Origin of the sequence: Paenibacillus sp. FSL R5-0887 (assembly GCF_038002305.1) — a bacterium.
Lineage (GTDB): Bacteria > Bacillota > Bacilli > Paenibacillales > Paenibacillaceae > Paenibacillus_AQ > Paenibacillus_AQ odorifer.
Genome location: NZ_JBBOCE010000001.1, coordinates 1210653 through 1325995, shown reverse-complemented (window position 1 = coordinate 1325995; position 115343 = coordinate 1210653). Strand labels below are relative to the sequence as shown.

The window sequence follows — 115343 nt, the reverse complement described above, 5'->3', positions numbered from 1 at the left end:
TATGGGGGCAGGTCCACAGAACGGCGCTCCGAAAACAGACAAGGAATCCGCAGCAGCCCCAGGCGCCGATACAGGAACGGAATTGAATAAACCCGCTGCGGGTAAAGACGAAAACGCAGGAACACCTTCATCTGAATCTCCCAGTGCTATCGCAGTTGCCCTGTCCAAAGGTTATGTGGTCGCATCTCCAGGCGCTCGCGGTAGAACTACAAAGGACGAAAAAGGTGTTTACACTGGTAAGGCACCCGCAGCTATCGTAGATCTGAAGGCGGCTGTCCGCTACCTTCGCTTTAACGACGACATTATGCCTGGTGACGCCGAGAAGATCATCTCTAACGGCACAAGTGCTGGCGGCGCGCTCTCCGCATTACTGGGTGCTACCGGCAACAATGCGGAATATGAGCCTTATTTGGAAGCGATCGGAGCAGCTGATGAGCGTGACGACGTTTTTGCCGTTTCGGCCTACACGCCGATTACGAATCTAGATAACGCAGATGCAGCTTATGAGTGGCAATTCAACGGAATTAACACTTATGAAAAACTTGATTTCTCCGGAAATACGGATTTTAACATGGAAAGAAAGTTGGTAGAAGGAACATTGACGGAGGATCAGATTCAGGTATCTAACGAACTGGAAGCTATGTTCCCTGAATACGTCAATAGTCTAGGACTTACGAATACTGACGGAACAGCTTTGAAGATGGATGCGGACGGCAATGGCACCTTTAAAGATTACATCAAAGCTTTTGTGATCGCTTCAGCGCAAAAAGCGTTAAAATCGGGTACAGATCTGTCCGACAAAACCTGGATCACCATTGAAAATGGCACTGTTACGGATATCGACTATGATCAATATCTTGCATACTTGGGCAGAATGAAACTGCCTGGAGCCTTTGACGGTTTAGACCTGAGCAATGGTGAAAACGATCTATTCGGCACAGCGAATGTCGCTGCACAGCATTTTACTCAGTTCGGTTTGGAGCATGATACAGCGGGGGGAACACTTGCTGACCAGAATCTAGTGAAAATGATGAATCCAATGAACTATATCAGCACTGAGGGAACAACCACTACAAATAATTGGCGGATTCGGATGGGAACCAAGGATAGTGATACCTCCCTCGCTGTTTCTACTATATTGGCAACAGAACTTGAGAACAAAGGTTCAAACGTTGACTTTGCAATGGCTTGGGATATTCCACACAGCGGAGATTACGATCTGGATGAGCTTTTTGCTTGGGCGGACAAGGTTAGTGCTACTTCGCCAAAAGCATCCGCAACTGCCATTCCTTCCAAATCATCATTGTTGGTGAATGGTAACAAGATATCTGTTAACGCGTACAATATCGACGGCAGCAACTATTTTAAATTACGGGACATTGCTATGGTTGTAAACAACACTACACAACAGTTTGAAGTGACATCGGATGAAAATACGAATACTTTAAACATTACATCTGACAAAACGTACACTCCGACGGGCATTGAACTTTCAGCATCTGTAGATACTAGTTCAAAGACCGGTGTTATGACAGCCACTAAGATAACTTTGAACGGACAAGAGATTTCAGTAACGGGCTATAATATCGGCGGTAGTGAGTATTTTAAGCTGAGGGATATTGCAAAATCACTTGATTTTAATTTGGAATGGGATGCTGGAACGCACACCATAAGTATAGATACTTCTAACATCTATAAGGACAGCAATAAATAATAGAACAGTAACTTATTCTGGTTACAAGAGGCCGATCCTTCAATCGGTCTCTTTCCATTCCATGTAGAATGCGATTATTTCCCTCACCAACATGCAGTCTTCCTTGCTCCTTTTAGACAATTTACATACAATAAGGACCAAGATATCGGAATAAAGGTGGTAGCTATGCAGGGTAAAGTGAACATACTAATTTGTGATGACAATATAGCTGTACATGAGAGCATATCTGCTTATTTACAGGCGGAAAATATGGAATATGAATCCGTATACAATGGTGAGGAAGTTCTTTACAAATTGGAAGATCAGCATTTTGATCTCATAATTCTAGATATTATGCTGCCTGGACTTTTTGGGACAGAGGTCTGTCGTAAGATTCGCTTGACTAGTAACGTCCCGATTATAATGCTGAGCGCAAAAGGTGAGGAAACTGACCGCATATTAGGCTTGGAAATTGGTGCAGATGACTATATTACAAAACCGTTCTCCCCCCGGGAGGTCGTCACAAGAGTAAAAACCATTTTAAAACGCACTCATTACACCTTTCCAAGTGAAGACGCCATCCTGACGCTGGGAGAAATGAAGATTGACCGAAATGCTTTTAATATCAAAATTAATGGATCACGAATGGAATTTACACCTAAAGAGATCGAATTGCTTATCTATTTTACAATTAATAAAAACAAGGTGCTTTCAAGAGAACAAATCTTAAATAAGGTCTGGGGTTATGATTATTTCGGTGATACTAGAGCCGTTGATAATCTCATAAAAAGAATGAGAAAAAAACTGCCTGAAAAGAATTTGGGATTTGAAATCAAGTCTGTTTATGGGATGGGCTACAAAATGGAGACTTCCACATGAAAAAAGTAACTTCCAACAAAAAAGTGATTTATCTGGCCATCCTCTTTTGTTTCATTTTAGGACAACTTGGAGGAACCTTGATTATTAAACAGCTTTTTTTGAATTATAAATTAAAAGATATGCTGCCTCAGGCCTCTGCTATAGCTGCTGAAATGGCACAAAATGAGATGAGCATTCGAGGTTTTAAACCGTATCTTATGAAGGTGTATGATTTAGAGGGGAATGACCTTTCACCTGGTGATGAAAATAAGCATCTTTTTTTCAATGTTACATCGGATGAATTCAAGGATGCCCTTATAGATTATATTCCCGAAGTAATTAAGTACAATAAATTCGCTGCGATTAAAAATATTAATGGGTTTCCGAGTAAATCCATTGTCGTAGGTGCACCTATTATTCAGGATAAACAAGCGGTCGGAGTCGTCTTTTTATTAGAACCTGGTAGTGAATTTCAGGCGGTATTGAATGGCTTCTATTACGTTTTTACAGGTACCCTTCTGTTAGGCACACTAATAATCAGCTTCTTTATATCCTCCTATCTAAAGGAGATGAAGCAGCTTGAAAAGACTCGTCGGGATTATATAGCGAATATTAGCCATGAGCTGAAATCTCCCATTGCCTCTATCAGAGCTTTAACGGAGACGCTGGCAGATGGAATGATTCAAGATGAAGAAAAAACAAATAAATACTATGGAATTATTTTATCCGAATGTGCGCGCTTGCAACGATTGATTTATGATGTACTGGAATTATCAAGAATGCAAAATAAAAAAGAAACTTGGAATAAAGAAAAAATAGATACTCAGGAATTAGTCATGCTTATTGAGTCTAAATACTCTTTCTTGTCCGATGAAATGGGCATTGTATTTGAGATTACAGATAACGCCAGAAACCTTCCAGATGTTTTTTCTAATAAAGATAAAGTGTTGCAATTAGTCAATATTTTGATGGATAACGCCATGAAATACGTTCAGGAGGATGGGAAAATAACTTTTGATGCTATTGTGCATTCGAGGGTTGTAACTGTGCAGATATCAGACAATGGACCCGGCATTGCAAAAGAGCACCTCCCTTATATCTTTGAAAGATTTTACAAAAGCGAACAGTCCCATAATGAAAAAGGAAGTGGTCTTGGGCTTGCTATCGCCGAGGAAATTGTAAATGGTCTGGGAGAAAAAATATCGGTTACAAGCAAACCGGGAAAAGGAACGGCTTTTCAATTTACCATTAGACGGTTCAAATAATAACTCTCTCATTTAACAACAAGAAGGTCAGGTAAGGGTATTTCCCTCTACTGACCTTCTTATATTTTATTAATTGTGTAAAAGAAACTATCTTCCATCTTATGGGTATAATTAACATAAAGCTCTATAGGAGGGAAAATCATTGAGAAAAATAAGGAAGCTGATTCTTTTAGGATTTTGCATCATGATTTTACCGGGAACCGTGATTTATGCTGCAGCTGGCTCATCTGAAGTTTCATTATATTTGAATAATGTGCTTCAAAAACAGCCCGCAATATTGTCCGAAGGTTCGATTTCCTTGACGACTGAACAGTTGTCTAAAGATTTATTTGCACTATTCGCCTTGGATGAATCAGGTAAAACCGTTCGAATCTACAAGCCTAATATAAACATGGTTATGCTCGATAATAACGGAGAGATTTTTGGTAAAGTAAAAAGCCCGTCACGTTTTGCATTTTCGACTCTATTACAGGTGGATCATTTAAAAACAGAAATTTCAGATATTAAGGTTGTGATCACCGATCCTGCGGATAAAACAGAAACCATTGATGCTCAACAAATTAAGAACAGCGAAGAAAACTTTTGGTTCAAAACCAATGAGTATACATATTCCTTTACTACAAAGGGCACCTACACTATTCAAGTATTTTTTAAAGATGTGGCTTCGAAAAAGTGGTTTCCTGTCTCCGAAATCGATATATTTGGCATTTGAATTCCAGTTATAATGGACTCCGCTCATTCTATTCTTATCGCGATATTACCAAATTGTTCTCCCTGCTGCATTCGGTGAAAGGCTTGAACTGTGTCTTGTAAAGGATACACTCGATCAATGATAGGTCGAATCGAATGGTGTTCCATAAACTGAAGCATATCCGCAAACTCTTCACTACTTCCCATTGAACTACCTATGATACTAATTTGCGGGAAAAATATGGCTCGCGTCGGGATTTCGATTCGATCTCCTGAGCTTGCACCAAACGTAACAATACGTCCATTGGGTTTAATAATATCAAAGTAATGTGGGAACGTCGCAGGCCCAATGCTGTCGAGGATGAGATGAACGGTGTCTCCTTTCATGCTTTCCTTCCAGTTGCTATGACTGTCAAACGCATGATCAGCTCCATGAGCGAGTGCAGCTTGTCTTTTCGTTTCACTGCGTGAAGTGACACTGATACGTGCACCCACCGCTGAAGCCATCATCATGGCATAAGTCGCAACCCCACCACCAATACCAGGTATAAGAACATGTTCACCTTTCTTTAAGCGGCCTCTAGTGAATAGCGCCCGATAGGCTGTTAAGGCAGATAAGGGCAGCACGCCGGCTTCTTCCCATGACAGGTAAGCTGGCTTGCTGATGGCATTTTGCGCAGGAATGATGATTGACTCAGCGAATGTGCCTTCTGAAGGTCCCCCAACAATGGCTGGAACGTTTGGAACATTATCGGTATGTTCCCATCCGATGCACGGATTAATGATGACATCTTCACCTACTTTATGATCAAGCACACCTTCACCTATTGCTTCAATTCTCCCCGCACCATCAGAACCGATAATCAAAGGAACATCCTGTTTTGTTCTGGCATCCATGATAAACAAGTCCCTGTGGTTTAGCCCTGCAGCCTTTAACCTAACCTTCACTTCTCCAATCCCCGGTCTTTTATCCATAATCTCTTTATAGTTCAAGCCCTTCAGGCCACCTTCTCCAGCATGTATAATGGCTTTCATCATCTAAGCCCCTTCCTCAAGTTGTTATTAATGAATCTATAATAAATTTTACATAGTGGGTGTAATCCAGTAAAATGATCAAAACTGAAGGTGACTATCATAAATCATCATACCAAGAAGGTGCAAAGGAAATGGAAAGTGGAGATTTGAGAATATTTCAAGCGGTTGCTCGCGAGGGTAGCATAACGAAGGCTGCTCAAGTCTTGAATTATGTCCAATCAAATGTGACGAACCGGATTCAGTATCTAGAAGCTCAGCTGAAAATCCCCCTATTTCGTCGATCCAATCGAGGGATGACGTTAACGCCGGCAGGTGAGAACTTACTGGTATATACAGACAAAATATTATTACTAATGGACGAGGCTGTGATAACCACACAATACTCTGAGCACCCTGCTGGTCCGCTCCGTCTAGGTTCCATCGAAACAACAGCGGCTACTCATCTAACGCCTCTGCTAACCGAATATCACTTACGATATCCCGAGGTTAATCTATCGCTTATAACGGGAGAAACGCATAACCTCTTACAAAAGGTGCTTGATTACCAACTAGATGGAGCCTTTGTTTATGGGCCCATTGACCAGCCTGATATAGAACATGTTGTTGCTTTCGAAGAGGAGCTGGTGCTTATCTCACAACCAGGTAAGAGCGATATGCGCGAATTGCTTACAAAGCCAATGTTGTTTTTCGACGTCGGATGTACACATCGCGCCAAAGCTGAGAGTTTCCTAAATGAAAGCGGGATGAGCTCTCATAAGATTATGGAATACGGAACGTTAGATGTAATTCTAAGTGGGGTTACCGCAGGACTCGGCGTGTCTATGCTGCCCCAATCTTCGATTTCCAAGGCTGAAGAGGCGGGAGTAATTACTTCCCACCGTCTGCCTGAAGGATATCGAGATTTGCAGGTATGGTTTGTGTATCGCCGGAACGCGGTTTTTTCTAGTGCGTTGTCAAAATTAATCCAAATGATCGAAGAAATATAGCAAACATACATATTGGGGTTTGATTATATTCGAGCGCAAAGCTTGTTTATTAATCAAACCCTTTTCAGCTTTTTCCGATTATACTTGGTATGTCTTGTTCCCCTCTACTCACCACGAATTACTCGAAAACCTTGATCAGGACCCATACCATTCGCTTCGAACTTTCCCCGAAAAGAAATCTCGTTGTTGCTGATACCGCCGATCCACCCGCCACCCTTTACAACCCGGAAAGAACCGCTGTTACTATCTATATCTCCGTACCAGTTCCAACACCATTCCCTTACATTCCCTGACATATCGTAAAGACCTAGCTCATTAGGTTTTTTGCCACCGATAGATTTTGTTTTGTTGTGGTTGTTTTCTATGATCGGCCAGTTCCAATCTCCTGATAAGTATTTGTCTCCAGCATTTTGCCAATACCATGCTACTTCATCTGCTTTATTGCTTCCACTGTAGGTGTAACTTTTGCTCAACTGTCCTCCACTTGCAGCATATTCCCACTCTGCTTCAGTAGGCAATCGGTAACCATTAGCTCCTGCATTGAGCGTTGCTGTCCATTTTAAATTATCGTTATCACTCTTATTATTCGGATCTTTTTTATTTTTATCTATATTGTAATAGGGTTTGAACCCCTCTTTTATACTTCTTTTATTACAGTAATCTATTACGTCATACCAATTAACCATTTCTACTGGCAAGTTGTCGCCTTTGAATGCTGAAGGGTTGCTTCCCATTATTTCAACCCACTCTTTCTGAGTCACTTCATATTGGCCGATATAGAAATTTGATATAGTTGTACTTTTGTAGTTGGAATTTGTGTTAATGAAAGTCCCGCCTTTGACTAATACATAAGTATCCTTCTGTTCAGGCTTTTCTTGCGAACAAGCGCTGATAACAACTACTATTAAAAGAGAAATTAATAGTTTTCTCATGGATATATCTCCTTTCCAACCACTGGTATGTAGTTAAGTATCATTTGTTGAATGATCTAAGGCTGCCGGCTGTGGACCGACAACCTTAGCAATGATAGTGATTAATAGTTATTTTAATAATCTGGAGATGCCTGAGCTGGTCCGATGCTCAAGTTACCATACTGTTACGTTTGAGCTCCCGCTACTTTGATATCCTTCTGTCGCTAACACCTGATAAGACCAACTGCTGCCCAGATTCATTCCGTAACTTTTCCAAGCATTAACGTGGTTGGCAAAAGTGATCGCAACATTGCTTCCCGTTGCTCGCTTGGATTGTCTTACACTCCAAAACTGTGTGAAGGTTGCCGTACCATCAATAGAAGGGGCGTTCGTTCTCGTAGTCGTATATATATCATATGTGCCTCCATCACTGGTCACGGTACCTTTATAAGTTCCAGTAGGTCTATAAGTGCCCCAGCTATCAACGACGTAATATTCTATGAGGGAGTTTCTCGTCCACCCATACAGAGTTAAATACCCATTGCCGGATGGTGCCCAGACGCCTGCATTGTAGTTTATTGTTCTAGATGGGGATCCAGTATTCCAACCTTTACCAACAACAAAGTTACCAGTATTTGACCATGTAACGCTGTAATTCCCACCAGATCCATTAGTAGCATTTACTGTTCCGCCACCATCGGTCCAATTTTGCCAATAGTCTGTCGCTGCACTTGAGGTTGCTGCAAACAAGCTGAAACTCATTGTAGCTGCCATAATTACAGTCACGATTTTCTTGTTAAATTTAAACATAATCTACCTCCTGAAATTTTTTGTCACTACATACCTACATACTGCTTGTCTGTATTTCTAGTAGTCGAAGCAATTCCTTGTGGGGCAGATTCGCAACACCACTTCCTTCCATATATATTAATGTAAGCGATTACATATGGAATCTTATCATAGATCGTTTACTATTTAATCTCTTCAAATTAAAGATTTTACCCTAAAAAGTATTGTTCTTTTGGGATACCTTATTCACTGGATTTTTGTATCTGCCACAATTACAATCCAGTATTTTTTAGTAACACGTTCATAAACCAAGGCTTAATCAGTGGTAAGACTACTGCTGGTTGCATAGCTTTTGTATGGTCCATCTGGGCTCCCGTAAGGATTTCAACATCCCAACCTAAATCAGCCAGCGTCTCCTTATTTCTTTTTAACAACCCGACGATGTCAACGGTAACGTTCCCGAAATTTTCACCGTAAACGATCGTATCATTTCCACCTGCAAAAGCTAGTTTAGGGAGACTAAGCAAATGTTGAATACTGCGATCATCAAAGGCTGTGAGGCTCTGATATAGAGTGACAAATTGTGCTGTAACACGGGTATCTATGGTAACCTTTATATTGTCCCAATCCATTTCGTTTGGACTCTCCGGTCCTGCTGGGCTTTCCACAGGTTCATTTTGGTTACTCAAAGCTTGTGTATGTGTTTTATGGGTTACAACCCTCATTTCTTGATAGGGGCCATTATAGGGTGGAAAACCTCCCATTACCAAACTCTCCAAGCGATCTGTTCTTATAGCCATTTGCAATCCAATCAACGCAAGCCAGGAATAACCGTAGTAACTAAAGCTTGTAACATTCATTTCATCCGCAATGTGGAGAAGATCCTTCACAATATGATCTGCTGTTAGATTTTCCTCTGGATATTGAAATAGATGACCTTCATAATCGAAATAAAGCACTTGAAACGTATCCGCAAGTCCTTCAACAAAATGTTTGCCTAATTCGGGATCTACTCCCCACAGCTTTAAGTTTTCTGCTTCCTGATTGTACACAGATTTTTTAGCGATGGGTAACATGAGGGTTGGGCAATCTGGAAGTCCTGCCATACCTACTTCTATTTCTGATTGATTTGCTAATTGTATTATCTTTTTCAATGAACTCACTCCTTTATGTTCTATAAAAGTATCATATAACATTCATGCAATCTTTCGGTTTATCCCTCTACCTCCCTTGATATATCTACCTAAATTCGATTTAATATTGTTGTAGTACTTGAATGTTCAACTTTAATGTTTTGGGGTGATGATGTTTATGGAAGAGATATATACACCTACACTGATAGCTAAGCAATTAAATGTGAGTACCACTACTTTAAGGAGATACGAAGATCAAGGTTTAATTCCAGATGTACCAAGGACCGCCAGCAACCGCAGATGTTACACTTCCATCCATGTGCAAGCTTTTATTACCATTCGGTCATTATTGCAGGGATATGAAATTCCGGTTGTGTACGATGTGATGAGGAAGATTAAAGGCCAGCAGATGGAGTCTGCTCTTTGGGCAATCAATCAAGAGCAACATAATACCCAAGTGGAAAAAGAAAGGTTAGAGGAAGTCTTACGCATGTTTCGGGATGTTGATTTATCTAAATACAAAGATTTAACTGTATCAGATTCAATGACGATTGGTGAAGTTGCACAAATGGCAGGAGTTAATCCATCAGCTATTCGGCATTGGGAACAAGAAGGGCTAATCTCTTCGAATAGGAACAAAGATAATGGCTACAGAGTCTTCACTTTAACGGAATTAAGAAAAATTATTCTTATCAGCAGTTTAAGGAAAACTGTTTATTATATCGAGAATATGAAACAGCTTTTGAATGAAATAGAAACACATAACTACAAAAAAGTGGAGATATCCTTTCAGCTTGCCTTACAAAAATTGAATTCTCAATTAATGAAGCAATTTTTCGCGATAGCTGAACTTACAAACTATGTGAAATTGTATAAAAGTAATGCCGAGTAACATATTGATCATAGAAAAAGGACTACCTTGCGGTAGCCCTTTTGTGCCTATTTGAACTTGATGTCAACAATCTTCCCGCTTTCCACAAAACCAATATTTCGATAAACCTTATTCGAGTCAGGATTCTTTAAATCAGCATAAAGCATGGGCACTAAATCCTCCGATAAAAGAACGGAACATAACTCTGCTACTAGTGCACTTGCATAACCCTTTTTCCGGCAAGACGGTGGTGTGTATACCGCATTTAATCTGGAATATCTTGCCGACCTATGTGCAATGTACGCCATCGATACAGGTTTATCGTCTACAAACCATATATACAAGTCCCCTGTCTCAATCATCCTCTTGGCATCTAGAATTTTAGCTTCTGGGTTCACCCTAACCCCATAAGCCCCCTCTGAGAAACCCGCCAAAAACTCTGCTACAATGGCCAGGTTTTTTCTCGTTGCTTGTTGCATTGTACCTTTTACGTTCAAAGGTTTCTTTGGATCTGTACAGAAATAAGATTCTATAGTCATCGTGGACTCATATTGAAGATGATTTGCCTGAGAATACAGCTGTGCAAAACGTTCTGTTGTTTTTTGTTCTCCAGATACTCCCGGTAATGTAGTCTCTTTAAGAAATTCTATAAGTTCTTCGTAGAGAAAGGCCTTCTTATCCTCGACAATATCCTTAGAACTCCAAAGCCATGCGTTATGTCCCGTTGACTGGGCATAAATCATTGTTTCATCAGAATCTTTTAAGCAAGTAGAACTCTTCGACTCGCAAATAAGGTGAATCAGGTTGTATTGAACCTCATCAGCAATAAACATATCCTGGCTAAGTATTCGATCGGAGACATTGATTTTTTGAAACATTGTTACTCCTCCTTATTTATTTATAAGAACGCAAAAAACTCCGTCCCATTAGGGACGGAGTAGATTCCGCGTTACCACCCTGATTGGTGTATTTATGAATACACCCTCTCTGCTGCCATCGTCCAACAACGATGCTTCTTTGTAACGGCAGAATCCCGGGCCCGCCTACTATGATTTCGGGAGCCAGCTCTGAGGCGATTGTTCGATTCGGGTGTCCTCTGCCTCGCACCAACCGGCAGTTCTCTGATCGACATATCCGGATTTACATGTCCTCTTCGTCGCATTTGATTGCAATATAATTAGATACAATATAAAGTAATAGGGATTTTATGTCAATAAAAAATATGTGAGTTGGCGATTATGAGTGCTCGTCTCCGTTAAACAATTATTATTCACTGCGAAAAAAGACTAAACACCAAATTGTCTTAAATGATGGTCTAGATGTTTATAAATCCCTTTACCCCATTGCTCCGGAGTGAATTTTCCGAAAAAAGGATGTGGATGGGATGAACAATTCTCCGGACCGTTACTTTGAAAAGTTATAATTTTTTGTTTCAGTATTTCTTTTTCTTTTCCAAAATCTCTATCATCTAAAATAAGTATGGTCGGAATTGTTGACATATTATGTGGTACTGGCTTGTCATTGTAAAAAATAGATTTCACAAACCCTCCTATTAATATTCCTAGCCAACTTCTAGGAGGAAAGGAGTTTCCATTTGCGATGTCTTGAAATGCTGAACAGTGAGCCAACATTTGAGAAACATTCATTTTTCCCCACTGTGGGTTTGAATTAGGACTTAAATTCTCGATACGGCACAGTATCTCCGCTGTATGTAAATTGTTATATATACTTTCCATAAACACACTTCCCATTGCGTTTTTTGGGTTTTCGATTTTTTCATTATTAGGTCTGATGATCCATATATCACGATAAGCTATTGTATTCATGATTGCATCATAATAATTTTACAGTATACTGCCGATCAAATATTCGCCATTTCCATTATTCTATCCTTTATTCACTATCATGTTCTTTAATGTAATAAAGCTATCCATCATGGAGGTAGCTCCTCGTCTTAAACTGTTATTGAACTATTGTTTCCCTTTAGCTTAATATACTACGGAGAAATTTAATCCACTTCGGCTCGTATGCTTCACTAATTGGAATCCCTGTATAATAACTATGATAAGGGTCCATTTCCCATATCTTTAAAAGCCCCTCGGAAACTTCATACTTAAATATGGGAGAGCTTTTGTCCGCCCTAATATAATACTTATTGCATACAACACAGTACAAAATCTGCGATTCATCGGAGAAATATGAATAAATATTAAGCTCAGTGTTACAGGCTTCACATCGACGTATTCGATCGCGGTTTAGCCATTCAATAATTAGTTTCAGATTATCATCTCCTCCGTAAAACAAGGAATATCCTTCGCAAACTAACGTGTCCGTCAGTTCAACAACCTACGGATTTCTGCAATACAGAAATACTTTCCTTTAGGAACGCCCTATTCTTTTCAATCCCTCTATTTTTACACCAGACAACAGCACCAAAAGCATCGTAAAAATCATAAAAGGGTAGTATTGTTTCCAAATCCATTAGAGGACGAATTGTTGAATATCCCTCTTTATACGAAATTCTACTTTGAGGATTCACTTCCCAAACATATCGGTTAATTTTTGTGAAATCAATTTCAGAGGATCCACTCCGTGCACTCTCAAAATCAATAATTCCAACAACCATATTATTATTTGTTAGTATATTACCTTGTCGAAAATCCATATGAACAACACATGGGCCATCAGGAGGAGGTAAAACTGAGAAAGCACCCTCAAAGTAATTAATACATTTTTCGAAAAGTCCTCTCTCAAGGACTTGCTTGCAAGGTTCTATAAATTTTTCAAAGCTATTTCTTATATAAAGTCTCCAATTGTTCTGATTAAAAAATTGAAAACCGTCTAATCCTTCCACACCATATCCCGGCATTTTAACTTCATGCAGCTTTGCGTGAAGTACCCCAATTTGAAATGCTAATTCATCGTCAATAGCACCTGTACATGGTATACCTTTAATCTCAGATAAAAGTAATGCACCAGAAATTAAGTCATCCCCACTCCAGAAGTCTAACACCTTTGGAACCGGTAATACCTCCCTCAACAGTTCAAGCATACGATATTCGCGATATACTTTATCCCTGTTATAAGGGATCTTCGCATACACCGTTTCTCCATTAGTAAGATTCAGCTTGTATACTTGTGAACTAAAGGACTCAGGAACATTATCTATACTTAATACATTAAGGTTAAATCTTTTTATGATTGTTTCTACTAAGTTCAACTCGCACCTCACATGTTATGAATGAATAGTAATTAGTTCAGCTATCTTATTCTTAATTTTATTGAACTATCCTAACCATTGTGTAATAAAATTACACTTAGCCCTTTTTCCTTCTTGCTCTCAGGTAAATGACCGAAATCACTACTAGTCCTATTGCAATTACAATATACAAATCAATATCCTGCTCAAACATTAACCACATCTTATATTCTAGGTGTACTTGCTGTTTGGGTCGAAGTCCTTCACCGAATAGTTCTGTTGCTTGGTTAAGGTTATTCATTTCAATTGTTGAACTGCATGGACTACTGCTTGATTCGCCATCCACTTCGCTAATGTATATTAAGTATTTATTACCTTCCTTGAAATCAAAACCCCAAGTGTAGTCTATTCTCACAATAATTTGAGAGTCAACTTCAGTTTTCCAACTTCGTTCAACATCCACTAATATATATCTGATTTTCTCTTTTGGCCCCGTAAATCCTTCTTGTTTCAAATCGACCTTTATTTGTTTTACTTCACCGTAAATTGCTCCACCGTAGACCTCTAGGGCTTCTTGGGGACTTCCTAACTCGACACAGGATAAAGCTTTAGCATCTTGTCCATTTGCAATAAAGAATGCGAATGTGAATAAACATATTAACGTGATTAAACGAAGTTTCAATTTACCACCTACTCTTATGATTTTATTACATAACTTCTTTATTGACATAAGTTATAGGTGAAATGTTGCACTAATTTTCCAATTCCTTCAATGAAATAGGGAGTACACCTCGACGGTATGCTCCCTATTTGGGTTGACAATAGTATTTCGTTGACCGTGGATGCAGCGCAAGCGCCGCACCTCAGAATATAGAAGTTAAAGTTCTTCCTGGGAGCTGAAAGCTTTGAAGAAATATTCCCCACGGATTTGACAACTTTATTCCCTAATACATTTACAATTAGATATTGAACTGAGCTTTTATAAAAAAACGCACCTGTTAGCTCAATAGCAATAATCTGCAACTCCTTACTTCTCCCAAAGCTCGATCAGTCGACCTTCTGGATCTTCAATCCAAATAAACTTTCCAAATTCACTAATCTCTATTTTCTTTGCAAGAGGTACACCAATCTGTTCAAAATGCTTAATCGTTTCGTTTAGATCATGAACTTGGAAATTCAACATCACTTGTTGTTCTATTGGAAAATAACTGTCATCCTCGGTAAAGAAAGAAAAGATGGTCTCATTTCCCACTTGAGGTTTTATCACAGTCCCATTCCAATTCTCTATGTCAAGCTTCAACACCTCACTGTACCACTTTTTTGTAGCTTCAAGATTCTTAGTTCTCCAGAATATTCCTCCGAAACCTTTAATCATCGTATCTACACTCCTGTCTGCATTGAATTTTCTAATAATATACCCTTTAGGATTAAGGAGAATCCACCGTTAACCTCCACTCATTACACCGAAGGTTAGTTCTAACGGGGTATTCAAAATCACATTCACCAATAAACGAGGAGCCAAGCTTATGAAAAATGATATTGGAAGCAGGAGTGAAGTGTATCGGACCCTATAGTCGCTATTAACCATAATTCGGCTCATTTGAGAACCTATCGGACTCTATAGTCGCTATTGGCTCGAAAAGCCCTCATATCGCGCATGTTTGGAACAAATAACGCCTCTGGGGTCCGAAACACTTCTTAAAAGTCAAAATTCAGCCGAATAGCTGCATCTGAGTCCGATCGCTCATGGTGAAGAGAGCGTGTGGGAATACAATACGCACAACAAGCAGCATAGTCGCACATCCGGTATCACAGACGCCAAACCAGCAGCATAGTCACAAATTAGGTAACACAAACGCCAAACCAGCAGCCAAATAGCACATTCGGTAATCCAGACGCCCAACAGAGAAGCACCAATCAAGTATTGGAGTGTTCGTGTATTCATGTGTTCGTGTATTCGAGTACGCAAATGTTCAAGGAGATACATCATGCATCTTCCATGTGGAGAACATTCCTCTTAGCCCCACGCAGTGTCCGTTGCTCATTACTTCTCCTTCTTATGTAAATAATCTTCATTTTAGATTCTAGATTAGAATTATTTGCTATAATGTTCTCATGAAAAATAAAACTATCCTAAACAAATTAGCTATCATTCTACTTTTTATAAGCATTCTCTTTGGCCTACGCTGCATTTGGTTGAGTGTATTTAAGGTTTCCAACACTGTACCTGTGATTAACAATGGGGTACTGGATTTACGCGGCCAGGATCTGGAGCAGGCTAACTTATTCAGGCTGGATGGTGAATGGAGCTTCTATCCTTCGCAATTCGTTTCTTCGAAGACTTCTACTCTACCAAAGCTATCCCACTCGCTTCAAGTTCCTGGAAATTGGAGCCATGTTATGGGAAGCGATCAGAATTCTTCTTATGGTTATGGTACGTATCGTTTGCGAATTTTGGTAGACCCGCTTCAGCAACCTGTCTCTTTCTGGATCAAACAAATTTATTCCGCTTCCAGTGTGGAGATTAACGGCACTCCTATTCTCAATAATGGGGTAATAGCTCTTGATGCCGATACATATGTACCCAAAACCACCTCATATACAGCAGCTTATTTTTCAAAAAACACCACAGTGATAGATGTATTTATTCACGTAGCTAACTTTGATCACCCCTATAAGGGCGGTATAAAAGGCCCTATTTTCTTTGGCTCTCAGGAACTCATTGACCGGACATACTTTTACACTGTCGGATTTCAAATGCTTACAGCAATTATCTTACTACTGCATGGGCTTTATGCCTGCATTCTGTACTTATTTAATCCTAAAGAACGTGCTCTGTTTCTTGTAGGATTAATGACCTTATCTGTAGCTGTAATCCTTTTAGCTCGAAATGACAACTTAGTGCTTTCATTACTGCCGATTAATTATACTTGGTCCTTAAAAATCCGTTTGATCGCCTTCTTATGGCAAAACCTTTTTATTCTGCTTGTTTTCAGGAAATTCACCTCAGGTACCAAAGTCAACAAGTGGTTACGTGCTTACACATGGTGTCTTTTCCTTTATACCTTGTTTATATTTATTGTCCCTGCTTATTTAGTCAGCACATCCATTCATTTGGGAATCATTCAAGTGTTCCAGTATATTCCCTTCATTTGGTTGCTCTATAGCTTAGGGCGCTTATTGTTCAAAAAGCAAGATGATAAAGATGTTGTTTTTCTGCTGTTATCAGGTGCGGCGATCGTTTCTAATTTGTTATGGAATTTGTGGGATAGTAACGGACACTATTCAATTGTCTATTATCCTTTGGATATTATCGCAGCCATCGTGGGCTTCTCAGCTTATTGGTTTAAAAAGTATTTTCAAAATGCTAAAGAGAACATGGAACTAAATGAGCAGCTGAAAAAAGCAGACAAACTTAAGGACCAGTTTCTCGCTAATACCTCACATGAGCTGCGTACACCGCTTCACGGAATCATGAATATCGCGCAAAATATTGTCACAAAAGAAAAGGACAGACTTTACGAAAGTAGCCGTCAAGATATGGAACTGCTGATTACAATCAGCCGCCGTATGTCTCATATGCTTGGTGATCTACTGGATGTGGTCCGTCTTCAGGAGCATCGTGTTATTTTACAACAGGAACCTATTTCGGTTCAATCGGTAGTTCCCGGTGTGATTAGTATGCTTCAATATATGATTGAAGGTAAGCCAGTCCAGCTATCTATGGATATCCCGGAAGCTATGCCGCCAGTTCGTGCGGACGAGAAAAGACTGGTGCAGGTTTTATTAAATCTGGTGCACAACGCGCTCAAATACACCGAAGCAGGACTTGTAACTGTTAAGGCTGAGGAACAGGACGGACAGGTTCTTATCTATGTGACAGATACCGGAGTAGGCATGACTGAAGAGACTATGGCACGGATATTTCTACCCTATGAGCAAGGCCCTCACGGAATAAATGACGGGCGTGGAATTGGGCTGGGATTAAGCATATGCCGGCAGCTGGTAGAACTGCATGGAAGCAGCCTAAGCATTCAATCAGAGCTTGGTAAAGGTTCAACTTTTAGTTTCACACTCTCTCTTGCCGATTCTTACAGCGAACAGATAATAAAACAGACGGAACCTACAGTTTCGTATATGGCAGATGAGATTCATAGACAGATGACTGAGTGGGGAATTTCCGAACATCAGCCAAGTAATCACTCTGAAAAAATTCCGCCGCTTTTTACAGAGATGAAGGTAAATATTCTGGTGGTAGATGATGATCCTGTCAATCTGAATGTACTAAAGGGTATTCTTGAAACCGAACCTTATATCATAACTACCGTGAACTCAGCCCATGAAGCATTGGAATTGTTGGATAAAAGGAACTGGGACTTACTTATTGGCGATGTTATGATGCCACAGATGTCGGGATACGAATTAACACAGAAGGTTCGTACTCGTTACTCCTTATATGAGCTCCCGATTCTACTGCTTACTGCCCGTAGTCAGCCTGAGGATATTTATACTGGATTTTTGTCCGGTGCCAATGATTATGTCACAAAACCTGTAGATGCAGTGGAGCTTAAATACCGTATTCGGGCTTTAACTGCGATGAAGCTATCCTTCAATGAACGGGTGCGGATAGAAGCAGCCTATCTACAAGCACAGATACAACCGCATTTTTTATTCAATACATTGAACTCTATTGCCGCACTCAGTGATTTGGATACTAAAAAAATGCAGGAGCTCATTGGTGCGTTTACTTCTTTTTTAAGAATCAGTTTTGACTTTTTAAATATCGGAGAGCTCGTGAACCTCTCCCATGAACTGGAATTGGTAGAATCTTATCTGTATATTGAACAGACTCGATTTGCAGAAAGGATATCTGTTGTCTGGAAGGTAGATCCGAATATTGACATCCTAATTCCTCCTCTATCCATCCAACCGTTGGTAGAAAATGCTGTTAAGCACGGTATACTTAAGCGCCAACAGGGTGGGACTGTTGAAATACGTATTATCCGTCTGCACAACGCTGTAAAGATTGAGGTGGAGGATAATGGGCAAGGTATGGATTCCGGGACCCTCTCTTTACTGCTGAAGCCAATGATGGAAGGCAAAGGTGGCATCGGGCTGGCCAACACCCATCGGAGGTTAAGTCAATTATATGGTCAAGGTCTCTCGATCCAGAGTAAGCCTGGAGAAGGCACCTTGGTATCCTTTGTTATACCAGAGGACAGTGATAACTTTTCAAGCAAAAAAGCCGCTCCATAAGGAGTGGCTTTTTTGTATCGTTATCTCTATCCTTTTAGAGTAAGCTTAAAAAATAGTCGGCACCATTCCCCCATCCATGCGAATTGGAGAACCTTTAAATGCAGAGGCATAAGGACTGCATACAAATGCTGCTAGTCTGCCTATTTCAAAAGGTTTAATAAATCGTTGTATTTCAGATTGAGGAAGATTTGTAGTCATGAATTTTCTTTCTTTTTCTGAAAAAGTCATATCTTCATTGGAGTATATCCCATCGATAATTTGATGCACATTTTCAGAAAGTGTTGGTCCTGGCATGATTGTATTGACTGTAACTTCAGTTCCTATCGTTAACTTAGATAAGCTTTTTGACAATGATAATAACATTGATTTGGTCATTGCATATTGAGGCATTTGGCCTGAAGGCATAATGGCTTCTTCACTAGCAATAAAGAGAATGCGGCCATAATCTTTTTGTAACATTTTAGGTAAATAGAATTTTGTTAATCCATTCGCAGCAAGGACATTAGTACGGAAGTATTTTTCGAATATTTCGTCGTCAACGTCCTCATATTTCATAATTTCATAGATACCCATATTATTAACTAAAATATCTATATTAGGGTATTTTTCGAATAAGGCTTCTCTTTGTTCAATATTCACAATATCCGCTGTAGCATTTTGTGGAGAGGTAGCCGGGAAATTTGACTTTATTTCATTTACAGTTTGTTCTACCTGATCATAATTCCGTCCATTAATTAGTACATTAACTCCTTCTTTAGCAAGTTCAAAGGCGATTGCTTTGCCAATACCTTTTGTTGATCCTGTAATTAAAGCTGTTTTATTATTTAATCCCATATCCATATTACATTTCTCCTTTTATCACGGCGTGCTGAGTAGTTGTCATTTCAAGAACAGTCCTGTGTGCCGGCTAGGATTATATTATCGTACCGGGGTTGTTCAGTAACTAGCGGATTGCGCCAAAGTTCTTGTTTAACACGCCAATGATAAATCTCTGAAAATACTGTCTTTATGAAGAGGGTATCGAGTTTAAACCTAAATGTTCAGTACGCCAATTTGAAGGAGTATCACCTTCCCAAAGACGGAAGGCACGGTAGAACGAGTTCTGGTCTTCATATCCAATCAAGAAAGCCACTTCTTTAATATCAAGCGATGGATCTGCCAGATACTCTCGTGCTTGCTCACGTCTAGCTTGTGTCAGCAATTGCTTGAAGCTTGTGTTTTCTTCAGTAAGCCTGCGTTGCAACGTACGGTCACTCATACTTAATGCCTTCGCAACAGCATGAATGTCAGGGCGTCCTCCGCTGAAGCTGCGTTTCATGATCCATTTGACCCTCTCGGTTATAGAGCGAGTGCCCTTCTGTTCAGCAAGCGTCCGGTCCAAAACGGGAGTCAGAATCTCCAGCAGCTCTTCGTTGTACGAGATAAAAGGCCGATCCAAATCATTTCGACGCAACGTCAAACGATTATATTGAGCACCTATCTGAATTCGGCAGCCGAAATAAGCTTCAAGAATCTTTACATTTCCTATAGGCTGTGAAAACTCGACAAGCTGTGCTGTCAAAGGTAGACCTGTGCCTCGCCGCCCAAGCTCTAGAAGAAATGCCAAAGTGAGGCCTAGTAGCAGCGGTGGACCAAAATGCCCGGGATGCTGCCATTCCAATTCGATTGTACATAGCTCGCCTTCTTCGGTAAAACGCAAGCTTTCAGGAGGGCACATTTGTTTGTATCGTACCATTCGCTTAAGAGCATCGCGATAGTCCTTAGCATGGTATGTTGCTAAGACCGTAGGCGGATATTGTGTAGTTTCAAAGACGGTTGCAAGCTTAATGATTCCTTCGGCTGTATCCCCAATGAGATCGGAATATGCCTGCCAGACTGCGAAATATTGGGCGGTGGTGACTTCTGACTCTGTGATCTGGCTAAGTGGAAAATTTGCTTTGCTGGCTACATCTTGTGCAGTTATTCCTAATTGACTTAATCCAGCCCAAAATCCTGGTGGGATTTTAATTTGATCAGAGGTATGAGACTTCATACATATGGACCTCCTTTATTAAGAACTCCAGCACGCTTGGGCAAGCAGCTCGAACGAATGTAACCGTTTCTCATAATCTGGAATCATGGTAACGATAATGAATTCATTAACTCCATACAAAAGAGATAACCGTTCCAACTTACCTTTAACACTTTCCGGAGTACCTACCAGCAGCTTGCGTTCCAAGGGCTCAGACTTCGTTTCGGCAGAACCTTCTTGTTGGAATAATGTCGTACCAGATGAGGCCAATCGCTCTGCCTCTTCCTCAGTCTCGGCGCAAATGACGCCAACAGCAACCATGGCCTGCGGTTCAGGAGAAAGTGAAGAAGGAGTAAAGGTTTCACGGTAAGCCTGCAAAACCTCCTCCCCTGCTACATCGCTCATGAACTGGCCAAACACATAACCTGCTCCAAACTCGGCAGCATATGCCGCGCTTTTCTTGTTTGTACCCAGCAGCCATAGCTCTGGAGATACGGGAGGGACCGGACGGGCGGTTATTGAACGTCCTTCATAGGAATAGTTACCCTGCAATAATTCAGTGACTCCTTTAAGGAGTTCTGGCATTTTCCAAACATTTTCGAGAAAATTGCCACTCAGTGCTAAACTTACTTCAGCCGTACCGCCGGGAGCTCTGCCTAATCCAAGGTCGATGCGTCCCGGGTACAAACTGGCCAACAAATGAAATGCTTCCACCACCTTTAGCGGCTTATAATGTGGCAGCAATAAAGCGCCTGAGCCAAGGCGAATGTGTGCTGTTTTCGCTCCAATATGCGATAAAAGCACCTCCGTAGAGGTACATGCTAATCCTGGCATATCATGATGTTCAGCAACCCAATAACGAGTATATCCCAGTCTTTCTGCTGTCTGAGCCAGCTTCACTGCTTGTCCCAATGCGGTACTAGCATCCACCGTATTAAAAACAGGTACGAGATCTAATACACTAAGCTTAATGGATGTTGTTGTCATGGTTAAGTCCTACTCGAGGGTTTCGGTAAAATTCGATCATATCGATAAAAATAAGCTTGTAATCAACTGCAACCGCGGCCAGATCATACATTCGGCCATGGCCGTCTTCTTTGGAGGCAAAAACAACATCGTGCCGCAGCTTGTCCATAATCATTTTGCCGATGAACTGATGCTCGTATTCCGCGTACTTCTTTTTGAAAGCTTCATTAAATTCCCACACCTCTTGGTAAGACCGCTCTAGCATTGCGTTTACCAAAGTCAGCTCGTTGCCCTCTTTTTGTACAACCACGTAATAATTTCCGCGCTCATCCTTGATCAAATCCTTATATAACTCAACGTTCAAAGTTAACGTCTCCTCTCTGATTACCTAGGACTCAATTTTATAGGCTTGCAGTCAGCACCGTTGGCTCTGTCGTGATTTCTACGTTTCCTGCAACGGCTCTGGAGATCATGCAGGAGCCTTCTGCTTTATGGGCAATTCGGATGGTTTTATCGATATCGTCCTGTGACGCATCTTTGGTAAGGGTGATTAGGGGTGAATGTTTGATGGCTTCATATGTAAAAATGTTATTCGTTACATCGACCGTCGCCTCTGAGGTTAACGTCAGCTCTGAAGTCGTAAGCCCTGCCCGCTCCAGCATTGCTGCAAGTGTAATGAGATAACAGGTTGCTGCTGCTCCCAAAAGCATCTCATCCGGATTCGTTCCTACTCCGGGTCCTCCCATTTCCTTCGGAATGGAAATTTGAGTCTTAAGCTGTCCAGCTTCAATAGTTCCGTCACTGTTACGGCCACCGTTCCATACGGCGTTCAATATAAATGGGTGCTTCATTTTTATATATCCTCCCTAGCTTGATATTGCATGCTATATTTTTCATCGAATACTTTACATGCTAACATAGAAGAATGTGGTGAACAAACAGGCTCAGGCCTACTATTCATGAAACTTATCTATAAATTAAAATTCAGGAGGTTCTACCATCATGATAAACGACACGGATATCAAACATCTTAAGCGTTGTATTGAACTTGCCCAATTTGCACTCGAAGCTGGGGACGAACCCTTTGGTTCCGTCCTTGTATCAGCAAGTGACGAAGTGCTGGCGGAAGACCGCAACCATGTAGGTAGCGGTGACCATACTCAGCATCCCGAATTCGCTTTAGCCCGCTGGGCAGCTCAGAATATGACACTGGAAGAACGTAAGCAGGCAACAGTGTATACCTCCGGAGAACATTGCCCTATGTGTGCAGCGGCACACGGGTGGGTTCATTTAGGACGAATTGTATATGCCAGTTCCTCGAAGCAATTATCGGCGTGGTTAAATGATATGGGAATTGCAGCATCACCCGTCCGTAATTTAAGTATTCAAGAGGTTATTCACGATGCGTTCGTAGATGGTCCTGTACCTGATCTTGCAGAACAAGTACGGGAGCTTCATCTACAATTTCACGAGAAAAGACTTCATTAGTATGACGAAACAAAAATAATTGATTTTTCCGTAAAAAAAGAACCTTTGTATAAAGGTTCTTAGGCTGTCGAGAAAGTCTCGACAGCTTTATTTATGTCCAGAAAAGGGTGATTTCACATCCCTTTACCTTTTATTATTCTTAATTACTTCGCTAAAGCGGTCAGGGAAATTTGTATGTACACCATCTACACCCCAAATTACGGCTTTATCCATATTCACTTGATAATTCACAGTATATGGAAACACCTTTAGCCCTGAATTTTTTGCCTGCGCGACATATGCCGCATTTATTTTTTGAAAGTTAGGACTTATGCCTACCGCATAAGTTTTTAATCTATTCACATAGGATTCTGATATTTTATAAACAGGGAAATCATACCATACAATTTGATAAAGAGGGACTGCTGGATTTATGGAATGGAATCTACGTAAACTCGCTTCACTAAATGAATGAATAGCAACATGAGCCGACAGATCATAATTTAAAATTTCTTCGTTTAACAATGCCTCGATGTTCGAATTCGACGTGGGATCTTTAATCTCAATCATATAGTCCACTTCTTTTCCGAACCTTTCAAATACCTCTTTTAGTGTCGGAATACGTAAATCTACATATTTATCTCTAGCGAACATGGGATATTGTTCATTAAACCATGAACCCGCGTCTAATTTTGAGATCTGCTCTAAAGTAAAATCCTTTACATACCCTTTAGCATTCGTGGTACGGTTTACGGTCCCATCGTGAATAACAACAGGAACATGATCTTTTGTTAACTGAATGTCTAACTCGATATAATCGGTCTTCATATCAATGGCTAGCTCGAATGCAGGTATTGTATTCTCAGGAGCATATCCTGAAGCACCACGGTGAGCGATGGTATATACTTTATCCGCAGGCATGATAATTTCCTTTACTTTAATGCGAATCCAGGGGGAATAAGCATACAAAGAGGTGAACAATAAGATTAATAAAAGCACATGTATACCTATAAAGTAGATTCTGGAATTTTGAATTTTTTGCATTAAGCTGACCTCATCTTTTTAAAAATATAATGTAGAATACTTGGTGTCTTTCGCTCTAACATTCATTCTTGTGTAAAATTATGATTTATATTCCCTTATGTTAATCTCACCTCATCGTATTTGTAAGGTCAAAGTTTGGAGATTTCTATTGTACCAGATTATCTAGAGAAAATATTGTGAGGCAGCATAAATGGGAAAGGGTCTGCAAGGTCAAGAAAGCAACATCTAAACTTTGTGGGGTATAAACTATAGTTGCTATATATACAGAGTCCTAAAGTTCTTATACCATTAACTTTGTAAGCGATTAACTTTATAGGAGGAAATGACTTGACAAAGCCAGTGCAACCTAATGAACCTCTCGTAACTCATATTTATACTGCGGATCCTTCTGCTCATGTATTTGAAGGCAAGATTTATATTTATCCCTCTCATGACCTGGATCACGATATGATCTCTAATGACAACGGTGACCAATATAATATGGAGGATTACCATGTTCTGTCTATTGATGGAGATGGCTCCCCTTGTATCGACCACGGTGAAGTGCTTCATGTGAAGGATGTCCCATGGGCTAAACAGCAAATGTGGGCTCCGGATGCAGCATACAAAAACAATACCTACTATTTGTTTTTCCCAGCCCGAGACCATGACGATATTTTCCGAATCGGGGTTGCAACCTCAGCGTCACCTTCGGGACCCTTTACACCTGAACCGAACTACATTCCCGGCAGTTATAGCATTGATCCCGCTGTTTTCGTTGATGATAATGGCAAATCATATATATACTTTGGGGGTCTTTGGGGCGGTCAACTTGAAAAATGGCAAACCGGCTCATTTGTTGCGGATGCAGAGGGACCGGCTAAAACGGCACCTGCTCTAGGACCTATCGTAGCGGAGCTGAGCGAGGACATGCTGAGCTTTGAAGGTGAGCCTAGAGAAATATCCATCGTCGATACGAACGGAAATCCGATTCTTGCTGGAGATGAAGAGAGAAGATATTTTGAAGGTCCTTGGATTCATAAATATAACGGTTATTATTATCTTTCTTATTCCACGGGTACTACCCATAATATTGTATACGCTATCAGTAAAGATCCGCTTGGGCCTTTTGTATATCAAGGAAAAATACTTACACCCGTCCTGGGCTGGACAACACACCATTCTATTGTTCAGTTTAAAGAGAAATGGTATTTATTTTATCATGATAGTTCTTTATCTGGTGGTGCTGACAACAAGCGTTCTGTAAAATATACGGAGCTGAAATACAACGATGATGGCACCATTCAAACCATCCATCCTTAGTTTTTATTGAAATGGAGTGCATGCTGTAGTGCATAGGAGGGGAAATATCATGCCAATAACACAACAAGGTGCTTTTTATACGGGGAAATATCGCAATTTATTTAAGGAGCTCGGCTTTTCTGAAGATGAAATCAACGCTAAACTCGAAGAAACTTGGAGTGATTTGTTTTACGGAGATCCGAACGTACGAATTTACTATCCGCTGGACGAGGATAAAAGCTATATTCTGGATACAGGTAATCTGGATGTTAGGTCTGAAGGAATGTCCTACGGGATGATGATGGCTGTTCAAATGAATAAAAAAGATGAGTTTGATCGTTTATGGAACTTCTCTAAGACGTTTATGCAGCACAAAGAAGGCCGTTATGCCGATTACTTTGCTTGGCACTGCAAGCCTGACGGTACAAGAATTTCTCAAGGACCCGCACCGGACGGGGAAGAGTTTTTCGCCATGGCTTTGTTTTTTGCCTCAAAACGTTGGGGGAACGGTCCGGAACCTTATAATTATTCCGAGCAGGCTCGAATAATATTGCGTGCCTGTGTACATAAAACTGAAACAGGCGCTGGTGACTCAATGTGGGACGCGGAAACGAAACTGATTAAATTCGTACCGGAATCCACCTTCAGTGATCCATCTTACCATCTCCCCCATTTCTATGATTTGTTCGCTTTGTGGGCTGATGCAGGTGACCACATTTTTTGGCGAGAAGCGGCGGAAGCCAGCCGCTCATATCTACACACTACATGTAATCCTATAACTGGTCTCGCTCCCGAATATGCCAATTTTAATGGCACCCCGGCAGAACCCCAGCCTCATGGTGATTTCAGCCATTTTTTCAGTGATGCTTACCGGGTTGCGGCTAATATCGGTCTGGACTGGGCATGGTTCCAAAAGGACAGCTGGCAGGTCGATCAATGTAACCGGATTCAAGCTTTTTTTAGGAATATCGAAGTTTCCAATTACAAGCGGTATACCATTGAGGGACAGGCATTCGACGAACCGGCGCTGCATCCGGTAGGCCTTTTGGCGACTAATGCCATGGCTTCGCTTGCTTCGGATGGCCCGGAGGCAGAGCATTTTGTCCGTTTGTTTTGGGATACACCTTTGCGAACTGGACAACGTCGTTATTATGATAACTGTCTGTACTTCTTTAGTTTACTAGCCCTAAGTGGAAACTATCGCATTTATTGAAGTATATCGAACAAAACAATAGGACTCCATTCCTCGAAAAGGTCGAGGAATGGAGTCCTATTAATCGTAATAAAGCTTTGCTATTATTTAATTACTACATACTCCAAGTTCACAAGTTTTGCGTAAGCAATAATTTGGTCTGTTGTAAGAGTTAATGAAACAACAGTGTGGTGACCGCCACCATTTTCGATCCAAGCTTTAACTCCGTCTTGGAAGTTTGGTTTAACATTCCAAAGCACACGAGCTACTGGAAGGTTTGGAGCTGGAACAGTTGGTTCAAAAGCAGTCACTTCATTGATCAAAAGTTTGTAATGCGTACCGAAGTCAGCCATGGAAACCACTACACCGTCTCCTGCTTTGCCGTCAAATACTAAACGGGCTGGATCGTCTTTACCACCAATACCTAGTGGAGACACGATGATTTTTGGTTTGTTGCTTGCCAAAGTTGGATCTACTTCAAGCATATGGGATTGAAGAATAGATTCTTGTCCAACTGTCAATTCATAAGTGTAATCTTCCATAAAGCCAGTCGATTGGTTATGGCTCATCACTTTAAGCAAGCGGTCGAGAGCTGCAGTTTTCCAGTCTCCTTCTCCAGCAAAACCATATCCTTGTGCCATCAAACGTTGAACAGCAAGTCCTGGAAGTTGTTTCATTCCATGTAAATCTTCGAAGTTTGAGGTGAAGGCATTGTAGCCACCTTGATCAAGGAAACGTTTGATAGCAATTTCATAGCTTGCTTGAACTCTTACGCTAGCTTCCCAAGCTTCTTTGCTGTTAGTGCCATAGTCGAATTCATACAGCTCTGCATATTCAGCAAACAAACCATCGATTTCCTCTTCTTTAACTTCATTAATGACTTGAACCAGGTCACCAATACCAAAGTAGTCTACCGTCCAGCCAAATTGAATTTGGGCTTCAACTTTATCTCCTTCAGTTACACCAACGTTACGCATGTTGTCACCAAAACGAGCAACTTTGATATTGAAGCTTTCGTTATACGCAACGGCTACGTCCATCCATTCTGCAATTTGCTTTTGAACTTCAGGGCGTTCCCAATAGCCTACAACCACTTTGTTTTGTTTGTTCAAACGGGCGTTAATAAAACCATATTCACGGTCACCATGAGCTGCTTGGTTTAAGTTCATGAAGTCCATATCAATTGTTGCCCATGGAATACTTTCATTATATTGCGTAGCTAGATGAAGCAAAGGTTTTTGCAGCATTTTTGTTCCGCGGATCCACATTTTTGCAGGTGAGAAAGTATGCATCCAAGTGATGACACCGGCAACTTCGTCACGGTAGTTAACTTCTTTCATAATGTTGGTGATTTTATCTGCGCTGACAGCCAAATCCTGCAATACTAGTGGGTAAGGCAAAACTCCGCTTTTATTCAAAGCATCTGTCATCGTTTGTGCGTGCGCTTTAACTTCAGCCAAAGCTTCTTCCCCATAAAGATGTTGTGAACCTACGACAAACCAAAATTCTTTTGCTACTGCTGTTGACATATTCATCCTCTTTTCATCATTTTGTGGTTTGATTATTTTTGACCGTAATAAGCGTCTTTCCCATGTTTGCGCAAGTAATGTTTATCTAGAATACGTTGTGGCAATTCTTCCGCAAAATGGTTCAACTCTCTAGCAAATAAATTCATTTTCGATACTTCATCCAACACTACGCTGTTCATTACAGCGGATTTTGCATTTTTCCCCCAAGTAAAGGGTCCGTGGCCTTTAAGCAAAACACCGGGAACCGCCATAATATCTATCCCGCGTTGTTCAAAGGTTTCGATGATTACATTACCTGTTTCCGCTTCGTAACCCCGATCGATTTCCTCTTGCGTCAAGAAACGCGCACAAGGAATGGAGCCATAGAATGTATCAGCGTGCGTAGTTCCCATTACAGGAACGTCAAGTCCTGCTTGTGCCCAGATAGTCGCCCAAGTGGAATGTGTATGCACGATTCCGCCAATTTCGGAGTAATGTTTATAAAGTACTGCGTGAGTAGGTGTATCGGAGGAAGGTCTCATCTCCCCTTCAACCACATTGCCATCCAGATCAACAACTACCATATCGCTGGCTTTCATTGTTTCATAATCTACACCACTAGGTTTGATTACGAATAATCCACTTTCGCGATCAATTGCACTCACATTTCCCCATGTATACTTGATTAGTCCATGTTTCGGCAATTCCAGATTGGCTTGAAAAACCTCTTCTTTAAGTTGTTCTAACATCTTGGTCCCTCCATTTTCAGACTAAATTATCAACAGCGGATTGCTCAATCGCCAGACCTTTTTTATAACGTTCGATAAAGGTTTCAAAACCTTTAATGTCGGTTGCATCGGGATGAATTTCTTCTCCCTTTACATCTTTGAACACTTTTTGATCGAGGAAGTCTTCCAAGCTTTCTTCCTGATTTTTGTTCATCATGTAGGAGGCAAGAATAGCCATTCCCCATGCGCCGCCTTCTCCAGCTGTCGACATTACGGAAACAGGAACATTCAGTGAAGCTGCCATCATTCTTTGGCCAACAACCGGAGTCTTAAATATACCGCCGTGTCCTAAAATACTATCTATGGCTACATTCTCTTCTTTCGTCAAAATGTCCATTCCAATTTTCAAAGCACCAAAGGCGCTGAACAAATGTGTACGCATAAAGTTAGCCAGATTAAATTTGCTCTCAGGCGAACGTACAAATAACGGACGACCTTCTTCTAACCCCGTAATGTTCTCACCCGAGAAATAACCGTAACTGAGCAATCCACCGGCATCTGGGTCTGCTTCCAAAGCTTTATTCAGCAGTACGCTGTACAATTTGTCAGCTTCGGCTTTTTGCCCCATCGCTTCATAGAATTCACGGAATAATCCGAGCCAGGCATTAAGGTCACTTGAACAGTTATTAGCATGAACCATACCTACTGGACTTCCGTCTGGCGTAGTCACCATATCGATTTCCGGATAAACCTTGGAAAGCTCTTTTTCCAATACGATCATGGCAAAAACAGAGGTTCCTACGGAGACATTCCCGGTACGTTTTCTTACACTATTGGTAGCAACCATACCGGTTCCTGCATCCCCTTCTGGAGGACTAAGCGGAATCCCAGCTTGTAATTGCAATGATGGATCCAGAATTTTGGCTCCTGCTTCGGTTAATAGACCTGCTTGCTCACCGGCAACATACACCTTAGGAAGAAGGTCGCTGGTCTTCAGCGAATAACCTTTGCCAGCAATAAGCTCATCAAACTGTTGTATCATAGATTCATTATAATTTCCTATGGATTCATCAATCGGGAACATACCTGAAGCATCTCCAACACCAAGTGCTTTGTTGCCGGTCAATAACCAATGAATGTATCCTGCTAACGTTGTAACAAACCGAATCTGCGGCACATGTTCTTCTTTGTTTAAGATCGCCTGATAAAGATGAGCAATACTCCAACGTTCAGGAATATTGAATTTAAATACATCTGTCAGTTCTTTGGCTGCCTTACCCGTTGTTGCATTACGCCAAGTCCGGAACGGAACGAGCAATTGATCCTGTTCGTCAAAAGCCATATATCCATGCATCATTGCAGAAAACCCGATTGAACCAACGGTTTGGAGGGTGATTCCGTAATTTTGTTGAACTTCTTGCTTCATCTCACGATAAGCATCTTGTAGACCTTTGATAATATCTTCTAGGCTGTACGTCCAAAAGCCGTCTTTCAACTGATTTTCCCATTCATAACTTCCAGAAGCGATCGTTTGAAAACTATGATCAATAAGTACTGCTTTAATACGCGTGGATCCAAATTCAATCCCTAGCGAAGTTTCTCCCTTATTGATTGCTTCTTCGATGCTTAATCGATTCGATATCACGTTGGTCACCTCTCTGACAGCGCTTTTTTAATATAAAAGAATTCGCTTTCTTAATTGACAGCTTTAGTATAAATTTTTGTACGTACATTTGTCAATAAAATAGTTATATATACATACAAATATGGAGAAGATAATAATTTAACTCCGGACTTAGTTTGTTTATGATGATCTAAAGGTACGAAATATTTACATTTTTCATAAAAAAAGAGCCCCTTTATATTTAATTCGTAGTCATGCTATAATTTGTACATACAACTTAACGAAATGTACGAATTATAAAGCGAACAAGTATGGAAAGAGGAATTACATGAAACCAAAGTATCAAGTGATTATAGAGGATATAAAAAGCAAGATCCTTTCAGGAGATTACAATGTAGGCGAACAAATTCCTACGGAGTCTGCCTTGCAGTCCTTGTACGAGGTTAGCAGACAGACTGTTAGAAAAGCCATTTTAGAGCTATCCAACGAAGGATTCCTCCGCAGCGAAAAAGGTTCTGGCACGTATGTCAGCAACCAATATCGCACAAAGACCGGCGGGAGTTCCCATAAGAAGACGATCGGTGTAATTACGACTTATATCTCTGACTACATCTTCCCTTCTATTATCCGGGGGATTGAAAGCCGAATGAATGAGGATAACTATTCACTACTATTGGCTAGTACCAATAACGATGTTGCGCAAGAAAAAAAAGCTCTCGAAATGATGTTGTCCTACGGCGTAGATGGTTTAATTATTGAACCTACGAAAAGTAATCTGTATAATCCCAATATTGCGTATTATCTGTCGTTTAAGGAGCAAGATATTCCACTCATTATGATTAATGCTTTTTATGAGGAAATAGAGCTCCCCTTCCTTTGTCTTGACGATGTGCAGTCCAGTTATCTGGCAACGAAAGAATTGATCTCCAAAGGCCACTCTCAAATTGGACTTATCGCAAAAATGGATGATTTACAGGGCAAATATCGAATGAAGGGTTATATCAAAGCCCTCGAAGAAGCTAAATTGCGGTTTTATCCAGAGCAAATATTTTCGTTCAACACCGAGACCAAACAAACCTTAGCTACGAACTTGAAGGATTTCCTAAATAAAAATAGAGATACCCTCTCTGCGATTGTCTGCTACAACGACGAGGTTGGTCTGGAAGTGGTCAATGCTTGCAGACAGCTAGACATTTCTATACCAGAGGAATTATCAATTATTGGCCAGGACAACTCCTATATTGCCCAAAATGCGAACATCAAACTGACCACTTTAACACATCCCCAAGAAACTATGGGCCGTGATGCAGCGGATTGGGTCATTAAAAAATTACAAGGAAAAAAGGATCTTCCCAACAATACTTATTATCAACCTGTGTTAATTGAAGGAGAAACAGTAGTCGAGAGATAGAATAAATTCTGAGGGATTTTGCGTTTCTCTTCATATGTAAATGTAATAACCCACCAGTCGTGACTGGTGGGTTATTTGCAACTGTTATCTCCGTATTCTTTAAAGGTTCGATTCGTGTTTTGAAGTCAACAGTACAGAAGAAGCAAACTGTTTCACAAGCTTGCCGGGATTAATCCCGTATTTCTCCCGAAACACCTCTGAGAAGTGACTTGAGTTGGAATAACCTACAGCACAGGATGTCTCATTAACGTTCAAATTACCTTGCTGCAATAGGTGTAGAGCCTTCTCCAACCTTATATCCCGCAAATAGCCAAATACAGTTGTTCCGAACATTTCTTTAAAGCCTGATTTTAATTTGTTATCATTCATTCCAATCAATCGGGAGAGCTCCAACAGGCTTGGCGGATCTATCATCCGTTGCAACATGATGTCCCGGGCTTCACTAATTTTTGTCATGTCGCTTTTCGACAGCTTTGTTGTCCCAGAAGTACCTTCTGTTAGAATCGATTGAAAGCCCAACGACAAAAGCTCTAATGTACTACATTCGATCTCCAGATTTTTGGTGCTGCGGTTTTGAAGAGCTGCCAGCATTCGCTCAAGCACGATAGCAGTAGACGGCTGCATCGTTTCCTGAAAAACACGAAAAGATGCTTGGCCAAGAATGCGGTCAAAATCAGCGGATCTCCCACCCCCGCCTTCTTCCATGAAGTGATGAAAAGTCGAAACAGGAATACCTATGCCTAACATCAGATAAGATTCATTCCCCTGAAACTCAAATTGAGAGCCAACTTCATTCATGAGTTGTAGCGTACAGCTTCCCGGAACAAACTCATACTGGACACCATCAACAGAGACTTCTCTTTTCCCTTGCAAACAATAATTAAGCTCAACCATTGCTGTTTTGGTTACGAGAGGCACGCTGTAATCCTGGCGAAAGGTAAAATCGGATACCACCACATTGATATCAAAGCGTGGGACGAATCGACGAACGAACCCTTCTCCCCTTTGCGAATGTAGTGCCATGTGCTCTGTACGATCTCTATTCTGCCGCGGCAGCTCAAGCCCATCGAAAAAAAGATTGAAATTGTGATGAAAATCTATTCCAGTCATTGCTACCGCTCTCCGATCAAGTTTTCATAATAGTGAGAACCATTCTCATCATTATAAAGGATCCTCTCTTTTTTGACCCGCTTGAATATGGTGTTATCTGGATACGCCATCTAGGAAACACTAACATTTCTTTTACTTAATTTCTTAAATACCGAGTATTCCTTATTGGACTTAATAAAACTTAATATCTTTTCGGCACATTCTATTGAATTCATCTCTTCCGTATTTACTTCGAGGTCATATTCATCAAAGCAATATACTTTGCTAAACTGTGAAGCTGCTAGTCCAATCTTTCTATCTCCTCTTGTTTGCTCTCTTCTTATGAGTTCTTCTTTCGAGCATATTACACCTATAAATAACGTAGGCTGATCGAAAAATTGCTCAAGAAACACATTAAACCTCTTATCATTGTCGATTACGGTATCTACTATTACATTAAAACCCATTTCTATTAACAATTTAATTGTCGAGCGGTACACTGAGAATATGGAATCATCTAATATTTGGGAAACGACTTGATGATCTATTTCTCTTGGAGGTTCATCTGGAAATTTATTATTAATAAAATCATTGTAATTATTAAAAAAATCATCAATTGATAAATGATAAAAAGGAATCTCTTTCTGTTTTATCAGTTCAGTCGATATGGAGGTCTTTCCGGAACTTGAAGTTCCATTTAGAAAAACTAATATCCCTTGCTTCAATTTAATCATCCCTTCAAATAATAATCATTGCAACTCAGAGAATATTCGAGAAAAGATTAAATTATCCTTTACTGTTTGATATGTTCCTTGATTTGTTCGGCTATTTGCTCCAACAATGCTTCTTTTCCTAAAGCAAAGAAAGCCTCATTATAATTTTGTCTGCTTGTTATACGATATATATTATTCGATTTTACAGCTTTCAGATTGCTCCAGACCTTGCTTTGGTCAAGAACATTCTGGTCATTATCGGATAATAAAATGATATGGTCTGGATTAAAGGTGGACAGTGCTTCTAGACTTGTCACTTTCCCTCCCCATGGATCTGGCTCCGGTGTACCTGGCGCGATGGGTAATCCTAGATCATTAAAAATCATATCCGCAATACCTGTGCGGGAATAGATGCGTATTTCTTTCTCTGTAGCTTCGATTACCGCAAACGTCTCTTCCTTGGTTATCTCAGTGATTTGATCATGTAGTAGTAGAGCACGTTGATCATAGGCCTTCAGCCACGTTTCCATTTCCGCTTTCTTATCAAGCACCTCCGCAACAAATGCAAATCGCTCTCTAAAAGCGTTAAAACCATAAGGCACCCTCACTGTTGGAGCAATCATATTTAGTTGATCATAGATTTTTTCTTGGGTAGGTCCTGCCAGTATCAAATCAGGGCTTGCTGCAATGATCGCTTCTAAGTTGACTTCCGTCTGAAACCATCCAGCGGGAGTTACATCAGGCAGTTCTTTTTTGAGAATAGGAGTGATTTCTAATGAATTAGCCATATCTGTATTCCCAGTAATAACAGGTTTATATCCAAGCACCAGAAGTTCTTCCGTTGAGCCGGATACATCGGCAATTCTAACCGGGTTCACCGGTATTACAATATCCCCTTTAGCATCCTTGAGGGTACGTGTTTCGGTCGAATTAGTAGCGACGGGTTCTGAATTTACCGCAGGTTGAGAATTTTCTACTTTAGCCTCCTGACCTGAATTCCCACACCCGTACAGCATCACCATCATGATTAAGGCGATTCCCACAAAAGAGATCTGTTTTAAACTGAACATTTTTTCCAACCCTCTCCAATCTACTGATAATCATTCTCACTTCTAGCAAGTCCGATCATACACTCTGCTGATAGGACAGAACTACCGGCAGAGGGATTGAATAACGGTTTGGCGGATATTTATTTAATTTTTATCGTTTTTTAATTACTTCTGAAGGATTAATTCCATACTGCTTCCGAAAAGCTTCGGCAAAATGACTAAAGTTGTTGTAACCTACCATCGTCGCTGTTTGGCTGACACTAATCTCCCCGGTACTTATGATTTCCCATGCTTTTTCTAAACGTTTGTTCCGTAAATATGCAAATACAGTTGTTCCGTACTCTTCCTTAAAACCAACTTTTAATTTGTATTCGTTAATGCCTGCCAGCTTGGACAATTCGATTAGCGAAGGTGGGTTTGCCATGTGGTCAAGGATGATATCCCTGGCTTTTCGAATGTTTTCTCGGTCACTACGTGATAAATGCAAACTCCGTTTAGTATGTTTCTGCTCAAAAAGAAATGCGTCAAAATATACAGATAGGAGTTCTAATGCCTTCCCCTCTACGTACAACCGGCGCATGGAGGTATGATATGGACAGTCTCTCAATTGCACCAATAATCGGGTGGTTTCTGGAAGAATAGGCATACGGAACATTCGAAAAGCACGTGAATCTAACAGCCCGGATAAGCTGCGAGCATGTGAAGAGCCTTGATCCGCCATCCATGAATCGAATAGTGTAACCGGTACACCTATGGACAATAAACGGATAGGTTCAGCACTGCGATAGTGAAATTCCGCTTGGAAATCCTGCATGAACTGCAATGAACAACTATCGGGCATTAACTCATGGCTGGTATCTGTTACATGAACTTCCCCGCTTCCCTGCAGACAAAAGCTTAACTCAATCATCGCCGCTTCGGATTGAACCCGAACTAGGCGATCATCAGCAAAACGGTAATCACTATCAACAATTTCGATCCCGGAGGGTGTGATCACTCTATCGACGTATCCTTGTGTACTGGATTGTGCAAAATGTTTCCTCTCTGTAGTGCCCCTCATAGACGGAGCCTCAAACAAAGCATCGAAATACCCGTTATAGATGTTATGAATAGATGAACTTGTCATTCTGTTATACACTCAGCAGGTAAGCTGCACTCCGTAATCCCAATATTATGTTTTATCATGAGCAGATCACCTTTTCTCTTCTATTAAATGATAACGATTATCATTTAGATCATTATATGCGAGATATTAGATAACCTGCAATGTACAGTTTTTAAGGATCTCTTATCTCCGCCTTCTCAGTAAAGCGGTAGCACTTCTTGTGTCAGCCCTGAAAAGAGGTCGCTGGTTTGATCAAAAAAGGCATCAGGCAAATAATAATAAGCATCACCCATAGACACCACCTTTAATTCGGGAATGATATACATGGCGATATAAGTCCCGTCTTTGAGGTTGAACTGTAATTGATATGATTTTCCTTGGGATTGCGCCGCTGCAAGAGCTTCATATTCCTTAATGCTTAGCTCTGTTTTTTTTGCGCTGTACAAACCTTCGATAATGGACTCAACAATAGGATGATCAGTGATAGTCTTTTGCACGTCATTCCCCACATGATTCAGAATATAGATATCTTTTGCATGCTCCTTCAGATTAGCCAGATCTAGATACTCCTTCGCGCTCATTGCAGAATCGTCTACCTTCGCCACAATTTCAGCTAGATAATAATATTGCTCATCCTTAACTGCAATACGAAAATGGGATGGGTATGTTGGGATTTCATACAGCTTTCCACCCATAGCGAACGTAGCGGCATAATCTTTTTCCGCATTCTTATCCCCGTCATTCTTTCCGGGCTCTTGGTTGAGATCAAACTCTAATGCACCAAGCGATTTGTCAGGCTCCATACCTGTGAACTTAAACTGAGCGCCATCTGCTACGAATGCATAACGGTATCCATTGTAATTCAGAATTTTGCGAACCCCTGTGGGAGACGAGACTGGTGTCTGCTGTGATATTTGTGGTGAATTAGGCAACGGAGTCTGCGGAAATTTATAAACGGCCACACCTAACACCAATGCAGCACAAGCTGCGAGTGAGCCCCACTTTACATAAGCTTTTTTATTAGTGCGTCTCGCGGAGTTGGCTTTTTCTATCAGATTTTCGTCTATGTAACCGATTGTTTTGAAGAGCTCTTTATTATTCAAAGGAAATAACCCTCTTTCTGAAGATATATTTGGAGTTTTTTGCGTGTTCTGAAAAGAATTGATTTGGTTTTACTTTCACTGATTGAGAAGCGTGCGGCAATATCGGCCAAAGAATCAGAATACCAGTAACGCCTCAAAAAAACATTCCGCTGATCTTCCTTAATGTTGTGTAGAAATTTGCTTATAGATTCGGCTATTTGTGCTTCCTCGTATTGGGTTTCAACGTTGTCTGAAGAGGATAAACAATCGTTTAATTCATTAAGAATCGTATCGAATTTTTTATTCCGTTTTTTAGCCATGTAATAATCGTATTTGTTCAAAGCAATATTTCGTGTGATTCTCCCCAGAAAAGAGGACAGCTTTGCAGGAGACTTCGGCGGTATTGCTTCCCATGCACCAAGAAAGGTATCGTTAACACATTCTTCCGAATCTTCAGCATTAGACAAAATGTTATGAGCGATCCGAGTACAATAATTTCTATATTTTTTCGATGTTTCTTCTACTGCCCTTTCATTACGTGCAAAATACAATTGTATGATTTCACTATCTTCCACTCCATCACTTCCGTTCGATTTGATTAAGCATTCACTTATAAAGTAGGAAAAGAAGTGTTTAGGTTGCATAAAAATATAATTTTCTATAAGCTTCGGCATTCAACGCTGATAATATGACATAAAAATACAAATAACCCCTCATCCTAAGGGATAAGGGGAAGTTATGATATCATCTAATTTTTAATTAATTCTACTTCCTTCATTGGAGCCTTTGTCTTACGGAGCATCATCCAGATCCCCCCCAGACAAAATAAAACACTACATCCCATGCCAAACAACGCGCTGGCGTTTAATGCCTGAGGTGAGCCTTTCATTGTAAGCACAGCCATTTGAGTGACAACAATGGAGACTAAGGCATCAGTAAAGCTAATCATTTTTAATGTTGATATAATGGGATTTTTGAGATGACGGTTAACAATATTTCCATGAATGGCAAAACCAAGTTTTGTAAAAGCGATCAGTGCTACCAGATATACAATGTAACCTTCATAAACCAAAGCGTCTCCGACTAGATAAATCCGCAAGCAGACCAACAGATAAGAAACCCCTAGAAGACAAAGAAAAACACCGCCACGCTTATAAACATAAAGCTCCATGGAATACCTTTGCTGTGCTGAACTGACTTTTTTAGCTAATGTATATTTATGAAGCACCTGTCCTTTGGCTATACACAGGATCAGATAATAAAGTGCATTTGTGATGAACCATCCGGACAATAGATATAACCCAAGAATTAACTTGCCTATACCAATAAAAGCATTGATGACTAGGGAAGCAGCGTTGAACATGGCGGTTCGATCTTGCGGATTTCCGAAGTACCGAACTAAGATTGCCTTAATATATATCATCCTTTCAAGAAAACCTTCATATCTCATTTTATGTTTCTAAGGGGACAATAGTATCATACTTGGCTCAACCCAGCAATAAAGCAAACAAAGTTCTGATTTATGATATATTAGAAAAGGTTGTGCTAATTCAGCAAGAGGAAATAGCAACAGCAATTGTTAATGGAGGCAGGTCGTATATGTATAGAAAATTAACAGCAGCAGAGTTGGATGTTATTTTAAGCTCGATTAATAAGGAACAGCATTTTTTATATTATTCATACCTTACTTTTCGCAGACAAAACACAGTGCATTACGGTCAGTATTCTGACCAGGGCGAGTTGCTTGGAGTATTAGCCTTTTTAAGTGGCCTTCCGTTTAATGCTTTTTCTGTATATCCAGTTCAGCAATCCTTTTGTCTCAGCTCAATGTTGGCGTTCATGAAAGATGAATTACATCTACATAACCATGCGGTAGGTAGCTTTATTATTAACGAACAAGAGCTGCAGGTCTTTGCTTCTCAGCTTGAGTTCTACAGCCCTCCCAAAAAATTGCTTCTTATGAAACATATTCATGAAGATGTTCTACCAACCGCGGACAAGCATGTTATGCACTTAGGACCTGCTCATTTCCAGCGAATTGAAGCAAAGATGAACGAGCTGCAAACCATGGCTTTTTCAAAAGAAGAATTACAGAATCCGTTCTATGGTGTGATGGCACAAGACGAGCTGATTGCTGTAGGAGGATACCATATATATAGTGAGGATTACGTTGAACTAGGAAATATCGGAACAGATGTGGCCTGGAGAAGAAATGGTTATGGTAAAAAAGTCTGTGCAGAGCTAACACGCCAAGGACATGCCATTTCAGCTAACGTATATTTGAATGTTTTTGAGGAGAATGTAGGAGCCATTTCTCTATATCAATCGCTGGGATATGAACTCATTTGCCAACAATACATCGTTGAATTTATGATTTAAATTAAAAACGTACTGCAGCTAATGCAGTACGTTTTTTCTAAATTTTAGGTGATACGCCAGTTAACCTTGTTTATTTCATTGCTTTTGCCAGCTCTGTGAAAATAACCCCCAGCGCATGAGCACCCGCATCTGGATAACCGATGCTGCGTTCCCCCACTGTGCCGGCTCTTCCCATACGGGCAACGATTTCTATAGTATTTTTAGAACCTTGGACAGCTGCTTCCGCTGCTTTATTTGCCGCCACTTTGATATCGTCGCCTTGTTCTGCACTTTGGGTCCAGGCATCTGCAAACGGTACAAGCGCATCAATCAATGTCTTGTCTCCGACGACAGCCCCTCTGCCAAAAGATCTTTCACCCGTATCTTGAATCCCTTTGACAACAGCCTGCATCATATCAGCAAACTCCTGAATGGTCAGCTCTTCCTTCTGCTGAACATTTTTGCTCGCTGCGCGGAAGCCTGATCCCCAGATCGGTCCGGATGCTCCGCCGCAATATTCCATAATGACCATGGAGCAGGCGTCAAGGAACTCACCGATATTAGTGAGATGATGAGCTAAAATATCTTCCCACTCGACTTTCAGCTGTTTAAAGCCCTTAGCTACACTCATCCCGAAATCGCCGTCTCCAGCGTGGGAGTCAAGCTCACAGAACGGAACTTCATTCTCGATAATAACCTGGCTCATTTGATCGAGCAGATAGACGATATTTTGCAAAGTAAACCGATTGTTCTTAATCACCGCTGCAGCAGCATCCGTATTATTCTTAAAGGATACATTGCTGTCTGCTTTCTCTTCTTGGATTACTTCAGTATAGTTCACAGGCTCAAAAGGGCCTTTAATCGACAAGGCTGGTGTATCACAAGGCGCAGATAACCATTTCTTCAGTGTCTCATCCAGCTTCATTATCGTCACCGATGCACCTGCCATGTCAATGCTGGTCATGTAGTTACCAACAAACACTTTAAACACTTGCTTATTCTTAGCGGTTAATTCGCGGATGACAGAATTGTTCAGCAAATATAACTCTTGCAGCGGGGTGCCGCCAAAACCATTAATTAATACGGCTACTTCCTCCTGCTTCTGATCATTCATTTGGAAGTTGTCTAGCAAAGAGGTAACCATTCGCTGTGCTAATTCATCTGCGGGTACAATTTTCTCCCTGCGTATTCCAGGTTCTCCATGGATGCCAACCCCGTATTCCATCTCGTTCTCTTCAATATGAAATGTCGGAGTACCTTTGGCAGGCACGGTACAAGAGGTATAGGCGAAGCCTATGCTGCGCACATGATCAATTGCATGTTGCGCCGCTTCTTTCACTTCCGCTAAGGACAATCCAGCTTCTGCTGCTGCTCCGGCTACCTTATGAACAAGCACTGTTCCGGCTACGCCTCTTCTCCCTACTGTATAAAGGCTGTCTTCAACGGCAATATCGTCGTCTACTTTGACATAATCCACTTCGATACCGTCTTCAGTTGCTAGATGGGCCGCATTTTTAAAGTTCATGATGTCACCGCTATAATTCTTGATAATAAGCAGCGAACCTTTGGTGCTTGCTGTGCGGCGAATCGCTTGATAAACCTGAATTTGGGATGGAGAAGCAAACACATCACCGCATACAGCTGCATCCAGCATCCCGGTTCCTACAAACCCGGCATGAGCCGGCTCATGTCCGCTTCCGCCACCACTGATCAGGGTAACTTTACTTTGATTGATCTCTTTCTTAGAAATCACTTTGAATTTAGGATCGAAATCCAGCTCGGGATGCGCCAAGACAAGCCCGTTACACATTTCCCTAACCAGAGTCTCCGGCTTGTTTATTATTTTTTTCATCTTAAAGCTCCTTACTTGATTTATATTGACGGCCTAATTGATCGGCTGCCATAATTGCTGATGCAACCGCATCCTCCGTAATTGGGAACGGCATCGAATGGATAGATTCCTCAGCAATGCAAGCTTTTTTAGCAACCTCAAGCAGTTCCTCATAGGTTACATGCTCAACACCAATATCCGCTAAGCATACTGGGAGGTCAATCGAAAGACAGAAGTCCAACACTTCTTTTAATTCAGTCCGGTCTGCATTTTCAAGAACCAATTGAGCAATCGTGCTGAAGGCAACCTTTTCACCATGATAATAATGATGAGTTCCTTCCAAAGCAGTTAACCCATTATGAATCGCATGAATCGCTGCCAAACCACCACTTTCAAACCCAAGACCCGATAAAAGAATATTCGTCTCAATTATATTCTCCAAAGCTGGGGTTACGATATTCAGATCGCAAGCTTGCTTCGCCTTGAATCCATTCTCAAGCAATGTCTCATAGCAGAGCTTCGCAAGTCCCAACGCTGTTACTGTTCCTTTAGCTTCACCGCAAACCCCTTCACGAACTCCGCAAGGTAAACCTGCATTCACATTGGAGTAAGAATTTGCAGTAGCTCTTGCTTCAAAATAGGTTGAAAGTGCATCTCCCATACCTGCCACAAGAAATCTTGTAGGTGCATTGGCAATAACTGTTGTATCAATCATGACTACACTCGGGCTTTGCTTGAAATAAGCATAATCATCGAATTCACCTTCCGGAGTATAGAGCACCGCTGAGTGGCTTGTCGGAGCATCAGTTGCTGCTATCGTTGGAACGATAATCAGCGCTTCTCCTTCAGCTACACATTTTGCCGTATCAATCGCCTTACCTCCACCCAAGCCAATCGTACATGAACATTGATGTTCTTTGGCTAGCGCTTGTAATCTGGCGACTTCTTGTCTTGAGCATTCCCCGTGGAAGCCGCTTTCAACAAGAGTTATATTAAATTTCTGTTTAGTTGACTCCAGTTTGTCTTTCACACGTGTTACATCATCTGGATGGGCAATTAACAAAGCAGAATCACCAAATGTTTTTACGAAGTAACCTAAGTTCAATAATTCATTCTCACCTTGTACATATTTCGTCGGACTGATAAATGCTCTTCTCATTTTTCGTTCCTCCTCAGTTGTTTATAGTTATCATTATAGATTGCTCTAATTTAAGAAACATGAAACAATAAAAGCTTATTAAAGCGTTTTCTTATCGTATTTTTTTGTCATAATCGTGAAAAATCGAACTTTCATGTCATTGTGTTGAATTATTCTGTATAATGTTCATTAAGATTCTATAACTTACATAGGAGAATTTTGTGATGTCAAAATCCCGGTTCAATCTAGAAGAAATTATTGATTTGAAGAAATGGGAAAAGCTCCAGGATTCCTTATCTCTTGTAACCAAAATGGCTATTCTTACTGTTGATTACAAGGGTGTTCCCGTGACCAAGCACAGCTATTGCCAGCCATTCTGTCAAGGTGTGCGCCAGGACTCCCATCTCTCTCAATATTGTCAAAAATGTGATGCCCGCGCTGGGATTGAAGCGGTTCGCCAGAACAAACCGTTTATTTATTTATGTCATTTCAATATTATAGATATCGCGATTCCGATCATTATAGATAATCAATATCTAGGTGCAATTATGGCCGGACAGCTCAAGCTTCGTGAACCTGACGTGCCACAACTGGAGCAAATTGTCTCTCGCCCTCCGAATGTGGAGACGAACATGAAATTTAAAGCACTCAAAGAGGATTACCAGGCACTGCCTGTTTTATCCTACGATGAAGTAACAAAGTGTGTTGAGCTGCTGCTGCAGTTAAGTACCTATATCGTGGAGGAAGCCATTCAAAAGCATACTACTGTGGATTTGTACAAAAAGGTTCTGACCACCAATATAGAAGAACCCGCTTCTGCTGAAGCAATGGACGAGTCAGACCGTACGTATCGAAAAATCCAATCCATACAGCAGGAGTTATCCGGGGCCTTGATCGAGACCAAATTAAAGAATGGTGTACAAAAGTTCGTCTCAGTAAATTCTGTGCTTCAGCCTGCTTTTAATTACATTTATGCTCACAAAAATGAGAATTTCAGCCTCAAAGAGATGGCTAAGCTTTGTCATATCAGCCCCAGTTATTTCAGCCGTATTTTCACTAAAGAAACTGGAGAGAATTTCTCCATCTTCATTGCCAGACTCAAGATTGAATGGGCTAAGCAACTGCTGGAATCCACGGATTCCCCGATCAATCAAGTCAGTGATGATTTGGGCTTTTGCGACACGGGCTATTTCATTAAAACCTTCAAAAAATACGAGAACCTCACCCCGGCTGTATATCGGAATATGTATATGAGGCGATCAGCAAAAGAAACCCTCCGTTAATAAAATTAACGAAGGGTTAGTTTCTCATTCCCACCAATGCTTCATTTCACTAAATCCTACATCCCATAACTTCACATTCCCTTTAAGGATAAAGGTTATTTCTTTTACGGTAACTAATGCCGTATTGTTGAGTTCAGCTTGGGAACTATATTGTTCACTGGATTGAAGGATCATGTTACCATCAGCTATAATCATTAGTTCACTGCTAGAATTTTCATTTTGCGGGAATCCAAAGCTGAAATATAACCATACCTCTTTTTTATCACCCAAAGTATAGGTGTATTTTTTAATTTCTTCACCTTCACTGCTGTACAAATTCATTTTTGGTATTATATTTTCACCTGCGATAGTGAAACTGGGAAGATTATGCGTGATAGGCATGCTTCCCGTAAGCTTTTCCAACGTTTGTAATCCCTGCACAGGTCTTTCACTTTTCTTCAGAGTTAAATCAATGATCTCAGAGATTCCCATGATTCCAACCAATAGCACAACAACAGATAATGCCGAAGTAAAAAGTGATCTCCTGGTGATTTCCGGGGAAAATCCAATCTTATATGCACAAAATCCGATCATTGCCCCTAACGTATTGGAGATGACATCGGCTACATCAAAGGAACCCAAAAAAGTTAAAGCTTGAAGACTTTCCAGCATAAAAATTGTTAAGATAAACAAACAAATAAACTTCTTAAAATGTGTACGATACAGCAAAGGGAATAATACGCCAAAAGGAATAAAAGCAGCGATGTTCCCAAAGTCATAAACCCAAGAAAAGGATAGGTCAAAGAGATCAGGAAAAAGAAGCGGAACACTTTCTGGAATCAACATAAACGTATATTCATACTGGCTTGTTGCATGCTCTACTCTATTGAAAGCAAAAAACAAAAAATATAAGATCAACAGTGTATACAAAATAGTTCCTATAATAAGAATCTTTCGTAATTTCACTCCCATAATAACTTCACAATTCCCTCCATATGTCGATGGAAATAGTATATCTCTCCAAAGTGACATTCCCGTGACACTGAAGGTGACGATTTAGTCATTCAAAGCTTATATCGACAAAAAGTCATCACCCTTAATTTAAGGTCGATGACTTTTGGTTACATAAATTATCTATTCGAGACTAGTTTCCAGTGCTGGCCAGCAGAACCTGTATTATTTGTTTGAATAATATTTGCCCCCTCTGTCGTCGAACCCTGATCTACTGCCAGAGCTTTTCCACTGTTACGATTAATAATATTGTAAAAATCACCTGAGGACTCCAAAGTCCACTGCTGGTCATTCGATCCGTTATCATTCCATTGTACACTTTGAGCACCGTTAGCTAATGAACCTCCTAAAATGCCCAGGTTTTTACGACTATTAGTATTGACCAGCTTCGTATAACCATCAGCTGTGCTGACTACAAACCAATTTTGGTCATGGGATGAAATTCCGCTGGTCCACTGAACCGCCTTCCCTCCATCCGCCATCGAACCTTGATAGATACCCAACACTTTACCACTGTTCTCATTAACTAATCGATAACTGTCCACCATAATATGTCCTTCATCTGGAACCAACTCCCACAGCTGATCAGTGCTGCCTGCATCAGTCTGCTGTATAACTTGGGTACCCTCTTCAGTAGAACCCTGCGCTATACCTAACGTCTGACCACTGTTACGGTTAACAATCTTGTAGTAGTTACCAGAGGCTTGTAAAGTCCACTGCTGGTCATCGGAATGGTTTTCAGTCCATAATACGGCTTTAGCTCCTTCTGTTGTTGATCCTTCTAATATTCCGGCGACCTTTCCACTCTTTGCATTCACAATGGATTTGTAACCGTTAGGAGCATAACCACTTTCCGCTGTGGAAATGAGCCAATATTGATCCAAAGAATTAGTCCCGCTGCTCCATTGGACGAGCGGATTGCCATTCGCAGTTCCACCTTCCAATACACCTAAAGCCTTCCCACTCTTCACATTAATTAATTTGTAGTAACCTACGGACATATCACCATATTTCACCGTGTTTTTCCCACTAAAAAATCCGGCTTGAGGGATAAATAAGCGGCCATTGCTAAGCGGCAGTAGTTGGCGGTTATACCCTGCATCTACGGGCGGATTATATGGAACCCAGCTTCCGGATGCATCCAATCTAGAAGAGTTGATCAGCACTTCTTTTTTTCCTGCAACGTTTAATACGAGTCTCCCATCTCCCAAAGCAGAAATATAGGGACTTCCTCCGTACCCTACAAGAGATCCTACTTCAGTTGGATTCCAGCTCTCAGGATCTGCTGAAATTTTCAAATAATTGGGCACGCCCGGGTATCCGACCATCTCATAGGTCATTGCGTAATTACCATTGCCCAGCTTAGCGATTGTAGGCATTCCTGGACGTAATTTACTGTCTGCAAATGCCACATCAACTACCACAGGTCCCCAGTTCGTACCCTCCAACGTAGTCTGATGAACTAACTTCTGGGCATGGGCAGGATCACGTTCATCTGAATAATAAACAATGAGTTTGTTGTTGTGAACCAAAAAGAAAGGCTCCCAAATGGGATCATAACCAATATCGTTTCGTCCACCTTCAGCAATAGTGCTTACATATGTCCATGTTCTACCTAAATCATTGCTTTTATATAATTCCAACTTGGTAGCTGCTTTGTTGCTTGGCACAGAATTTCCTGCAAGAAGCATAGTACCTGCAGGCATGTTACCTATAGATTGGGGGAGTTCAAACAATTCAGGGCAATTTAACATTCCCCAACCGTTTTGAGTATCCTCCACTTCTCCAACCTGATTCCAAGTGACACCATTGTCAACGCTTTCATAAATAGGGAAAACAGGGGTGGTATTAGAGGTTTGTTCAAATGTAGCATACATTTTATTATTGTTGATGCCACTATATTTAAGCTGGATTGCCCTAGGTGATAAAGCCCCATAGGATGGTGAATCTGCTGGTGGTACATATAAGACATTAGGACCGAAAGCGTTTACAATATTGCCGTCAAAGCTAATCCCTGTGCCAACCACTGTCACTAAAACCAACAAAAAAGACAAAAACTTCCTCAGTTCTCTTCTCAAAAGTAATTTCTCCTTTACTCTGGTTTTTTTAAACGAATACAGCTTCAATATAATTAATAAACGGATAAATGAGAATGTAATATCTCGACCGGATCATGCAATATGATTACACAAATAGACTCTCATCTTCGATTTCAAGTTTTGAAATTAGAAGAGGCAGATGAACAACCTTTGATAATCAAAAGTTGTTCATCTGCCTCTTAACTTGTTAGGAATCTACTTTTTCTTCTTGATGTGATTTCTTTTCATTGTGATAAAGGACGAATTCGTATTTATTCCCCGTTAGTTGATCATTATAAAATACAATTTTACGGTTCAGTATATCCAAGTTTTGTTGCAATGCCTTAATTTCTTGTTCCACTTGTTGCTTACGCTGTTCAAGTAAATTTTTCCGTTCAGGAATTGTCTCGTCCCCCATAGCCCGCCACTCGGTATATTGCTTCAATTCTGCCATCGTCATTCCTGAATCTTTTAAATGAAGCAAAAATTGAACCCAACCTATATCCTGATCTGTATATTCACGTAAATTATTGTCACTTCGATGTGGAGTAAGTAAGCCTTCCAATTCATAATATCTGAGCGTGCTCTTGTTAACACCGACGATTTCTGCAAATTCTCCAATGGAATAAGGCATGATCCCCACCTCCATTTCTAATTTTGTTTCTATTCAAAGGATATACTTAAATTAATAAAAAACCAAATGTCGGAGTATCAATCCATTTTTATGGCTTGCCTTAAAGTGTACTTTAAGGTCTATACTTCATTTTAAAGCAGTTAATCATCGATGAAAGGGATGTTCTTATATGGCTGAAAAACAAACAGCAGGACGAGACTTGTTAGGAGAATTCGCTCCGAAATTTGCTGAACTGAACGATGATATCTTATTCGGTGAAGTGTGGTCAAGAGAGGAAGAATTATCTGCACGTGACCGCAGCATGATTACAGTTTCAGCATTAATATCAGGAGGAAACTTTGAACAATTAACTCCACATCTGCATAAAGCAAAGGCAAACGGAATCACAAAAGATGAAGTAGCGGAAATCATCACGCACCTTTCGTTTTATGTAGGGTGGCCTAAAGCATGGTCGGCATTTAATATTGCCAAAGAAATTTATAAAAATTAAACGAAAGAGGTTTTTTTTATTATGGCTAATGAGCAACTAAGCAACAGTACTATCTTTCCACTCGGACAAAAGGTTGAAGCTAATTTTATAGGTGATGCATACTTGCAGATGATTTATACTGATGCGACACCTTTGAATGCGCCTATTGGGAACGTAACCTTTGCCCCGGGAGCTCGCAATAACTGGCACTTCCATAAAATCGGACAAGTATTATTAGTTACCGGTGGTGAGGGTTGGTATCAAGAAAAAGGCAAACCCGCTCAATTCCTCCAAAGCGGGGATGTTGTGAATATTCCAGCGAACGTAAAACATTGGCATGGTGCTACAAAAGACAGTTGGTTTGTCCACTTAGCCATTTCACCCGGAGAAACAGAATGGTTAGAACCTGTTGATGATGAGCTTTATAATCAATTATAAAAAAACGCATCGAGTCTATAGACTCGATGCGTTTCTTTTCTATATCGTCTTTTTGAGAAAACTAAACTTTATTGCTCAAGAAATTGGTAAACTGCCATCATCTCTTGTTTATTCAACTCACGAATACGATTGAAAATTGGAATATCAGCAACAGCTTCAATATTTAAGCTTTCAGAAATAACGTCACTTACTTTACCCGTTAGCCAAGTTTGAACATCTATACCTTCAACGACTTCCTTACGCCCTTCATCATTGATTCCACTGGCATAACAACTCACACAGGGAATCGTTAATTTATATACGCCATCATGAAGTCCATCTTCCGAAATAACTTTTTTCCCTTTACAGAATGGACAGGGATGGCTTGCTTTAACCTTATTAATTAAGGTGACGATTTTTTTGTAACCAAACGCTTCATAGACATAAGTCAGCTTTTTATATTTTCCATTAGTGAAATACTTATCTATGATATTTTCTCTTGTTTCGTGGATATTGGCAAAATCACAGATCGTAATCCGGTTTTTCCTGCTGATGGTTTCGATACTGCCGCTAATGCTGTCCCAGAATGGCATGGCATTTTGTAACACCATTTCATATTGCGCAAAACTTCCTAACTCTAGTTCAAGCATTTTTAGAGCGACTTGTGTTTCCCTAGGTAATAGAGAGACCTCTTCTGTCAAAACCATATCGCCGCCCACGATGGCTTTCATTTTTTCTAGTACCTGTAATTCGCCAACAGTGCTAATAACTTGATCAAGGGGCATCCCGATAATCTCACGAATATCAGTGTCGCCGTATTTAAGCTTTTTATGATGATTTAATACCGTTCCTTGACAAATTGGACAGGTAATCATTTTTTTGGATGCTTTAATATGCTCTTTAATAATCGATTTCGAGATAACCATATAGTTCCCGATAATGGTATTAAAGCCATCCCAAGTTCTCGAGGCTTTAGCTGCTTTATCATAGAAGGACTTTTCCCAATACCCGTATAAAAAGGTGTGTTTTTCAGCTTCTGTCATCTCATTATAACTTTTGCTAATATCCTGTCCGAGCTCATTCTTTAACTCATCAAAGATGAATTTTATTTTTGGTAATTGATAGAATTTCAGAATCTCCATCGCATCTGGATGTAATGAACCGTCCCAAAAGGGTACGTTCTTGTCCTGAAGAACAATATCAAAGTCAAATTCTTCAATCACACGGCGGCCCTTACAGCTTGGACAATGATTGTCTGATTGATAGAAATCAAAGCTTTTTGTATCTTTATTAGTGGGATGCGCTGCCACAATATGGTTGATCAAGCCACCCATTTCATAAAGGAAAGTAAACTGACTATACAAGTGTCGTTCCAGATCAATGGCGATGACAGGCGCAATCGTATCCGATTCATATTCACCATAAATCAGGCGGGCCATGGAGGATAAGCTTTTTAAGATGCCACCTTTATAGATGTTCTCTGCATTTTTAAAATAGGGGATCTGACCTTCTTTTAAATAGTCAATTCCATTTTGTAGCTGGAGTGTTGAAGAAATGTGCGCAGGTGCCACACTATCAGCAGGATTTTGTTGACGATAATAATCATCATGACTGAGAACATCAAGATGCTCCACAGGTGCAAGCTGTCTTTTGCCAAAATCAACGATAAAATCAGAGTTCTCTAACATATAGGAATTATGTTCAATCATGATTATGGAGACATATTCATCCTGCAGAATGTCCCTAATGCTGTCAATGAATTGATTTAAAATATTTTGTGATAAACCTTTGGAAGGCTCGTCAAAAATAAAAAGTGTATGTGGATTTCTTGAGCCCGCAAACAGCTCAGAAACTAAATGGACACATTGAAATTCACCCGTGGATAAGGACTGTGTTTTTCGCTCCAACGTCAAATAACCAAGTCCAAGCTTGATCAATAAGCTTAGTCTTTTATGAGCAATGTCCTCATTTGGCAGTTCAACAATAATATCTTCAATCGAGCGCTCAAAAATATCATCAATATCCTCACTGTACTTTGTGAGTTTCCTTTTAATATCAAGAAAAGTGGCAACGGTCGAGCGACTGGTAATCGACTGATTTCGATCTTGCCCTACGATCACCAGCTTATCTTTGGAATAACGCTTTAGAAAATCTTTGACCATACATTCATTAACCAGTGTAGATTTACCACATCCGGACTCACCTGTAAAAGTTACCAGTCTATTTTGAGGAATCTGAATTTCGGCCATTTGAATATTACGACAATAAAGATCATGAAATTGATAATATTCTGCAGGTGCTGCCTGATTTAGTTCTCTATTGATGGGCTCAGGACGTGGTGATTCCTCAACTATTTTCCCGCCGTATTTGCCACTGCCAGGTCCAAAGAACAAGTGTTTATCCGCTGTGTCCAGCACCGTGTCAGAATGGTCAATGAGCCAAATTTGATTTTTATATCCCAATTGTTTAATCTCCGCTAAAATCTTCAATAGCGTTTGGTGATCGAGACCCACGGAGATTTCATCAATGATAATCACGGTATTTTCACTTGTTGCCATGAATTCTGCCAGGTAAAGTCGTGTTAATTCTCCGCCTGATAATGTACCCATAATACGATTTAATGTTAAATAACCAATATTCATATTGATTATATTTTTCAGAATTTGTTGTTTACCTTCACTTATTTTTAGAATATCTGCCTGTGATAAAATGGTCTCTATACTTAAGTCGTTTAGATCAGAAATACTCTTTGCTTGATCCAATAATTCAATTTTATATTGTTCAGCTGCTTGATTATAGCGTTTCCCCTGACACTTTTTACACTCGACATTTTTTGTAGTTCCACGCCCCTTACAATCAGGACACCAACCCAACTCATTATTAAATGAAAAAACCTCTGGAGAGAGATTATATTGTTCAGCAAGAGTGACACGGATTTCAGTAAACACACCTGTATGTGTGCCAATGGTTGACCGAGGATTTGAAGATATGGATGATCTACCAAGAAAAAGAACAAGTGGCATTGCTTCCATTTTGATCGCACTGAAATTAGTCTCCATAATATTGGGGAATAAATACTGGTATTCAGCTTTTGGCAGTAAGGAAACGAGACGTTTTTTTGATTCTTCCCCAATCGTTTGACAAAAAGTTGTTTTACCAGATCCAGACAAACCAGCAATTCCTAACGACTCATCAACTGGCAGTACCGTTTCTAATCTGTTAATATTGTTCGCAATTAATTGATTTATTTTCATAGTAAGCTCATCTCATCTCCATTCTCTTCATCTAGTATTGCCATGATTTATTCCATTAAAAAGGGCACTTTCCTTATTCCAGAAAAGCGCCCTATTCTTGAAATTACAATTCTGCTAATGCCTTTTCGAGCTGACCACCCATATTTGTCCAAGCATATTTAGCACCTTCGATAGCTCCTTGGCGGGCTTTCGTCTCCTCACTAAATCCTGATTGATCTAGATGGAGGTTAACCTTCCCCTCTGAATCTTGACTCACAGTCCAAGTAACAGTAGTACTTTCTCCCGCACTATTCCAAGTATAAGATAACGTATGCGGCTCATCCACGACGAGTACTTCGCTATCTACAATTCCATCCCACCATTCATTTGGCTCAGCACGGAATTGAAATTTATGACCAACGACGGGTTTAAAATCATTACTCCAGATCCATTTCGCAAGCGTATCCGAATCCGTTAAAGCATTCCATACCTTCTCGATCGAACTTGTAAATTGAAAATCTAATGATACATCTGGTTTCATAGTTATTCCTCCAATATAAGTTTTAATTTATCAATTCTTTGTTTCCAGAATCCTTCATAAAAAGATACCCAATCTTGAATTTCTTTCAAAGGATTGGCATTCAACCGATACCTCGTCTCTCTGCCAACCTTCCGAGCAATTACGAGACCAGCATCTTTAAGTATATTTAAATGCTTCGAAACGGCTGTACGACCCATTTCAAAATGAATCGTTATCTCATACAGAGGTAATTCATCAACATCAGCCAGAATTTGAAGAAGTTTTCGTCTTGTTGGATCCGCAACAGCGTCATAAACATCCCTCACTTGACTATTGTCGCTCACAACCACCCCCACCTTTTCCGTAATATTTCCTGTAATGTCACCTAGTATCCATCATTATTACCTAATAGGACACCATTTGGTGTCTAATTGATTATAAGACACCAAATGGTCACATGTCAACAATTCAGTAAAAAAAGCATTACCAAAAGCAAGTCCAGCTTAGGACTGCTTTTGATAATGCCTCCAGATAAATCATTTCGTTGTACGCTTTAATAATTAATCTAATTGTTCTCCATTAGTAGCGATAACATTTTTGTACCAATAAAATGATTTTTTCTTTATACGACGTTTTGTACCTCTGCCCATATCATCTTGGTCCACATAAATGTAACCATAACGTTTGGACATTTGATTTGTTCCTGCACTCACCATATCTATGCAACCCCAGCTTGTGTAGCCCATTACATCTACACCATCTGCAATGGCTTCTTTTATTTGCTTAATATGTTCTTTTAAATAATCAATTCGGTAATCATCCTCTATAACATCGCCTTCTTGTAATACGTCTAAGGCACCTAGGCCATTCTCTGCAACAAGTACCGGCTTTTGATAGAGGTCATACAATTGGTTTATTGCAGTTCGTAAACCCTTAGGATCAATCTGCCAACCCCAATCACTCGATGGTAAATAAGGATTTTTCACTCCGCCTGTAAGCAAATTCCCTTCAGCGCCTTCTATCTTTTCTGGATGTGCACTGACTGCACCAGACATATAGTAGCTAAAGGATACATAATCCACTGGATAGTCTTTCATGATTTGTTCATCCTCGGGCTCTGTTTTCAGAACTATATTTTTTTCTGCAAACATTCGAGCGGTGTAAGCCGGATAGTAACCTCTCGCTTGAACATCAGTAAAGAATAAAGAGGTACGTTGTTTATCAACTGTGGCTTGAACGTCGTCAGGATCACAGCTATAAGGAACAAGAAGTTGATAACTAACCATACATCCAACCATTGCTTGAGGATTACTTTCTTTACACGCTTTGGTTGCAAGTGCACTTGCGACAAATTGATGATGCGCTCCTTGAAACATTGCTTGTTCAATATTCGGGTGATTTTCTTCGATAACCCCTAAACTTACATATTGGTGGTGTACTACACAGTTAATTTCATTAAAAGTCATCCAATATTTCACTTTATGCTTGTATCTTTCAGCTACAGTGGTTGCATAGCGAACAAAGAAATCTATAACTTTCCGGTTCACCCAACCTCCATACTTAGTTGTTAGATGAAGTGGCATTTCATAATGGGATAAAGTAACAATAGGCTCAATTCCATATTTGTTCAATTCATCAAACACACGATCATAAAATGCAAGACCTTCTTCATTAGGGATTAATTCATCCCCATTTGGAAAAATACGAGTCCAAGCAATGGACATACGGAAGGCTTTAAAACCCATTTCGGCCAATAAAGCAATATCTTCTTTATAGTGGTGATAAAAATCCACCCCATGTCTTTTGGGATAATACTTTTCACTTGCGGGATCTTGTGCTTCTTCTATTTGTTTATGAGTCATGAGGTGCCACTGGTCAGACCAGTTTTTTTTAGGGGTGTTTTCGTCAAAAATATATACATCTGCTAGAGAAAGCCCTTTACCGCCAACATTACTTGCTCCTTCTAGTTGATTGGCAGCTGCTGCTCCTCCCCATAAAAAGTTTTCTGGAAATGTCGTTTTCAATTCAAACATGTGTAAACCCTCCTTGTTGTTAAATAAAACATATGCTACGGATTAAACCTGTTGGATAAGGGCATCTTGTTCTTCTTTATATTTTTGATTATCCATTATTCTAAAGAACGGATAGTAAATAATAAACGCTACTGCAAACAGTACAATTTGTAAGATCATTCCCGAGATACTACCTGTCATCAAATATCCGCCGATAATTAATGGCATTGTTCCCGGAGGCAGTACACCTATTGGCAACGCTACTAATCCAAAATCCATGGAGAGATAGGTTATCAAAACAGTAACAATCGGTGTTATAAGAAATGGGATTAACATCATTGGGTTTAATACGATAGGCATCCCAAAGATTAACGGCTCATTGATATTAAATAGTCCTGGTCCAATCGTCAGTCGACCCATTTGTTTCAGCTGTTTGCTCTTCGCAAAGAATAACATAGCAATCGTTAGTCCTAGAGTTGCACCAGATCCACCGATAAAGATAAGATATCTGAATTCTGCTGTAACAATATTATGGACGGGTGAACCCGCTGCGTAGGCTGCAGCATTTTCTGAGGTCAATTGCAACCAGATAGGCAACATGACAGAACCTACAATGGTGGAACCATGTAATCCGATTGCCCATAATAAGTTGATTAACAAGAACACAACAATTGTTCCCGCTAAGCTTGTTCCAACAGTGGTTAATGGTTGTTGAAGAAGCTTGGCAACAATGGTATGCACGTTATCAAAACCAGTAAAGTTCTCAACAAGTAGGCGAACTCCCCAGACACTCACGATAACAAAGAAACCAGGAATAATCGCTGTAAAGGATTTAGCAACTGTTGGCGGCACACCATCCGGCATTTTAATAACTATATTTTTTTGTACGATTCTGCGATATATTTCTGTTGCGAAGATTGCGGTTAACAATCCTACAAATAAACCTTGACTCGAAAAATAATTCACGTTCATTGCTTTTGTGACAACATCATCTACTGTGAAAGAAGTTGATGGAGTGACTACAAAATATGAACATAATGCCACAGCCCCTGAAGAAAGCGGATCCACTTTATAGCTCTCTGCTAGTCTGTATCCCACGGCAAATGTTGCAACTAATGCGACAAGGTTAAATGTACCATTGTACGGATATAGTAAGGCTGTTTTGATATTTGGATGGGCGACCAAGAAATCTAAATAGGCTGGAATTGGCAGGTTTGCTAAGATTAAAAAAATGGAACCGATAATAATAAACGGGATAGTTAAAACCATTGCATCGCGAAGCGCTTGTAAATGCCGCTGACCAGAGATTTTACCTGCAACTGGCATTACCTTATCTTCTAAAAATTTCGTTATTTTATCCATAGTTTCTTGCACGCTCCCGAAGAAGTATTTTCTTATTGCGATGCCACTTCTTTTTGATCCTATTTTGAAAGCTTATAAAGTTCAATGATTTCCGTAACAAGTAAAGAAATGGTCTCTACACTCATTAGTTGGTCTTCAGCATGCATAAGGATCAGTGAGAATTGAAGCTGTTCGCCATTTGCTTCTCTTTTGATTAATGATTTATGCATTTTATGACCTTCTCTAAAAAATTGCTTTGATTCTTCTAATTTTTCTTGTGCCTCTTTAAATTCTCCCTCTTTGGCTGCGTAAAGCGCCTCCATTACTAAGCTTTTAGCTGCGCCTACATTACTGATAATGTTAAAAGCCACAGTATAGTATTCCTCTTTCACTTCATCTACCATTTCTCTCTACTCCTCTCTTATCTCTATTTACTTTCAATTAATTGCAAGGCTTGTTCAAGTACTTTTTCACCGTTCATCATTCCGTAATTCAACATATCAATAGCTTCTATAGGAATGTTTTTATCTGCTAATCTTGTTTCTAATTGCTTTTTCATATATTTCACCTGAGGTCCTAACAATAAGACATCAACCTTTTTCTCTTGCAAAGTAATATCAATTTCAGATGCTGATTTAGCAAAAACATCGACATCCAACCCTTTTTCTTCAACAACCTTCTGCATTTTTGTTACTAAAAGGCTTGTACTCATTCCTGCTGAACACACTAACATAATTGTATTCATATTGACTTCCCCCTAAAATTATCATTTATTGAACACCTTTAGTGTAAACTTAAATCGCTTTCTTTTTAAGCTAACCTTTTTCCAAATCAACAGGAAACGGTTACATTGCAAATAGTAAGGCAGTACCTAATTTCTCACTCACTCTAGTTTAGTAATTGTATAATTTCTTCCACAGAGTCCTTAGCAAGGATCTGCACAACAATCTCTTTATCCTCTATCAATGATCCTAGCTTTTTATACATTTTATCTAGGTCGACATTGTTTCCTTCTTTAATGTTTAATAAACAAATTAATTGCACCATTTGCTTATCATTCCAACGAATAGGACGTTTTAACGTACAGATTGTCCAAAAGGTTTCCGAGGTAACAGGAAGTGAAGGATGTGGAACAGCGACAAGATTTCCAAAACTAGTGGGTGCATAGGACTCTCTTTCAACTACTAAGGATTCATAATGCTCTGGTACAAGTCCTTGTTTTGTTAGCTCATTGCTTAAAAAATGAATCACACTTTCCTTTGTGGTAAATTCTTTTTTCACGAATACTCTAGATGTGTCAAGGTAAGAATGAGTTTCTGCCACCTGTTCTGAAGACAGTAAGACTTCCTTGATTCTTTTGAGGTCTTTAGCTTCTAGAAAGGTATTTACAACATAGACGGGAATACCTATATCTTCATTGATCGGAACTGTACTGATAATAAAATCAATCGAGGATAGGTTCGTTTCTGCTAATTTGTAAAAACTAATTGTGTCTACAATCTGCAATAGATTCTCAAATGAATTGATCAATCGGTAATAAAGTAATTTGGCACTTCCAACACCAGACGCACATACAAGAATAACTCGTTTTATTTTTTTGTTTTTATTTTTCATTCTTTCTAAAGCAACCCCAATGTGCAAGGCAATGTAAGCAACTTCATGTTCTCCAACTTCTGAATCCAAATAGTAGTTAATACATTTACTCGCAATAAGTGCTCCTTCGAATGCGGCTGGAAAACTCGTCTTAATATCATTTAACAGAGGATTTCTAAAATTCATGTTGTATCTTAATCTATTCATCGCAGGCCTAATGTGAAGGGTCAGGGCTTGAATAAATTCATGGTCATGGCCAAAATCCCAATTCAACTCAGTTTGTAAACTTTTCAAAATACAGCTGACAATGGAGTCCACTTCATCGAACTTACTGTACTCCGTTAGATTTTCTTTCGGCAGCAATTTTGTTCCAACCAAATGGATGATAATATAATTAATCTCTGAATCGGAAAAGAGCAGATCTGTGAAATCTTCAATGTCTTTAACAATTTCATGGGCAACAATTTTTTCAAAAGGATACTCTTCCATAAGATTTACCGACGGTTGTTCGATTAAAAATCCCTCTTCGATACGTTTACAAGCTATTATTAAGTGAATAGCGAGGTTTTCCAAGGAAATATCTGAAATCTCAATTTTGTATTTATTTACTTTGCCGATGATTATTTCTTTGATTTTCGTGTATACCTCTTTGTCAAACAAAGTAAAGTTATCGAAAGTTGGATCGGAGTTTTCTTCTCTTTTGTATAAAAAATTAGACAAACATATTCGTTTCTTAAATTCATCGCCCTCTATAAACAGGCCATAATGAGGCCGATTAACTAAATTCAGGTTGTATTTTTCCAGTATCTTACGCACTTCTTTTAGATCGTTTTGGATTGTCGATTTAGATACAAACATCTCATCTTCAATAGTGGCCAACTTGATATACTTATTTTCTAATAAAAACCGACTCAACAAATAAAGAACCCTATTATCTTGTTCAGAAAAGTCTACTGTAGAAGGATTGATTTTATCATTAGTTAACTCATTTAATTTTTGGGAAAATATATCTTTATCGAAGACTCTTACAACGAAGCCCTTCCCACGAATTAACTCTATTTTTAGTCCTACTATGGCGGATATATTTTGTAACTCTTTCAAATCATTACGGATCGTTCGATCGCTAACATTCAGTTCCTTAGAAATCCATGCAGCTGTGACAGGTTGATTAGAATTAATTAAGTATAAAAGTATTTCTTTTTGCCGTTTTGAAAACAATTGTATCCCTCTTTCTTATCCAGAGTATGAATATGAGCTAATATTAACTGAAGCATACATTTACATACATTTGCTCATTTTTTTATATCGGTTACAATATCACTTCCTAAGAAAATTTGATAGTGTTCTTACAGTAACATACGAAACAGGCGTCCTCATTTAAGAAGACACCTGTTTAAATTTCAGCTTCGTTTGACGAGTCATGGCAAGAAATTTGCGGGTTAACTCAACTTCTGCTGCAGTATAATTGCTAGCTCTTCTGCTGAATCCCACACAATAGGACGAATATCCTTAAGCTGTACAAAAAGTTTATCCGCCTCAATACTGTTTACGGTCCATAGTACGGGTATGTTTAAACCAAGTGCATATCCCGCTGAAAAATACACCTCTGGGGATTGCCCCGTTAAATCTGCGATAATCAGTTTGCTTTCTGCGATTTGATCCAACTCGTATTTTTCGCCGTTTTGAGTTTTCGTATGTGTTAATAAGCGCGGCAGGAAACCACACTGTTCTATTTTGGGCAATAACTTCTCCAGCCATGTTGTAGACAAATTTTCTTCATCCGACACGAGCACGAGACAAGGTTTTAGTTTTTTACCTCCAGCGCTTTCCGCAGCTTCATTCCAGCCGGTTTCAGTAAGCTTAAAGGTCATGCCTTCCCTGATCAGAAGCTGATCACTTATCAACTTGTCTATGATGTATACCAGCTCTTGCAGATTGGGAGAATACGTCAAGTTATAGCTGCTAGAGAGGGGTTGAATGACAACCGCTTCCCCCGGGCCTTCAGAATGTCTATATAAATATTGCAGTAGACGGTTTCCTTTATCTTCAATGCTCACAGGTATTTTGGGTGAATTTACAATGGACTCTAAATCATCAGCAGATATAGTGATCTTTTCATCACAATCAGTCAGCTCACGTATGTAAGCAGATACTACATGAAGCATGTCGCGTTTCTTTTGATGCGGGAGCGAATTAATGGGTTCGTAGCTGTCTCTACGTAGACTATAAAACCCGCCTGGTGAACAAGAACAGCCTATATATCTATCGTTATCGCCTTCTGGTTCAATGGAAACAATCTCATCACAGAACAAACAGTGTTTCTTAATCATGACAACTCTTCACCTCTTATTAAGTGTTAGCCTCTACCTTACCAAGATTTTTTTGAAAAGTAGACAAGAAGATATTTCCTGTAGCAGGTTATCCCATGGCGTAAACGTAATATTTCGAGGCTCGAATGTAGATTTTATTCAATAAAAAACCGACATAATCATCAGCTAAAAAACTGAATCTTAGGTCGGTTAATATAGGCTTGGAGCCGGCATTTAGGATTGAGATAAACCTTCTATAACTTTATCAATATTCCATTTGATCATCTTAATGTATGTGTCGCCCTCTTCGCCTTTCTTAGCTAAAGAATCGGTGAAAATCTTAGAGTGTATCGGTACTCCCGTTTCATTTGCGATAGTTTCCATTGTTTTTGGATTTACGCTAGTTTCCAGAAATAATGCAGGCACTTGATTTTCATCAATGATCTTAATTATGTTTTTCATTTGTTCAGGCGTTCCTTGACTATCCGTATTGATCTCCCAGATAAAAGCTGATTCAAATCCGTAAGCTTTGGAAAAATATTTGAATGCTCCTTCGCTGGTAACAAGGATACGTTTCTCTTGTGGAATTTTTTCGACCGCTTCTTTTGCATATTGATCCAATTCATTCAGTTTCTTAACATATTCCGATTGATTATTAAGATAAAATTCTTTGTTGTCGGGATCTTTTTCGATTACACGTTTTGTGATGATATCTACATATTTTATTGAATTCTGAATATCCAGCCAGGCATGAGGATCTACCTGTGTTTCTTTTCCTTTTTCTGTTAGGTACATTGGAGATACTTCATCTGAGACTGCAAAAGCAACATCCTTTTTATTAGTCACATCTAGAAGATCTTGAAACCACCCCTTACCTGTTTCTAGGTTCAAACCGTTATAAAACACTAAATCTGCGCTAGAAACCTTACTTGTATCCTTGGGTAATGGATCGTACATATGCGGATCTGTTCCGATGGGTACCATACTGTAAACTTCAGCTTTCTCCCCTACAATGTTTTCGGTCATATCAGCGATAATGGAGTACGTTGCAACAATCTGCAGCTTATCATGGTCTGCATCTCCTTCACTAATCTTTGAGCATGCGGTAAGAAGTACGATAAACATTGTCAAAGAGAGTATTTTTATGGTCTTCATCCTTGTTTCAACCCTTTCCTGAAAAAATTATTTTTGGGTGAGATTATAAATGAAATTCCGAACATGCTTACGCCGACCAGAACAATCGTGGCACTTGTAGGTAAATTGAATTTAAAGCTTACAATTACACCTATAATCCCTGATACAGCGCCAATTGTAGAAGCCAGGATAATCATGTGGAACAGCTTATTCGTCCAGAGATAGGATGTAGCAGCCGGAATAACCAGCATTGCAATCACAAGCACAATTCCTACTTGAGATAACGAAGATACGGTAACCACAGATAGGAGCATCATCAATAAATAATGATAGAACCCTGTTTTTAACCCATAGGCTTTGGAAACAACCGGATCAAACGAACTCATTAAAAGCTCTTTATATAGCAATGAAATGATGGCAATAACAACAATCATAATAATAAAGGATTGCATTAACTCCGACTGTGGGACGGCAAGAATATTACCAAACAGAATGTGAGTTAGATCAAGCCCGCTTTTGGCAAAAGTAATTAGGACGATACCTAGCGCAAAAAATGAGCTGAGAATAATGCCGATAGAGGTGTCACTTTTAATATTGCTGCGACTTGTAATAAATTGAATGAGAACCGCTGCTAATAGTCCAAATAGTGAAGCTCCAAGAAGAATGTTGATTCCTAAGATATAAGATAACGCCACCCCGGGTAACACCGCATGTGATAACGCATCTCCCATTAATGACATCTTTCTAAGTACAATAAAGCTTCCTAAAACCCCTGATACAATTCCAAGAATGATAGCAGATAATCCCGCGTTAAGTGCATATATCGGAATGTTTAATACTCCTGAGAAATAATCAATCATGATCTGTCGCCCCCATCCCTTTGATCACCAGATTACCTAAGGAGGCACCATAGGCGCTGAGGATATTCTCTGGCGTAAAGGTGTCTTTAACGTCACCAAAAGCAATTAATTTCTTATTGAGAATGATGACTTTGTCAAAATATTCTTCGACCTCATGCAAATCGTGATGAACGATGAGTATGGTTTTTCCTTCTTCGCGAAGTTGTTTTAGCAGCTTTACAATGATTTTCTCACTGACTAAATCTATGCCTACAAAAGGTTCATCTAAAAAAAATACATTTGCTTGTTGTGCAAGTGCCCTGGCGATAAAAACTCTTTGGAGTTGTCCCCCGGACAGATTGCTGATTTGTTTATTCGCAAGATCACTTATATCCACCATCGCCATACATTCCTCGACTCTTTGCCGCTCTGTTTTTCCGGGACGCTGGAAGATTCGCAAATTAGGGTAAGTTCCAGTCAGCACTGTATCCCTTACCGTGATTGGAAAAGAAAGATCAATGTCATTCTTTTGCGGCACATATGCGATCTTCCGTTTGTACTCAGAAACATCTTTTCCCTCCACCATAACTGATCCTGTTCTCTTCTTTATCACCTCTAACAATGACTTGATGAATGTAGATTTCCCCGCACCATTTGGTCCGATAATTCCGATTGTATACCCAAAGGGGATATCAATATTTACATTTTCTAGTGCAGAATTACCGAAATAATCTACGTTTAGGTTTCTGATTTCAATCATAAAAAAACTCCTTATCTCTGTTAAGTTCATATGTAGCACTGTTCTGTTCATCCTGTTAATTTATTTCCCAATAGAAACAATGATTCCTTTGATTCAATTTGTTTCCCTAGGTAAACTTTTATTCTTATATACAATATATTTACCCGAGGGCAATATGTCAACAACATTCCTTAAATCAACAAAAAAAAAGAACCCAAGTGATTTGAGTTCTTTTGCATTATTTCAATATAAAAATCTCATAGTTGCAGTAGTTTTAAACATCTAGGCTGCATCAAATAACCCCCTGTAATACGCTCTGCCTGCAATTGAATCGTATATTCTCCTGCCGTGGGGAAATACAGCTCACCTACTTGAAAGCTTTGAAAATTACTAACCCCATCAGTAGAATGAACTTTAGCTTGTAAAATTTGATCCGCTGCCTTGATGAGGTAGACTCCGCCACCACCATTCTCTCCTTCTTCGCTGCGATATTCGATACTAACCTGAAATCTTACCGGACCTAATGTCCGGACATGCCAAATTGCGGTATCCTCTCTATCCTTCCAGTCCAACAGATTATCATGGTCTTTTTTTCCTGTATCGTAACGGAGGGTTGGACCAACGATCTCACTTTCAAATACCCCTAATTCTTGTAAGGTATCTTCTCCAAATTCCAATAATCGGATTGGATTACCTTCTACAGGTTCTGCACAGACAATTGCGATGACCAGCGGCATGTTGTTAGAATTTTCGGCAAAGTTCGGTAAGCTGGGGAGTTCGACTTCCAGATCCTGCTCAGATAGCTTTGTGAAAATCAGCTCCTCCCCTCCATCTAAAGCAAATACCTTTTGAACAGCGGTCTTCAGACCGGGGACGATTAGCTTATTTCTCTTCTTAAGATCGAAAACATGCAGATATAATGTGTTTCCTTTCAGAGTGCATCTGCCCCATGACGGTTTGGCTGTGGGCGATTCTCCAGCACCGTAAATGCTATCCCCATTGGTATTTAACCAATCTCCTACATCAAGCAAAATGGATTCGGATACCGGATCCCATTCCCCTGTTGCTGTTGGGCCGATATTGATTACCAGATTTCCATTTTTACTTACAACATCGATGATCTGGCGGATGATAGTTACAGGGGATTTCCAATGGTGATCGGATCTCTTATACCCCCATGAGTCGTTTAACGTAATAATATTCTCCCAGTACTTACCAAGGTTACGAGTCGTAAGTTGATTATCAGATGTATTTGAATAATCTCCAAGTGGTGCTTTCCATACTCTGCTATTGACCAAACATTCTGGCTGAATTGCATGAACCGCCGCCAAAAACGCTTCTCCTTGCTCACGGGTCAGTTTGCCTCCGCAATCAAACCAAATTAAACCAACTTTGCCGTAGTCCGTCAGCAGCTCACGGACTTGAGGGATTGATTTGCTGTGCAAATATCGTTCAAAGCGTGTGCGTTTATCGGTATCATTTATCCACGTTTGAACGTCATCGTAAGCGCCGATATTCAGTGGATAATCCCAGGTATTCCCTTGAGAGTCTGGATCATGCCAATCCATCGCATGAGAGTAGTAAATTCCGAGTACCATTTTTTCCGCACGACATGCCTCCATTAGTTCCCGAAGGGGATCACGGCCCAATGAGGTGTGCTTGACGATCGAATATTCGGATACACTTGAGTCATACATCGCGAAGCCGTCGTGATGTTTAGCTGTAAAGATGATATATTTTAGGCCAGCACGCTTGGCAGTCCGCACCCACTTCATTGCATCAAAAGCTGATGGATTGAACGCTGCGGCCATTTCCTCATATTCAGCCACTGGGATCTTCGCGCGTAGCATAATATGCTCACTGTAAGAAGCTTGTATTTCTTTTCCCTTCCATTCACCCGCAGGCAGGGCATAAGGGCCCCAGTGAATAAACAAGCCGAGCCTGGCTTCCTGCCACCATTCCATACGCCGAGCCTGCTCGTTATCTATCGGAGTTTCGACCGACTGTATACTATACGGATCATCGAGAAGGTTTTCTGTTGTTTTTCCGTTCCTTACCATAACTGAAGAACGGCTCCGCGGAGTTTAGATACAGCCTCGACGAAGAAATAATCGCCATATATCAGTGGCGTATCAATGTGCACACCCCCTGGAAGATTGGATGTTCCAGAAAGAATCAAGCCCTCCTCTTCCGGAATGTCCCAAGTCCCATAATTCTCATAAAGTGAGCGAACGATTTGTTCTGCGGCTCGTAGGTAAAAAGAGGCTTCCGCCTGTGGTACGATCTTTGCCAGCTCAATCAAGCCACATGCCGCACATGCACCAGCAGAGGTATCACGCGGCTTTTCGCCTGCATCAGGTGCCCTGAAATCCCAGTGAGGTACATGATCCTCCGGAAGATTAGCTAAGAAGAAGTGCGCAGCTCTTTTAGCTCCCGTTAGAAACTTATTCTCTCTGGTATAGTGAAAAGACAAAGTAAGACCGTAAATCATCCATGCGCTGCCCCGTGCCCAAGCGGATTCTTCCGCATAACCTTGGCCGGCCATAGCGCCGATTTTTTCGCCTGATTCCGGGTTGAACTCCAGAATATGATAACTTGATCCATCCGGACGTAAAAAATGCTCAACTACCGTTTCCGCATGCGCAGCGGCGATATGCCGGAAACGCGGATCCTCTGTAACTTCCGATGCCCAGTATAGTAAGGGCAGATTCATTACAGTATCAATGATGGACCATCCCGCCCGGTTTATCTTCTCCGTGTCATGCCAGGCTCTGATAAATGACCCTTTCAGGTTAAAGCGGCTGGCCAGTTGAGCAGCAGCCATCAACCCGCGCTGCTTGGAGCGTTCATTACCAGTCACTCGGTAATTGGCCAAAGCTGAGAGTGTCCATATAAAACCAGCATCATGATGTACGGTAAGGGCATAAAGAGGTTCATCCAATTTCTCTTCAATTTGCTCGGCGATTTCTTGCAGCGCCGGATGATTACCTTCTGCGGCAATCTGCCACAAAATACCCGGCCAGAACCCTGCTGTCCACCACGATGGACGCATGTTGTCGTATACTCCGCTCACGGAAGCATGCGGAAAACTAACACCAATTCGCTTACTAGTCTTTTCCACTTTATTTACAATTTGTTGCCAAGCGCCATCCGCCCATTCCAGAGTAGACTCCGAAATTACCAGTCCGCGAGTTTGTTGAGTTGGTATAACTTCACTCATTTTAGTTCCTCCTGTAAACACTGATGATATTTATGAAATTTAATTTCTTAAAGCGTTGTCCGTAGTGGAATTACCATATTCCAAGTGTGCTTCGCATTTCGAAACCCTCCCGGTCCATCTGCTACTGCAGCGAATAAATGGGTAGGGACCCCTTCTTGAAATAATAGGAACGGACGTTCAAAGCTGCCCATCCACTGCTCTGTGCCGTCCTCCCAGAGTACCCGCCGGGAATACGATTGCGTTGAATCAGCCAGCTGCCAGTCGGTTCCATCCGTAGATGATGCAAATATCCCACCGTGCTTTTCTCCACATATCCGGCCATCCATATCCTTGGCGATCATTTGGTACCCGTCCGTGGTCCGCCAGATAAATGGATCTTCAATATGAGACCGCTCTGGTGGAAACAGCGGTGCGTTGTTAATTACTTTATATGGCCCTTCGTCCTTAGATGAACCGGCAATGCCAAGCGTCATCTGTCCATAGGAATTGCCCTCGTATTTGCGGGCTTTATATACCAATAGCAAGGAGCCATCTTCGCGGATACAAGGAGCCGGATTGGATGTGAGAAAGCTGTCGAGCCTGCCCGGACGTGTAGGCAGAATAGGTGCGTCCATCCTTATCCATGGTCCGAATACACTGTCGGCTATAGCTAAGCCAACACGTTTGTTGGCACGAGCGGCAATCACCCGATAGTCGTCAAGTTCCACTGTTTCATTAGGCTGCGGCTCAGCGAATGGATGAGTGGAACCCATATAATACAACAGATACTTATCACCATAACGAAGGATATGCGGATTATGGGTGCTTCGTCCGTCCCAGTATTCCGCTCCCCTTGCGGGTAGTACGGTTTCTTCGTACGTATAAGGTCCTTCCGCGTTATCGGCAGATGCGCGGACAATTTCTGAGCGGAGTAACCATCCCGGATGCATCGGCAGCCACTTCGGCCAACGGGATGCAAATAAATGAAAACGCCCATCCTCGCCACGCACAGCTGATCCGCACCACACCCACCAATCCTCCATGCGGAACCCTCCGTTCAAAGGAGCAGGCAACATTCGGTCCATCAATGAAAAAGTCATTTTCTCCCTCCACGGCTTATTGCTTTACATCTGTTAGTCCATAACGTTTAGCAGCACTGCCATGTAGCCATTCCGCCGCAATATTCAGCGCCTCCTCCCGGCTGATCCAGCCTTCCGCTATTTGACTTTCCAAAAAGCGCGCAAGTATTTTTTTAACGATCAGCAGCTTGCCATATGTCCATTCGATACAGCGCGCATCCGAGACAATGAGCGAACACTTGAGCGGGGCGAGTGCCTCCAACCGATACTGCATGCTCTGCAAATAAGTACTGGGTCTGAAGTTATACCACCACATCCCACCTACATGAACGTTAGGGAAATTCCATGCAGCCTGCACAATATCCAGGTTATTTAATTCTGAAGCCACCACCAGCTCAAACGGAATGGAATACCGTTCAAACAAACCATACAGTTTAACAATCCGTAGCGGATCGTTAACTGGCGCAGCCGATGTATTACACCATCTGCGTTCGACGCCGAGAAACAGCTGCAAGAACATTCCTCTTACTTGCAGTTCCGAACAGATATGATGAAGGAGCAGCATCATGATTTCATCCGGTTCAGTTACGCTGCTAAGATTGTAAACATCATGAGCATTGGCTTCAAAGGCTGGCAACGTAGTCATGATTCCCGGACAGCCCATCGTCTGATATGAGTGCAACTGCTCGCTAATAAACTTTTTCGCTTGAGTATAAGCCGCTTCCCGGCTGGGATCAGAGGCATCTGTAATATCCTTTGCCAGCTCAGGCAGCCAGGAGTCAATTCGAGGAATCAGTAGAGCATTTTCTCTCATGTGTGCAAAGTTGGCATGCTCCGGGCGGTTTACAATAAACCGCTGCACATGCAGGCGGTCAGCTACGTTTTGCGCCCAGCCGGGATCGTTACTTTTCTGTTTAACCGTTATATCCGCTTTGAACACCGACTCTGAATCAGTGATGGAGATACCGTACAAATCTTTCATGATTGCTGTAAAAGCACGATTCATCATCGTATTACGGGAAGCGTGGTAAGCTCTAACAAAAGAGTCAGTCCGCTTCTCTTTCGAAAGTTGGTCCGCATCCGCCGGATATCCTGCTGACTGAAGCTCTTGGTTCAACCAGAAATAATCGGCGATTTCCCAGAAGTCAGCCGCGTTTAGCTTATCGCCGACGAGATGGGTATGTGTATCGATTACAGGCAGACGCATGATTTCATCACACAGAGCAGTTTGACTCATTGTTCTCCCTCCTAACTGGCAGGAAGCCCTTCGAATGAAGAGGCTTCCTGAGAATCTATCTATTTCCGGCTTTGCTGATTAAGGATTCCCTCATTATTTTTGTAGCGTTCTGTTGCTTCTTTTAAGATTTCTTCGCCGCCCTTTTGCTTATATTCCTCGATGACTTTTGGGAAATCACTAATCGGTTCTTTGCCATAAATCATTTTGACCATATGGTCTATGATCAGTTTTGGTGCCTGATCGGGACGTTTGGAGGCTAGATCAGGGAATTTGCTGAAAGACTCCAGATCAGGTACAAATCCGATGCCCCCTAAGCCTTCTTTACTCAGAGTTTCATCCAATGCTTTCAAAACATCTTTACCACCCGTAAGCAGCTCAGTTCGTTCGCGGTTGATTGTTCCGTCCCCTACCCAGCGCAGCTGTGTGCGGAATTTCTCTTCATCTTGGGCAGCCTTGTTCTCTGGCAGCTTATAATCAACTTTTCCGTCTTTTACCGTGTAATTCTCGCCTTCAATCCCAAAGCTATAGAAATTACTGGCTTCCGGGGTCTGCATCCATTCAAACATTTGGATAATCCGGGCAGCCTTTTCTTTACTGACTTTATTGTTGATATACAGTGAGGTATTGACCGAACTATACAAGCCGTATCCTTTTTGTCCATGGTCACCGGTTGGCGACGAGATAATATCCACTTTCGCTTCCGGATTGGACGCGGCGATCTGGGTCCGGAAATCCAGGAGATTCTGCGCATTAGCTGTCCAGATCCCTGCATTGCCTGCAGCAATATTTTCACCATACTGTGCCGTTTGGATTGTCGCAAAATCCTTCTGAATGAGGCCTTCGTCATACATCGTTTTGTATACGTTCAGTGCTTTTTCCATATTCTCGGAATTATAAAATTTGGGTACGATCTCTCCATTGTCCTCTGTAAACTGATAGCCAAGCGCGTCATATGCACCAAATGCGATATCTGCATACTTGAAGTTCTCACGCATCTGATAAGGAGCGCTCACACCGAGTTTCTTAAAAGCGCGCAGCACATTCAAGAAATCCTCAATCGTTACAGGTACCGGAAGGCCAGTTTTCTCCAATAAATCAGTTCGGATAAAGGTAGCACGTCGAGACGGATTGCTGAGCCAAGTCGGAATGCCATATATTTTTCCGTCGTAGCTGACTTCATCCCATGCTTCCTGCGGGACAACCTTCATCAGGTTGGGTGCATTCTCCTTCAGCAGATCATCCAGCGGCATAAAAACACCAGCCTGAACCGACCCAGCCATCGATTTATCCGTAGCCCCTCCGACATTTTGAACCACATCCGGGATATCACCGCCGGCAAACATAACAGCCATTTTGGAATCAAAGTCCTTCAAAGGAATTAACTTAATGTCTAAATCGACATTCGCCCGTTTCTCTAACTCCTTGACCCACTTATCGGTGTTAATGTCTTTAGAACTTTCCGTGTAAGCGTTTCCGCTTGTGTTTAACGAAATACTAAATTTAAGCGGTTTTGATTCGCCTGCTGCATCGACGTTACCGTCCGATGTTTCATTGCTTCCGCATCCTGCGACGAGACTTGAGACAAGCGCCGTGGATAGGATCAGACTAACCCATTTTTTCATCTGGATAATCCCCCTTATTAGTATAAAAAGGTATTTGGTTTACCTGTACCCATCATAAAGCTGTATCAACAGCACTCCCATGGGGTGGATTATTGTGGGATGTGTTTTTTTGTGATCGGTTATCGTTTTAAAAAAAGGCCATCCCCAAAAGTCCGCGGCTCGGACCTCAGGACAGCCTTTTGATCCTCGTTCTCTTCGGCGAGTAACGCCTATGCGTTAAGCACTTGATGTTCCTTCCTTCCGGAAATCGGCATTCTCATGATCATGCGTGTTCCGCATTCTGGACTGCTTTCTACGTCAACGCCGAATTCTTCTCCGAAGACAAGCTGAATCCGGCGATGAACATTTTGCACACCGATGCCGCCTGGGCTTCCTTTCCCTTCCTCCACATCGGCGAGTCGATTTTCGCTCAGTTTGAGGCGAAGTTCTTCAAGCCGCTCCGGGGTCATCCCGCTGCCATTATCCGTAATGCTGACCCAGAAGATATCGCCATCCTCTCCAGCATCAATCGTAATTGTGTGATAATCTTCAACACCATAACGAAAGGCGTGCTGGAACACATTTTCCACAAGTGGCTGTAAGGTCAAGCGAACCATTTTGCGCAGAAGCATTTCAGGCTTTATCCGCACATCGATTTCAAACGGCCTTCCGATCCGGTGATTGATAATGACCATATAATGGATGACATGCTTCAGCTCATTTGCTACGGTTATCTCTTCAAGATTGGTGCGCACCGAATAATGCAGCATGTAGGACAGGGCTCCGACGATTTCTGATATTTCATCTGAATCCTGAATTACTGCATAGCAGACCACCGTTTCGAGCGTATTGTATAAAAAATGAGGGTTGATCTGCAGCTGTAAGGATTGGAATTCGGCCTTCTGCCGCTCAGCTTCCATTTCCTTGTTCTTCAGTTCTGACTGATACACGGTGTCCACAAGCTCTGACAGGCGGGTTACCATCAGATTGTAACGAACGATAAGCCCAGTGACCTCATCCTGGCTTTTCGGAAGGGAGATTAATTCCCAATTCCCTTTTTCGGTCTGGCTCATTCCTTTCATCAGTATACGGATGGGTGTAGTAACGGACTTACCAAATCGGCTTGCCAGAAACAGCGCTATCATAAATGTCAAAATCGCGACAACAATAATATAATTCCGGATGGTAATTAGCGGCTTTTGCAGCTGAGTGTCTGGGATGGATACAACCAGATGCCAACCGGAATATTCTGCATTACGGCTGATATAAGATTTTTCCACGCCCTCTGCCGAACTGCGGAACATCGCCTCTCCTGCTTGCTCAATTTGCTTGCCAAGACTATCGGGAATCAACGTCCCTACTTTGTTTTGATCGTTATGATATTGAATCCTGCCTTCGCCATCTACAATAAAAAAATAGCTTTCGGGACCAAGATCGATTCCTTTCCATAACGTAGAGAGCTCCTCCGCTTTGACTTCGATGCCTACGAATCCTTTCATCTCTGGTGACTGAAGACCGCGAATGCTGCGGATTAAGGTCAACATCGGCGTTTGATCCCCACGGATACTGTAATTGATTACATTCAACTGTCCACTGACATCTGTATGTTCTTTGAAATACCGGATCTGTCTAGCGGTGTCTTCCTGTGTAAAAGATGGCGCTGAACCGCCATTATAATAATAAAGCGCATTCCCGGAATACCCGATAATATATAGGGCTTCAATCTCGGGATTGCGAATCCATACAGGTTCAACAATAGCATCGCGAATATCGGTCGTGTAGCGGTAATTTTCATATTCCTCACGATCTGCTGATAGATCAATATATCTTTTAACTCTCAAATCCGTTAGTAGCGCCACGGTCGACCGTTGATAGGATGAAATATAGAGATTGGTATGATGAACTGCATTATTTACGATCTGAATCATTTGGTTTTCAGTGCTTGACTGCAATTGCTTGGCAGAAATGCTGTAAAAGGAAATCCCCAGCGCTGACAGGGAAAGTAAGATGACAATGGTAAAATAAAATAGCAGCTTCCGGCTGAGGGTTGCTCTCATTATTCAATGCCAAACGAAGCACGGTATTCCGAAGGTGACACACCCACGAGATTTTTAAATGTCTTCGTAAAATGAGGATAATCCTCGTAACCTACATGAATCGAGATGTCACTGATTGTCATGGTGGGTACGGCAAGAAGTCTGCGCGCTTCCTCCATTCGTCTCCGGATCCGATAGTGTACGAAGGTTTCCCCCGTCATTTTTTTGAATAATGCGCTGAAGTAGGTGCGGGCAAGTCCCACCCGTTTGGCTACTTCTTCTAACGACACATCCTCAGCCAGATGTTTATCAATGAAAGCTTTTGCTTCTTCAACCGGGTCCTTATAGTTGCCTTTGCGAGTAAGCTGCAGCTCCGCAAGTATACCGTTTATTATCGCGACAAATGCTAACATCGTTTCTTTTTTCGTATTGGCGGCTTTCACATCTCCACAGCACCGGGACGGAGGCTTCCAGCCTCGGCGTTCCAAGCGATCTACGATCATTTGCAGACAATCATTCAGCACTGCATCCATGCTAAAGACGTTCAATCCTTCAAATAAACCCGATGTTTCTCTTTCATCAAGCAGACGGTTTGTCTCATCACGTTGCAGCAGCCAGATGTGTTGTTCCAGCTGTTCGGCCCAATCCACGTATTTATGAACAGGAATAATGCTGCCTGTCATGCCGGATATCAGTTCTCTCAGCATATCATGCACATCCTGCTGGAGAACCGGCTTCAGTAAATACCGTTTAACGCCATAGGCCATTGCTCGTTGTGCATATTGAAAGTCATTGTACCCGGAAATGACTGCCACCTGGACATGACTGTAATCACGGTGAATTCGTTCACATAAATCAAGGCCATCCATCCGCTTCATGCGCAAATCTGTCAGCACTAAATGCGGTTCTACCTTTTGGATCGTTTCTAAGGCTGCTTCGCCGTCGTCGGCTGTATAAATCGCGGTGAATGAGACCGGATAACGCTGGACCATCTTCACCAATCCTTTTTGAATGACAGGCTCATCTTCTACAATCAATACTCGCACTTGTATCAAATCCCTTCCGGAATGGAATCAGAATCAGTTGTCTTGTGGTATGAAATTGATTTGAAGTTGCGATATTTGGCAACGCTTCCATTTTTGAGTTTGGATTATATCTTACCATATTTTGATAAGCAGATGGCTGTTTCTTTTAAAGGATGATGCAAGCTGATTGATTTAAGACTTAATAGATCCGATTAACATCCCTTTGATAAAATACTTTTGCAGAAACGGATACACGATAATAATCGGTATGACGGAGACGACAATAACTGCCATTTGCACACCTGCCGGAGATACCTCATTTACGTTTTCTAATAAGCTGCCCGCTTGCCCAAGGTCGTTACTCAGTACGATTTCCCGAAGCCGCAGCTGAAGTGGATAAAGCGCTCGTGTATTGATAAAATACAACGCCGATGAATAAGAATTCCAATGGGATACCGCGTAGAACAAGCCCATAGTTGCCATAACAGGTTTGGACAAAGGAAGGATGACGCTCCACATCGTGCGCAGCTCTCCCGCTCCATCCATTCGCGCGCTGTCTATCAGCTCAGTAGGCAGGGCTGAGAAAAAAGAACGCATGATGAACAGGTTATATGCACTGATGGCCGATGGGATGATTAATACCCATAAAGAGTCGATCAAGTGCAAGTTTTTGATGACCATATAGTTCGGTATGAGCGGAGCGTGAAATATCATCGTAATTAGGATTAAAATCAGAACTCCTTTGCGCATCGAATATTCGGATCTGGATAAAGGATAGGCCAGTGATGCAGTTAAAATCAGATTAATAAGCGTTCCGACAACGGTAATAAATATACTTACCATGAAAGCTCTCCAGATGGAGGTATCCCCAAGAATAACTTGATAATTCATAAGCGTCCAATCTACAGGGAATAGCTTAACCTCGCCTGCATTAATGGCATGAGTGCTGCTAAATGATTTGGCGAGCACATGCAGCAGAGGGAAGACCATCAAGCACCCGACCAGCATCAGAAATATATAGTTGAAAACGTCAAACAGGCGACCTTTATTTTTCATTTACTCTTCGACTCCTTTCTAGTAAAGTCCATCCCCTGATGCTTTTTTACTAAGCGTATTCCCGATCATGACTAGCAACAGTCCGACGACCGATTTAAAGAGGCCTATAGCTGTTGTATAGCTGTATTGCTGATCAATAAGACCCACTCGGTATATATAAGTATCGAGAATATCTCCATTGGTCTCATTAAGCGAATTGATAAATACAAACACTCGCTCAAAGCCAAAATCAAGGAAGTTACCGATATGAAGCAGGAACATAATCATGATAGTGGGCAAGATCGTCGGGATCGTTATAGATAAGGTTTGTTTCCAACGATTTGCTCCGTCAATCCGAGCCGCTTCGTACAGCTCAGGATTCACAGCAGCGAGTGCGGCTAAATAAACAATAGTTCCCCATCCACTGTCTTTCCATATGCCTGTTCCAACCAGGATGGTACGAATATACGAGTCCTCGCCCAGAAAATAAACGGAGTCGAGCCCAAAAGTATTTAAGATCTGGTTCACGATACCTGTCGTTGGGGACAAAATGCCAATCATAATCCCCCCAATAATGACCCATGAGAGAAAATGGGGCAAATAAACGACGGTCTGCAAAATCCGTTTATAGAAAGCTTTTCTCACTTCATTAAGAAGGAGGGCGAATATTATGGGAACCGGAAACGCAAAGACCATATCATATAGGCCGATCAGGATAGTATTTTCAAGAATTCTCAAAAACTCTGGATAGGTGAACATCCGCCGGAACTGATCAAGGCCAACCCACGGACTGCCTGTAAAACCTTTGAATATGTTGTAGTTTTGAAAGGCCATGATGGATCCCGCCAAGGGTAAGTATTTAAATACGATAAAAAAAATAATGCCCGGAAGTGAAATGAGATACAGCGCTTTATATTTGCGCAAATTGGTCATTCGTCTTTGGAATGGGGAAAGATCTGGCCTGCTCGCTGGCAATGCGGCTGGCACTTGTTGTGGCATAAATATCGCTCCTTTGGTTGCAGTTTGGATTTTGTTGTATGGCTAATGTTAATCCAATATCCAGGTCTTCAAAATGGAGATTTTTCGGCTTGCCTGTGTTTTATTACGATTGACTATTGTGCACGAATCTTGCGGGACTTCCCTGCAACCGAAGAAAAAGTATATTCGAAGCCCTGACCATTGCTAATAAGAAATTGTTCTGGCAGATCGAGCGGAACGGCAGACCAAATTCGATATTCAGCGGTAACCGTAGAGTGAACCGTCGCTTCATCAAGCTTTCCTTGGCTCCAAGAAAGATCAACGGTAAAACCACCTCTTGCTCTCATCCCCCTTATGCTGCCTGAAGACCACTCCTTAGGAAGGGCAGGTAATAGTCGAAGTTCTCCTCGTTGGGATTGCAGCAGCATTTCTGCTACCCCAGCTGCTCCACCAAAGTTTCCGTCTATTTGAAAGGGTGGATGGCAGTCTAAAAGATTCGAATACGTGGAGGAGGTTAACAGTTTAATTAAATGCTCATAGGCTTCCGCACCCATACCGAGACGGGCATAAAAATTGACGATCCATGCCCTGCTCCAGCCGGTATGACCTCCACCTCCGTCAAGGCGGCGTTCAAGCGTTCGCCGGGCTGCTGCGGCAAGCTCAGGGGTGTGCCTCATGTCAATCTGTTCCCCCGGATGTAATGCGAACAACTGAGAAATATGCCGGTGACCTGCGTCTTGCTCTTCGTAGTCAAACAGCCATTCCTTAATCTGTCCATGACTGCCCACACTCGGCTGTGGAATGTGTTCAAGCGTCTCATGTAGTTCAGAGAGAAACATTGTATCTTCTTCTCCGATAATTAATGCCGCTTCTGAACAGGCGGATAGCAATGTATATGCGATTTGCAAATCCATGGATGGTCCCATACAGAGGCTGCCGTTGCTTCCGTCCGAAAGTAGGAAGCGGTTTTCCGGGGAGACAGAAGGCCCAGTAATTCGTAAGCCACCTTCCTCTACCATGTAATCAAGCAGAAAAATCGCTGCTTCCTTCATCACTGGATAGGCCCTTTCCTTGAGAAAAGAAAGGTTCAGTCCAAACCGGTAGTGTTCCCACAAATGAAGGCATAACCAAGCAGCACCCATTGGCCAGACCGTGCAGGTAATTAGGATGCCTTCTGGTCGGGTTTCCGCCCATAAGTTAGTGTTATGATGAGCAACAAAACCGCGACAGCCATACATTTCTTTTGCCGTTTCTTGACCGTTCAACTGCATCCGTTCGATCAGATCAAACAGCGGTTCATGGCATTCAGCCATATTTAGGACTTCGGCAGGCCAGTAATTCATCTGGAGGTTAATATTAATTGTATATTTTGATTCCCATGGCGGGGTAAAGCTATCATTCCATATGCCTTGCAGATTAGCAGGCAACGTACCTGGTCGAGAACTGGAAAGCAGTAAGTAGCGCCCATACTGTACATATAGTGCAACTAGTCCCGGATCACCAGACTCATTGGGATTGCTTCTTTCATCTTTTGCTTGCTGTAAACGCTGTAATCTCTTATCGGTAGGAAGCTCAGCGTACGGGTCTCCATCCTTAGTTAAATCGATTGAAAATCGAGCAAACCGGGACTTGTATTCCTCCTTATGCTGCTTTATTAGAGTTGCAAAAGACTGAGCCGTAGCTTGATCCAATTGCTCTAGACAGGCTTTTTCAGGTTGATCTACACGGAAGGTACTCTGCGCTGCCAGCATAAGGGTGACGGAGTCTGCCCCCTCAATAGAGATGTAATCCCCGATGAGCCTCTGGCGGCCCCCTTGTTGAACTGCCCTTAGTGCTGTGCAAAAGCGAACGCCATCCGCTCCGCATTCCCCATTCATTAAAACTGTGTTTGCAGGACCAGTGCTACAGCCGGTATCGAACGGACGACGCATAAGATTCGCAGCCAACGTGATCTTGCCAAGTCTGTCAGCTGTCAATCGGACTAGCAATACACCGTCCGGTTCACTTATAAAATATTGCCTGTAATAGCGAACCCCGCCACAACGGTACGATACCGTAACGACCGCTTGCTCCAAGTCGAGCTCCCGCTCGTATTTTTCTATAACCTCACTGGAATCCAGAAACTTTAAAATCAAATCTCCAAGTGGCTGGTACGGCTGCTCATATTTTGGTGAAGCAGTCATAGCCATTCGTGCCAAATGTTCTGCCTCCGCCTGCCTGCCGTCTTTCAGCATTTGCCGAATCTCTGTTAAATATGGCTGAGCTGCAGGATTAGCTGCACGTCCAGGGCCGCCGTACCAAATTGAATCTTCGTTAAGCTGGATTTTATCTTGGCCGATCATACCGGACACCATTGCCCCGAGGCGCCCATTTCCTATGGGAAGAGCCTCATTCCAATTTGACGCCGGGCTTGTATACCATAATCGAAGACGTTCTGATTCCTGCTTGGTTGCCGGTAATGCTACCTCTTGTTTCGCTCGTCTTCTTTCACTCAACTCTTGTTCACCTGGCCTTTCCTATTTTCAGTTCATATCATTCGTCAGTAACTCCACTTCCTATGCTACTCTTGATCCTGATGTCTCTCCATGGCATAGATTGTTAGGGGTTGTGTTTTTTTATGATCCACACTAAAAAGGATGCGGAAAATTCCGCACCCTACTGTAAATTATTTTTTTATATTATTGAGCGCATTTCGACCTAAACGTTCCATCAGCTGCTGCTTGTAGAGACTATTAATGACGACATGTTGACCGCAACTGCACCAATATCCATCTTCACGGGGCCGGGAATCATAATCGTTAGGAAGCAGTCCGGGTATCTTGCTACCAACATGGCCAATGGCGTAGTTTTGAGCGGTTGGTGGCCGCTGTAAAGTGAGCTCTCCTTGTGTATTCCAAGTCACATAATTCGCACCTGCCCAGCCATGTCCGCTGCCTAACCACGCCCTATCCCGAATAGAGATGGGAGCTTTGATATTATCGAACAGGCCTCCGACTGACCAGCGATGATGAGGTTCACTGGTGTTATAATTTTCAACAGCTTCTCCATCCAGAAATACATTCGGCCCCGGTACCCAGCTATCGACGGTGAACGCATGCCGCGCCGTCTCTGTATAAATACGTTGAGCGAGATTTAGCTGGCCCATCTGATGTATGACATAACGGCGACCCCCAGTAACCACACTGATCATATCGTACATTTGACAGTCCTGAACCGTAACCCATTTGGAATAACGCTTCATTTGAACGAGAGAATAGGACAAATGGTAACCTCTCACCTCTCGAACCCAGCCATTCTTCACACTGTTGAACACGACGAAACGTTCAGCATGTTTTTCGTCCGCATAATAAGGATCTGTTGTATCGTTATCCATCTTAATATCTATAATGCTTGGGTCAAAATCGGACTCTACCCTCATTTTCTCTACCCCCACCTGCTGAATGCGGGCATGGTCTGTATATTTATAGATCTCTCCGCCGCCCCACTGACGTTCGATAGCATTCGCCAATGGGGCATCGACCGTAATCGTATTACCTACAATAGCAGTGATGACTCGGTCAAAATCCAGATTGAACGGTGACCATTGGGTTACGGTTCCACCCGGGCGCTTATAGATGTTATCCATACCAATTTCGTGAATCCAGTTTTTATTACCTATTCTGCGGACTATGATCTGATCGCCTACATTGTAAGCACCCCCGTCTTCTACATGGAAAGAACGCGAGCCTGAGGGCACATACAAATCTGAAATCATCTGCTTCGAGTTGCTGTCCAGCATAAGATCTGCATTTTCACCAATTTCAATTAGATTTCGCAGTTTCGCTCCGGTACCATAGAGAATAGTGCCCTCTTTGTCCTGACCTTCACCGCGAAGGACGATCCCGCTTGCTTTAATGAACAACGTGCCTCCGACTTCATATCTGCCTTTTTTCAAAAGGACTGCCCCGCGGAATCCGTTCTTATCGAGCGGGAGCATAGCCAACTGGTCAATTGCCACCTGAATACGGTCCGTCGCGTCTCCGTCCAAGGGTAGAACGGTCGACTTAACGGGAATATTCGGGATCTCAACACCACCACCCCTATAACCCGCATTAGAAAAGTCCAAGATCCGATTACCTCGATAATCACCGATATACATCATCATTCCATCGTTACCAAGGAAAGCGATTGTGCTCTGTCCCGCGGGGATGCTCTTTGGATCCAGCACGGTAAAATAATATGAGTCATACTGAGGAGCTTTTCCGTCCTGCTTGAGGGTCATTCGCAGTTCATAAGTACCCAGTAGATCAGCCGTGCCTAACGGTGTCCATTCCATTAACGAGTCTTTAACCATAGGAGTCTCAGGCAACTCAGTCACCAGTTTCGTTCTATCAAAAATCAATTCACAGGCAACCCTTCCGTTAACACACGGTGTGAAGGAAACCGTCGGGTACACCTGACTTGGATTGAGGATGGCTGGTTGGCCAATTTCAGTATTCATGTGCGTATGCTTCAATGTGGAATTAATAATAAAGAGTTCATCTCCTTTTCTATATTCACTCTCACATATCGGATACATATTACCTTGGCTTAAGAAGAATTAACATGTCATTTTTATCGATTGGAATGTGTTTTCTTATTCACCTATTTATGCAAACCCTTGCACCCGCATGGTGCTGAGCAACGATTAAGCCAAACTAAAGACAAGTTTCTAAAGGCACTAAATGGTAGATGAAAGTTTAGCTTAGGTAAAAAAAAGGCGCGATCCCCAAGGGTATCACGCTTTTTATCTAGCTTAGATTTCCTATAACTGGGTGTGGCACATAAGGCTCTTCCAGACTCGCTATTTCACTTGGCTCCAGCTTCACTGATACCGCTGCAACGGCGTCCTCCAGATGATTTGCTTTGGTTGCACCAATGATAGGCGATGTTACTTGCTCTTTTTGCAGAACCCAAGCAAGCGCTACTTGGGCACGTGGAATCCCGCGCTTTGCCGCAATTTCGGCAACTACCTCAACAACCTTGCGGTCAGCCTCAGCCATTTTTGCATAAAATGCCTTTCCGACTTCGTCTATCTCTGAACGAGCTGTTTGTTCATTCCAATCACGGGTTAGTCGACCTTTAGCAAGCGGACTCCATGGGATCACACCGATTCCTTCTTCCCGGCAAAGAGGCAACATTTCCCGTTCTTCTTCCCTGTAGAGTAGATTCAAGTAATTTTGCATAGAGACAAATTTAGTCCAACCGTTACGCTCAGCAACATGCTGTGCCTGCAAGAACTGCCAAGCATACATAGAGGACGCTCCAATATATCTAACTTTACCTGCCTTTACTACGTCATGAAGGGCCTCCATGGTCTCTTCGATAGGAGTGTCATTATCCCAACGATGGATCTGGTATAGGTCCACATAATCTGTGCCCAGCCGTTTTAGACTGTTGTCTATTTCGGTCATAATCGCTTTGCGTGAAAGTCCTGCTCCATTTGGTCCCTGATGCATCCGGAAAAACACCTTTGTAGCAATGACTACCTCATCGCGGCGAGCGAATTCTTTTAAGGCACGTCCGACAATTTCTTCGCTTGTTCCGTCAGAGTATACATTAGCCGTATCAAAGAAGTTGATGCCAAGCTCCAGTGCTCTTTTAATAAAGGGTCTGCTCTGCTCCTCATTTAGCGACCACGGAGCCATTCCACGTTCAGGTACTCCGTAACTCATACAACCAAGACAAATTCTAGATACATCCAAACCAGTACGACCAAGTTTTGTATATTCCATTAGTTTGTGTCTCCTTTAGATTTTGGGTTTGTTTACTCCTAAACTGCGGCGAATTTCCATATCTGGTGACTCGGCCAATTTAACAACTAATGCAGCCACACTTTTTCGCGACACTTCTCTCCCTTTAAAAGGTTCACCTTTCTGAGTTGTTTCGTAGTCTATCTCGTCTTTATAGGTAAACCATCCAGGTCTCAGAATTATATAGTTAAGATTTGAAGCTTCAATAATTTCTGCAGATTTACGATATGGATCCAATATACTGCTGTACTTCTCTCCTGGAACTTCATCGTAAATGCCCATTGAGCTGATAAAAATCAAACGTTTAAGACCAGTGGTGTTCATTGCTTCAACGATGGTCTTAGACATTTTCTCCAAATTACCTGCCAGATTAGCATAAACAACATCTTGCCCGATCATCGCTTCTTTTAATTGCTCACTATCCAACACATCTCCTTCAACTACTCGAGTGCGGCTGGATGTTATATGGCTTAATCTGTCCGAGTTTCGGAGATATAGTGTTAACCGGGCATCGGTTTCGTTCAAAAACAAATCAATCGCATGACGTGCAATTCCGCCGTTAGCGCCTAAGATCAAAACATTGCTCAATTTCAAAACCCCTTTCTTAGTTCTAATTATGCGATAAATGAAGGGGACGCCGTTATCTCAATTATCTTAAATGATTGCCTATTCCTCTCACTATCACTAACACAAAAGATGTTTTTACTTTATAATTGAATAAGAACAAAACATTAGGAGGAGCACATGTCTAAAGAATTACTAGAGCGGAAAGAAGAACTCGCCAGATTGATTGAACATCATTCGAGCCAGGATGGAGTATATGAGACCGCTATCCCCTCATTGTTTGTGATTCGTAACTCCAATGTGACCGAGCCAGTATACAGAGTATACAAACCTTCTTTATGTTTCATTGCGCAGGGAACAAAGGAGATCTTATTGGCCAAGGAGCGTTTTGAGTATGGTCCCGCAAATTATCTAATATCATCAATGAATTTACCCGTTATCGGTCAGATTATAAAAGCTTCTCCCAACGCACCCTATTTAAGCTTTAAGCTAGAATTCACGCAGAGTCAGATTTTGAAAGTACTAAATGATTCCGAATTTAAACTCGCTCCGAAAGAAAATGCTAAGCGAGCTATGTATGTCGGGCAGATAGAGTTATCACTATTGGATGCGATCCTGAGATTGGTACGTTTGCTGGATGATCCCAAGGACATTCCGTTTTTGGCTCCGATTTATACTGATGAAATTCTATACCGGCTTCTGCAGGGACCCTATGGAGTTACACTCGCTCAAATTGCGATGGAAGGTAGCAGCACCTACCGCATTCGGGAGGCCATCGAACAGATTATCGAGAACTGTGATAAACCTTTGCGGATTGAAGAGCTTGCTGAAACAGCCAATATGAGTATTTCTTCGTTCCATAGACACTTCAAAGAGGTAACTGCCATGAGTCCTATTCAGTTTCAAAAGCATCTGCGCTTACAGGAAGCTCGCCGCCTTTTATTATCTGAATCAGCGGATGCAGCGGATGTCGCGTTCCGTGTTGGCTATGAAAGTGCATCACAATTCAGCCGCGAATATTCTCGGATGTTTGGTTCACCCCCTAGAGCAGACATCAAGCGTTTGAAGGAAGATATGCTCATTGGATAAAAGCGAACGTGTTCTTCATTCACAATATGGAACTATCAGCTTAACACCAACTTGTATGGGTAACCTTTGCGCACACGCTGATTCTATCGGGCTGGTCCTATCAGGTTTATCCTATCAGGTTTATCCTATCAGGCTTATCCTATCTGCTGATCACTATCGGACCCAGAGGACCTTAAACGCAGTATTATCTCACATTTGGGATGCTAAAGGACCGCATAGCCGCTATTGGCTCAAAAAACACTCAATATGAATCTATTTCGAAGTAATAGCTGCATTGGGGTCCGAAACTATGCTTAAAAAGTGATAAATACGCAAATAACGTCCTCTGAGTCCTTAAGCCTAAGAGGTTGATAAATACAAGCTGAGGAAGACAACCAACGACGATAAAAAAACAACGATATCCAAACAACAACAACAACAACCAAAAAACACAAAGCAGCGATTCATCCATACTTGGAGAATCGCTGCTTTGTATTTTTCACAAGCTAACACTGCTTTTTCTGACGATCACGTAGCCGACCGCCTTTTATTTCTTTTGATAGCTAAACCAATCATAATAAGCAGTTGTTCCATAAGGAGAGTAGTTATACATGCCGAAGAATACTCCAGTAAATCCGCCTGCGACTTCAGTAGATATCAAGTGTGTCTCGGCTTCGCCAAGCAGATGCCATATTTGATCCACACCTCGATAGTAAAATATATATTTTTCAGGTAATGCCTGGATTCTCAATTCTACCCCTGTTCCTTCGAAAGCCGAAGAATATGCCACATCAATTATGCTCCCTACCTGTCTGCGCAGCGTAATAACATTTTCACCTTCCATCTGCGTTAGTCCAATTGCGTAGTGATACTTCTGATCCATAAAAACTACAAGACCAGCTTCGTCACCATCAAGAGGGCTAAATTCCATTTTGGTGGTAATTTCACAATTCACATGCCGCTGTCTACAGCCAATAAAAGCAGGCGTTCCCTTTTCGTTTAATCTCACATCTGATCCACGTAAAGCTAGCCACCCTTCCCGTTCCTGCAATGACCAATCCACCTTATTAGCATTACGAATGAAATTCCAGCTCATTCTTAGGTCAGATTGATCAAAATCGTCGGTTTCAGGCTCTTCTTCCCACGGCATTGGTGAGGGCAGGTCAGCTTCCATTTCTAAACCAACCACTCCGTTATCACCAATCATTGGCCACCCCTCCTCCGTCCACTGAACCGGAGCCAAATATGTCTCTCTGCCAAGATGATGACGGTAAGGATAGCCTACTGGTCGAATCCCCAGAAAAACCGCCCACCAGCTACCATCCTGTGCTTCAACTAAATCGGCATGCCCTGTAGCTTGAATGGGGTAATCTGAACTTCGATGTGTCAAAATGGGATTGTGAGGAGACGATTCATAAGGCCCATATGGCGATCTACTTCTTGCAATAGTCTCCATATGTCCATATTCTGTCCCACCTTCCGCACACATCAAATAGTAGTAATCGTTTATTTTGTAAAGATGTGGACCCTCAGGGAATTTCCCTCCGCTGCCAGTCCAGATCAAGCGTGTATCGCTAAGCTTTTGACCCGTTTCAATATCAATCTCACATTGGTAGATCCCCATCCCTTGCTCGGAGCCTGTGCTTGTGAAATAAACCTTTCCATCGTCAAAAAACAAGGAGGGATCAATGCCTTCTTGCTCCACATAAAGTGGATTCGACCATTCGCCTGCCGGGTCATCCGCCCAAACGTAGAAATGACCTCCGCTATCCTGATTTGTCGTAACCATATAAAAACGACCGTTATAATAACGAAGAGTCGGCGCCCAAACACCTCCGGACACCACGGATTCATCAAATTGAAGCTGATTCTCACGAGTCAAACAGTACCCAAGCTGCTTCCAATGCACCAAATCCTTGCTGTGCCAAATGGGTATTCCTGGAGAATAGGCAAATGAACTGTTTACCAGATAATAATCCTCGTCTACTCTGCAAATGCTTGGATCTGGATAAAACCCCGGGATAATCGGATTGTTATATTTCATGTAATATTCTCCTTCTCTATCTTAATCACTGAAACCTATGTCAAGGATTATACTGCTTCAACTGGATAGAAAGCCTTGATTATTCGGTCCTAAAATAGCATGATATAGACATTCATCTAGACAAGCTTTTGGAGGGTAACGAGTTGAGTGAATTTTATTTAAAATGGTTTACATCTGATCGTCAATTTCCATTTTTTATTCAATACGGCTATCATGACGAAGACACCGATCTACATAGACATGCGGACTTTTCAGAGCTCGTAATTGTATTGAGTGGCACAGCTACACATATTGTTAATACTGAGGAGTCTTTTATCAAAAAGGGAAATGTGTTTGTAATTAATGGTTCGACCCCGCATGCTTTTACAGATCCTCAGGATTTCAAGATCTGCAATGTTATGTTTCAGCCTGAATTGCTATCGACAGCTGGGGCAGATTTGCGGACATCCAACGGCTTTCAAGCCTTATTTGTGTTGGAACCCCTGTATCGCCATAAACATTCCTACACAAGCAAACTCAGCTTGCCGATTCCTAACCTGGAGTATGTCTCTTTTCTCATTGCGGGCATGATTGAAGAATATCACAACAAGCTACAGGGTTATCAGACCATGCTGGGCTCCAAGTTTATGGAACTGGTCGTCTATTTGTCCAGACAATATGACCCACAGGAAAAAGGGATTCAGGGGAACCATCTGATGCATTTGGCGAATGCACTCTCATATATGGAAGATCGTTATCTTGAGCCGTTAACACTGGATCAGATCGCCAAACATTCGGACATATCAGTCAGACACTTAAACCGGATCTTTCGCTCCTACTATCAGACAACCCCGATCGCTTATCTTCATCGTTTACGTCTGGAACGGGCTTGCGGGTTATTAAAGCATTCTAATCTCAGTATCACCCAAATCTCACATGAATGCGGGTTTAGTGATAGTAATTATTTTACTCGCCAATTCACTAAAATCTATGGGATGTCACCCAAGGTCTATAGGAACAAGCTTTGAGGGTAAAAAAAGAACACCAGGCAGCGATTCTCCTATTATTGGAAAATCACTCCCTGGTGTTTTTGAATCAATGCGCATTACCTGATCAGATTATGGGCAAGTGAATATAAACAGACTAATGGTCGCTAATCGCTTTTAACAAACCTTGAACTTGAGGCGATCGGAAGTTCCTCTCCGCATTCATGTAGCTCTACGTTTTAATGGAATCTGGGAGATAACTGCATTCTATACACTTATTCCGTACGCAGAAAGAACCTTCATACTTTAACTGCACTTTATACAACTAAAAACATCCAAACCTACCTAATGGGTAGAAAATCAAGGAAATAGATGTACGAAGTACACTTATATCCACGAGCTGAGTGATTTGAAGGAATATAGCTGTACAAAATACAGTTAAACGTTGGTAAACATCGCTGACTTCGGCTCTACGGGATTATCCTCCCCCATTGATTTTTTATTAATTAAAACCAACGATGGAATGTGGTACATAAGGCTCCTCTAAAAACGCAATTTCTTCAGAGGTTAAAGTAATGGATAACGCACCTACGGCATCTTCGAGATGCGATGTTTTTGTAGCCCCGATGATAGGTGCTGTAACTGGTTCTTTTTGAAGCAACCAAGCAAGAGCGATATGAATCCGTTGAACACCGTGTTTTTCGGCGATTGTCGCAACTCGCTCCACGACTAATTGATCGGTATCGGCAGTTCCATCATATTTAGATTTTTGAATCTGATCAGTTTCTGAACGATGAGTTGATACCGCCCAGTCTCGCGTAAGTCTTCCTGATGCAAGGGGACTATAGGGAATAACACCAATATTCTCTTCCTTACAAAGCGGCAACATCTCTCGTTCTTCTTCACGATAGATAAGATTGAGATGATTTTGCATAGATACAAATCGGGTCCAACCGTTTTTCTCCGCTACATATAACGCTTTTTGAAACTGCCAAGCATACATTGCTGAGGCACCTATGTATCTTGCCTTACCAGCCTTCACTACATCATGAAGAGCTTCCATCGTTTCTTCGATAGGTGTGTGATAATCCCAGCGATGAATCTGATATAGATCTACATAATCTGTTCCCAATCTCTTGAGACTCTTATCAATCTCACTCATAATTGCTTTCCGGGATAATCCTGCTCCGTTCGGACCTTCATGCATACGGTTAAAGACCTTAGTTGCTAAAACAATCTCGTCTCGATTGGCATAATCCTTAAGCGCTCGTCCAACGATTTCTTCACTCGTTCCATCGGAGTATACATTCGCTGTATCAAAAAAATTAATACCCAGGTCAAGCGCTTTTTTTATGATAACACGGCTCTGCTTTTCATCAAGCACCCATTGATGGATCCAACGTTCGGCAACGCCAAAGCTCATACAACCTAAACACAGTTGGGATACGTCCAGCCCCGTTTTTCCAAGTTTTGTATACTTCATTTATCTCGAATCCACACTTTCCAATTAAATTGTAATATCCTAATGCCCTGTCTTAAAGGGGTACATATTAATTCATAAAACAGCTCCAACGCATACCGATGAAAAGGAACTGGGGAATAGTTAACACTTCCAGCAGTACATTGCACCTAATCGATGATTTAAACGGCGTTTGAATAAACTGAATTTATATTCAATCCTAGTCCATGTCAAGCCCATTAATCAAGTAATAACAGCATTTGAATCAAATCTTGTTCATCCGCCTCTTTCCGTGTAAGTCTGTGTCCGAAGATTCTTCATTTCATAAAATAGCTTAATAAGTTTTCTGCGCTTCTACTTGGGAATATGAGGTGACATGATGTTATTTTCTGCACAAGGGGTACCACCCCAAGGATATTACCAAAGCATCTGGGACTTTACTTCCCACAACGAAAACAGTACAAAGGAAGCCGGGAATGTCGTTCCTTTTGACTTCGGACGGGCGGCTGAGTTCAGAGCGCCTAAAAGCATTGAAACGAGTATTGCTCCAGCACTAACACCTTATTGTTTGAAGCCCTTTGGCGGATACGTTGCCACCATTTCCAGAGGGAAGGTATGGGGAGAATCTGGTGCTGTTCTAACACCAGAAGGGAAATTGATCTTTGATCTTTCCCAAGAATATGACGCCAAGCAATATAGGATGCTTGAAGCAGATGAGCACCCAGTGTTTCACCGGTGGAATGATCCGCAGCTTCAACATTTTGCCGGGACCGCGGCGGTGTTAACCTTTTGCGGAGCCCATAACTATTTTCATTGGATGTATGATGTGCTTCCTAGATTAGCGATGCTTCAATCGAGCGGAATCACTTACTCCACTATTATCATGAATCCAAATCCGTATGGACCCTTTGTGGAACAAACGTGGGCCATGCTTGGGATATCCGAGTCATTGGTGATCCGGACGAATTCAGAAGTATATGTTCAGGCTGACCGGCTACTTGTCCCTTCCTTAATGATGAATTCACATTATCCTCCTTGGACCACGGATACACTGCGAAGATTTTTGTTGCCGCATAGAGAAACAACACTAGTCACTCCAGAACGTTTTTATATCTCACGAAAAAAAGCAAGCTCAAGACGGTTGGTTAATGAAGATGATGTCATCCGCTGCCTTGAGAATTTTAATATCGTACCGATTTGTCTAGAGGACTGGACGGTTGCCCAGCAAATCCAATTATTCGCCTCAGCGAAAGTAATCGTAGGTCCACATGGTGCTGGACTCGCTAATCTGGCTTTTTGCCATCCTGGAACACAGGTCATTGAAATTTTCCATGCCCAGCATGTTGTTCCAACCTATTGGATGATCAGCAACCATAATAATCTCGAATATTATATGGTGTACGGGCAAGGTGTACCCGATCCTGCGATTCGTTTTCCAGGACTGGAGGACATCTATGTGAACGTAAATCGTCTGAAACAAACGATGCATCTGGCAGGCTTGGAATGAGAAGATTACTTACTACTTTCTCGAATTCAAAAAGCGCAAAGCATATTTTGCTTTGCGCTTTTTAAGAAACATAGATTTAATCACGCCGTGTTACATACTTCAACCATAGCCCATCATCCGCAAGTTTTTCTACACTCTTCAAGCTGAAATTTGCTGGGGGCTGTTGTTTCAAAGATGCATCCATTTCAAATAAGGTCACCGAATTAGAGGCACCATCTGCGATGGGAACAATAACCAAGCTTAACTCATCAATTAAGTTTTCATTCAGGAAGGAACCATTTAAAACGCCCCCACCCTCCAGCATCAATTCATCGATTGAGAATAATTGTTTCAGCTTTCCCACGACTACAGAAAAATTCAATCGTTCTTTTCCACCGAATATATATGAGATTCCTAGATTTTTCAGATAAGCTAGATAAGCATCAGATACCTGTTCTGTAAGTACTTCAATGATATGATCCTCTGTTCTATTGTGACTTCCTTCTGAAATGTAGTTTTTGGTCCAGCCTAATTTTCCAGTGGGATCTACAGCTACTGCATATGTTGAGGCATCTTTTTGAGCGATATAGTCTGTTCTTGGAATGCTTGAAAGGTTACTCTGCTCTAATTCTAGTTTATTGCCTAATGTAAAATTCTCCTCCATGGTAATCCTGCCACATATCCAAGCTTTACATCCATACCGATCATGAATGTTTTCGTACTCATCAATAAAATAGGCAGTTCGTTCTTCATCCAAATAATCTCCGATGATTTTACCATCCAATGAGGTAAGCATATGGCAAATAATATAGGGTCTATCCATAATGATCCCCTTTTAACCAACTTGAACTGTTGGACGAATAATCATTTCATTGATAGCTACATCTGACGGTTGCTCAATGGCAAATGTGATCGCACGTGCAATACTGTCTGCATCAATAGCCACTTTGTAAAATTCATCCAAGCCAGCTTTTGACTCTGCATCTGAGGTAGTAGCTAACAATTCGCTGCTGACGGCACCTGGAGAAACATTGGTGACACGAATATTGGTTCCACTCATCGCTTCTTCTTGACGAAGCCCTTCAGAAATTGCTCTAACCGCATGTTTGGTGCCACAATATACTGTACCCCCTGGGTAAATGTTATGGCCAGCAACCGATGACAGATTAATAATATGACCTGATTTTTGCTCTCTCATTGAGGGGAGAACAGCTGCAATCGCATATAAAACCCCTTTGATATTTACGTCAATCATTTGATCCCATTCATCCACCTTTTTCTTAAAAAGAAAGGCTTGTGGCATGATTCCCGCATTATTAACTAATACATCAATTTCGCCAAACTTTTTAAGTGCATAAGCAGCCAGTTCTTCCATCTGTGTTTGGGAAGTCACGTCTGTTACTTTGTAGATGGCCGTTCCACCACTTTGTTCAATTTCTCCTTGTAGCTTTTGTAGACGTTCCTCACGACGTGCGGCTAGGACAAGCTTAGCTCCTTTAGAGGCTAGTTCTTTAGCAGCGGCTTCCCCAATCCCACTAGAAGCACCTGTAATAATTACGACTTTATCTTGGATATTAGACATGCGAATAAACATCCTTTCGATATTGTATATTGATTCATTAATGGACTATAGTCTATTATTATAAACAGTTACAAAATACATTCAATTGTACGATGATTCTGTTTTGTTCAATACTAAACAGATCCTATGAATGTGTTCATTATTTTCTGAAAGTAAGGTGAACCTCGAATGTCTAAAGTGGATAGAAGAATACTCAAAACCCAAGATGCGCTTAAAAAGGCTGTTATTGAACTAATGTCTGAGAAAAATTTTGACGACATTACCATACAGGATCTCTCCGACACAGCAAATGTAAGCCGGGGAACGATCTACCTTCATTATCTGGATAAATATGATTTGTTAGATAAACTTATCGAAGAACATATAGAGGTCCTAAGAACACTTTGTGAATCGGCGTCTGAATTGGGGTTTATCGAGGCAACGTTGACCTGGACGGAATACTTCGATAGAAATTATTCTTTCTTCTCTATGATGCTAGCGAGTAAAGGTGCTCCTTATTTCCGAAATCGTTTCTTAAGCTTTCTTCTCGATGAGTTTAGACATGAAGTAACTACCACCGAAGGCATAAACGAAGGGTTACATGAAGAGGTTATTATTAGTTTTGTTGCATCGGCTTATGCAGGGGTAGTGGAATGGTGGTTCAAGAATGAAAGACCTGTGACCTATCAAGTCTTGGCTGAACAACTCGGAACGTTATTAGAGAGGAATTTATAAAAAAAAGCGGCGATTCTCCTATAATAGGTGAATCGCCGCTCTTTTTTATCGGGCATTAATTACGGCAATAGATTACACATCTTTTTAAGGACTTCGGACCCAGATGACGTTATTTGGTAGTTTTCAGCTCTTGAAACAGGGCTTCGGACCTCAAGGACGTTATTCCTTAGAAAGTGACTTATATTTTGTGTTTTTCATGCCAATAGCTGCAGTGGGGTCCTTTAATCTTCTGAAAATCAGAAAATCTTGCCTTTAAGGTCAGAGGAGTCCGATAAAAGCATCTACTTACAAATGTTATCAGTTCAAGTAAAGATTCTTTTAAATCGCTCGTTTGAACTGGGTATTGTACAGCTCGTAATAAACACCTTGCAGCGCAAGAAGCTCTTTATGACTGCCTTGCTCGGCAATTCCGCCACCCTGAATAACGAGTATACGATCAGCATCCTGGATGGTACTAAGCCTATGGGCGATCACAAAGCTTGTTCGTCCCTTCATTAGCTTTTCCATCGCCTGTTGAATATGCATTTCCGTACGCGTATCCACACTGCTGGTTGCCTCATCTAGGATCAAAATAGCTGGATCAGCTAGAATGGCGCGGGCAATCGTTAAAAGCTGACGCTGGCCGTGGCTCAAATTACTGCCTTCCGCATGGAGAATAGTCTCATATCCATGCGGCAGTCTATTGATAAAGGCATCTGCATTGGCCAATCTTGCCGCTTCCTCTACCTCTTGGTCTGTCGCATCAAGACGTCCAAAGCGAATATTTTCCCGAATCGTTCCCGAGAATACATGCGCGTCTTGCAATACCATTCCCAATTGACTACGAAGTGCATTTTTATCCAGCTCTCCAATATCGCGGCCATCAATGAATATGGAGCCGCCGCTTAAATCATAGAATCTGATCAGCAAGTTGACAATGGTCGTTTTTCCAGCTCCCGTTGGGCCAACAAGCGCAATTTTCTCTCCGGGTTTTGCTTCAAACGTAACCCCGCTCAGAATTGGTGAATCCGGCTTGTAAGCAAATGAAACGTCTTTGAAAACAACGTTCCCTTTTAACCTTGGCAGATCGTCACTTTGTTCATCACCGTCACCATATTCGGATGGCATATCCATAACTTCAAACACACGCTCCGCACCAGCAATTGCCGACTGAATTAGATTGTACTGGTTAGCAAGATCGGAGATCGGTCGTCCGAACTGTTTGGAATACGTAAGGAAGCTAACGATTACGCCAACCGTAGCCATGTTATGAAAAGCCATCCAGCCACCCACCCCGGCAATGATCGCAAATCCAAGGTTATTAATCATGTTCATGACCGGTCCCACTAATCCGGAAACAATTTGTGCCTTAATACCGACTTTATTCAACTCTCCGCTGATTTTGCGGAACCGTTTCACTTCTGTCTCTTCCCTGCTGTATTGTTTGACTACTTTTTGTCCGCTGATGGTTTCTTCGATAAATCCACCCAACTCACCTAGATGGCGTTGCTGATTTTTAAAATAAGTTCGACTTAAACCTATGATTTTACGGCTGGACAATAACACAAGAGGGATCGTTATCAGTGAAACTACGGTCAACGGAACGTTCATCATTAACATGATCACTAGTGAACCGCTTAGGGTGATCAAACTGTTTAATAACTGGGTCACACTCTGATTAAGTGTACTGGATACGCTCTCTATGTCGTTGGTTGCCCGGCTCATTAGTTCTCCGTTAGCTTGCGTGTCAAAAAACTTAATCGGTAGCTGTTGATATTTGCTGAACAGATCACGACGCAGCTCAAACACGGTATTCTGTGAGACGGATGTCATAACATAGGCTTGCACCCAAGCAACCACACTGCTTAGACCATAAATACCTATTAGGAGTAGACAAAAGCGAATAAGACCCTGATAATCGTGAGGAATTACGGCAGTATCAATCGCTTTACCGATTAGATAAGGCCCGATCAACGAAAGGATTGCATTCAACACTGTAAATACATACACAATGATTAACCCGAACCGCTGGCGGTTCAAATACATCCAGATGCGTTTGAGTGTTCCCGCTTGATTCTTAGCGCGTACGATCGGCACAGCTCCGCCGCGTCCAGGGCCAGATCCCGGTCCAGATCCAGGTCCGAATCCGCCTGATCGATTAAAAGGAGTGGTGTTCATGCCATTATTAAGCTTTGACATAAGGCACCTCCTCTCCCTTCATCTGTGATCTCCAGATATCTCTGTATATTTCACTGCTGTTCATAAGTCCATCATGTGTACCTTGTACAGCAATTCGGCCGTTTTCTAATACCAGAATACGATCAGCATCAATTACAGAGGTGACACGCTGAGCTATCAAAATATTCGTGCTGCTGCGCAGTCGTGTTTTTAACATCTGCCGGATTCGTGACTCTGTCGCTGCATCGAGCGCACTAGTGCTGTCATCCATAATGAGGATTGTTGGCTGAATTAAAAGTGCCCGTGCAATCGAAAGCCGCTGCTTTTGCCCACCGGACAGGTTAATGCCACGCTGGCCGAGCTCTGTATCGTAACCCTGTGGAAGTTCTAAAATGAAACTGTGAGCTTCAGCGGCTATTGCTGCTTCTTCCACTTCCTCATCTGTGGCATCCGGTCTGCCGTATCGGATATTATCGCGGATAGTACCGCTGAACAGAATAGCCTGCTGCATAACAAATCCGATTCTGCTACGCAAATCTTCCAGAGCAATCATACGAGTGTCGGAGCCATCAATTGTAATGGATCCAGAGGACACTTCGTAAAACCGGGGAATGAGGCTGACCAATGATGATTTACCAGTACCGGTGGCACCAAGAATGGCCACTGTTTCTCCTGGCTCCGCAGTGAAATTAATATCGTCTAACACTAGATTTTCATCCGAAGGATCATAAGCAAAAGATACATTGTCAAATACAATCCGACCGTTGTGTATGGCATCTTTTTTAGCGTTGGCAACTTCTTTAATCTCACTAATGGTGGAAAATACTTCATTCTCCCGATCGGCAGAAACCTTGGCTCGTGAGAAGAAGGTCAACATATTGCTTAACATCAGCATTGACATCAACAATTGGGTTATATAGTTAATAAAAGCGATCAGCTGACCAACTGGCAGCCCACCGTTCCAGCTTTGCACTCCCCCAAACCATAGTACAGCAACAATACTGGCATTTAGTACAAGCATCATTAGCGGCATATTTAATGACATTAACCGTACCGCTTTTATCGCAATTTCTGTATAATCCTTGTTAGCTGTATTAAAGCGTTTCTGTTCATGGTTAGCGCGGACGAATGCTTTGACTACACGAATGCCTGATAAATTTTCCTGCAACACTGTGTTCACACCGTCTAATTTGACCTGCATTTTCTGAAACAAAGGAAAAGAAAGTCGGATTAACCCATACAAAATTAAACTCAAGAGTGGCACGGCAACGGCTAGGATGAGGGTCAGCATAGGACTTATCCGAATCGCCATCACCAAGCTTCCGACTAATAGCAAGGGAGATCGAATACTCCGCAAAATCATTTGCACAAAGGTTTGCAGCTGTACCACATCATTTGTTAATCGTGTAATCAGTGAGCCCGTCTTCAATTGATCCAGGTTCTTATTAGAAAATTTCTGAATATGTTCAAACAAGCTAATCCGCAAATCATTTCCGAAGTTTTGAGAAGCAATACTCGAAAAAATAGTGCAGCCCACCCCACCAATTAGACCGATAAATGCTACACCAAGCATGATCAGTCCGGTCGAGAAAATATGAGACAAGTCTTTTGTCATGACACCCTTATCCACAATGCTCGCCATGAGCGTGGGCTGCAGTAAATCCATAGTTACTTCGACCAGCATCAGCAATGGTGCCAACACACACCACACCCAATATGGCCTCAAATAATGCTTAAGCTTCCACATTCCGCCACCTTCAATTGTTTAAGATAAATACGTGATTTTAGAACTAATCGGTGTTCTGGGTTTCGCATTCGGCACTTCCTCCGGATACCCCATTCCAAATATCCCAATAACATCGTAATTTTCTTGAACACTAAGAATCTCACGATTATGAGGCAAAGCCCCCAGCGAAGCCCAATACGTACCTACACCTGCTTCATGTGCAGCTAATAAGAAATTTTGTACGAAACAAGCAGCAGCCATAACATTCTCATCGCGTTCAAACGCAGTTGCGGCAGGCTTAGACAGAACTGCAAAAACAACAGGTGCGTTGCCAAAATCCGTCTTATGCTTTAATTTCGCTCTAGTATTGGGTCCGATGAAAAGAAGCTCCCAAGGTTCGGTCATACGATGATTAGGAGCGTAACTTGCAGCCTCCAGCCATGAATGTAACTCCTCTTCACGAATTGGAGTCTGTTTGAATTGTTTTGTACTTCTGCGGGTTTTAATGAGCTCAGTTATTTTCATCTTTTTCTTTACTCTCCTCTTTATTAACATTTGATGTTGTATCTTCTGGAACGATCTCATGAATCTGAAAGATTTGTTTAAACTCTTCAATGATCGCTTCCGTTGCTTTTAATTCACCGCTAACCACTTGTTTAATCGATTCAAGCTCAGGCTGATTTAACTGCCGCTGTAATGTAGCCCGGTTAACCATAAGCTTATCTAAAAAAGCGATGGCTCTGCCACGGCGAAAAGTTTGAGCACTTTTAGGATGTGGATCCATTGATTCTGTCATCCCATGTTTCATAAAGCCACGATCTCTGTGTTCGCCACGTCCCTCACGATCTCTGTGCTCTCCATGCTCCCTATGACCGCCACGTTTGCCGACATGTCCTTCACGCATTTTATTTCCTCCTTTTGCAGTGTATACATTTGTATACGCACTCTTCATGTATACAAATGTATACGATAGAAACCATTTCTGTCAAGATCATTTTTCCATTTTGTAACATCATTATTGCTTACTTTATATCTTAAAAAACAATAAAAAACCCGCATAAAGTGCGGGCTTATAGAGAAAAAATATCAAATTCAACGAAGCAATTTATAGGGGGAAACTATTTTTCTTATACTCCTGAACGGATACTCCCATTACTTTTTTAAAACAGTTACTGAAGTAAAATGGATCTTTAATGCCGACCTTTTCAGCAATTTGATAAGCTTTCCAATCCGTTTCATTCAGAAGCTTCACCGCTTTTTCCATTCTGCACTTGAGAAGATAATCCGTAAAGCTAATCCCTGTGTCCTGCTTAAAGATCCGGCTAAAGTAACTGGAATTCATGTGGAATTTATTCGATACATAGGATAAAGACATCTCCGGAATGTGCATCTCCTGTTGAATAAAATCTTTAACTTCATGAATAATATTATTAGTTTTTTTGCTTCGTGCCTGAATTACTTGAGAGGTTACCTTCTCTGTGAGTTCAAGTAATGTCTGTTGCATGTCTGGCAGGCTATCGAGCTCAAAAATCCTTTTATATGGCGAAATATCGAAAGAAAGATTATTATCTAGTATAACTCCCATTTCAGCGAGTGAATTGATTAATGTGGAGACAAATTGGGCCGAAACCAGCCTAGCTCGTTCCACAGAAAAAGCCTTGGACTTCTCCAAATCCTGAAACATTTTCTCAATGGATTGCACAGCCTTATCTAAGACACCAGCTTTTACAAAAAACAAAATTTCCTCAATTTCATTCGTCTTAACTTCCCAGGATCGGCCTCCGAAATGAATTTCATCATTAAAAAAATAGATGGCGTTACTGCCCTTTAACTTACCATATCTAACTGCCTCCAGCGCCTCTTTATAGGATTCTTTGATCCTATTGAAATCCGTACAGGTACTACCTACGCCAATGCAAGCTTTACATCCAAGCTTTTCATGGAGCGATTGGGCCAGCCACTCTCCAATCTTCGTAAGATTCTGATTATCTTTTCTATTAAGAAGGACAATCCGTTGACTGTTATCAAAAAAAACTTCCATTCCCTCATACTCTTCAAGCGCGTAATCAATAAACCTCTTACAACGCAAAGACTGCAGGATTCGTTGTTCCTCCCCTTCTTCTAAGGGAATTTGAAGTTCAATAAGCATGATTGAAAACAAGCTGTTCGCTGATTCAGGAAAAAAGTAATGGAATCGGCTATCCAGCTGATCGGGGTCCCAGAGGCCTGATAGCAAATCATTTAGAAATTTTTCTTTTAGTTGAACGGCGTGTTCTTTTAACTGTCGATTCAGCTCCTGATATTCGTTCCACCGCTCTGTCTCTTCCCGGATTTTCCCATGAAGATCTACCGCAACTCTTCGTACCTCCTCGGCTTGGAGCGGCTTCAAGATAAAATTTTGCACTCCAATGTCCAGGCTTCTTTTTGCATATTCGAATTCGGGATGTGCAGTGATGATCACAATTTTGACTAGCGGATACCTTTCTTTTATCAACCGGCTTAATTCCAGTCCATCCATAAAAGGCATACTGATATCTGTAAATACTACATCCGGTTTCATGGTTTCGATCAGATCTAACGCTTCGCTTCCATTCGAGGCCTCACCTACGAATCTGTAACCAACTGCTTGCCAATCTATAATGATGGGAACAATTTTTCTCGCATTAATTTCATCATCCACAATAATGGCTCTGAGCAGTTCAAGCTCCATGACTATTCCCCTCCTCAAGCGGTAGTTCCAATTCAATCCGAGTTCCTTCTCCCGGTGCACTGACCAAACTACAATTCATGTCCGCCCCATAGTACAGCTTCAAACGCATCAAAGTACCGCGCAACCCAAAACTGGACTCATTTTGCCCATAGGGCTCAGCTTGCATTTCCCGACGTTTGTCTTCATTCATCCCCACACCATCATCTTCCACGACTAGCTTCAGTCGATTCCCCTGAATACGGGCAAGGATGCGAATCTTACCACACTCCCCTAAAGGGCGAATACCATGATAAAGCGCATTTTCTACAAGCGGCTGAAGCGTCAATTTGGGTATCCGAACATACTCAGCTTCTTCCGACACCTCAATTTCACTGATGAAAATTTCTGGATAGCGAATATTTTGTATACTCAAATAACTTTTAGTGATCTCTACTTCTTCTCTTAACGTTACTACATCACTGCCCTTACTAAGACTCTGACGATAGAAGGCTGCAAGCTCAGAAATAATCTGGTACGCCTCATTATTATTTCCTGACAAAGTTAAATAGCCAGCTGATTCTAACGTGTTATATAAAAAATGTGGTTTAATTTGCTGCTGCAAAATATCCAATTCGAGTTTCCGAATCAATTTCTGTTCTTCTTTCTCCCGCTTCAGCGCTTGCTCAATGGTCATAATCATATTGTTATACCTATCTTTCAACTGGTTCAGCTCATCCGTTCTCGCCTCGTACCGAACCAAACTGAAATCTCCAATCTCCACTTTTTTCATGGATCGCAGCATATGTAAAATAGGTGTAGTAATGAATCTAGAAATCCAGACGGAACCTAAAAATATAGAAATGAAATTAAACAACATAATCATTAACAGCATCAGATTAAATTGACGATAGGGGCTTTCCCATTCCCCCAAAGGCTGAGCGCTAGTAAACCTCCAACCACGATCCATTGAAACCAGAGAAGAGATCAGATAATTATGATCTTTGATCTTTACGATTTTGCTACTGCCGAGCGGCACATCAAGCATAGAAGAGTTTGTATAGTTCGATAATTCAGGCCGTGTAAAATCAAGGAGTGTCTCATATCCAGTTTCGATCATTAAATCAGGTTTATTATCGTTGATCGAACGTTCATAGCTTTTTTTCAGCTCCTGAACCGTAATGTTCACGACTAATACTCCTATTTTCTTGGAAGTGTTCATGTCGTTTACGATACGAATCAGAGAAATATATTGTGGATCCTGCTGGGGTTCCTTCGTCTCAAAATTGAAGATACCTCCGGCATTTTTCCTCCAAATTGCTTTTCCGTCCAAGGCGACTGCCTCGGAGTACCATTCCGCTGACTCGATCCCATCTGTTCTGATCGGTTTTGCAGACTGCAAATCAATCGCAAACTTACGTCCTGCATTATCGAATAGATAGACAGAAGAGATAGAGGGCTCTGCGAGCATAAAATCTGACAGAGCCACCTCTAGCTTGTAAGTTAAAATTCCGATGTCGTTACCCGCCAGATCACTGCCCAAAATTTCCTGAACCGTATTGTTCGACACGATCATCTTGGAATAATTATTCGTGCTGTCAAGAAGTGATTCGATTCCGGAATTCATGGCGTTTAAGGTTTGAAGCGATACCTCACCTACCTTTTCCTCGGTGAATTTCTCATTGATTCGTTGGTACATAATACCGCTTGCAATCATGGAAACCACTAGTAAGGCCAAGTAGTAAAAAACGATTTGTGATCGGATACGTGCAAACCTCATCGGTAACCTCCTGGCCGACAATTAAGCGAATACGGACTTTTATTTATAGCTACTTCAATACGAAACTAGTATAGCATTTTTCGAAGGATTCCTATCCCATTGCTTTAACCCTTAACTGCCCCGACAATAATGCTTTTTTGGACTTGGTTACTTAGGAACAAGTAGATAATGATCATGGGTAGTGTAGCCACAACCATTCCTGCGAACATAGGTCCGAATTCTGTGGCATAGGCACTTTTAAACGAATTGATGGCGACGGTAATTGTTGCTAAGTCAGGATCATTAATGAATGTATTGGCAAACATCAGTTCGTTCCAAGCGGATAAAAAAGTAAAGATGGAAGTGGTTACGATAGCCGGCTTTACAAGCGGAAGCATAATACGGAAAAAAACCTGATAAATATTGCAGCCGTCTACAACGCTGGCTTCTTCCAACTCCCCTGGCAGCGCTCTAAAGAAACCAATCATGATAAAGATTGTAGTAGGAAGTGCACTAACGGTATAAGGAATGATTAAGGCCCAAGGCGTATTCAGCAAGCTTGTCATTTTTAACATCTGAAAGACAGGTAGCAGCGTAGCATGAACGGGGATCATCAATCCCAGCATGAAGAAAGTAAGCACCACATTATTAAGCTTCCACTTCATTCTTGCGACAGCAAAAGAAACCATTGCCGATAACAGAGCAGAAATAATGACAGTTACCGTTGTATACATAAGGCTGTTCAAAAAGTTACGTGCGATATTCGCCTTAAATAGTGCGTAGTCGTAGTTCGCCCACCTCCACTCATTAGGCAAGCCCATCACATTTGAGCCTGTAATTTCTATGTTTGTTTTAAAGGAGGAAAATACAAGCCACACGAGCGGATACAGTTGAATAACTGCGAAGATTAGAAACGCAATCTGCAAAACAACCTTTGGCCAGCGGCGGTTATGTGTTGTTGTCATTAGCTCTCCTCCTTATCATCGTAGGTTCTGATCAGTTTTTGTAGAACTAAGTAGAAAAAGAGACATTCCACAACCATAAACACGGCCATCGCGCTGCCGTACCCATACATATTGCGATTAAAAATCGACGAATACATCAATGTACTTGGAACACTAGTTTCCGGTGTTGGGTAGCCATTGGTCATAATGAAGACTAAATCGAAAAACTTCAATGATCCCAAAACAGCAAATATGACACATACCTTCAGGATCGGTGAAATAAGTGGAATAGTGATAGAGAAGGCGGTTCTTATACTTGATGCTCCGTCAATTTTTGCAGCTTCGTACAAATCTTCAGGAATCCCTTTGATGGCAGCGTACATTAGAAGCATATGGTAGCCGATATATTGCCAAACGATTGGAATCATAACACTTATTAGTGCAGTTCCGCTTTCCGTTAACCAATCATTTGTCCAGGAGGACAAGCCTAGTTGATTGAGTATCGTATTCAGCAAGCCATATTCAGGCTGATAGATTTTCAGAAACATAACCCCGATGACAGAGGAGGATACCAAGACTGGAATGAAATACAAAGTACGATACAGCTTTTCACCCCACACCCCTCTGGCAAGAACCAGAGCGAGCACCAGAGCTATCGGAAGTTGCATGAAAACAGAAAGAACTGCCAGATACAACGTATTAAGTATCGAATGATCAAAATCCATGCCGTACGTATCTGCAAAAAATAAATCCTTATAAGAAGCTAAACCAATAAATTTAGCCGGTTGTATCCCATCCCAGTCCAGCAGACTGTAATACATAGACTGAAGGATCGGGAAAAAACCAACAAGAATGTATAAAATCAAAGCAGGAACAACAAATACGGCGATAGCCTTTTTGTTTCCGAATACTTGATGCATGCTTCACTCCACCTTAAATCGATCAGGCGGCGAACAATTCTCGCCGCCTGACGCAGATTATTGTCCTTGATTGACCTTGCTCTGTAGTTCTTTCGTGTAGTCTTCAGGTGTTGTTTTTCCGGCGACGAATTTCATCAGCGAACCGAACATAGATTCAGTGTCATTACCATTCAGCATTTGATCCCACCAGTAGGAGAAACCAGTTGCTGATGAGGACAATTCACCAATTTGCAGAGCCAGTGGATTCATTTGAGATGTGTCACCTACATCAACTTTCCATGCTGAGGAGCCTGAACCAGCCAGAAATACTTCTTTAGACATGGTCTCAATAAAGAACTTGTATACTTCCCATATTCTTTCCTTGTTTTTCAGATCGGCATTGAGCACGAATGTTTCACCCGAACCTCCGAACCACTCGTCAGCATTTCCTTTCCCCCCTGGAATGGTTGGAAATTTAATCGGTACCACTTTACCTTTGACCAGAGAGTTATCATCTTCAATCTGTCCGTTGACCCAAGCGCCCATGAACATCATAGCTGCTTTGCCTGATAGGAACATATTTGTCGCGTCATCATAAGAAGTTCCAACAAAATGTTTGCCGAAGGAGTCCGCATCAATCAATTGTTTGTATTTCGCAGCAGCTTCTGTGAATTCAGCTGTGTCGAATGATCCTGTTTTCGTTAAAGCGGCATTTACAGCATCCACGCCTGCCATCCGGATGGCTAGAATCGCGTTCCATTGCATTGCTGGCCATCTGTCTTTAGCCCCAAGTGCAATCGGCTGAATGCCTTTTGCTTTTAGTGCTTCAATCGCAGCAACAAGCTCATCCCATGTTTCCGGAATTTTTGCTCCTGCTTGCTCAAATAGTTCTTTATTGACGTACATTTGAGCAGTAGCTATATTGATCGGCAGACCGTAAAGCTTGCTATCGAAGATGAAATTGTCTGTCGTACCTGGTACGATTTGGTCCAGCGTTCCATCTTTTGCGAGATCATCAATGGACAGAATCCGGTTCCCCGCTATAAATGGCTCAGAGAATCCACCACCCCAGGTGTAAAAAATGTCGGGCAGCTCATTGGCTGCTGAAGCCGCTTTCACTTTCGTTTTATAAGATTCGCCTCCAACACCTACATGCTCGATTTCTACATTAGGGAATTTAGCCTGGGTTGCCTCAAGTGCTTTATAAAAACCAACAAACCCGCCGTCTTTAGAATTTGGATCCGCGAATTGGGACCACATAGTAATCTTGAGCTTCTCTTCCGCCGCAGGGGTTTTTCCCGTTTTGCCTGCGTTTGCATTAGCCTCAGAATTCACGTTATTCCCGTTGTTCCCACCACAAGCAGTGATAAGTATGGACATAGCCATCAACACTGTTAGAGTTAGGCTAATCCTTTTTTTGTTGACTTTTTTCATTCTTTTTCGCCCCCCATTTTTATATTGCTTACAGGACTAATTATATAAATCAATTTATCGAGTGAACATGAAAGCGTTTTACTTAATGATGTATTCTCTTTACATTAGACATTTTTCTTTATTAGCTACACATAAAGAAGACCTCTGATTTCTTCAGAAGTCTTTTTTTCATTCATATCAAAACTTAGGGAATGAACACCTCTATATAGCTGAGTGGCTTAGGTTCTATCTTCTCTCTTCTCTATTATCAGAAGTTATCTCATGAATCTGAAACATATGTATGAACTCATCGATGATCGCTTCCGTAGCTCTTAGTTCACCACTAATGACTTGTTTTGCCGATTCAATCTTTGACTCGTTTAGCTGCTGCTGCAACGCCGAACGATTAATCATTAGCTTGTCCAAAAATGCGATAGCCCTAGCACGACGAAAGGTCTGAGCGCTTTTGTGAGGATGCTCCGAACCCTCCTTGACTCCATTTATATTCATTTCTTCATGCTCTCCGTATTCTCGATGCTCGTTATAACCGTGCTTATCTATGTGCCCTTCGCGCATAATTATTCCCTCCTCTAATTCCACTTACAAAACCATAGCCCATTAATAAGACCGGGTAAGATGGAAGCCGTCTGACTCCTTATCCAAGTAATGTGTATACCATCTTCACCTTTATATTCACAAACGGCTTTAGATCTCCCTGAGATGAGTTATTAATTATAGCATTGGATAGATCCATAGTTACAGGATAGGGTGCAAGAAGAAACGGTTTGAATTGTGCTTTCCAACTACGCTTTATCCGATCGTCTCTTAATTCTATTTCTCCCCCTGGAATTGCAACCATAGGATAGTCCAAATAGCCCTCAATTTCGGTCGACACTCTAGCTGCCTCCTAACTATAATTTTAATCATGTATTGACGGGTATACAGAATAGAACTATAATCTATACAATTCCTAGAAACATACTATGAATTACAAAAAAATAAGAAACATTAAATCATCCTTAGTTTGTCCACAAGAAGGAGTGTAAACACATGCCAAATGTTCAAACTTTCAAAGCAACTGCTCATTTGCAAGACGGCGTAAAGGTCGTTACTAATGCAAGACAATTCGAGCTGGTCATCGATGAACCGACAAGTCTAGGGGGCACGGATACAGGAATGAATCCTGTTGAAGCTTTGCTCGCTTCTTTGGGTGCCTGCCAATCCATTGTAGCTCGGGTCTACGCCTCTAAATTTGAGGTGGAGCTTGAAGATTTCAGAGTAGATGTGGAAGGTGACTTGGATCTCGACGGATTCTTCAACCGCTCTGAAGTACGTCCTGGCTATTCCGATATTCGGTATACATTCTACATAAAGACTCCATCCCCTGCTGAGAAGGTCGAACAGTTCGTACAATTTCTGGAGAGCAAATGCCCTGTAGGTGACACCATTGCAGCTCCGGTTAATCTCAAGCTAAATCGTATTGTGATTGAAAATTAACCGTTTAATAATTCTAAGAGGGAATGTAAAAAGGGCTGCAAAGTTGCGTAAAAGCGACTAAGCAGCTCTTTTTCATGTCCTGTTCTCCGACTTCATATAATGTTAAAAATGATGCCCTTCGGAGGAACCCAAAACATGACGGATATACTAAGTAAAGTAGATGAAGAAATCGAACGTTTGTCAACGTTCTTGCTACAACAGCAGAAGGATGACGGCTCATGGCATTTTTGTTTTGAGAACGGGATTGTGATCGATGCTTATATGATCATTCTCTTTAGGGTGTTGAACCTACAGAATGAAACGCTCATTCGGCAGCTACATGATCGCATTCTTGATGCACAACAGCGAGAGGGTTGCTGGCAGTTATATAAGGACGAAGAAGCTGGGAACTTATCCACATCAGTCGAAGCTTATTATGCCCTGCTCTATTCTGGATACAGTAAGATAACAGACGAGCCAATACTTCGGGCTAAGCGTTATATACTGTCTAAAGGTGGTTTAGGCAAGGTCACAAGTATCTTAACTAGAGTCATTCTCGCCGCAACGGGTCAAAGCAAGTGGCCTTTAGCAATTTCTTCGATTCCACTGGAGGTGCTTTTGTTTCCGTCTTACTTCCCAATTAACTATTTCGAATTCTCTGGCTACTCTAGGGTACACCTCACTCCTATGCTCATTATGGCCGATCGGCGATTTTCGATCACTACAACCCATGCTCCTGATCTGTCAGATCTTATGGAGACACGATTGGATAGAGATGAATCGCCTACCCGTGGATATCAGGAGATGCAGGATGTTATTCAAATGGGTTTGAGCAGATTACTCGGGAGTCCACACTACATACATGAAGCTGCCAAAAACAAAGCGGAGCAATATATGCTCCAGCGAATCGAATCCGACGGTACCTTTTACAGCTATGCCAGCAGTACGATTCTTATGGTTTTTGCCCTGCTTGCTCTCAATTATGTTCGGCAGCATCCAATAATTACACAGGCCATTCAAGGTCTCACCGCACTGCAATGCCAATCAAATCGTAATACTACAATTCAAAACTCTCCATCTACAATATGGGATACAGCGTTAATCTCCTATGCTTTACAAGAGGCTCAAATTCCGGTTGATCACAAAGGAATAAAACACGCTGCAACTTATCTTCTGGATAAACAGCATCATAAACCTGCTGATTGGAGCATCCATAATCCGGATATAGTTCCCGGTGGATGGGGATTCTCTGAGTCTAATACAATCAATCCGGACGTAGATGATACAACGGCAGCCTTGCGAGCCATCCGAAGCTTATCAACCATTCACCCTTCATATCTGGAATCATGGAATCGCGGACTGAATTGGGTCCTATCGATGCAAAATAACGACGGCGGCTGGCCGGCATTCGAAAAAAACACCAATAAAGAAATGCTCACATGGCTCGCTATCGATGGTGCTAAATCTGCAGCCATTGATCCTTCGGAAGCAGATCTTACCGGACGAACTTTGGAGTTTCTCGGAAACTTCGCTGGTTTAAATACACAACACGAGTTCATTAAAAGGGGTACAAAATGGCTGATTCAACATCAGGAGAAGGATGGTTCGTGGTATGGAAGATGGGGTGTTTGTTATATTTATGGCACTTGGGCATCATTAACAGGCCTGCAGGCTGTTGGGCTGCCTATAAATCATGATACGTTGCAAAAAGGAGTGAAGTGGCTTCTAAGCATTCAGAACTCGGACGGCGGTTGGGGAGAGTCTTGTCACAGCGACCGGCTACTACAATATGTTCCTTTAGGAGAAAGCACACCTTCACAAACCGCCTGGGCACTTGATGCGATTATCGCCGTTCAGCCAGAGCCAACAGCTGCGGTGGAAAAAGGACTTCAAAGACTAATCACGTCTATTCATGAAGAGGATTGGAAAACTTCTTATCCCACTGGCGCTGGTCTCCCCGGTAATTTCTATTCCAATTATCATAGTTATCAGTATATCTGGCCACTACTCACACTGAGTCATTACAGAAAAAAATACGGTCAAGGATAATACTCGCTAATACTCTGTAATACTCTGTAATACTCAGTAATACTCAGTAATACTCGGTAATAACTAGCGTTGTCCTGCTCCACTTTTTAATTGTCTCCTAAAAGCTTGAATCGCACCTTATGCCGTCCTTTTTGACAAACTCTCCTTATCAGTTCTTACTTAATAGTCTACATCTCCATTTCAGTCGGTCCGTAAACGGGTGCGACCCAGTAATGCAACCAAATCATTCATTAAATGCCATAGAGATTGGTATATCAGCTACCCTACCCTCTCCAATAACTTACTCCAGTACGTATTCATCTGTTCAAACTATACTACATGTTTTCTTTCCATAAAGACCGTCTGCTTTTTCTATTAGTTAAAAACACCAGAGCAGCGACCATCCGTTATTGAAGAATCATTGCTCTGGTGTTATGAACCGGGGGTTGAATGCTTTTGTCCGTTGTACCTACCTCTAAATCACCCAGTCTTGATCAAGTTTAGAGCTTTTCGGACTCAGAAGACGCTATTTGCTTGTTTTTAGGATTTTTAGTTAGGTTACGGACTCCAGTGCAACTATTCCTCAAAAAGAGAGCCATTTTTGGTTTTTTTCATGGTAATAACTGCGATGGGGTCCGATAAAATTCCAAATGTAAGCTAAATCTGCTCTTAAGGTCAGCTGTGTCCGATAGAAAATACGTGTGCGAAAAATGTTACCTAATCAATCCAATTTGCTATTTGGAGCAGCCCTATAGAAATCACTTAGATTACTTATGAGATAGATTCCATTTTTGCATGGAGTCAATTGAGCGTAGTTAACACATAGTCAATCAGGCGCAATCTCCGATAATCAAGGATCGCTGCCTGATATTTTGGATCACTGGCGTTTTGCCTGAGCAAATTATGACTGTAACTTCTGATATCCCCACTCCATATATTTGTAGCGCAAGATTTTAACGCAATCTAATGAGATAACTGTATTTTATACACTTAATCCATATTGCTAGGGAATAACTCCGACTTTAACTGCATTCTATACAATTAAAATCAAGAGAAATCACCTAATAGGCTTTAACTCGTGAGAATAGATGTAAGAAATACAGCTATTTTCAATGTGTAACTGTTTTGAACGATTATAGCTGCACAAAATACAGTTAAACATCTCGCTGCTCCCCATCCATTACCTTCATCCGCCCCCATACGGGTACACAGAGGGTTGCATTACTCATTTTACTTTTTGGAGCATGCTACCGGAATATCCCCTCCTCTTTCAAGAAACAGGTGTAATTGTTGGTGGTTTTGGTGCCCTTTCCCACGCATGGGTTACCTGCAATGTTGCTGCATAGGTGATTAACGAAACAAGCAACGCTCCGAACAGTTGAATAATCTGCCCCAGGTCCAATCGCTCCAGAATTCCGTGAGCCGCCAACCCGCTAAGCGCCATGACAATTCCTCCCGCTCCCACCTTGAATACAATACGAAAGTCAAAATAAAATCCGATCGTTCCTGCCACAGATAAAAAATTCAACAGTGTCAGCAGCAAGAGCCCCAGTCCGAATCCCATGGCCACCCCTTCGATTCCAATATTAGAACCTAGAACAAAGATCGCAATCACTTCAAAGACATTCGTAAGAATATGATTCCACATAACCGTTGATGCTTTCCCCAAACCAAGCAAAATTGCTTGCAGTGGCGCTCCGAAATAATAAAGAAAAAATAAGGGTGCAATTAACTTTAACAGCTCGCCCGCTTCTGGCGAATGATAGATCATGGTTGTTAAGGGTACAGCCCATAAGTACAGGATGATTGTACATGGGAAACCTACTATAAGCGCGGATCGCATAGCCATATCCATCCGACTATGCATAAGCTTGCTATTGTTGCTCACACTTGCTTCGCTGATCGCCGGAATTAATGCAGTCGACAACGATTGTGTGAAGAAGCTGGGGAGAAACAACATGGGTAGAGCATAACCCGCCAGAAGTCCGAATTGCTTGGTCGCCATCTCAACACCCACACCAAACAGTACTAGACTTTTCGTAATCAGCAGTGGTAGAAAGGCATGATAGAGAGAATGAATAAAACCGCTGCCTGTCATCGGTAAGCCGATGCGCAGCAAATCTCTCAACGTACTGTCTCCTTTAAGTGAAATTCTTGACGTAGGTGGTGAAGAGGTTTTGATCTTACCTCGATTTGCCCATTTGAAAACAGCGAATAAATAGAGCAAACCAAAACCTTCCCCAACAACGGAGGCAGCCATTGCACCAGCAGCCGCATAGGCAATACCGTAGGGCAACAAAACGTTGACCACACCGATAATGACAATGATTTGCGCCAGATTCTCAATAATATCGGAAAAGGCAAGTGGGTTCATGTTCTGTTTTCCACGAAAATAACCTTTCAGTACAGCAGACATCGCAATAATTGGAATGATCGGCGTAATAGCAACCATAGCATAATACGCCCGCTGATCGGCCAAAAAAATCGATGCGATCCATTTGGAGCCAAACAGAGCCACTAAAGTTAATATAATACTCAACGTACCCGTAATGCTTAAGGATACTGTGAGAATCCGCTTTACTCGCGCTTCATCCTGCTTAACCTCAGCTTCCGATACAAGCTTTGAAATCGCAACAGGAAGCCCCAGCTCTGTCAGCGTAATAAATAAGGGAAGCAGTGGATGAGCAATCATAAGCAGCCCTACTCCCTCTGCTCCCAAAAAACGTGCCAGCAAGACTCCGTTCAAAAAACCAAGCCCTTTTGTGAAAAATGACGACATGGTTAATATGAACGTGCCACGAATAAAACTTTGTTTACGCATCCCCATTTATACGCATCTCCACCTATGGTTTGTCCTGTCCTTCTTTCTAACTTATTCGAACAAACACAAGTACATGCAGACAAGTATTTGTAAAGTATTAAATCAGCGATAAGCCCAACACATCTTAGCCGGTGTACCAGGCAATTTCCCTCACTTCACTTTCATTAGCTTCTGTAGCGAAAATCTTTTTCATAGATCAGAGATACTTCTTTGCATCATTCATTAGTACTGTTTTTGTATAAATTTCATCCTCCGCAATAAAAGATATATTAAGAAATAAATAGATAATTTACCAATAGCATGTTATCATTTTGAATGCGATTTCAATAGCTTTGTTATAACAGTTTTTTCACTCTTCTTCGTGAATGTCTTTTAGCAAAATCTTTGATATGATAAAAAAGAATACAAAAGGCTTTACGGAAATCATTCACATCATTAATAACCACTTCTAAATTTTCCAAAGATAAAGGAGAACTTCATTCATGAGTCAGAAAACAAGATTAAATAATGACTGGTTATTCAGCAAACAGCCGCTTAAGTCCACTTTAGAATCGGTGATAGCAGCTGATTCGGAGTGGATCGACGTAACCTTACCCCATGACTGGCTAATTTTTGATACACATAATCTATATCAAAGCGGAGAAGGCTGGTACCGTAAAAGCATAGTTATAGATGAGAAAGTGCCAAATAGTCTTGTCTCGCTTCGTTTTGAAGGCGTATACATGGACTCCACTCTCTATGTGAACGGCCATATCGCAGGCGTCTGGAAAAATGGATACTCCACTTTTGAAATAGATATCACGCCATACATTATTGAAGGTATCAACGAAATCTATGTTCAAGTGGTTCATGAGTCTCCTAATTCACGCTGGTATTCTGGTGCGGGCATCTATCGCAGTGTATGGCTGAAGACGTATCCGGGGACACATATTGTGCCTGATGGTATTTATATCTCTACTCACAAAAAAGAGGATTCCTGGAATGTTGAGGTAGATACCGAAGTCTTGTGCAATGATCTATTGCAAAGCGAAAAACACTACATAATTCGTCACAGTATACTGGACGCTTCAGGTATCTGTATCTCTCATGTAGAAAATGAAAGTCCAGTACAAGTCGGGTCTGCTGTATCCAGCTCTGCCCTCTTATCCGTCAATAATCCAATGCTCTGGGATATTAACCAGCCTTACTGCTATTCCCTAAAAACTGAACTGCTGGAGAATGATCAGGTAATAGAAGAAGAAATCCAAACCTTCGGATTCCGTACGATGGAGTTTGACAGCCAACAAGGTTTCTTTTTGAATGGCCGAAAGGTGAAGATTCATGGCGTATGCCAACATCATGATTTGGGATGTTTGGGGGCTGCGGTGAATAAGGCAGCTCTAAAAAGACAGATTATCCTCCTGCAGGAGATGGGCGTAAACGCTATTCGTACGGCCCACAATATGCCAGCCGTTGAACTGATGGAACTAGCGGATGAGATGGGCGTGCTCATAGTTTCCGAAGCATTCGATATGTGGGAACGCAGTAAAACTCCTTTTGACTACGCCAGATTTTATCCAGATTGGTGGAAACAAGATATTGCCAGCTGGGTACGCCGGGATAGAAATCGCCCCTCCATGCTCATGTGGAGTATCGGAAATGAAATATACGACACCCATGCCGATGAACGCGGCCAAGAGTTAACCATAGAATTACGTGATCTGGTGCAGGTTCATGACCCTAAAGGAAATGCAGTGGTTACTATCGGTTCCAACTATATGCCATGGGAGAATGCACAGAAATGCGCAGATCTAGTGAAGTTCGCAGGGTATAACTATGCCGAAAAATACTATGACCAGCATCATGAGGAACATCCCGACTGGATTATTTATGGTAGTGAAACTTCGTCTACTGTACAGAGCAGAGGCATCTACCACTTCCCTTATGCTCAGTCTGTATTGTCTGACGATGATGAACAATGCTCAGCCTTAGGGAACAGTTCTACTAGCTGGGGTGCCAAAAACACAGAAGCTTGCATCATCGCAGATCGTGATGCGACCTACTCACCTGGACAATTTATTTGGACTGGATTTGACTATATTGGGGAGCCGACTCCGTACTTCACTAAAAACTCGTATTTCGGTCAACTGGATACCGCAGGATTCAAAAAGGATTCCTATTATATTTATCAAGCAGAATGGACGGATTACAAGGTCGCCCCGATGATTCATATTTTTCCGTACTGGGATTTTTCTGAAGGGCAGCTTATTGATGTGCGAGTATGCTCCAACGCACCACAAATCGAATTGTTCTTTAATGATCAATCCATGGGCACGGTTAACATTGACCATAAACATGGTAAAAAGCTGCTTGGGGAATGGCAGCTCCCCTATAGCAAAGGTACTCTCCGAGCAGTCGCTTATGATGAACACGGAGTACAGATCGCTGATGATACGGTAACTTCTTTCGGAGATTCGGCCACTGTGGTCATGAATCCTGATAAAACTCAGATGACTGCTGACGGATCGGACTTGGTATTTGTGGAGATCTCGACCCTCGATCAAGAAGGACGTCCCGTGGAGAACGCCAATAATCGTATTCAAATCACTGTAGAAGGACCGGGGCGTCTTGTTGGTTTGGATAATGGTGACAGCACTGACTACGATTCATATAAAGGAACAAGTCGCCGGATGTTCAGCGGCAAATTGCTTGCGGTCATTGCCTCTTCATTGGAGTCAGGTACAATCGTTGTACGTGCATCTTCCCATGGCTTACAGTCTGCTGAGCTTACACTGACTTCTGAAGCACGAGAGCTAGATCATTCTAAGGACGAAGAGCTTGTACTTTATCAACACTCATCACAATCACTATCGGATGTGAGCGAGTTATCCCAAAACTATTTATCAGATGAAATTCCCGTTCGCAAGCTGGAAATCATATGCCCGCAAGGAAATCAACTAACGAAGGACACCCGTTCACTTCCGGTTCGTGTGCAAATTCATCCAGAGAACGCAACCTATCAGGAAATTGAATGGCGAGTTACGAATGCTGCCGGTATTGACGCTAATATAGCCGTTCTTGAGGCAAATGGGCATGAAGCAGTAATTTCGGCTTTGGGAGACGGAGACGTCTATGTACGGTGTGCAACGAAAAACGGTGCAGATCAAGTGCGCCTGTATTCGCTTATGGAATTCCATATTCGAGATATGGGAGCTGCCTTTTTGAATCCTTATGAGTTTGTTTCCGCTGGTTATCATAGCAATACGAGCCGGAACTTAACAAATGGGAATGAACGCGGAGTGGCTACTGCAAGAGAAGGAGAAAGCTGGATCTGTTTTGACAACATCGATTTCGGTGATTATGGAGCTACTGAACTTACCCTTCCTATCTTCGCGCTAGATAACGATAAATATACGATTGATATATGGAAAGGTACACCGGATGCTCCAAACGCAGCTCTGCTGACACAGGTAACCTATCAAAAACCATCCATATGGAATGTATATCAAGAGGAGACCTACCCATTACCTGAGCGAATAAAAGGTGTCACCACCCTTTGTTTTGTTCTTCATAAAAAGATTCATCTCAAGGGCTTTCAGTTTAACAAGCCTTTAAAAGCGTACGAACAACTTAACGTTCTGGAATACAATCAGATTTATGGGGATTCCTTTACGCTGGCAGATGGACAAATCAAAAATATTGGTAACAACGTCTCTCTCATCTTTAAAGATATGGACTTCGGTCATACTGGAAGCACTAAACTAACCTTATGCGGGCATTCGCCTATCGATAAAAATACTCTGCATATTCTATTTAGCGGACCAGAGGGTGAAAAGAGACAGCTTGTGGAGTTTACACAGTCAAGTGATTATTGCGAAAGAGAATTTGTATTGGAGCGCATAACCGGTCCGCAAACCGTCACCTTTATATTTCTACCGGGGAGCCAGTTTGATTTTAAGTGGTTCCAGTTCCAAGCAGAGTAAGGTATTTTCAACTTTAAACTAGATGGATAGCTTTATTACAGAACAAATCCCCTGCGCATTTGTCACGGTTCAATAAGGATGTTTTCGGCTTTTGAGATTTGCCGTAGGATTATCAAGTCCTACGGCTTTTTTCTTGTTTTAAACCTTTTATCAGACATTGCTTTTGAAATTCATCCTTAATTTGCAGACTCTTTTCTTTCGAGAGATTTCTTCCTGTTACATTTAGCTTCATACTATTTAACCCTATTACATTTTAGCGTTCATATCTCTGCCTTTAATATAAGTTTACACACCCTTTATTTTTTGTTTATACCTCGGACTGTATGTTTCTGTCAAAAGAAATATAATAGATCTAAGGAGGTGTTATGCATAGATTATATAACGACAAAGGAATCAGCGAAAAAATGGGAAATACTTGCCTTGTTCCAATTGACGCTAAAAACCCGGCTAACGGACGATATAGTTGCAGTAAAGTAAAGGACGGTGCAAATAAATGAACCAGATATTTTTGGTTGAGGACGATAAGACAATCGCTAAAAACCTTGTGCTTCTGCTCCGCTCAGAGGGATTTACAGTCTCTCATGTCCCTACGCGGAGTGAAGCCCTTACCGCGCTTGCCGGAAATAAATTTGACTTGGCGTTGATTGATATTTCTTTGCCTGATGGAAATGGCTTTGCGGTTTGCACGGAAATCAAAAAAACGCAAGATATTCCCATAATCTTTCTGACGGCTTCTGGCGATGAGTCAAGTGTTGTTACCGGGCTGAACATGGGCGCGGACGACTATATCACTAAGCCTTTTCGTCCGCGTGAATTGATTGCACGAATTGGAGCCGCCTTGCGAAAAAGTGGGCGTTCCCTATCTGATTTTAAAATTCACGGGCTTCATGTCGATATGGCAAGTGGCATTGTGGAGAAAAACGGTAGCGAAGTCTTTCTTTCAGCATTAGAATACCGCTTGTTGCTGATGTTTATTAGCAATTCGAAAAGTATTATCACGAGAGGCAGGCTGCTTGACGAATTGTGGGACGCTGCAGGCGAGTTTGTCAATGACAATACACTGACCGTGTACATCAAACGTTTGCGGGAGAAGATAGAGAACGATCCAGCAAGTCCGCAAATTATTCTGACTGTTCGTGGGACGGGATATAGATTGGGGAACGAGTATGCTTCGGAATAGAGAGTTTCGACATTTTGTCATTTTGTTCTCCTTAATTGCCACCTCCGCTGTGACGCTGGGATTTGCAATCAATATGGCGGCGGGAATCCTTACCACTACCTCTACCGCCGCTTTTGGCATAGCGTTTTTCGTGTTTACCAAAGCCCGATACATAAGCATTGCACGGATTTCACATCAAATCGACCTTGTGCTTCATAATGCTGACCTTCTGTACATTGAAGAGTCGGACGAGGGCGAGCTTTCTATTCTGCACAGCGAGATAACAAAAATGCTACTGCGCATTCGGGAGCAAAACGATGCGCTGAAAAAAGAAAAAGAACATCTTGCCGATTCGCTGGCCGACATAGCCCACCAACTCCGAACCCCACTCACATCAGCCAACCTCATTCTGTCTTTGTTAGAGAATAGCCCTAATGAAAACGAACGGAAAGCATTTATACGAGAAACAGAAGAATTGCTTGTGCGGATGGATTGGCTGATTACTTCTCTACTAAAATTATCTCGCTTGGACGCGGGCATTGTGGTATTCCAAAACGAGCAGATAGATGTAGATAGCTTGATACGCTCCGCCCTTCGCCCGTTCCTAATCCCAATAGAACTGCGCTATATTGATTTGCAAATAGACGTGCCGAAAGTAGTACTTATTCAAGGCGATCCAGGTTGGATTTCGCAAGCAATTCAAAACATCCTCAAAAATTGTATAGAAAGTGCAGGCGAGCACGGGAGGATTGAGATTGATTGTACGGATAACCGGTTATTTACCGAGATTGCCATCCACGACAGCGGTGCGGGTTTTCAGAAAGAAGATTTGCACTGCTTGTTTGACAGGTTTTATCGCGGGAAAAACCCAAACGCTACAGGATACGGGATTGGATTGGCTCTCTGCAAGATGATTATAACGCGGCAAGGAGGAACGATTACCGCAAAAAACCACCCGCAAGGCGGCGCAATCTTTACCATTCGTTTCTCAAAGTGACAGATCTCTCACCTGAAAGTCACAGAGATGTAAGTTGAAGGTTCTATTATATGGGTAACCCATCAGAAAGGAGACTCACATAATGGAGTTTTTAAAAATTGAAAATTTATGCAAAGTCTACGGTAAGGGAAATAATCAAGTTACTGCGCTTGACCATGTTTCACTTACAATTGAAAAGGGAGGATTCACCGCAATCATCGGTTCGTCCGGCTCGGGCAAATCTACATTGCTTCACAGCGTCGGGGGCGTAGACGTACCGACAAGCGGAAAGGTATATTTGAACGGGCAAGATGTATATAGCCAAAGCAATGAAAAACTCGCCATCTTCCGCAGACGGCAAGTTGGACTGATTTACCAATTTCACAACCTCATTCCCACTCTGAATGTAGTGGAAAATATCACTTTGCCTATCCTTATGGACAAGCGCAAGGTCAACGAGGAAAGGCTAAATGACCTGCTCGAAATGCTTGGGTTGCAAGATCGAAAAACGCATTTACCCAATCAGCTTTCAGGTGGTCAGCAACAGCGTGTTTCCATAGGACGCGCTTTGATGAATGCCCCGGCGGTCATGCTTGCCGACGAACCCACGGGCAGCTTAGATAGCCGAAATGGACATGAAATCATCAAGCTGCTCAAAGAAAGCAATAAAAAATATGGGCAGACCCTGATCCTCGTCACCCATGACGAAAATATTGCCCTGCAAGCAGACCGTATTATCGGTATAACAGACGGCAAAGTAACGCGGGATGAACAGGTGGTTCGGCCATGAATATTTTTAACAAAGTCACACTGCAAAGTATGAAAAAAAGCCGTTCCCGAACGATTGTCACGGTGATCGGAGTTGTTCTGTCCGCCGCCATGATTACGGCTGTCGCTACCTTTGGCACTTCCCTGTTAAATTATCTGGTAAACGGTTCTATTGCGAAATACGGCGGTTGGCACGTTGAGTTTTTGGATGTTGATTCCTCTTTCGTGCAAGAGAGAACCCATGACAGTAAAGTTGCAAACAGCGCAGCATTTGAAAATATCGGTTATGCAACGCTTGAAGGCGGGAAAAGCCCTGAAAAGCCCTATCTTTTCATCACCGGATTCAGTGAGGAAGCCTTTGATACCTTACCCACAAGCCTGATTTCCGGCAGGCTTCCTGAAAATAGCAAGGAGATTCTCGTCCCGTCTCACGTTACTGCAAAGGGCGGTGTTAGATTTAAGTTGGGCGACACACTTTCACTTTCTGTTGGAAGCCGATTGAATGGAAACAAGAATCTCGGCCAACACGACCCTTATCAGACCGGGGGTGAATCGGGAGAGGACAAAGAAACCCTTGTTCCAAAATCAGAGAGAACCTACAAGGTTGTAGGTATCTGCGAAAGACCCAGTTTTGAGGAACATTCCGCACCAGGATACACCTTGATAACGAAAGCAGATCCTAAAGACCAAGCGGACAACTTCAGTATATTTGTCACACTGAAAAATCCGCACGGTGTAACGGCTTACGCAAGCAGTACAGTCGGAGCAGGAGCTTATGTCTTTAACGATGATGTACTGCGCTTCATGGGCGCTTCGGACAATAAACTGTTCAACACGCTTCTGTACTCAGTT

The 115343-nt window shown here is 41.7% G+C and carries 96 protein-coding genes, 1 pseudogene and 1 other annotated feature (2 of these 98 cut by a window edge); of the genes and pseudogenes, 26 read left to right on the top strand and 71 right to left on the bottom strand.

Going from position 1 to position 115343, the window contains the following annotated elements:
- From MKY14_RS06090 to MKY14_RS06075, 4 genes are all read left to right on the top strand, one after another.
- On the top strand, window positions 1-1714 hold the 3' portion of the coding sequence (locus MKY14_RS06090) for a subtype B tannase (RefSeq protein WP_340975989.1). It extends 371 nt beyond the left edge of the window; only the last 1714 of its 2085 coding nucleotides appear in the window; its start codon lies beyond the left edge, outside the window; its stop codon occupies window positions 1712-1714.
- 165 nt (window positions 1715-1879) lie between these two features.
- The gene (locus MKY14_RS06085) at window positions 1880-2572 is read left to right on the top strand and encodes a response regulator transcription factor (RefSeq protein WP_076184620.1); all 693 of its coding nucleotides are present in this window, start codon (window positions 1880-1882) and stop codon (window positions 2570-2572) included.
- Complete coding sequence (locus MKY14_RS06080; RefSeq protein ID WP_340975988.1) at window positions 2569-3816, top strand: sensor histidine kinase; 1248 nt, start codon at window positions 2569-2571, stop codon at window positions 3814-3816. The genes MKY14_RS06085 and MKY14_RS06080 overlap by 4 nt, the downstream gene beginning before the upstream one ends.
- A 142-nt stretch (window positions 3817-3958) precedes the next feature.
- A complete protein-coding gene (locus MKY14_RS06075) occupies window positions 3959-4528 on the top strand; it encodes a hypothetical protein (RefSeq protein ID WP_076125581.1) in 570 nt (189 codons plus the stop codon).
- A gap of 23 nt (window positions 4529-4551) precedes the next feature.
- On the opposite strand, the gene MKY14_RS06070 is transcribed toward MKY14_RS06075, so the two are convergent.
- Window positions 4552-5541 carry a zinc-binding dehydrogenase gene (locus MKY14_RS06070; RefSeq protein ID WP_340394413.1) on the bottom strand — a complete coding sequence of 330 codons (990 nt, stop codon included), beginning with the start codon at window positions 5539-5541 and terminating at the stop codon, window positions 4552-4554.
- Window positions 5542-5672: 131 nt separating this feature from the next.
- On the opposite strand from MKY14_RS06070, the gene MKY14_RS06065 reads away from it, so the two are divergent.
- The gene (locus MKY14_RS06065; protein ID WP_076303798.1) at window positions 5673-6527 is read left to right on the top strand and encodes a LysR family transcriptional regulator; all 855 of its coding nucleotides are present in this window, start codon (window positions 5673-5675) and stop codon (window positions 6525-6527) included.
- A gap of 104 nt (window positions 6528-6631) precedes the next feature.
- On the opposite strand, the gene MKY14_RS06060 is transcribed toward MKY14_RS06065, so the two are convergent.
- From MKY14_RS06060 to MKY14_RS06050, 3 genes are all read right to left on the bottom strand, one after another.
- Entirely contained in the window at window positions 6632-7459 is an 828-nt protein-coding gene (locus MKY14_RS06060) for a formylglycine-generating enzyme family protein (RefSeq protein WP_076303739.1), read from the bottom strand.
- Between the two features lie 153 nt (window positions 7460-7612).
- Window positions 7613-8248 carry a glycoside hydrolase family 11 protein gene (locus MKY14_RS06055; RefSeq protein ID WP_076190353.1) on the bottom strand — a complete coding sequence of 212 codons (636 nt, stop codon included), beginning with the start codon at window positions 8246-8248 and terminating at the stop codon, window positions 7613-7615.
- Window positions 8249-8499: 251 nt separating this feature from the next.
- Window positions 8500-9381 carry an alpha/beta fold hydrolase gene (locus MKY14_RS06050; protein ID WP_340975987.1) on the bottom strand — a complete coding sequence of 294 codons (882 nt, stop codon included), beginning with the start codon at window positions 9379-9381 and terminating at the stop codon, window positions 8500-8502.
- A 157-nt stretch (window positions 9382-9538) separates the two neighbouring features.
- Between MKY14_RS06050 and MKY14_RS06045 the strand changes: the two genes are divergently transcribed.
- Window positions 9539-10252 carry a MerR family DNA-binding transcriptional regulator gene (locus MKY14_RS06045; RefSeq protein WP_076184616.1) on the top strand — a complete coding sequence of 238 codons (714 nt, stop codon included), beginning with the start codon at window positions 9539-9541 and terminating at the stop codon, window positions 10250-10252.
- A 47-nt stretch (window positions 10253-10299) separates the two neighbouring features.
- Here the strand turns inward: MKY14_RS06045 and MKY14_RS06040 are convergent, their stop codons facing one another.
- From MKY14_RS06040 to MKY14_RS06020, 5 genes are all read right to left on the bottom strand, one after another.
- Window positions 10300-11109 (bottom strand): GNAT family N-acetyltransferase, encoded by an 810-nt coding sequence (locus MKY14_RS06040; protein WP_076303741.1) that lies wholly within the window; start codon window positions 11107-11109, stop codon window positions 10300-10302.
- Between the two features lie 47 nt (window positions 11110-11156).
- Window positions 11157-11397: a binding site (T-box leader), on the bottom strand.
- Window positions 11398-11517: 120 nt separating this feature from the next.
- A complete protein-coding gene (locus MKY14_RS06035) occupies window positions 11518-11967 on the bottom strand; it encodes a DUF1569 domain-containing protein (protein ID WP_076280622.1) in 450 nt (149 codons plus the stop codon).
- Between the two features lie 602 nt (window positions 11968-12569).
- The gene (locus MKY14_RS06030) at window positions 12570-13451 is read right to left on the bottom strand and encodes an aminoglycoside phosphotransferase family protein (protein ID WP_076303742.1); all 882 of its coding nucleotides are present in this window, start codon (window positions 13449-13451) and stop codon (window positions 12570-12572) included.
- A 97-nt stretch (window positions 13452-13548) separates the two neighbouring features.
- On the bottom strand, window positions 13549-14112 hold the full coding sequence (locus MKY14_RS06025; RefSeq protein ID WP_143763841.1) for a hypothetical protein: 564 nt from the start codon (window positions 14110-14112) through the stop codon (window positions 13549-13551).
- Between the two features lie 345 nt (window positions 14113-14457).
- Complete coding sequence (locus MKY14_RS06020; protein ID WP_076125591.1) at window positions 14458-14805, bottom strand: VOC family protein; 348 nt, start codon at window positions 14803-14805, stop codon at window positions 14458-14460.
- 821 nt (window positions 14806-15626) lie between these two features.
- Between MKY14_RS06020 and MKY14_RS06015 the strand changes: the two genes are divergently transcribed.
- Complete coding sequence (locus MKY14_RS06015) at window positions 15627-18686, top strand: ATP-binding response regulator (protein WP_340975986.1); 3060 nt, start codon at window positions 15627-15629, stop codon at window positions 18684-18686.
- Window positions 18687-18731: 45 nt separating this feature from the next.
- Here the strand turns inward: MKY14_RS06015 and MKY14_RS06010 are convergent, their stop codons facing one another.
- From MKY14_RS06010 to MKY14_RS05990, 5 genes are all read right to left on the bottom strand, one after another.
- A complete protein-coding gene (locus MKY14_RS06010) occupies window positions 18732-19526 on the bottom strand; it encodes an SDR family NAD(P)-dependent oxidoreductase (RefSeq protein ID WP_076125594.1) in 795 nt (264 codons plus the stop codon).
- Window positions 19527-19692: 166 nt separating this feature from the next.
- Window positions 19693-20718, bottom strand: coding sequence for an AraC family transcriptional regulator (locus MKY14_RS06005; RefSeq protein WP_340975984.1), 1026 nt, complete (start codon window positions 20716-20718; stop codon window positions 19693-19695).
- Between the two features lie 18 nt (window positions 20719-20736).
- Window positions 20737-21684 (bottom strand): LLM class flavin-dependent oxidoreductase, encoded by a 948-nt coding sequence (locus MKY14_RS06000; protein WP_076125598.1) that lies wholly within the window; start codon window positions 21682-21684, stop codon window positions 20737-20739.
- Complete coding sequence (locus tag MKY14_RS05995) at window positions 21665-22027, bottom strand: hypothetical protein (RefSeq protein ID WP_076125599.1); 363 nt, start codon at window positions 22025-22027, stop codon at window positions 21665-21667. The genes MKY14_RS06000 and MKY14_RS05995 overlap by 20 nt, the downstream gene beginning before the upstream one ends.
- 37 nt (window positions 22028-22064) lie before the next feature.
- A complete protein-coding gene (locus MKY14_RS05990) occupies window positions 22065-22514 on the bottom strand; it encodes an OsmC family protein (protein ID WP_038571065.1) in 450 nt (149 codons plus the stop codon).
- A gap of 151 nt (window positions 22515-22665) precedes the next feature.
- Here MKY14_RS05990 and MKY14_RS05985 point away from each other — a divergent pair, with 151 nt between their 5' ends.
- Window positions 22666-23151, top strand: coding sequence for a nucleoside deaminase (locus MKY14_RS05985; protein WP_076278476.1), 486 nt, complete (start codon window positions 22666-22668; stop codon window positions 23149-23151).
- Between the two features lie 123 nt (window positions 23152-23274).
- Here MKY14_RS05985 and MKY14_RS05980 read toward each other — a convergent pair whose 3' ends face one another.
- Window positions 23275-24174: a glycerophosphodiester phosphodiesterase gene (locus MKY14_RS05980; protein ID WP_052097044.1), complete on the bottom strand. Its 900-nt coding sequence runs from the start codon at window positions 24172-24174 to the stop codon at window positions 23275-23277.
- A gap of 327 nt (window positions 24175-24501) precedes the next feature.
- Here MKY14_RS05980 and MKY14_RS05975 point away from each other — a divergent pair, with 327 nt between their 5' ends.
- Both MKY14_RS05975 and MKY14_RS05970 read left to right on the top strand, forming a co-directional pair.
- A complete protein-coding gene (locus tag MKY14_RS05975) occupies window positions 24502-25476 on the top strand; it encodes a glycoside hydrolase family 43 protein (protein ID WP_076307806.1) in 975 nt (324 codons plus the stop codon).
- A 49-nt stretch (window positions 25477-25525) separates the two neighbouring features.
- On the top strand, window positions 25526-26668 hold the full coding sequence (locus tag MKY14_RS05970) for a glycosyl hydrolase family 8 (protein ID WP_076307805.1): 1143 nt from the start codon (window positions 25526-25528) through the stop codon (window positions 26666-26668).
- An 83-nt stretch (window positions 26669-26751) separates the two neighbouring features.
- On the opposite strand, the gene araA is transcribed toward MKY14_RS05970, so the two are convergent.
- Genes araA through MKY14_RS05955 form a run of 3 tightly spaced genes read right to left on the bottom strand, consistent with a single transcriptional unit; the run spans window position 26752 to window position 30528 of the window.
- On the bottom strand, window positions 26752-28176 hold the full coding sequence (araA, locus tag MKY14_RS05965) for an L-arabinose isomerase (protein WP_038571054.1): 1425 nt from the start codon (window positions 28174-28176) through the stop codon (window positions 26752-26754).
- Between the two features lie 32 nt (window positions 28177-28208).
- Complete coding sequence (locus tag MKY14_RS05960) at window positions 28209-28904, bottom strand: L-ribulose-5-phosphate 4-epimerase (protein WP_036677359.1); 696 nt, start codon at window positions 28902-28904, stop codon at window positions 28209-28211.
- A gap of 16 nt (window positions 28905-28920) precedes the next feature.
- Complete coding sequence (locus MKY14_RS05955; RefSeq protein ID WP_076190364.1) at window positions 28921-30528, bottom strand: xylulokinase; 1608 nt, start codon at window positions 30526-30528, stop codon at window positions 28921-28923.
- A gap of 307 nt (window positions 30529-30835) precedes the next feature.
- Between MKY14_RS05955 and MKY14_RS05950 the strand changes: the two genes are divergently transcribed.
- Complete coding sequence (locus MKY14_RS05950; RefSeq protein ID WP_076125610.1) at window positions 30836-31918, top strand: GntR family transcriptional regulator; 1083 nt, start codon at window positions 30836-30838, stop codon at window positions 31916-31918.
- Window positions 31919-32017: 99 nt separating this feature from the next.
- On the opposite strand, the gene MKY14_RS05945 is transcribed toward MKY14_RS05950, so the two are convergent.
- From MKY14_RS05945 to MKY14_RS05915, 7 genes are all read right to left on the bottom strand, one after another.
- On the bottom strand, window positions 32018-33028 hold the full coding sequence (locus MKY14_RS05945) for a helix-turn-helix transcriptional regulator (protein ID WP_076190365.1): 1011 nt from the start codon (window positions 33026-33028) through the stop codon (window positions 32018-32020).
- Window positions 33029-33138: 110 nt separating this feature from the next.
- Entirely contained in the window at window positions 33139-33732 is a 594-nt protein-coding gene (locus tag MKY14_RS05940) for a chloramphenicol phosphotransferase CPT family protein (protein WP_076276526.1), read from the bottom strand.
- A gap of 68 nt (window positions 33733-33800) precedes the next feature.
- Window positions 33801-34790 carry an ABC transporter substrate-binding protein gene (locus MKY14_RS05935; RefSeq protein WP_076141218.1) on the bottom strand — a complete coding sequence of 330 codons (990 nt, stop codon included), beginning with the start codon at window positions 34788-34790 and terminating at the stop codon, window positions 33801-33803.
- Between the two features lie 130 nt (window positions 34791-34920).
- Complete coding sequence (locus MKY14_RS05930; RefSeq protein ID WP_076125617.1) at window positions 34921-35895, bottom strand: helix-turn-helix transcriptional regulator; 975 nt, start codon at window positions 35893-35895, stop codon at window positions 34921-34923.
- Window positions 35896-36071: 176 nt separating this feature from the next.
- Window positions 36072-36977 carry a hypothetical protein gene (locus tag MKY14_RS05925; RefSeq protein ID WP_249267687.1) on the bottom strand — a complete coding sequence of 302 codons (906 nt, stop codon included), beginning with the start codon at window positions 36975-36977 and terminating at the stop codon, window positions 36072-36074.
- A complete protein-coding gene (locus MKY14_RS05920; protein ID WP_076125863.1) occupies window positions 36974-37531 on the bottom strand; it encodes an RNA polymerase sigma factor in 558 nt (185 codons plus the stop codon). Before MKY14_RS05920 ends, MKY14_RS05925 begins: the two co-directional genes overlap by 4 nt.
- 173 nt (window positions 37532-37704) lie before the next feature.
- Complete coding sequence (locus MKY14_RS05915) at window positions 37705-38406, bottom strand: hypothetical protein (protein ID WP_076190366.1); 702 nt, start codon at window positions 38404-38406, stop codon at window positions 37705-37707.
- Between the two features lie 149 nt (window positions 38407-38555).
- On the opposite strand from MKY14_RS05915, the gene MKY14_RS05910 reads away from it, so the two are divergent.
- Window positions 38556-39335 carry a GNAT family N-acetyltransferase gene (locus tag MKY14_RS05910; RefSeq protein ID WP_076125864.1) on the top strand — a complete coding sequence of 260 codons (780 nt, stop codon included), beginning with the start codon at window positions 38556-38558 and terminating at the stop codon, window positions 39333-39335.
- 70 nt (window positions 39336-39405) lie between these two features.
- Here the strand turns inward: MKY14_RS05910 and dhaK are convergent, their stop codons facing one another.
- Entirely contained in the window at window positions 39406-41166 is a 1761-nt protein-coding gene (dhaK, locus tag MKY14_RS05905; RefSeq protein ID WP_076278470.1) for a dihydroxyacetone kinase subunit DhaK, read from the bottom strand.
- Between the two features lies 1 nt (window position 41167).
- Window positions 41168-42304 (bottom strand): glycerol dehydrogenase, encoded by a 1137-nt coding sequence (locus MKY14_RS05900; protein ID WP_340975982.1) that lies wholly within the window; start codon window positions 42302-42304, stop codon window positions 41168-41170.
- Window positions 42305-42507: 203 nt separating this feature from the next.
- Between MKY14_RS05900 and MKY14_RS05895 the strand changes: the two genes are divergently transcribed.
- Window positions 42508-43566: a PocR ligand-binding domain-containing protein gene (locus MKY14_RS05895; RefSeq protein WP_076217596.1), complete on the top strand. Its 1059-nt coding sequence runs from the start codon at window positions 42508-42510 to the stop codon at window positions 43564-43566.
- 24 nt (window positions 43567-43590) lie between these two features.
- Here MKY14_RS05895 and MKY14_RS05890 read toward each other — a convergent pair whose 3' ends face one another.
- From MKY14_RS05890 to MKY14_RS05880, 3 genes are all read right to left on the bottom strand, one after another.
- Window positions 43591-44517: a VanZ family protein gene (locus MKY14_RS05890; RefSeq protein ID WP_076280638.1), complete on the bottom strand. Its 927-nt coding sequence runs from the start codon at window positions 44515-44517 to the stop codon at window positions 43591-43593.
- A 158-nt stretch (window positions 44518-44675) separates the two neighbouring features.
- Window positions 44676-46634 (bottom strand): RICIN domain-containing protein, encoded by a 1959-nt coding sequence (locus MKY14_RS05885; protein ID WP_076190370.1) that lies wholly within the window; start codon window positions 46632-46634, stop codon window positions 44676-44678.
- A gap of 208 nt (window positions 46635-46842) precedes the next feature.
- A complete protein-coding gene (locus MKY14_RS05880; protein WP_076190371.1) occupies window positions 46843-47268 on the bottom strand; it encodes a MerR family transcriptional regulator in 426 nt (141 codons plus the stop codon).
- 169 nt (window positions 47269-47437) lie between these two features.
- Here MKY14_RS05880 and MKY14_RS05875 point away from each other — a divergent pair, with 169 nt between their 5' ends.
- Together MKY14_RS05875 and MKY14_RS05870 are read left to right on the top strand one after the other, a co-directional pair.
- On the top strand, window positions 47438-47758 hold the full coding sequence (locus MKY14_RS05875) for a carboxymuconolactone decarboxylase family protein (protein WP_076190372.1): 321 nt from the start codon (window positions 47438-47440) through the stop codon (window positions 47756-47758).
- A 21-nt stretch (window positions 47759-47779) separates the two neighbouring features.
- A complete protein-coding gene (locus tag MKY14_RS05870) occupies window positions 47780-48175 on the top strand; it encodes a cupin domain-containing protein (RefSeq protein ID WP_076184592.1) in 396 nt (131 codons plus the stop codon).
- Between the two features lie 68 nt (window positions 48176-48243).
- On the opposite strand, the gene MKY14_RS05865 is transcribed toward MKY14_RS05870, so the two are convergent.
- From MKY14_RS05865 to MKY14_RS05745, 25 genes are all read right to left on the bottom strand, one after another.
- Window positions 48244-51408 carry an ATP-binding cassette domain-containing protein gene (locus tag MKY14_RS05865; RefSeq protein ID WP_076190373.1) on the bottom strand — a complete coding sequence of 1055 codons (3165 nt, stop codon included), beginning with the start codon at window positions 51406-51408 and terminating at the stop codon, window positions 48244-48246.
- A 103-nt stretch (window positions 51409-51511) separates the two neighbouring features.
- Window positions 51512-51928: an SRPBCC family protein gene (locus tag MKY14_RS05860; RefSeq protein WP_076184590.1), complete on the bottom strand. Its 417-nt coding sequence runs from the start codon at window positions 51926-51928 to the stop codon at window positions 51512-51514.
- Between the two features lie 2 nt (window positions 51929-51930).
- Window positions 51931-52251 (bottom strand): ArsR/SmtB family transcription factor, encoded by a 321-nt coding sequence (locus tag MKY14_RS05855; RefSeq protein ID WP_038571021.1) that lies wholly within the window; start codon window positions 52249-52251, stop codon window positions 51931-51933.
- 216 nt (window positions 52252-52467) lie between these two features.
- Entirely contained in the window at window positions 52468-53940 is a 1473-nt protein-coding gene (locus tag MKY14_RS05850) for a glycoside hydrolase family 1 protein (RefSeq protein ID WP_076278465.1), read from the bottom strand.
- A 42-nt stretch (window positions 53941-53982) separates the two neighbouring features.
- A complete protein-coding gene (gene celB, locus MKY14_RS05845; RefSeq protein ID WP_038571015.1) occupies window positions 53983-55281 on the bottom strand; it encodes a PTS cellobiose transporter subunit IIC in 1299 nt (432 codons plus the stop codon).
- 59 nt (window positions 55282-55340) lie between these two features.
- Entirely contained in the window at window positions 55341-55664 is a 324-nt protein-coding gene (locus MKY14_RS05840; RefSeq protein WP_051490993.1) for a PTS lactose/cellobiose transporter subunit IIA, read from the bottom strand.
- A 23-nt stretch (window positions 55665-55687) separates the two neighbouring features.
- Window positions 55688-56005: a PTS sugar transporter subunit IIB gene (locus MKY14_RS05835; protein WP_036677859.1), complete on the bottom strand. Its 318-nt coding sequence runs from the start codon at window positions 56003-56005 to the stop codon at window positions 55688-55690.
- Between the two features lie 143 nt (window positions 56006-56148).
- A complete protein-coding gene (locus tag MKY14_RS05830) occupies window positions 56149-58071 on the bottom strand; it encodes a BglG family transcription antiterminator (RefSeq protein WP_340975980.1) in 1923 nt (640 codons plus the stop codon).
- A gap of 221 nt (window positions 58072-58292) precedes the next feature.
- Window positions 58293-59183 (bottom strand): hypothetical protein, encoded by an 891-nt coding sequence (locus MKY14_RS05825; protein ID WP_036677862.1) that lies wholly within the window; start codon window positions 59181-59183, stop codon window positions 58293-58295.
- A gap of 213 nt (window positions 59184-59396) precedes the next feature.
- Window positions 59397-60317 (bottom strand): metal ABC transporter substrate-binding protein, encoded by a 921-nt coding sequence (locus MKY14_RS05820; protein ID WP_036677864.1) that lies wholly within the window; start codon window positions 60315-60317, stop codon window positions 59397-59399.
- A complete protein-coding gene (locus MKY14_RS05815; RefSeq protein ID WP_036677866.1) occupies window positions 60314-61156 on the bottom strand; it encodes a metal ABC transporter permease in 843 nt (280 codons plus the stop codon). The genes MKY14_RS05820 and MKY14_RS05815 overlap by 4 nt, the downstream gene beginning before the upstream one ends.
- On the bottom strand, window positions 61149-61892 hold the full coding sequence (locus MKY14_RS05810) for a metal ABC transporter ATP-binding protein (protein WP_303047199.1): 744 nt from the start codon (window positions 61890-61892) through the stop codon (window positions 61149-61151). Before MKY14_RS05810 ends, MKY14_RS05815 begins: the two co-directional genes overlap by 8 nt.
- 239 nt (window positions 61893-62131) lie before the next feature.
- A complete protein-coding gene (locus MKY14_RS05805; protein ID WP_340975979.1) occupies window positions 62132-63934 on the bottom strand; it encodes an alpha-L-fucosidase in 1803 nt (600 codons plus the stop codon).
- Window positions 63928-65094 carry a glycoside hydrolase family 88 protein gene (locus tag MKY14_RS05800; RefSeq protein ID WP_340975978.1) on the bottom strand — a complete coding sequence of 389 codons (1167 nt, stop codon included), beginning with the start codon at window positions 65092-65094 and terminating at the stop codon, window positions 63928-63930. Before MKY14_RS05800 ends, MKY14_RS05805 begins: the two co-directional genes overlap by 7 nt.
- Before the next feature lie 47 nt (window positions 65095-65141).
- Complete coding sequence (locus MKY14_RS05795; protein ID WP_340975977.1) at window positions 65142-66173, bottom strand: glycoside hydrolase family protein; 1032 nt, start codon at window positions 66171-66173, stop codon at window positions 65142-65144.
- Between the two features lie 16 nt (window positions 66174-66189).
- Entirely contained in the window at window positions 66190-67389 is a 1200-nt protein-coding gene (locus MKY14_RS05790) for a glucuronate isomerase (protein ID WP_340975976.1), read from the bottom strand.
- A gap of 59 nt (window positions 67390-67448) precedes the next feature.
- The gene (locus tag MKY14_RS05785) at window positions 67449-69011 is read right to left on the bottom strand and encodes an extracellular solute-binding protein (RefSeq protein ID WP_076190380.1); all 1563 of its coding nucleotides are present in this window, start codon (window positions 69009-69011) and stop codon (window positions 67449-67451) included.
- A 209-nt stretch (window positions 69012-69220) separates the two neighbouring features.
- Window positions 69221-71047 carry a cache domain-containing sensor histidine kinase gene (locus MKY14_RS05780; protein WP_076125645.1) on the bottom strand — a complete coding sequence of 609 codons (1827 nt, stop codon included), beginning with the start codon at window positions 71045-71047 and terminating at the stop codon, window positions 69221-69223.
- Entirely contained in the window at window positions 71047-72072 is a 1026-nt protein-coding gene (locus tag MKY14_RS05775; RefSeq protein WP_076125647.1) for a response regulator transcription factor, read from the bottom strand. The genes MKY14_RS05780 and MKY14_RS05775 overlap by 1 nt, the downstream gene beginning before the upstream one ends.
- A 171-nt stretch (window positions 72073-72243) precedes the next feature.
- Window positions 72244-73107 (bottom strand): carbohydrate ABC transporter permease, encoded by an 864-nt coding sequence (locus MKY14_RS05770; protein ID WP_076125649.1) that lies wholly within the window; start codon window positions 73105-73107, stop codon window positions 72244-72246.
- An 18-nt stretch (window positions 73108-73125) separates the two neighbouring features.
- On the bottom strand, window positions 73126-74019 hold the full coding sequence (locus tag MKY14_RS05765) for an ABC transporter permease (protein WP_076190487.1): 894 nt from the start codon (window positions 74017-74019) through the stop codon (window positions 73126-73128).
- A gap of 179 nt (window positions 74020-74198) precedes the next feature.
- A complete protein-coding gene (locus MKY14_RS05760) occupies window positions 74199-76559 on the bottom strand; it encodes a glycoside hydrolase family 95 protein (RefSeq protein ID WP_076280648.1) in 2361 nt (786 codons plus the stop codon).
- 170 nt (window positions 76560-76729) lie between these two features.
- The gene (locus MKY14_RS05755; RefSeq protein WP_076280649.1) at window positions 76730-78544 is read right to left on the bottom strand and encodes a hypothetical protein; all 1815 of its coding nucleotides are present in this window, start codon (window positions 78542-78544) and stop codon (window positions 76730-76732) included.
- 289 nt (window positions 78545-78833) lie between these two features.
- Window positions 78834-79817: an aldo/keto reductase gene (locus MKY14_RS05750; RefSeq protein ID WP_076184577.1), complete on the bottom strand. Its 984-nt coding sequence runs from the start codon at window positions 79815-79817 to the stop codon at window positions 78834-78836.
- Between the two features lie 15 nt (window positions 79818-79832).
- Complete coding sequence (locus MKY14_RS05745; RefSeq protein ID WP_340975974.1) at window positions 79833-80423, bottom strand: NAD(P)H-binding protein; 591 nt, start codon at window positions 80421-80423, stop codon at window positions 79833-79835.
- 156 nt (window positions 80424-80579) lie between these two features.
- Between MKY14_RS05745 and MKY14_RS05740 the strand changes: the two genes are divergently transcribed.
- The gene (locus MKY14_RS05740; RefSeq protein ID WP_076278454.1) at window positions 80580-81488 is read left to right on the top strand and encodes an AraC family transcriptional regulator; all 909 of its coding nucleotides are present in this window, start codon (window positions 80580-80582) and stop codon (window positions 81486-81488) included.
- 526 nt (window positions 81489-82014) lie between these two features.
- On the opposite strand, the gene MKY14_RS05735 is transcribed toward MKY14_RS05740, so the two are convergent.
- Window positions 82015-83511 carry a glycoside hydrolase family 43 protein gene (locus MKY14_RS05735; protein WP_340975972.1) on the bottom strand — a complete coding sequence of 499 codons (1497 nt, stop codon included), beginning with the start codon at window positions 83509-83511 and terminating at the stop codon, window positions 82015-82017.
- 143 nt (window positions 83512-83654) lie between these two features.
- Here MKY14_RS05735 and MKY14_RS05730 point away from each other — a divergent pair, with 143 nt between their 5' ends.
- Window positions 83655-84518: an AraC family transcriptional regulator gene (locus MKY14_RS05730; RefSeq protein ID WP_340975971.1), complete on the top strand. Its 864-nt coding sequence runs from the start codon at window positions 83655-83657 to the stop codon at window positions 84516-84518.
- 460 nt (window positions 84519-84978) lie between these two features.
- Here MKY14_RS05730 and MKY14_RS05725 read toward each other — a convergent pair whose 3' ends face one another.
- Window positions 84979-85959, bottom strand: coding sequence for an aldo/keto reductase (locus MKY14_RS05725; RefSeq protein WP_076125870.1), 981 nt, complete (start codon window positions 85957-85959; stop codon window positions 84979-84981).
- Window positions 85960-86311: 352 nt separating this feature from the next.
- On the opposite strand from MKY14_RS05725, the gene MKY14_RS05720 reads away from it, so the two are divergent.
- Window positions 86312-87442, top strand: coding sequence for a glycosyltransferase family 61 protein (locus MKY14_RS05720; protein WP_081390432.1), 1131 nt, complete (start codon window positions 86312-86314; stop codon window positions 87440-87442).
- 76 nt (window positions 87443-87518) lie between these two features.
- On the opposite strand, the gene MKY14_RS05715 is transcribed toward MKY14_RS05720, so the two are convergent.
- Window positions 87519-88244 carry a RibD family protein gene (locus tag MKY14_RS05715; protein WP_076309408.1) on the bottom strand — a complete coding sequence of 242 codons (726 nt, stop codon included), beginning with the start codon at window positions 88242-88244 and terminating at the stop codon, window positions 87519-87521.
- 12 nt (window positions 88245-88256) lie between these two features.
- The gene (locus tag MKY14_RS05710) at window positions 88257-89003 is read right to left on the bottom strand and encodes an SDR family oxidoreductase (protein WP_076125674.1); all 747 of its coding nucleotides are present in this window, start codon (window positions 89001-89003) and stop codon (window positions 88257-88259) included.
- A 168-nt stretch (window positions 89004-89171) separates the two neighbouring features.
- Between MKY14_RS05710 and MKY14_RS05705 the strand changes: the two genes are divergently transcribed.
- A complete protein-coding gene (locus tag MKY14_RS05705) occupies window positions 89172-89717 on the top strand; it encodes a TetR/AcrR family transcriptional regulator (protein ID WP_076309406.1) in 546 nt (181 codons plus the stop codon).
- 318 nt (window positions 89718-90035) lie between these two features.
- Here the strand turns inward: MKY14_RS05705 and MKY14_RS05700 are convergent, their stop codons facing one another.
- The 11 genes and pseudogenes from MKY14_RS05700 to MKY14_RS05650 all read right to left on the bottom strand — a co-directional run.
- Window positions 90036-91895, bottom strand: coding sequence for an ABC transporter ATP-binding protein (locus MKY14_RS05700; RefSeq protein WP_076125678.1), 1860 nt, complete (start codon window positions 91893-91895; stop codon window positions 90036-90038).
- Window positions 91882-93621, bottom strand: coding sequence for an ABC transporter ATP-binding protein (locus MKY14_RS05695; protein ID WP_076278449.1), 1740 nt, complete (start codon window positions 93619-93621; stop codon window positions 91882-91884). The genes MKY14_RS05700 and MKY14_RS05695 overlap by 14 nt, the downstream gene beginning before the upstream one ends.
- 18 nt (window positions 93622-93639) lie before the next feature.
- Complete coding sequence (locus MKY14_RS05690) at window positions 93640-94125, bottom strand: nitroreductase family protein (protein ID WP_076184571.1); 486 nt, start codon at window positions 94123-94125, stop codon at window positions 93640-93642.
- The gene (locus tag MKY14_RS05685) at window positions 94112-94504 is read right to left on the bottom strand and encodes a hypothetical protein (protein ID WP_076303773.1); all 393 of its coding nucleotides are present in this window, start codon (window positions 94502-94504) and stop codon (window positions 94112-94114) included. The genes MKY14_RS05690 and MKY14_RS05685 overlap by 14 nt, the downstream gene beginning before the upstream one ends.
- A gap of 201 nt (window positions 94505-94705) precedes the next feature.
- The gene (locus tag MKY14_RS05680; RefSeq protein WP_076303774.1) at window positions 94706-96310 is read right to left on the bottom strand and encodes a response regulator; all 1605 of its coding nucleotides are present in this window, start codon (window positions 96308-96310) and stop codon (window positions 94706-94708) included.
- On the bottom strand, window positions 96300-98066 hold the full coding sequence (locus tag MKY14_RS05675) for a cache domain-containing sensor histidine kinase (RefSeq protein ID WP_076303775.1): 1767 nt from the start codon (window positions 98064-98066) through the stop codon (window positions 96300-96302). The genes MKY14_RS05680 and MKY14_RS05675 overlap by 11 nt, the downstream gene beginning before the upstream one ends.
- A 104-nt stretch (window positions 98067-98170) precedes the next feature.
- Window positions 98171-99010, bottom strand: coding sequence for a carbohydrate ABC transporter permease (locus MKY14_RS05670; protein ID WP_339248692.1), 840 nt, complete (start codon window positions 99008-99010; stop codon window positions 98171-98173).
- Window positions 99010-99909, bottom strand: a complete 900-nt coding sequence (locus MKY14_RS05665) for a carbohydrate ABC transporter permease (RefSeq protein WP_339248690.1) — start codon at window positions 99907-99909, stop codon at window positions 99010-99012. The genes MKY14_RS05670 and MKY14_RS05665 overlap by 1 nt, the downstream gene beginning before the upstream one ends.
- A gap of 57 nt (window positions 99910-99966) precedes the next feature.
- The gene (locus tag MKY14_RS05660) at window positions 99967-101322 is read right to left on the bottom strand and encodes an ABC transporter substrate-binding protein (protein ID WP_076278447.1); all 1356 of its coding nucleotides are present in this window, start codon (window positions 101320-101322) and stop codon (window positions 99967-99969) included.
- 225 nt (window positions 101323-101547) lie between these two features.
- Window positions 101548-101877, bottom strand: coding sequence for a hypothetical protein (locus MKY14_RS05655; RefSeq protein WP_340975967.1), 330 nt, complete (start codon window positions 101875-101877; stop codon window positions 101548-101550).
- Window positions 101878-101992: 115 nt separating this feature from the next.
- Window positions 101993-102160, bottom strand: a pseudogene (locus MKY14_RS05650) (formylglycine-generating enzyme family protein); the annotation flags it as partial.
- Window positions 102161-102351: 191 nt separating this feature from the next.
- Between MKY14_RS05650 and MKY14_RS05645 the strand changes: the two are divergent.
- On the top strand, window positions 102352-102798 hold the full coding sequence (locus tag MKY14_RS05645) for an OsmC family protein (RefSeq protein ID WP_076125698.1): 447 nt from the start codon (window positions 102352-102354) through the stop codon (window positions 102796-102798).
- Window positions 102799-102933: 135 nt separating this feature from the next.
- Window positions 102934-104826 (top strand): squalene--hopene cyclase, encoded by a 1893-nt coding sequence (shc, locus tag MKY14_RS05640; RefSeq protein WP_340975966.1) that lies wholly within the window; start codon window positions 102934-102936, stop codon window positions 104824-104826.
- A 1249-nt stretch (window positions 104827-106075) separates the two neighbouring features.
- Here shc and spoVB read toward each other — a convergent pair.
- Window positions 106076-107632: a stage V sporulation protein B gene (gene spoVB / locus MKY14_RS05635; protein WP_340975965.1), complete on the bottom strand. Its 1557-nt coding sequence runs from the start codon at window positions 107630-107632 to the stop codon at window positions 106076-106078.
- A 476-nt stretch (window positions 107633-108108) separates the two neighbouring features.
- On the opposite strand from spoVB, the gene MKY14_RS05630 reads away from it, so the two are divergent.
- From MKY14_RS05630 to MKY14_RS05610, 5 genes are all read left to right on the top strand, one after another.
- Entirely contained in the window at window positions 108109-111588 is a 3480-nt protein-coding gene (locus MKY14_RS05630) for a sugar-binding domain-containing protein (RefSeq protein WP_340034529.1), read from the top strand.
- Between the two features lie 493 nt (window positions 111589-112081).
- Entirely contained in the window at window positions 112082-112768 is a 687-nt protein-coding gene (locus MKY14_RS05625) for a response regulator transcription factor (RefSeq protein WP_340975962.1), read from the top strand.
- A complete protein-coding gene (locus MKY14_RS05620; RefSeq protein WP_076280659.1) occupies window positions 112755-113744 on the top strand; it encodes a sensor histidine kinase in 990 nt (329 codons plus the stop codon). Before MKY14_RS05625 ends, MKY14_RS05620 begins: the two co-directional genes overlap by 14 nt.
- Before the next feature lie 82 nt (window positions 113745-113826).
- The gene (locus MKY14_RS05615) at window positions 113827-114513 is read left to right on the top strand and encodes an ABC transporter ATP-binding protein (protein ID WP_076125710.1); all 687 of its coding nucleotides are present in this window, start codon (window positions 113827-113829) and stop codon (window positions 114511-114513) included.
- Window positions 114510-115343 carry the 5' end (the start) of an ABC transporter permease gene (locus tag MKY14_RS05610; protein WP_339191029.1) on the top strand. Its footprint extends 1755 nt past the window's final position, so the window shows 834 of its 2589 coding nt (coding positions 1-834); it begins with the start codon at window positions 114510-114512; its stop codon lies off the right edge, out of view. The genes MKY14_RS05615 and MKY14_RS05610 overlap by 4 nt, the downstream gene beginning before the upstream one ends.

What these genes read in the sequence shown, in the direction of transcription:
- MKY14_RS05615 (WP_076125710.1), top strand. Translation starts at nt 113,827, where the DNA reads ATGGAGTTTTTAAAAATTGAAAATTTATGCAAAGTCTACGGTAAGGGA.
- MKY14_RS05950 (WP_076125610.1), top strand. Translation starts at nt 30,836, where the DNA reads ATGAAACCAAAGTATCAAGTGATTATAGAGGATATAAAAAGCAAGATC.
- MKY14_RS05620 (WP_076280659.1), top strand. Translation starts at nt 112,755, where the DNA reads ATGCTTCGGAATAGAGAGTTTCGACATTTTGTCATTTTGTTCTCCTTA.
- MKY14_RS05875 (WP_076190372.1), top strand. Translation starts at nt 47,438, where the DNA reads ATGGCTGAAAAACAAACAGCAGGACGAGACTTGTTAGGAGAATTCGCT.
- MKY14_RS05780 (WP_076125645.1), bottom strand. Translation starts at nt 71,047, where the DNA reads ATGAGAGCAACCCTCAGCCGGAAGCTGCTATTTTATTTTACCATTGTC.
- MKY14_RS06080 (WP_340975988.1), top strand. Translation starts at nt 2,569, where the DNA reads ATGAAAAAAGTAACTTCCAACAAAAAAGTGATTTATCTGGCCATCCTC.
- MKY14_RS05800 (WP_340975978.1), bottom strand. Translation starts at nt 65,094, where the DNA reads ATGAGTGAAGTTATACCAACTCAACAAACTCGCGGACTGGTAATTTCG.
- MKY14_RS05720 (WP_081390432.1), top strand. Translation starts at nt 86,312, where the DNA reads ATGATGTTATTTTCTGCACAAGGGGTACCACCCCAAGGATATTACCAA.
- MKY14_RS05890 (WP_076280638.1), bottom strand. Translation starts at nt 44,517, where the DNA reads ATGGGAGTGAAATTACGAAAGATTCTTATTATAGGAACTATTTTGTAT.
- MKY14_RS05915 (WP_076190366.1), bottom strand. Translation starts at nt 38,406, where the DNA reads ATGAGATATGAAGGTTTTCTTGAAAGGATGATATATATTAAGGCAATC.
- MKY14_RS05680 (WP_076303774.1), bottom strand. Translation starts at nt 96,310, where the DNA reads ATGGAGCTTGAACTGCTCAGAGCCATTATTGTGGATGATGAAATTAAT.
- MKY14_RS05770 (WP_076125649.1), bottom strand. Translation starts at nt 73,107, where the DNA reads ATGAAAAATAAAGGTCGCCTGTTTGACGTTTTCAACTATATATTTCTG.
- MKY14_RS05805 (WP_340975979.1), bottom strand. Translation starts at nt 63,934, where the DNA reads ATGGTAAGGAACGGAAAAACAACAGAAAACCTTCTCGATGATCCGTAT.
- MKY14_RS05815 (WP_036677866.1), bottom strand. Translation starts at nt 61,156, where the DNA reads ATGATTGATTATTTCTCAGGAGTATTAAACATTCCGATATATGCACTT.
- MKY14_RS06020 (WP_076125591.1), bottom strand. Translation starts at nt 14,805, where the DNA reads ATGATTAAAGGTTTCGGAGGAATATTCTGGAGAACTAAGAATCTTGAA.
- MKY14_RS05850 (WP_076278465.1), bottom strand. Translation starts at nt 53,940, where the DNA reads ATGTTTGAATTGAAAACGACATTTCCAGAAAACTTTTTATGGGGAGGA.
- MKY14_RS05930 (WP_076125617.1), bottom strand. Translation starts at nt 35,895, where the DNA reads ATGACAAGTTCATCTATTCATAACATCTATAACGGGTATTTCGATGCT.
- MKY14_RS05705 (WP_076309406.1), top strand. Translation starts at nt 89,172, where the DNA reads ATGTCTAAAGTGGATAGAAGAATACTCAAAACCCAAGATGCGCTTAAA.
- MKY14_RS05790 (WP_340975976.1), bottom strand. Translation starts at nt 67,389, where the DNA reads ATGAGTCAAACTGCTCTGTGTGATGAAATCATGCGTCTGCCTGTAATC.
- MKY14_RS06000 (WP_076125598.1), bottom strand. Translation starts at nt 21,684, where the DNA reads ATGACAACAACATCCATTAAGCTTAGTGTATTAGATCTCGTACCTGTT.
- MKY14_RS05865 (WP_076190373.1), bottom strand. Translation starts at nt 51,408, where the DNA reads ATGAAAATAAATCAATTAATTGCGAACAATATTAACAGATTAGAAACG.
- MKY14_RS05970 (WP_076307805.1), top strand. Translation starts at nt 25,526, where the DNA reads ATGCCAATAACACAACAAGGTGCTTTTTATACGGGGAAATATCGCAAT.
- MKY14_RS05960 (WP_036677359.1), bottom strand. Translation starts at nt 28,904, where the DNA reads ATGTTAGAACAACTTAAAGAAGAGGTTTTTCAAGCCAATCTGGAATTG.
- MKY14_RS05715 (WP_076309408.1), bottom strand. Translation starts at nt 88,244, where the DNA reads ATGGATAGACCCTATATTATTTGCCATATGCTTACCTCATTGGATGGT.
- MKY14_RS05980 (WP_052097044.1), bottom strand. Translation starts at nt 24,174, where the DNA reads ATGCAAAAAATTCAAAATTCCAGAATCTACTTTATAGGTATACATGTG.
- MKY14_RS05735 (WP_340975972.1), bottom strand. Translation starts at nt 83,511, where the DNA reads ATGAAATATAACAATCCGATTATCCCGGGGTTTTATCCAGATCCAAGC.
- MKY14_RS05665 (WP_339248690.1), bottom strand. Translation starts at nt 99,909, where the DNA reads ATGCATCAAGTATTCGGAAACAAAAAGGCTATCGCCGTATTTGTTGTT.
- MKY14_RS05860 (WP_076184590.1), bottom strand. Translation starts at nt 51,928, where the DNA reads ATGAAACCAGATGTATCATTAGATTTTCAATTTACAAGTTCGATCGAG.
- MKY14_RS05740 (WP_076278454.1), top strand. Translation starts at nt 80,580, where the DNA reads ATGTCTAAAGAATTACTAGAGCGGAAAGAAGAACTCGCCAGATTGATT.
- MKY14_RS05660 (WP_076278447.1), bottom strand. Translation starts at nt 101,322, where the DNA reads ATGAAAAAAGTCAACAAAAAAAGGATTAGCCTAACTCTAACAGTGTTG.
- celB (WP_038571015.1), bottom strand. Translation starts at nt 55,281, where the DNA reads ATGGATAAAATAACGAAATTTTTAGAAGATAAGGTAATGCCAGTTGCA.
- MKY14_RS05670 (WP_339248692.1), bottom strand. Translation starts at nt 99,010, where the DNA reads ATGACAACAACACATAACCGCCGCTGGCCAAAGGTTGTTTTGCAGATT.
- MKY14_RS05690 (WP_076184571.1), bottom strand. Translation starts at nt 94,125, where the DNA reads ATGAAAATAACTGAGCTCATTAAAACCCGCAGAAGTACAAAACAATTC.
- araA (WP_038571054.1), bottom strand. Translation starts at nt 28,176, where the DNA reads ATGTCAACAGCAGTAGCAAAAGAATTTTGGTTTGTCGTAGGTTCACAA.
- MKY14_RS06040 (WP_076303741.1), bottom strand. Translation starts at nt 11,109, where the DNA reads ATGTTTCAAAAAATCAATGTCTCCGATCGAATACTTAGCCAGGATATG.
- MKY14_RS05795 (WP_340975977.1), bottom strand. Translation starts at nt 66,173, where the DNA reads ATGACTTTTTCATTGATGGACCGAATGTTGCCTGCTCCTTTGAACGGA.
- MKY14_RS05870 (WP_076184592.1), top strand. Translation starts at nt 47,780, where the DNA reads ATGGCTAATGAGCAACTAAGCAACAGTACTATCTTTCCACTCGGACAA.
- MKY14_RS05645 (WP_076125698.1), top strand. Translation starts at nt 102,352, where the DNA reads ATGCCAAATGTTCAAACTTTCAAAGCAACTGCTCATTTGCAAGACGGC.
- MKY14_RS05825 (WP_036677862.1), bottom strand. Translation starts at nt 59,183, where the DNA reads ATGATTAAGAAACACTGTTTGTTCTGTGATGAGATTGTTTCCATTGAA.
- MKY14_RS05835 (WP_036677859.1), bottom strand. Translation starts at nt 56,005, where the DNA reads ATGAATACAATTATGTTAGTGTGTTCAGCAGGAATGAGTACAAGCCTT.
- MKY14_RS06085 (WP_076184620.1), top strand. Translation starts at nt 1,880, where the DNA reads ATGCAGGGTAAAGTGAACATACTAATTTGTGATGACAATATAGCTGTA.
- MKY14_RS05880 (WP_076190371.1), bottom strand. Translation starts at nt 47,268, where the DNA reads ATGCCTTATTCCATTGGAGAATTTGCAGAAATCGTCGGTGTTAACAAG.
- MKY14_RS05785 (WP_076190380.1), bottom strand. Translation starts at nt 69,011, where the DNA reads ATGAAAAAATGGGTTAGTCTGATCCTATCCACGGCGCTTGTCTCAAGT.
- MKY14_RS06060 (WP_076303739.1), bottom strand. Translation starts at nt 7,459, where the DNA reads ATGAGAAAACTATTAATTTCTCTTTTAATAGTAGTTGTTATCAGCGCT.
- shc (WP_340975966.1), top strand. Translation starts at nt 102,934, where the DNA reads ATGACGGATATACTAAGTAAAGTAGATGAAGAAATCGAACGTTTGTCA.
- MKY14_RS06070 (WP_340394413.1), bottom strand. Translation starts at nt 5,541, where the DNA reads ATGAAAGCCATTATACATGCTGGAGAAGGTGGCCTGAAGGGCTTGAAC.
- dhaK (WP_076278470.1), bottom strand. Translation starts at nt 41,166, where the DNA reads ATGAAAAAAATAATAAACAAGCCGGAGACTCTGGTTAGGGAAATGTGT.
- MKY14_RS05710 (WP_076125674.1), bottom strand. Translation starts at nt 89,003, where the DNA reads ATGTCTAATATCCAAGATAAAGTCGTAATTATTACAGGTGCTTCTAGT.
- MKY14_RS05990 (WP_038571065.1), bottom strand. Translation starts at nt 22,514, where the DNA reads ATGAAGCACCCATTTATATTGAACGCCGTATGGAACGGTGGCCGTAAC.
- MKY14_RS05840 (WP_051490993.1), bottom strand. Translation starts at nt 55,664, where the DNA reads ATGGTAGATGAAGTGAAAGAGGAATACTATACTGTGGCTTTTAACATT.
- MKY14_RS05700 (WP_076125678.1), bottom strand. Translation starts at nt 91,895, where the DNA reads ATGTCAAAGCTTAATAATGGCATGAACACCACTCCTTTTAATCGATCA.
- MKY14_RS05695 (WP_076278449.1), bottom strand. Translation starts at nt 93,621, where the DNA reads ATGTGGAAGCTTAAGCATTATTTGAGGCCATATTGGGTGTGGTGTGTG.
- MKY14_RS05820 (WP_036677864.1), bottom strand. Translation starts at nt 60,317, where the DNA reads ATGAAGACCATAAAAATACTCTCTTTGACAATGTTTATCGTACTTCTT.
- MKY14_RS05755 (WP_076280649.1), bottom strand. Translation starts at nt 78,544, where the DNA reads ATGAATACTGAAATTGGCCAACCAGCCATCCTCAATCCAAGTCAGGTG.
- MKY14_RS05935 (WP_076141218.1), bottom strand. Translation starts at nt 34,790, where the DNA reads ATGTTCAGTTTAAAACAGATCTCTTTTGTGGGAATCGCCTTAATCATG.
- MKY14_RS05625 (WP_340975962.1), top strand. Translation starts at nt 112,082, where the DNA reads ATGAACCAGATATTTTTGGTTGAGGACGATAAGACAATCGCTAAAAAC.
- MKY14_RS05675 (WP_076303775.1), bottom strand. Translation starts at nt 98,066, where the DNA reads ATGAGGTTTGCACGTATCCGATCACAAATCGTTTTTTACTACTTGGCC.
- MKY14_RS05945 (WP_076190365.1), bottom strand. Translation starts at nt 33,028, where the DNA reads ATGACTGGAATAGATTTTCATCACAATTTCAATCTTTTTTTCGATGGG.
- MKY14_RS06010 (WP_076125594.1), bottom strand. Translation starts at nt 19,526, where the DNA reads ATGGATATGGGATTAAATAATAAAACAGCTTTAATTACAGGATCAACA.
- MKY14_RS05725 (WP_076125870.1), bottom strand. Translation starts at nt 85,959, where the DNA reads ATGAAGTATACAAAACTTGGAAAAACGGGGCTGGACGTATCCCAACTG.
- MKY14_RS06045 (WP_076184616.1), top strand. Translation starts at nt 9,539, where the DNA reads ATGGAAGAGATATATACACCTACACTGATAGCTAAGCAATTAAATGTG.
- MKY14_RS05630 (WP_340034529.1), top strand. Translation starts at nt 108,109, where the DNA reads ATGAGTCAGAAAACAAGATTAAATAATGACTGGTTATTCAGCAAACAG.
- spoVB (WP_340975965.1), bottom strand. Translation starts at nt 107,632, where the DNA reads ATGGGGATGCGTAAACAAAGTTTTATTCGTGGCACGTTCATATTAACC.
- MKY14_RS06055 (WP_076190353.1), bottom strand. Translation starts at nt 8,248, where the DNA reads ATGTTTAAATTTAACAAGAAAATCGTGACTGTAATTATGGCAGCTACA.
- MKY14_RS05655 (WP_340975967.1), bottom strand. Translation starts at nt 101,877, where the DNA reads ATGCGCGAAGGGCACATAGATAAGCACGGTTATAACGAGCATCGAGAA.
- MKY14_RS06005 (WP_340975984.1), bottom strand. Translation starts at nt 20,718, where the DNA reads ATGAAGTCTCATACCTCTGATCAAATTAAAATCCCACCAGGATTTTGG.
- MKY14_RS06065 (WP_076303798.1), top strand. Translation starts at nt 5,673, where the DNA reads ATGGAAAGTGGAGATTTGAGAATATTTCAAGCGGTTGCTCGCGAGGGT.
- MKY14_RS05985 (WP_076278476.1), top strand. Translation starts at nt 22,666, where the DNA reads ATGATAAACGACACGGATATCAAACATCTTAAGCGTTGTATTGAACTT.
- MKY14_RS05685 (WP_076303773.1), bottom strand. Translation starts at nt 94,504, where the DNA reads ATGCGTGAAGGACATGTCGGCAAACGTGGCGGTCATAGGGAGCATGGA.
- MKY14_RS05750 (WP_076184577.1), bottom strand. Translation starts at nt 79,817, where the DNA reads ATGGAATATACAAAACTTGGTCGTACTGGTTTGGATGTATCTAGAATT.
- MKY14_RS05765 (WP_076190487.1), bottom strand. Translation starts at nt 74,019, where the DNA reads ATGACCAATTTGCGCAAATATAAAGCGCTGTATCTCATTTCACTTCCG.
- MKY14_RS05900 (WP_340975982.1), bottom strand. Translation starts at nt 42,304, where the DNA reads ATGAGAAGAGCATTTATCAGTCCGACGAAATATGTACAAGGTGAGAAT.
- MKY14_RS05910 (WP_076125864.1), top strand. Translation starts at nt 38,556, where the DNA reads ATGTATAGAAAATTAACAGCAGCAGAGTTGGATGTTATTTTAAGCTCG.
- MKY14_RS06035 (WP_076280622.1), bottom strand. Translation starts at nt 11,967, where the DNA reads ATGGAAAGTATATATAACAATTTACATACAGCGGAGATACTGTGCCGT.
- MKY14_RS05895 (WP_076217596.1), top strand. Translation starts at nt 42,508, where the DNA reads ATGTCAAAATCCCGGTTCAATCTAGAAGAAATTATTGATTTGAAGAAA.